We start from the raw sequence: 115,343 nt of genomic DNA, 5'->3' as shown, positions 1-115,343 counted from the left end.
CGTGGATTTTTGGCGTGGCTCGAGGAAAATCGCGGCACCGACGTCGATCTGTATCTGCTTGGCGATATCTTCGACGCCTGGATCGGCGATGACCTGATGCTGCTGGGGGATGCTGACCCCAGTGGCCATGCCCGCCTCGCCTGCGAGGTCGCCGACCAGCTCAAGGCAGCCAGCGATCGGGGCACGCGCATCTACCTGATGCACGGCAATCGAGACTTCCTGCTGGGCAGCGACTTTGCCGAACGAGCCGGTGCCACCTTGCTGAGTGATCCTCAGCGGATCGAGCTTGGCGGTGAACCGACGCTGTTGATGCATGGTGACAGCCTCTGCACCCGGGATGAGGCCTACATGGCCTTCCGGGCCAAGGCAAGGGATCCCCAGTGGCAGGCTTCCATCCTTGCGATGCCGATTCCCGAGCGATTGGCGCTGGCCAGCCAACTCCGTCAGCAATCCGGTGAAGCCAATAGCACGAAGGCCGCCGACATCATGGACGTGACACCTGACGAAGTCCTGTCGGCGATGCAGCAGCATGATGTAAAGCGCCTGATCCACGGCCACACGCACAGGCCCGACGTGCACCCACTGACGCTCACCGCGGCGGATGGCAGCAAGACCCAGGGCCAACGCATGGTAATCGGCGACTGGTCGAGCAACGAAGGGTGGGAAGTGCGCATCGACGGCGATGGCGCTCCTGCTCTCAATCGCTTCACCTTCTGAACAAGGCACCGATCGTGCGCAGGCCCCGAACGCCTGCACCGATGAGACACCACTGGCGGCACCAACACGCCGCCAGCGGCTCCCATGGGCAGGAAACGCTGACGCCCTCCCTTACTTCGTCACACGACAGGCCTCAAGCGCCGAGCTCAAGGCGTCGATATCCATCGGCAGATCAACGGGCCAGATGAGCTCGAGCCGCGAGTCTTGCTGCCACTGCCCCCAGCGCTCTCGCTGCTCCCCTGCTGGCAACACCAGCCAGCCAGCGAGGGTACGCATGACCCCCTTGCCACGACATGGCGATGGCAAGCCCTGCCACCAGTCATGCAGACCTTGCTCCTCAAAAGATTCATCAGGGTGCCAGCACCAACTGACCGAACGATAGCCTAGGCCCTGCCCCTCACGGCGAGTCCCAGGACCCGCCAAGGGCAAGACGGACTCGACATCCTCGCTTGGCAACCGCTCCACCAGCGCGTGTTCAGCGGGCCTCGCTCCCCCACCCGTACCCGCAAGCGCAGTGCGTGGCGCAAGATCCAGCAACCAACTCAACGGCAACCCGTGGTGGTCACTCTGGATGACGACGCCTGGCACCTGGGACTGGCATTCTCGCCAACGCTCAAAGACCGCACGATCGTCGGGACGGACAAGATCCGTCATTGACAGCACCCAGGCATCGGCCACGCCTAGCTGCTGCTTGAAGGTGTCATGCGCCACCACCCGAGCGTCAGCAACTCGACGGGGATCAAGGACCGCCACCACTGCCTGCAGCGTTAGCGCGTCCGCCAAGTCACCGGATCTCAATACCTCGAGTAACCCCGCGGGGTGACCCAGGCCGGACGGCTCGATCAACAGTCGATCTGGACGCTCACGCCGGAGTGTCTGAACCAGCACCGAGCGAAACACCGTGGCGACCTGGCAGCACAGACAGCCTCCAGGTACTGCCTGGACATGTACACCCGGCGTCTTCCCAAGCAGCGCCTGATCGACCCCGACCTGACCAAACTCATTGACCAGAATGGTCCAGCGTTCATGCTCGGGCTTCTGCTCGATCCAATGACGAATCAATTGACTCTTGCCACTGCCAAGAAAGCCCGTGACAACGTGTGTCGGCACGCTTTTCAGTGGTTTCATGGTGAACACAAGGTCTCCTCAAGCCCATGGGCAGCTAGCGAAGATAACGGTATAAAACATGACCAAAGCCCTCTCACGACTGTCACCTTGTCACGGTCCATCGCGCTCGCGCACCACCGCAACGAGGTGACAACCCGCCGTGACAACCCACCTGTCACACGGATTAAACACCGGGACGATGATGCTCTTCGATGGATCAATCCTCCATAGAAAAGGAGCACCCTTGGGTGCTCCTTGTTCTGCGTTGCGGCGGGGGCCGTATCACCCGTCTCCCACCACCTTGGCTTAATAGCGCTCTATATCGCCCACCTCCTCGAGGTGGCTGAGCAGCCCATCAAGAATCGCCTGGGCGCGAAGGCGCTCGGCCATGCTGGAGACAAACTGCTCCATCTGCGGGTTGCCCTGTGCTTCGCCGATGGCATCCAGCGCTATCAGGGTGACCTGATCACCCTCCACTGCACGACCGTAAACGACACCACCTTCTTGGGGATGAGGCAGTTTGAAGGCCGTCGTCAGCACGGCGTCCGGCACGCTGGGCGCGTCCTGCCGGCTGATCGCATCAGCCTGCTGCCAATCAAGTTCCAGCGACTGCCCGCCCTGCAGCTGAGCAACACGCTCGGATGCCAACTCGATCAGCGCATCACGAGTCTTGGCGCCACGAACGGCCGCCTCGACGTCGCTGCTGACCTCTTCCAGCGGCAGCGTGGTGGCATCGCGGTGATCCAGCGCCCGCAGAACCAGGCGACGCGAGCCGTCCAACTCGATGACTTCACTATTGAAGCCTTCGTCCAGCACTTCCTCGGAAAACGCCTGATCCATGACGCCGGGCTCCGCCAACACGCCCTCGGCGCTATCGCGGCTGACCCAGTCCGTGGTGACCAGATCCACTCCGATGGCGTCCGCGACGCTTTGCAGGTCATCTGCGGCAAAACTCTCGTCGATCAGCTGCTGAGCCGTGTCGTTGAAGTCGTCCCTGACCTGCTCTTGAGCCAAGCGATCACGGAGTCGATCACGCTCTTGCTCGAAGTCAGGGCGGTCCAGCTCCGTCACCTTGATCAGGTGCAGACCATTGTCGGTTTCCACCACATCAGATACCTGGCCCTGCTGAAGGGCAAAGGCCGCCTGCTCGAAGTCATCACCAAAAATGCCGCGGGTGATGACACCCAGGTCACCGCCGGCATCGCTGGTCGTGGTGTCATCGGAAAACTCTGCGGCCAGGGTCTCGAAATCCTCTCCCTGCGCCAGACGCGACTGCACGTCGGCGATTCTCGCTTCGGCTTCATCCCGAGTGCGCTCGTCACCAAACGTCACCATGATGTGAGACACGCGACGGTCCGCGTTTTCGGCGCTGGCTTCCCATGCCGCGCGGAGCTCGTCTTCGGAGACCTCCACGTCCGCCGCCATGGCCTCCTGATCAAGCAGCACGTAGGCAAGCTGGACTTGCTCAGGGCGCAGGAAGTCCTGCTGATGCTCACTGTAATAGGCAGACATCTCAGCATCACTGACGCTGACCTGCTGGTCCAGTTCACTGGCATCCATGGTGTGATAGCGGAAGGTACGCGTCTGACGCTGCAACTGGGCAAGGCGCTGCTGCTCAGCGGGCAAGGTGAAGTCGCTGGCGATCAACCCCTGCTGAATATGGCCACGCATCACGTCTCGGCTCAGCTGCTCGCGGAACGACAGCGGTGTATACCCAACACTGGCAAGGCGCTGACGGAATAGCTCCTGGTCGAATTGACCATCGGCATTGTGAAACTCGGGGCGACTGACGATCAGCTGATCCAGCTGATTGTCGGACACCGCAAGACCACCGGACTCCGCGTAGCTGATCATCAGGCGATCGCTGATCAACCCTTCAAGCACCTCACGACGCAGCGCTCTCTCCTGGTCAGCCGGCACCTGGTTGGCCCGCATGGCACGCTGAACGTTAACCTCGACCTGCTGACGATTGATTGGCTGGCCGTTGACCTTGGCCACTTCGTCACCGGACTGGCCAAACAAACCGATCAGCGACTCTACGCCGAACAGCGCCATGGTAACGACCACGGCCCCGATAATGATCTTTGCGATCCAACTTTGGGATCGGTCGCGAATACTTTGCAGCATGAAAGCCTCTGCGAAAGGTTGGGGGTTACGCTTGGCCTGGCAACAACGGTCAAGGTACCACACCCAAACTCATGAAAAAGGCGCACCGCGATAGCGATGCGCCCTTGGCGAGAGAAGTGTCAGCGGATGACACTACGCTCGTGTCAACGTTGCGAGGATTGGCCCAGGGCCAGTCACTCGTCAATCAGTTGACGGAATCCTTCAGAGCCTTGCCGGCCTTGAAGCTAGGCACCTTGGCAGCGCTGATTTCGATCGGCTGACCCGTCTGCGGGTTACGACCGGTGCGTGCGGCACGATCCTTGACGGAAAAGGTGCCGAAGCCAACCAGTGAAACGCTGTCGCCCTTCTTCAGGGTTTCGGTCACGGACTCGACCATGGCATCCAGCGCACGGGAAGCAGCAGCCTTCGGAATATCGGCAGACGCGGCAATGGCATCAATCAGCTCGGACTTGTTCACACTTCACCCCTTGACTATTACAGAAAAAGATACAAAACGGCGATTTTTTGGCCGACAGGCACGATCGCAGCATGGCGACAATTTATAGCAATGCGACGAAAGACCTGTCAAGCAACCTTCCTTGCCAATCCGCATGATTCCGGCATTTCCAGGCCGGAATCATGGAAAAAATGTCACTAGTGTGTACTGACCATTGAGTGAGTTGCAGTCGAATCCGTCGAAACCGAATCATCGGAATTATGATCCGTGTTTTTCGACAGCGCGACCTCCAACACCTCATCAATCCAGCGAACCGGATGAATCGTCAGGGCGTCCTTGATGTTATCAGGGACTTCCTTGAGATCTCTGCGGTTCTCTTCCGGTATTAGCACCGTCTTTATACCACCACGCCTGGCGGCCAGCAATTTCTCCTTCAACCCACCGATAGGCATGACTTCGCCACGGAGATTGACTTCGCCCGTCATGGCCACATCACAGCGCACAGGACGATTACAGAAGGCGGACACCATCGCGGTGACCATGGCGATGCCAGCACTGGGACCGTCCTTGGGAGTCGCTCCCTCAGGCACGTGGATATGCAGATCTTCCTTCTCGAAACGCTCCGGATCGATCCCCAGCGCTTCAGCACGGGCCCTGACGACGGTCTGGGCAGCACTGACAGACTCTTTCATCACATCGCCAAGGGAGCCCGTCTTGTTGATGCGCCCCTTGCCAGGCGTTACTACCGACTCGATGTTGAGCAGCTCGCCGCCTACCGATGTCCAGGCAAGGCCGGTCACCCGCCCCACTTGATCCTGCTTGTCGGCCAGACCGTAGCTGTAGCGTCGCACGCCAGCGTAAGTCTCGATATCCTCAGCCGCCAGCGTCTGAGAGCCCAGCGCCCCTTCCTTGCCTTCTTTCTCGAGACGCTCACGCAGCACCTTGCGGCTGACCTTGGCAATCTGCCGCTCCAGCTCACGAACACCTGCCTCGCGGGTGTAGTAGCGGATCAGCTCAAGGAGCGACGCATCACTGTACACCAGCTCGTCTTCCTTGAAGCCATTGGCAGCAAGCTGCTTGGGCACCAGATAACGGGTGGCAATCGCCAGCTTCTCGTCCTCGGTGTAGCCCGGCAGGCGAATCACCTCCATCCGATCGAGCAGCGGCCCGGGGATGTTCATCGAATTCGCGGTACAGATGAACAGGGTCTCAGAGAGGTCGTAGTCGAGCTCGAGGTAGTGATCGCTGAAGGCGTTGTTCTGCTCGGGATCAAGCACTTCGAGCAGTGCCGACGCCGGGTCACCGCGGTGATCCATACCGACCTTGTCGACCTCGTCAAGCAAGAACAGCGGGTTCTTCACCCCTGCCTTGGCCATACGCTGAATGGGCTTGCCAGGCAGCGAGCCAATATAGGTACGGCGGTGGCCACGAATCTCGGACTCGTCACGCACGCCGCCCAGCGCCAAGCGCACGTATTTACGATTGGTGGCTCGAGCGATCGACTTGCCAAGGGAGGTCTTGCCCACACCGGGCGGCCCAACCAGACACAGCACCGGTCCCTTCAGCTTCTTCACACGCTTGTGCACCGCGAGGTACTCAAGAATGCGCTCCTTCACTTCGTCAAGACCATAATGGTCTTCATCCAGAACCTTCTGCGCGTTCAGCAGATCGTGCTTGACCCGCGTACGCTTCTTCCAGGGCACTGAGACCAGCCAGTCGAGATAAGAGCGCACCACCGTCGCCTCGGCGGAGGACGGCGACATCATGCGCAGCTTGCCCAGTTCCTGGTTGGCCTTGTCGGCAGCCTCTTTCGGCATACCGGAATCCTTGATGGCCTGCTCGTACTTGTCCGCCTCGTTCGGCGCGTTCTCGAGCTCGCCCATCTCCTTCTGAATGGCCTTCATCTGCTCATTCAGATAATACTCGCGCTGAGACTTCTCCATCTGGTCCTTGACGCGCGAGCGAATACGCTTCTCGACCTGCAGCAGGTCGATTTCCGCCTCGATCAGCGCCATCAGGTGCTCGATACGATCGCGCACGCGATCCATTTCGAGCAGCTCCTGCTTGTCACCGATCTTCAACGACAGGTGGGCACAGATGGTGTCCACAAGCCGGCTGGGATCTTCGATGCCAGACAGCGAATTCAGCACCTCGTTGGGTACCTTCTTCGACATCTTGACGTACTGCTCGAACTGATTGAGCAGCACGCGTACCAGCGATTCCTGCTCGCGCTCGCTCAGTGGCTCGCTGGAGCGCAACACGACCTCAGCCCGAGAGTGGCCGTCCTCGGCAAGGGAGATGTCGCGAATGTCTGCGCGAGACTCACCCTCGATCAGGACCTTCACAGTACCGTCGGGCAGCTTCAACAGCTGCATGATCTCGGCAACGGTACCAATGGCGAACAGGTCTTCGTTGTCCGGATCGTCCTTGCTGGCCTCGCGCTGAGCAACCAGCAGGACCCGCTTGTCATCCGCCATGGCAGCTTCCAGTGCCTGGATCGACTTTTCTCTGCCGACAAACAACGGGATGACCATCTGCGGGTATACCACTACGTCACGCAGTGGCAAAAGGGGCAGACTCATAGTCTGTTCGGCGTTCTGCTGCATCGCAGACGTTCCTCAAACTTAGCGGGTGAAACCTGAGGGATGGGGGCACCCCCGAGGTATTGCAAGGGGAAACACCTGCCGGAATGCTGTGATACCTGCCACCGGCAGTCGTAGCCCGTCGACCAGAAAGCGAAAGACTAGGCTCGCAGGACACATCTCCTGGAACAATCACCTAAGACAATGCCCTTGAGACCATGCCCGGATATCAGGCCCGGCAGACAAAGGGGCCGCATCAGCGGCCCCTTTGTCGGCGTCGCGAGTCGACAGCGGCAGGTTAGCCGTCGGTACCATCCACCCGCGCGGCTTCCTCGGTATCTTCGCTCTGACTGTAGATCAGCAGCGGATCGCTCTCGCCACTGATGACAGACGCGTCGATGACCACCTTGCTGACGCCCTCAAGGGAGGGAATCTCATACATCGTGTCAAGCAATACGGACTCGAGGATAGAGCGCAGTCCACGTGCTCCGGTCTTGCGAGCCATCGCCTTGTGCGCCACTGCGCGCAGGGCGTCCTCTCTGAAGTCCAGCTCGACGCCTTCCATATCGAACAGGCGAGCATACTGCTTGACCAGAGAGTTCTTGGGCTCCGTGAGGATCTGTATCAGCGCATCCTCGGTCAGCTCGGTCAGGGTGGCAATCACCGGCAAACGTCCGACGAACTCGGGAATCAGACCAAACTTGACCAGATCCTCGGGCTCAACCTCAAGCAGCAGGTCACCCACTCCCTTGGACTCGTCCTTGCTCTTGACCTCAGCGTTGAAGCCGATGCCACCGGTCTCGGCGCGATCACGTATCACCTTGTCCAGACCGGCGAACGCACCGCCAACGATGAACAGGATGTTACCGGTATCCACCTGGAGAAATTCCTGCTGCGGATGCTTCCGACCACCCTGGGGCGGCACCGAGGCCGTAGTGCCCTCGATCAGTTTCAACAAGGCCTGCTGAACGCCTTCACCGGAGACATCCCGCGTGATGGACGGGTTATCGGACTTTCGAGAAATCTTGTCGATCTCATCGATGTAGACGATACCGCGCTCAGCCTTGTCGACATCATAATCACACTTCTGCAGAAGCTTCTGAATGATGTTCTCGACGTCTTCACCGACGTAGCCAGCCTCGGTCAAGGTGGTGGCGTCGGCGATGGTGAACGGCACGTTGAGCAGGCGCGCCAACGTCTCGGCCAAAAGCGTCTTGCCGCTGCCGGTAGGACCAATCAGCAGAATGTTCGACTTACCGAGCTCCACGTCGTCCTTGCCGCTATGACGAAGACGCTTGTAGTGGTTATAGACGGCCACGGACAGCACCGTCTTGGCGCGGTCCTGACCGATCACGTAGTCATCGAGAGTATGTCGAATTTCGCGTGGAACGGGCAGACGCTCCTCGTCGCTCTCGGCATCGGCATCGAGAACTTCCTCGCGAATGATGTCGTTACACAGATCGACACACTCATCGCAGATATATACAGACGGACCGGCAATCAGCTTGCGCACTTCATTCTGGTTCTTGCCACAGAATGAACAATACAGAAGCTTACCGTTGTCGTCCTTGCCTTTGCCGTCGGCCATTCGCGTACCTCTCTGGCAGCGGCAGCCCCGCAGGGCCACCGGTAATCACGTAGTCATCGCGCAAGCTATCACGCTATCAGGATGCAGGACGCTTATCCAGCACTGCGTCGATCAGGCCGTACTCGGCAGCCTGTGCTCCGTTCATGAAGTTGTCGCGATCGGTATCCTTGGCGATAGTCTCAATATCCTGGCCCGTATGGTGTGCCAGGATCTGATTCAGTCGCTCGCGGATCCCCAAAATTTCACGGGTGTGGATCTCGATGTCCGACGCCTGCCCCTGATAGCCACCCAGCGGCTGATGAATCATCATGCGCGAGTTGGGCAAGCAGTAGCGCTTACCTGCGGCACCACCGGCCAGCAACAGGGCACCCATGCTGGCGGCCTGTCCGATGCACACAGTCGACACGTCGGGCTTGATGAACTGCATCGTGTCGTAGATCGACATCCCGGCGGTAACCGATCCACCCGGAGAATTGATGTAGAGGTGGATGTCCTTGTCGGGATTCTCGGACTCAAGGAACAGCAGCTGCGCCACCAGCAGGTTGGCCATGTAGTCTTCTACAGGCCCCACAAGGAAGATCACCCGTTCCTTGAGCAAGCGCGAGTAGATGTCGTAGGCGCGCTCGCCGCGAGCGCTCTGCTCGACCACCATGGGCACTAGGCCGCCAGCAGCATGTATATCGAACTCGGTGTTCATGGAGATGTGTCCTCGCATCCGTGTGTGGCAAAACGACAAAGCCGGCCCGATCGGGCCGGCTCGGCAAGACGCTTAGGCGTCCTCGCCCTCTTCTGCCTCTTCGCCCGGCTGCTGCTGTGCCGCAGCGAGAGCCTGCTGGTAGGACATTTCCACGTCCTTGACCGTCGCCTGATCGAGCAGCTTGTCGACCGCCTTCTCTTCCAGCAGTGCAGACTTGACCTGGGTCTTCATCTGCTCATTGCCCATGTAGTACTCGACGACCTGCTCCGGATCCTGGTACTGCTGAGCGAGCTCTTCAACCTTGGCCTTGATCTCATCATCAGAGGCTTCGAGCTCGTTGACCTTGATCACCTCAGCCAGCAACAGTCCGACCTGAACACGGCTGCGCGCCTGATCAGCAAACAGCTCGTTCGGCAGCTGGCTGACATCAAAGTCTTCGCCAAGGCCGAACTGCTGGGCTGCCTGACGCTTCAGGCCGTCCACTTCCTGCTGCACCAGGGCATCGGGAACAGGAATGTCGTTGGCCTGCTTCAGCGACTCGAGCACCTGCTGCTTCACGCGGTTCTCCACCGCCTGGCCAGCTTCACGCGTCATGTTCTTCTTGACCTCGGCGCGGAAGGCATCGACGTCGTCGCCTTCGACTCCGAACTTTTCGATGAAGGCAGCATCCACTTCAGGCAGCGCCTGGCCCTTGATGGCATTGACCTTGACCTTGAAGGTAGCTTCCTGGCCTGCCAGCTGCTCGGCCTGGTAGTCCTCCGGGAAGGTCACGTTGATGACCTTGTCCTCTCCCGCCTTGGCACCCTGCAGCTGGTCTTCGAAGCCAGGAATGAAGCTGCCTGACCCCAACACGAGATCGTGGCCCTCTGCACTGCCGCCTTCGAAGGGCTCGTCACCCAGGAAGCCCTGGAAATCAATATTCACCTGGTCGCCGTCTTCAGCAGCGCGTTCCACTTCTTCCCAGGACGCGTTCTGCTTGCGCAGAGTTTCAATCATCTCGTCCACGTCAGCGTCGGTCACTTCAACGACCGGACGCTCTACCTCGGTACCTTCAATGGTGGACAGCTCGAACTCCGGGTACACCTCGAGCACTGCGGTAAACTCGAGATCCTTGCCGGCTTCGTTGACCTTGGCCTCGATCTGCGGGAAGCCTGCCGGATTGAGCTTCTCATCCGTGATGGCGCGGACATAGCGCTCGCGCATCACTTCGCCCACCACTTCGTTACGAACATCGCTGCCGTAACGCTGGCGGATGACGGACATCGGCACTTTGCCTTTGCGGAAACCGTCGAGACGAACGTTCTTGGCAGCGTCTTTAAGACGGGCGGCGACGGCCTCGTCAATCTCGGCGGCCGGCACCTGGACGTTGATGCGGCGTTCGATCTGGGAGGTCGTATCGACGGAAACTTGCATGAAAAATCCTCTACCGACTGGGGGCGTACTGAAACTGTGAAAACGTCAAAAGGGAGATTCTAAGAATCCCGCAGGGCACTGGCAAGCGCCAACGCCCTTTAGATGGGGCTTTTCGGACAATTTACAAGGGCAATCGCGCAATCCCTCCTCGCGGCAGCCCCTAAACCACAGAAGGCCGAGCTCGCAAGAGAGCTAGATGGTCGATGTTCAAGGAAGGAAAGAGCAAAGAAGGCAACAACAAAAAAAGCCGACCTACCCTTTGGCAGTCAGCTGATGCGATAACGACATATTCTAGAGACCACTCTGCGCGCTTCAGGGAGTGGGGTGGATGATGGGGATCGAACCCACGACCACCGGAGCCACAATCCGGGGCTCTACCACTGAGCTACATCCACCACAACCTGAACGCTTCACATCTACAACCAGACACCAGCGCAACCAGCAACCTTCCCGCTAGACGACAGATTCAAGGCTCACCGCAATGCATGGAGTGGGGTGGATGATGGGGATCGAACCCACGACCACCGGAGCCACAATCCGGGGCTCTACCACTGAGCTACATCCACCACATACAAGCACTACAGTTCAAACCCAAGCCTAACCAGGCGCCACTCTTTGCTGGCACGCCCAGCAGGACTCGAACCTGCAACCTACGGCTTAGAAGGCCGTTGCTCTATCCGGTTGAGCTATGGGCGCATTCTACACAACCGAAATCTTAACCACAACCCGAAAGCCAAGAAAAACCTTTTCTAAACAATCGCTTGTGGTCGGGGTGGAGGGATTCGAACCCCCGACATCCTGCTCCCAAAGCAGGCGCGCTACCAGACTGCGCTACACCCCGACGACCTGTTGCAATGCCACCGAAACCGTTTCAGCTGTCCCGGCGAGCGATGCATATTCTACGGAACTTTCCTGACAAGTCAACACGCTAGTTGAACTTTCCTTTCCACCAACGGGCTTCTGCTTTGCCTGACCGCCCCGGCATGCGAAAATCCGTGCCCACTCCTTCCACCGCCCATTCATTCGTACTTTGAGGGAAGCCAATGTCCGCCCAGCTCATCGATGGCAAGTCCATTGCCGCCACCGTCCGCCAGCAGGTTGCTCGCCAAGTCGAGACACGCCGCCAAGCCGGCGGGCGGACGCCAGGCCTTGCAGTGGTTCTGGTCGGCGATGATCCCGCCTCCCATGTGTATGTGCGCAATAAACACCGTGCCTGCGAGCAGGCTGGCATCTCCTCCGTTCAGCACGCGTTGCCTGCGTCCACCAGCCAACAGGAGCTCGAGTCCCTGGTCGACCAGCTCAACGCGGATCGCTCCATCGACGGCATCCTCGTTCAACTTCCGCTCCCCGAACACCTCGACGCCAGGCCCATTCTAGAGCGCATCTTGCCCAGCAAGGACGTGGACGGCTTTCATCCCTACAATCTGGGCAGACTGGCTCAACGACTGCCGCTTCTGCGCCCCTGCACACCCAAGGGGGTGATGACCCTCCTTCATCATAGCGGCCTGTCGGTACGCGGCCTCAATGCCACCGTTGTTGGCGCGTCCAACATCGTCGGACGCCCCATGGCGCTGGAACTCATGCTGGCAGGCTGTACCACGACCGTCTGCCATCGTTTCACCCGTGACCTGGAGCAGCACGTTCGAAGCGCTGAGTTGTTGGTGGTCGCCGTTGGCAAGCCGGGACTGGTGAAAGGCGAATGGGTTCGCGACGACGCCATCGTCATCGACGTGGGTATCAATCGTCAGGATGACGGCAGTCTTGTCGGAGACGTTGACTTCGAGGAGGCGGCACGCAGAGCCGCTCACATCACCCCCGTGCCCGGCGGCGTTGGCCCTATGACCGTGGCAAGCTTGCTGGAAAATACGTTAATGGCAGCCGATATCCACGACGGCCAGACCGCTCACGACGGCTGAGCGCACCTTTTACGGGCCCAGGAAGAGACCGCAGACTCGCTCAAGGGCTTGGGGAGCAGGTGTCGTGCCCCCTCGCCCAGCACTCGACAGCAAGGACTGTACTGCATGAGCCGAATCCGCAGGCCCCGACTTCCTGGCAACGCATCCCCTTTCATTGGAACAAACGACTAAGGACTACCATGCAACGCATCGGAATCATCGGGGCCATGGCTCAAGAGGTCGCGCAGCTTGCCTCTCAACTGGAGGACAGGGAGACCAGGTCGCATGCGGGCTCTACCTTTCACACGGGGCGCCTGCACGGTATGAACGTTGTCCTGCTGCAATCTGGAATTGGCAAGGTCAATGCTGCGGTGGGTACTACCCAACTGCTGGAACAGTACGCGCCCGAGGCCGTCATCAACACCGGATCCGCCGGCGGCTTTGGAGAGGGCATGTCGATTGGCGATATCGTGATTTCACGTGAAGTCAGGCACCACGACGTCGATGCGATGGTGTTTGGCTATGAAGCGGGCCAGGTACCAGGCATGCCGGCGGCCTACCTTCCCGACGCGCAGTTGGTCACTGTCGCCAGAGAGTCCATTGAAGCCATGGGTGAAGTCAACGTCACTGAAGGGCTGATCGCCACCGGGGATGTGTTCATGGCATGCCCCGATCTGGTCGCCAGGACCCGCGCTCGCTTCCCTGCCATGCTGGCAGCCGAGATGGAAGCCGCTGCCATCGCCCAAACCTGCCACCTCTACCAGTGCCCCTTCGTCGTGATTCGCGCGCTGTCGGACATTGCCGGACAAGGAGACAATCACCTGTCGTTCGAGGAGTTCCTGATCCAGGCAGCCGATCACTCAAGCCGGATGGTGTCGCACATGATTCAACGTCTATCTGCAGCTTGACAGCACCACCTGGGACCGGCGGCGGCCATTTCGTCACATGCTTTTTTAGGCGCCGGACTCACACCGGCCAAGGTGTTAATAAAAAAGGGCCTGATCGATATCAGGCCCTTATCTACTTAACGCTGACTAGCTAGTGACGATCAGTCGACAATCAACTGCCCGTCGTCCAGCATCTGCTGAAGGACATCCGCACCGGAGCCGCTTCCACCCAGCCCTGCCAGCTCAATCGTCAGGTCGGCATTACTGCCCGAAGCGTCAATGCCACCATCAGACTTCACCTTCAGGACAAGCGTATCTCCTTCGTTAATGGCGACAAGGTAGCTCGAAATGTCCGCTGCCGCACCATCGCTTAGAATGCCACTTAGATCAAGGCTATCGGCCTCGTCACCCGAGCCAAGCACGAAGTCTTCGATACGGTCCACTTCGGGAACATCGGGGACAATGTCACCATCCTCCCACACGAATCTGTCCTGCCCCAAGCCGCCCCACATCACATCATCACCCCGGCCTCCGACAAGGACGTCCTCCCCTGCGGCCCCAATCAAGACATCGTGCCCACCTTGCCCATAGAGCATATCGTTACCACCATCCTGCCGACTCAAGTTCATCAAGTCGTCGACATTACCCAGAACATAACGCTTTATCTCATCCTGGTTAAGAGGTTCACCGTTGCCATGATCCGGGGACCATTTCAAGAACTCATAAAGGCCTAGATATCCCATTCCGTTGTGCTCACCGGCCTGGAAGACCTCCCCTGTATCACCGTCTATCCAAGACAGCTGGTCGGAATTCACCGTGTCGCCAATGACGAGGTCATCACCTGCTCCTGCAAAGACCCGGTCGTTGCCAAGGGGCTCCAGTCCAGAAAAACTGGAACCGGTATCCAGTGCTAGATTGAGCCCTTCCTCCGTGTTCACGATATCCACTTCGCCAACCGTACCGGAGAAGGTATTGCCATCCAGTAGGGTGATCTCGACATTCTCGCCTGAAACGTCGGTACTATCGAAATACTGTATGTAGTCGACAAGGCTGCCTTCGCCAATACCTATACCATGCACGGAATCCGCATATTGGAGAAGGTCTTTGTAGGCATCCACAGCCTCCTGCATAGCTGTAAGGGATCCCTCCTGGACCGGGCTGGGAATCACGATTTCGCCGTCATCATCCACCCACGCCACTGGACGCCCGTCAGTCACGAAAATGGCCGTGGATTCATAACTATTCACCAGCGACATGTCTTCCAGAAATCCTGTCCCAGCGCGCAGCCCAGCCTCAAAGTTCGTAGTACCCGAGGCTTGCATCCCCATCACATAACTGATTGCATCTTGCAGATCATCGCGATCAAAATCCTCAAATATCATAGGATTACGAACACGACCGTCGAAGTCAATCAACTGCAGATTGACGATACCCTCGAAGTCAGCAAGGGTCTCAAGCTGGCGCACCATGGCAGCCTGCAACAGTTCCAGACGTGTATAGTTACCCGCCCCATCGGGACGCAATGTCTCAACCTCTTCAAGCATACTGTCTGATGAATCAAGTATGAAAGACAGGTTGTAGTTTCCCGCAGGGTTCACAATGACAAAGGAGCCGCCTGTATCGGCAATGACCACATCATCCCCGCCACTGGTGGTAATGGTGTTGTTGGCATTGCTGGCCACCACGAATTCACCTGCGCCTGGCACGACCAGCGCCAACTCACCAGACGTCGAATCACCATCACCATCAGTGGCCGTTAGACCCAGATTGAGGTAAGCATCACCAGGTGCAGCACCACGGACGACCTCGACGTCTCCCAATCGGAAGGGCTCACCGCTGCCCTCCTTGATCGTGACCGACTGCATGCCCTCGAGACGAACCAATACGAAGGTCCAACCATCTTGGATACCTTCGACCCTAAGACCTTCGGCGGTCTCTGTCACACGAACCTCATTGGACACATCAATCCCGCGGCTATCCAAAATCCGCAGGTCGTCGGCTCCCAGCGCAAGATCATTGGGGGTTCCGCCGCCGGGAGTGAACTCCTCAGCCGTCAGAATCAACGTGGCTCTGGCATTGGCAACCCCATCGACATAGATCGTCTGACTGAACGCGCCGACACGGATAGCGCTATCCCAGGAAACGCCGGACGAACCACGTGAGGCACCTTCTACCATGTCAATGCGAACCACATCGCCGTCGTTGATCTGTCCGGCTCCCACGACTAGCCCACCATCCAGCACAGACACACCGTTGGTGGCGGAATACACCACCTGCGAGTCCAGGTCAGGATCTCCCAGATCAAGAATAGCCTCAGTGCCCCCCGTGATCGTGTCCACACCGTCGATAGGCACAGCCAGACGCGTGAAGAATGAGCGCTCCCCATCCTCAGTCTGCAAGAGGTACCTATCGTTGACCTCATCCAGCACCACACGGAAGCCGATAGCGCCATCGCTGGTGATGGCAACCAGTTCTTTCCCATCAGCAGACAGCTGCCATCCTAAGGCGTCGCCGTTGAACAGGATGATGTTGCCTTGGATATCAAGAACGGGGGTACCATCGATCCCTTCCTGAAAACCGATAGACTCACCAGAGCCGTCTGCTCCATATCCGCCATCCAAGCCCAGTGACCCACGGGTATCTTCACTGATAACGCCGGATTCCGCGACGATAGGCCCTGGAGTATCGTCGTCGATGCGCACCTCCAGTTCGCCACTAGCCGTGCTGCCATCCAGATCGGTCACGACATAGCCGACAGACAGAGCAAGATCGTCCTCCGTCGTATTGACCGGATGATCGAGCGGCCCTGAAAGGGTCACCTCAAAAGCGCCAGTCGCCACATCTACCAGGGCGATGCGCAACACTTCGCTGCCAGAAGCGGTTGACCCCAGGAGTACCAATCCACCGTCGGCCAGTGAATAACTAAGCGCTTCGCCTTCTGACGTCCACGCAGGAAGCCCCGAGGTCGACCAACTGAATGCCCCAGTGCTGGCGGCGCCATCATCACCAAAATCGTAGCCCAGGACGCCACTTACCAAGGTGACCCTTCCAGGTACATCACCGTCTCCGCCAGCGATGCCCCCCTCCAGGCCATCCTCATCGAGGACAACTTCTCCCGGCCCGGCTGCAGGGTCGCCTCCATCCGTGGGCGTCGTCGGCGCAGCCGCATCCGCAATATCTGCGCTAATATCGATTTCGGTGACGTCGCCATCGCCGTCAATCACCCGCAATACGACATCAATCCCCTGATCGCTTGAATTGTCCAGGCCTGTGGCGGCCGTAAACGTCCATTGGCCATCACCAGCGATCACCAGCTCGCCTTCGGGCAAGCTGATCGTCGTCGTTTCATCGCTGGCAGGCAGCCGAGTAAATGTCGACAGTGAACCGTTTATCACCACCTCGATGGCGCCAAGACCATCCGCTCCAGCATCGATGCTCCAGCTACCTGTGACGGCGCCGCCCTCAGCCATCTGAATCACGTCGTCCACCACGGAGACATCGTCATCCGGGGTGACCGATGCCACTGGTGAGTCATCATCAATACGCAGATCGAGCTCGCCGGTTGCCGTACTACCATCCAGATCCGTGAGCGTGTAGCCCACCGTAAAGGCAAGATCATCCTCCACCGAACTCAACGAATGATCCAGCGGGCCTGTCAGCGTGACCTCAAAGGCACCCGTGGCAAGGTCTGTCAGTGCAACAGTGAGGACCACCTCTGCCGCAGAGGTCTCTGCAACCAATGTCTGTCCGCCGTCGGCAAGGCGGTAGGTCAATGCCTGCCCCCCCGAGGTCAGTGACGGCAAATCCGACAGTGACCAGGTGAAGGCACCGCTGGTGGCCGGGCCATCCTCACCAAAGTCGTAACCGAGGAGCCCTGAAGAACGGGTACTCTCTCCCGCCACATCCTCTGGACCACCGGCGATGCCGCCGGGAAGCCCCTCCTCATCCAGCACCACTTCCGCTGGTGCCGCATCTGGGTCTCCGCCGTCCGTAGGTGTCGTCGGTGCCACCGCGTCACCTATGTCAGCGCTGATATCGACTTCCACCACATCACCGTCACCATCGATGACCCGCAGAACGACATCAATACGCTGATCCAGCGAGTTATCGAGCCCCTTGGCGGCGGTGAACGACCATCCTCCGTCACCATTGACGGTGAGTTCACCCTGCTCCAAGGTCAATGTCGTGGACTCACCAGGCCCTGGCAGGGTGACCCCGGTGAGCGGTGAGCCATTGACCATCAGTTCGATCGCACCGAGGCCATCACTAGCCGGCTGGATCGACCAGACACCGGTGACAGTGGCGCCTTCTTCGGCCTGAACAACGCCATTGTCTACTGTCGTGCCGGCGTCCGGCGTCACCGACGCGATCGGCGTATCATCATCGATACGAATATCCAGCTGCCCATCCGCGGTGCTGCCATCGATATCGGTCACGGTGTAGTTCACCGTAAAGGCCAGATCATCCTCAGTTGATGTTTCGGGGTGGTCCACGGGACCAGACAGGGTTACCGCGAAGGCTCCTGTGGCTGCATCCGTCAGCGCGACACGCAACACTTCATTGCCACCGGGCAATTCCCCGAACAACGTCCGCCCATCATCGTCCAAACGGTAGGTCAGGGTTTCACCGCCAGACGTCAGTTCCGGCAGACCATTCACTGACCAAGTAAAGGCACCATTGGAAGCTGGGCCGTCATCACCAAACTCATACCCAAGCAGGCCGCTGACCAACGTCGTTTCGCCCGGCACATCGCCGTCACCACCAGCGATGCCACCTACCAAGCCATCCTCATCCAGGACCACCTCGGCGGGAGCCGCTGCAGGGTCGCCCCCATCAGTCGGCGTTGTCGGCGTAGCCACGTCACGAATCTGACCGGTGATGTCAATCATCACCACATCACCGTCGCTGTCAGTGACGTTCAATACGACATTGACCTCCTGCGGGCTGGAATTATCCAATCCTGTGGCCGCGGTGAAGGACCAGCTGCCATCCCCCCTGAGCGTCAAGTTACCTTGAGGTAACGTCAGTACTTCCTCGTCAGCTGGGCCAGGAAGAGCCGTGACCGGGAGTGGCACGCCATTCACCACAACATCGACGGCTGCGACGCCATCAGCGCCACCCGCGATAGCCCACTGGCCAGAGATGGTCGCACCTTCATCGATCTCAATCGTCCCGGCAACCTCTGTGCCATCGGACGTCGTCACGGACGCTGTGGGAGTATCGTCATTAACCACTACGTCGAGCATTCCCGTCGCCGTACTGCCATCCAGATCGGTCAACGTATAGCCGACCGCAAGGGAGAGGCTATCTTCGATCGAGTTCTGAGGATGATCGACAACGGCGGACAGCGTGACCTCAAAGTCTCCCGTCGTCATGTCGGTAAGCGCTACGCGGAGAACCTCATCGCCAGACGCTGTCTCGGCAATAACGGTCAGGCCGTTATCCGCCAGGCGATACGCCACCGCTTCACCCAAGGAAGTGAGCACCGGCAACCCATCAAGAGACCAGGTGAACGCACCATCCCGGGCAGGGCCATCATCGCCAAAGTCATAGCCCAACTGCCCGGAAATCTGGGTGGCTTCTCCAGCGACATCACCATCGCCCCCGGCAATACCGCCTGCCAGTCCATCCTCATCCACTACTACCTGGCCGGGACCATCCGCTGGATCACCACCGTCAGTCGGTGTCGTCGGCCTAGCGGCATCAAGCACTTGCGCAGAGATATCGACTTCCGTCACATCGCCATCGCCATCGGTGACACGAAGCACGACATCAATCAGCTGGTCCACCGCATTATCAAGCTCTGTGGCCGCCGTGAACGTCCAACTGCCGTCCCCCTTCAACGTCAATTGCCCTTGTGGCAAGGACAGCGTTTCGCTGGCACTACTCTCAGGCAGGCGATCGAACGCCAAAGGCGATCCATTGATCACTACCTCAATCCCTGCAAGGCCATCCGCACCCGGCTGAATGCTCCACTGGCCTGAGACGGTCTCGCCTTCATCCGCCTGGATGACCCCATCGACCACGTCCACACCGTCGTCAGCCACCACAGAAGCGACAGGCGTGTCATCATCAATGCGAATATCCAGTCCACCGGTCGCCTGACTGCCATCAAGGTCGGTCAGGGTATAGCCGAGACTTAGCGACAGGTCGTCCTCGACCGAGTTTTCCGGATGATCCAAGGGAGCCGACAGGCTGACCTCAAAGGTCCCCAGTGCCAGGTCCGTCACCGACACTCGAAGTACTTCGGTTCCCGCCTGGGTGGCGGCCACCAATGTCTGTCCATCATCGGCCAGCCGATAGGTCAGCGCCTGCCCCTGGGATGCCAACGCTGGCAGGCCTGTCAGTGACCACGCAAAGGCACCGCCGGCAGCAGGGCCATCGTCACCAAAGTCGTAGCCTAGCTGCCCACTCACAAGCGTAGCCGCACCTGGCACGTCACCATCACCGCCCGCTACGCCACCCGCCAGCCCATCCTCGTCCAGCACGACTTCAGCGGGTGCCGCATCAGGATCACCACCGTCAGTAGGCGTGGTGGGAGACGCAGCGTCATGGATGGCAGCACTGACATCGATCTCCACCACATCGCCATCGGCGTCCGTGACTCGCAGCACCACATCGACGGTCTGAGCAACAGAGTTGTCGAGCCCGACAGCTGCCGTAAATGACCAGCCGCCGTCCCCTTTCAGCGTTAACTCACCCTGCGGCAACGGCAGCGAAACCTCATCACTGGTGGCAGGCAAACGGTCAAAGGAGAGCGACGAACCGTTGATCAGTACGTCGATGCTACCGAGCCCATCGGCACCCGGCTGGATGCTCCACTGACCGGTGACCGTTTCACCCTCGTCAGCCTGAATCACACCGTCTGTCACCGTGGTACCCGCGTCAGGCGACACCGTTGCCACCGGCATATCATCGTCAATACGAATGTCCAGGCCGCCGGTCGCCTGACTGCCATCCACGTCGGTCAGGGTATAGGCGAGGTTCAGCGACACATCATCTTCGACCGAGTTTTCAGGGTGATCGACCGGGGCTGACAGGCGAACCTCGAAGGCGCCCGCTGCCAAGTCTGTCAGCGTGACGCGCAATACCTCGTCCCCAGCCTGGGTGGAGGCCACCAGCGTCTGGCCATCGTTGGACAAGGCAAATGCGACGGCTTGCCCCATGGACGTCAACGCCGGCAAGCCGCTCAGCGACCAGGCGAAAGCGCCGGATGAGGCGGGACCATCATCACCAAAGTCATAGCCGAGCTGGCCTGTCACCGAGGTGGTCTCCCCCCCTACGTCACCGGCTCCCCCGGCGATACCTCCCGCCAGGCCGTCTTCATCCAACACCACTTCAGCGGGTGCGGCGTCAGGATCACCACCATCCGTTGGCGTCGTTGGTCGCGCGGCATCGCGCACCGCAGCGCTGATATCTACCTCGGCGACGTCACCGTCGCCATCGGTCACGCGTAGCACCACGTCAACAATCTGATCTACCGAGTTATCGAGCCCCTCGGCCGCAGTAAATGCCCAGCTGCCATCACCTCGCAGGGTCAACTCGCCCTGTGGCAGGGTCAGGCTCGCCTGCTCACTGGCGTCGGGAATACGGTCAAACTGCAACGGCGTGCCATTGACCACCACCTCGATACTGGCAAGACCATCGGCACCAGGCTGGATACTCCAGATGCCCGAGACCTCCTCACCCTCTGTTACCTGCACCACGCCGTTCACAACCGTCGTGCCAGTTTCGGGTGCGACCGTTGCGACCGGTGTGTCGTCGTCGATACGGATATCCAGGCCACCCGTTGCCTGACTGCCATCGATGTCGGTCAAGGTGTAGCCGAGGCGCATGGACAGATCGTCTTCCGCAGAGTTTTGCGGATGATCCAGGGGGCCGGAGAGGAGCACCTCAAAGGCCCCGCTTGTCAGGTCCGTTAACGCCACACGCAGTACCTCAGCTCCTGCATCGGTGGCAGCCACAAGCAATTGGCCGTCATCGGCCAGGCGATACACCAACTCCTGGCCCATCGACGTCAATGCAGGCAGCCCGCTCAACGACCAAGCGAAAGCGCCGGTGGCAGCGGGGCCGTCATCACCAAAGTCATAACCCAGTTGCCCACTGACCCGAATGGCCTCGCCAGCGACATCTCCCACGCCGCCAGCATTGCCACCCGCAAGACCATCCTCATCAAGCACTACTTCACCAGGCCCGGAGCCAGGATCGCCACCGTCAGTCGGCGTGGTCGGTGTCGCCGCGTCGAGAATCGACGCGCTGATATCGACTTCGCTGACGTCGCCATCACCATCGGTGACCCGCAGGACCACATTGACGGCCTGCTCCTGGGAGTTATCGAGCCCCGTGGCAGCGGTAAAGGACCAGCTGCCATCGCCTCGCAGGATGAGATCACCTTGGGGCAGCGCTACCGTCACTTCATCGCTGGTATTCGGCAGGCTGGTAAACGTCAGCGGCGTGTCATTGACCAGCACCTCGATCACACCAACGCCATCGGCGCCCGGCTCAATCGACCATGAACCGGTGACGGTCTCGCCTTCACTGGCAAGCACCTGACCATCCACCACCGTCGCGCCTTCATCAACCGCGACATTCACGACAGGTGAATCATCGTCCAGGCGCAGATCCAGCTGTCCGTCTGCGGTGCTGCCATCGATGTCGGTAACGCTATACCCCACCGCCAAGACGATATCGTCCTCTGTGTCGCCGAGCGGGTGGTCCAGTGGCCCCGACAAGACCACCTCAAAGGTGCCGCTCGCAACATCTGTCACCGCAACGCGCAGCACTGCTTCGCCATCCGGCGTCTCCGCCAGCAGCACTTGGCCGTCACTATCCAGCCGATAGGTCAATGGCTCGCCCTGTGACGTCAGCTGGGGCAACCCCTCGAGTGACCATGTGAAGCCACCACCGGCGGCGGGCCCATCCTCGCCGAAGTCGTATCCCAGCTGTCCACTGACACTGACGACTTCTCCGGCGACGTCCCCAGGACCACCGATCACGCCACCAGGCAGACCTTCTTCATCGAGCAACACCTCTCCAGGGGCCGATGCAGGATCCCCGCCATCGCCAGGCGTGGTCGGCACCGCGGCGTCCTGAATCACGATGCGGTGGTCTGCCGCGGCCTGATCACCATCGCCATCCGTTGCCACGATCGAGAACTCTACGGCGCGCTCAAGCGTCTGATCGCGCCCACCTATGGCCGTAAACGTCCAGGTGCCGTCGGCATTAACGACAAGCACGCCATCCGGCAGCGAGATCTCGTCACCCAGCGCAAAGGTACCAGCTACCCCCGCTACCACCACCTGTGTCGATACGATGGCATCGGCGCCTTCTACCTCTTGCCAGACCCCTGACACCTCGTCACCTTCCGATACGATGGAGGGGCCTGTCACGCTAACGTCAGGCACATCATCCAGGATCAGCACGTCCAGGCTTGCTGTGGTGGTATCCCCATCCGCATCCGTGACCGTGACCACAAAGCTCTCGATCAGGCCAGCATCGGTCGCCCCTGGGGCGGTATCGTTGTCCACCGCTGTCAACAGCTCGTAGTGATAGAAGACGGTTCCGCCTGTTGCATCACCCGCAAATCCGTCCAACCAGAGAGCGCCATGGGGAGTCTCGATGGTCTGAGGCCCAGACGATAGGGCCAGCAAGTCCGCTAGCGTCAGGGTCACATCGGCGACCACAAGCGTACCCAACCCATCCACACTGCTGAAGGTGAAGCTACTGGCCTGCTGGGCAGTACCACTGGACGAATCGCTGCCGCCCGTCAAACCTGACTCACGCACCAGCAACTCGGCACTATCGATGCCAGGCGGCAAGCCGTCGGTGTCTTCAAGCCCACCGCCAAGCCCGCTTCCGTCGGGCCCTCCATCCAGACCACCCAACGCCACCCCATTGTCAGGAATTTCATCCGTATCGCCGTCAACAATATCACCGACAAACAAAGGGAATTCCTGATTATCACCACTGTTGAGGCCGTAGTCGTATGCCAGGGGGGATACCTGCTCGAGGACACGTAGCAAACGGACGAAGGAATGCCCGTTGTTCGTTCCCGCTCCGCCTCCCAGCCCTGCGGCAGGATCTTCAAGGACATCGAAGGGATCCTCGCCAGCATCGAGTGCCGTCAGCAAGGCCTCAAGCTGGCTGTCACCGAGGACGCTTTCCTGGGCAAGGTCGGCGGATACCTGCGAGCGGAGGATTTCATCAAACTCGACAACCAGGTCCTCTCCTGCCGCATTCTGCGGAAATTCCAGCGACTGACCTGCAGCCAGGTCCAGCAACCCCTGGCCATCTGGGCTCGTCACTGTCGCATGCCCATTTTCCCCGGCCATGAGCCGTTGTCCCGGCAACAGGATGTCCCCCGACCGTGCGAGTGTACGCTCCCCGGTCACATCGATAATCCAGACCGTACCTTCAACAGAAGTGATATTCATGGTTTCTACCCTGCGTCTTGCTGTTGATTAGTCATTCAAGGAGCAAACTAGGGCGCGCGGCTTTGTGACGGTAGTGTCTAGATGGTCAGTGGCAGGCAAATACGACACCAGAAAGCTCTTCATGCACAATTGGTAGTCCATTAGCCACATAACGAAGGCGAAATAAGATAGCTACAACATAGCTAATAACGCATCACTCAATAGCGAACAGCGACGTTCATTAAAGCGTGTAAAACCCTTGCATTAATGGATACCAAATAATCAAGCATAGTGGTGACTGGAACCGCTTTTACGGAAGGCGTTGTTGCAGCAATATTTACGCTATTGCAAAGAAAAGCCCGAACACCTCACGGTCTTCGGGCCTCATAGGACTCTCACAGGCGTGCGTTCAACGGTCTCGGGACATCCTCAAAATCAGCTGCATGCGGTCCTTGACCCCAAGCTTACGGAAAACCGCACCAAGATGGGCCTTTACCGTCCGCTCGGTGATGCCGAGCTCTCTAGCCACCAACTTATTGCTCTGACCTTCAGCCACCGCCAGGGCCACATCCTTCTCGCGTTCAGTAAGCCCTTCCAGCACATCTTGATGAACCGCTGGAGCCCCGCCCATCGCTTTGAACACCCCTCCGACCAGGCTATCCATCAGTTCAGGCCATAACCAGATTCCACGGTGACGGACCACGATATCAACCTGCCGCAGCACTTCTGGTGTGGACAGCGCGTGCACATAGCCCCTGGCACCGGCGTTGAAGGCCTGATAGGCCTCTGCGGAGTAAGGATTGAACGACAGTACCGCCACCAACACTCCCTTGGCCGTCAGGCGAGAGCAAAGTCCCGTCCAGTCACCGGCCTCGACAACGATCCAGGCGACGTCTCCCTTGGTCGCATAATCCAATACACTATGGGGCGCCACGACCTCCAGATCACTGAAGGTATCGCTCCAACGCGGCACCTCACTACTTCCTTGATAGACCAAGTATCGCGTCATCACCGCTCTCCCATCGCGTTACCCCACGCCCGCAGCACCGGCTTCAGCAAGAACTGCATGACGGTGCGCTTACCCGTCAAGATATCCACCTGAGCGGTCATGCCCGGGATAACCTCCACCTCACTCGCCGCCTCTTCATCCTGAGTGCGAACACGAACTCGATAGTAGGTATTGCCTTCCTCGTCTGTCGTGGTGTCGGCGCTAATGTGCTCAAGTTCTGCGTCCAACCCCCCGTATATCGAGAAGTCATAGGCTGTCAGCTTGATGGTCGCCGGCAGTCCTGGCCGCAGGAAGGCAATATCCTGAGGAGCAATCTTGGCTTCGACCACCAACGCATCATCGGTCGGCACGATGTCCACCACTTCCTGGCCAGGCTGGGCGACCCCGCCGATGGTGTTGATCGCAAGACGCTGCACGACACCGTCCACCGGTGAACGAATCTCGGACAGGCGGACACGGTCCTGCAGGCCCTCACTGGATTCATTCAGCGCAGAAAGCTCGCCCAAGGTCGCCGAGAGCTCCTGGCGCCATTCCGTCCGCGCCTTGGCATCCACTTCCCGCAGCTCGCCCTGCGCCTCCACAATAGCGGCCTCGAGTCGAGACACCTGTGCCGCAGCCTGATTGCGTTCACCGCTCGCACGGGAGACTTCGCGCTGCAATCTCAGCACTTCTACCTCGGATACCGCGCCGCTCGACAGCAGTGGACGGGTCATATTGAGCTCCTGGCTGGCCAGGTTGAGCTCCCGACTAGCGGCGTTGCGGCGTGCCGCCGCCTCATTCAGTTCTGCCCTGCGCTGCTCCAAGCGCTGCTGCAGAATCTGTTTCTGCTCGTCCAAGGTCTCAAGGCTACTCTGATACAGCTCTCGCTCCCTCGACACGATGTTAGGCGCCTGCTCGATCAACTCCTCGGAGGGGTCAAAAGAGGACCCCGTCGCCAGCGCACGCAAACGTTCCGCCTTGGCCTGCAGCGTTTCCGCCTTGGCACGGTTCTCATTGAAATTGGAGAGGAATCGGGTGGGGTCGATGCGCATCAACAGATCACCGGCCTCCACAAAGTCACCCTCGGCCACTTGAATTTCCTGAACCACGCCGCCGTCGAAGCTCTGCACTCGCTGCAACTGACTGGAGGGTATGACCCTGCCGCTACCCCGAGTCACCTCGTCGATGGGAGCAAAACACGCCCATACCACCACGCAGATGATCGCCACCACGACCATATACAGCATTAGCCGCGCCCGCAGCGGGTCCTGCTGCATGCGCGCCCAATCAGCGTCGCTGGCCCAATCGCGATTCAAGTGCGAGGCACTGACCCGACGGGCGAACAGACGGTCGATAAAGGGACGAAAGACTTTTCCTCCCGAGCGGGACACCCGACCGACGCCTTCGAATCCTTTCTGCTCAGCGCTCTTGGCAGACATCAGCTGGCCCTCCCGATCTGGCCCTTGCGCAACGCATCCATGACGCTGTCACGCTCTCCATCCGCCACGACCTTACCCGAATCAATAACCACGATACGATCCACCAGCGACAGCAGCGAGGTACGATGCGTCACGACCATCAGGGTCTTGCCACTTGCGAACTCCTTGAGGTTGCGCTTGAACGCCTCCTCGCTGGCATGGTCCATGGCACTCGTCGGTTCATCAAGCAGGAGAATCGAGGGGTCGTGCACGATAGCCCGTGCGATCGCCACGGCCTGCTTTTGCCCCCCCGAGAGCATCTGGCCACCTTCTCCGACCTGCAGCTCCACCCCTTGGGGGTGCGTGCTGACCAGGCTGTCCAGGCCACTGATCCGAATCGCCTTGAGCAGCAGGTCGTCGTCGACGCCCTCGCTACCGGCGCCGGCAACGATATTTTCCTTCAATGAACCAAAGAACAGACGCACGTCCTGCGGGACATAGCCGATATGCCGTCTGAGCTGAAGAGGATCCAGCTGGCGAATATCAACGTCGTCGATCAGCACCGACCCCGCCGTTGGTTGGTACAACCCCAGCAACAGCTTCTGCAGCGTGGTCTTGCCACAGCCTACGCGCCCCAGCAACGCGACTTTCTGGCCCGGAGCGATCGACAGACTGATGTCGCGCAGACTGTCATTCTCGGCCTGGGGGTAGCGAAAGGTCACCTTGTCAAACTTCACCAGCCCCTTGACGGCAGGCCGATCGATATAACTCTTGTCCTCGCGCTCGACCGGCATCTCCATCACACGATCCAGCGATTCGAGCGCCGTGGCAGACTGGTGGTACTGAGCCAGCAGCGCTGCTGCCTGACTGACCGGAGCCAGAGCCCGCGACGACAGCATGTAGGCGGCGATAAGGCCGCCCTGGGACAGATCGCCCTCGATGATCAGGTACACGCCGATCAAGATGACGCAAATGCCGACAGTGTTCTGCGTCCACTGGGCAATGCTGGTCACCGATGTTCCCAGAAACTTCAGCTGTGCGCCTGTACGAGACAGAAACGCACTGGCCTGCTCCCACTGCCCCTGAATCCGGCTTTCGCCGCGCAGCGACTTGACGGTCTCCAGCTGGGATACCGACTCAACCAGGGTGGCATTGCGCTGAGCGCCGACCTTGAGCGTGGTGTCAGAAAGGTCATGTAGCTTGCCCTGAGCACCAAGGGCGTACAGCAGAATAAAGATCACCCCGGCAACAATGGGGATGACCAGCGCCGGGCCGATAAGACCGATGATCGCAATAAACATGATCACAAACGGCAGATCGACCATGGCGATGACAGTGGCAGAGCCGATAAAGCTTCTCACTGACTCGAAGGACTGCAACATGGCCACGAAGGACCCCGTGGAAGCCGGCTTCGCCTCCATGCGCATACCCATCACCCGTGCCATGATGCGGGATGATAGCTTTACATCGGCCCTGCTCGCCGCCAGGTCAACAAAGCTCGACCGCATCAAGCGGAGCGTCAGATCAAACGCCAACACGATCAGTACGCCAACCGACAGCACCCACAGCGTTTCGGTGGCATGGTTTGGCACCACACGGTCATAAACGTTGAGCACAAACAGCGGCATCGCCAGCGCAAAGATGTTAATGGCGATGGAACCCAGAATGACATCCCGGTAGAGGCGACGATTCTCCTTGATGACGCCCCAGAACCAGTGCCCCGAACGCTTTTCGTTGACGTCCTTGGTGCGAGCGTCAAAGCGGAATCTGGGGCGAACATAGATGGCCGTCCCGCTGTAGCGCTCGTGCAGCTCATCCAGGCCAATCTCGACGGCGGACTGACCCAACTCGGGGTACACGACCGTTGCCGTGCGCGCCTTCACGTTCATATCAACCAGAGCGCAGGCACGCCCGGGCTCGAGCAACAAGACCACCGGAAATAGCGCCGGATTCAATTGCACAAGGCGGCTCTTGATAATTCTCGCCGTCAGGCCCGCACGTTCTGCGGCCCTGGGAAAGATCCCTGGCGTCAGGGCCCCGTCTTCCAGGGGCAGACCAGCGGTCAACGAATCTGCGTTGACGTCGTGGTCATGGTAATGAGCTACCGCCAGCAGCACTTCCAGAAGTTCATCCTTGACGGGGGAACCACTCCCTTCCTGCGTTTCCGGTTCAGACGGTGCAGCATCCGCTGCGACTCGAGAATCGTCCACATGTACCTCTTCTGTAGGCCGATAGCATTGCCGATAACTGAAACGTAGCGTGCCTGCCGTCGAGCAGGCACGCAACGCACATCATCCCTGTGCCGAGCACCAACAACGAATCAGCACCCAACGGCGTTCTACATCCAAGCGGTGAACACGACAATGACACCCGCGCGCTCACCGCAACCCGTATCAGCCCTCTACGCTACCTGCACGATGGCCTTTCGCCCAGGCAAGAGACACCATATCGTTGCCCGCTGCAGAATGAATGGAACCCAGGTCCAGGTTCTCGCCGCTGCGCTCAAGGGTGATTTCCACACGTCGATTTTGACGCCGCCCCTCAACCGTATCGTTTGACTGTACCGGGCGGTGAGAGCCGAAACCCTGCGTCTGGATCAGTGAAGGGTTCACCCCTTCGCTGATCAGGTAGTCGCCCACGGCAGCGGCACGATTACGCGACAGCGGATCGTTGATTCCGTCATTGCCGGTGCTGTCAGCATGCCCGGCAACAAAGATACGCACCAGATCGTTGCGCTCGCGTAGCTGCGCAGCCAGCTGCCCCAGCTCGCGACGGGCTCGCTCGCTGAGCACATAGCTGTTGACTTCGAACAGCGCATCGGCAGACATCACGACATCTGGCGCACGGGTCGTACCGGTCAGCTCATCGATGGTATAGGCACGCGGTCCCACCGCAGGGCACACGATATCGGGGGTAATGGCAACGCCGTTGCTGTCCAGGTCGGCCAGGGTAGGCAGTCCATCCTTGCGAACCTCAAGTACTTCGAGCAGCTCACCGGTGGCTCGCAGCGTACGCGCATCCGCCAGCGCCACATCGAACTGGGCGTTCACGTAAGCACGACTTGCCTCGAAATATTCGTTTTCGATATCCAGCAGGTCGAGCAGCGAGCGCTGACCAATGTCGAACTGTTGCTTGTAGGCGCCACGCACGCGATCAGTGGTCTGACGGTGCTCGTTCAGGTAAGCCAGCTGGTCACGCAGACGGCGGGTGTCGTTGAACGCAATCGTTGTCGTCTGGCGAATGTCCACACAGGCCTTGTCACGCAGGTTGATAGCCTGTTCAACGCGGTCGCTGGCGGCACGGAACGATGCCAGATCACTGCCACCACGATAGAGGTTGATGCTACCTACCAGCTCGATGCTGTGACGGTCTTCATGTTCATTGTCCGAGATGAAGTCGCCGTCCGTATCGCTACCTTTATAGGTGCCAGTACGGCCCACCAGGTCCAACCGAGGATGGAACGGTGCCTTGGTGCCTTCACGCTCAGCCCTGGAAGCCTCAATGTTCTCGATGGCCGCGTGAAAATCGGGGTTGCCGTCATAGGCCAGCTGCAGCGCCTGGGCGACATCAGCCGGGAGCAGCTCGGCAAAGGTGGGCGCCGGGGCCAGAGACTCCGGAGGAAGCTCGCCCACCAGCCGCTGGAAGCGCGCAGATACGTCGTGCAGGTTCGACGCCTCGGTGATCAAGTTGGACTCGGCAAGCGCCAAGCGACCGCTGATCTGCTCCAGGTCAACGCGGCGACCGGCACCGGATAGCGCCCTCGCTTCAATCTGCTGGTACACTTCCAGGTGCTTCTGGTAGTTATCCTGGGCCAGTCCGACCAGACGGCGGTAGCGCTGCACGTCAAGATAGGCATTAGTTGCGTCAAGTGCGGCGTCCTGACTCGCGCCCAGCAGTTCGTAGTAACGCACCAGCTCAGCACGGCTGAGGCGTTCCACCTCACTGGCCGTGGCGAAGCCGTCATAAATCATCTGATTCAGCGTCATCTCGACGTAATCAGTGTCGTAGCTCCCCTGCTGGTCGTTCTGCCGGTCTTCAAGGCCAACGCCAGCATTGACGTCGATCTGAGGCAGATAGCCACCGAAGGCGACTCGCTCGTCGTGTCCCGCGGCCTGGAAGCCATTCCATGCTGCCAGTACCTCAGGATTGGTATTGATCGTTTGCTCCACCACATCGCGCAACGTCGCAGCGCCCGGTGAAGACGTACCTGCTGGCAATGACTGTGCATCCTGCGCCAGTACAACAGGCGCCACCATCATCGCTGACGTGGTCAGCGCAATGGCTCGCACCAAAGGCCGCAACAGAGCGGAGCGAGCTTCTCGGCTGTAACTGTTCATCTGTGTTCCCTTAATTATCAATGGCCGCAGCCAGTACAAGTGAATCTAGTACCAACGAACTAGCTCAACAACCCAATTCACCGTTGAACCCGTCATGCTGCCTCGGCGCTACCAGATTCATTATCCCCGGTATGGGTGGCCAGCTTTTTTTCCTTAGACGCCAAGCGTCCAGCAACCCTTGTTGGCGCTCGCCCCACACCATCACCCGCTACAATACTCGCACAAACGATCACATTCTGTAACACCGGAAGTCGCAAACACTCATCCCAAGGGCGATTGAATGCTTGACAAAGACAAATGAGATGCACCTAAACGTCGCCAATCCCGCTCCCTGACGCAAACATGCTATCGTAGAAGCCTGCATCACGTACCCATTTCAGGAGTCTCCGATGGCCTCATCCGAAATCCAAAAAACCCGCGTCATCAATGAATTGACGGGGTTCATCAAGAAACTGCTGCAGGACCCCAAGATCCTGGAAACCTCCCTGGAGATCGCACGGCGTCATCTGGAAAAAGGCAGTGACAGCGGCGTCATGGCAGACATCGCCAACGAAATCTCTGATACCACCAGCATTCACATTCCTGACAGCGCTGACGAGCACTCCGAGGCCGATCGCCTGTTCCTCGAACTCCTCAAAGAGGTAGTGCAAGAAGAAAAAGCGCTGTATTGACAGGCACATTATGGCGTAGCAGTCACCATCGCTGACCTCCCCCTCTGGTGGTCAGCGTTTTTTTACATTACTCACGCAAACATTGACCCAGATCACTATTACCATTCTTACACTCACGTACCGAACTTCACACCATGGAATTTCGTCTTACGCTCTCCGCTGACGTTTCTACCAAGTCAGCCTCTGTCAGACGCCATATGGGGCGCTGCCTGGCCACCAACGTCCGCAACGCATTGCGCCGGGAGCTGCCAGCGTCAAAGGTGGTCACTGCACATGACCATCTAGTCGTACGACTCCCGTCCCATGTGGATGACGCCCAGCACACATGGGCACTCGACACTTTGGCCAACACACCCGGCATTCAGAAAATTGCTCACATCCACCGGCGTGAGCTGGGGGACTGGCAAGTGACCCTGGCCAGGCTCGCCCTGGAGAAGGCCGAGCAGGTGGAGGGACGAGCGTTCAGAATCAAGGTCAGGCGCAAGGGAAGCCACGCCTTCAACTCCGTCGATGCCGAGCGTTTCCTGGGCGCCGAGCTGCTGCGCCACACCCGCCACGCCAAAGTCAATCTCACGCATCCCGACCTCACCATTTCACTGAGGCTCGACGGCGCTGAATTGATTGACGAAGTGGCTACTACGGCGGGCATCGGCGGTTTCCCTCTGGGCACACAGGATCAGGCACTGATGCTGATGTCCGGTGGCTTCGACTCGCCCGTCGCCGCCTACCGGATGCTCAGGCGCGGGATAAAGTGCCACTTCATTCTGTTTCGCTTCGGCGGAGAGGCACAGGAACAGGCCGTCAGACAGCTGACACATGACCTCTGGCGACGCTTCAGCGCGTCACACAAGGTCAGCTTCACCAGCGTGCCCTTTGAAAAGGTCGTCGACCAGCTCACCCGGGAGGTGCCCGACGGCCTGGTGTCCCTGGTACTGAAACGCTACATGGTGGCTGCCGCTGCTCGGGTGGCCCAGCGCGCCCGGATTCCCGCGCTGGTCACGGGCGAGGTGATCGCCCAGGTGTCCAGTCAAACCTTGAGCAACCTGGGGCTCATTGACAACGCCAGCCACTTGCCCGTGCTGCGCCCCCTGCTGACTGAAGACAAACAGTCCATCATCGACGAAGCTAGGCGTATTGGCACCGCACAAGCGTCGAGCCAGATGCCGGAGTACTGTGGGGGTATGTCAGCTCGACCACTGGTGAAGACGTCCCTGGCAGCGCTGGAAGAGGCCGAAGCCAGGCTGCCAGCTGACCTGCTTGACGACGCCCTGAGCCGGATGCGCCAGTTTTCCGCAGATGACCCTGGTAAGGCTGAGCTAACGCCATGCCAGCCCCTCGATGAACTCACCATCGCAGAGCTCACCGCCGCAGCTGACGCCACTATCCGCGTCATCGACGTGCGCTCGCCGGATGAAGCAGCTCGACGGCCACTGACCATTGCGGGCCACGAGGTCGAGCACGTTCCTTTTTACGAATTGGCGACCCGAGCGGCTGCGCTGTCCCGAGACTCCCGCTATCTGCTGTACTGCGACCAGGGCATCATGAGCCGCCTGCAGGCGCTATCCCTCAAGGATCAAGGTCTGCCGCGAGTAGGCGTGCTGCTGGCGCGAAGCAAGCACGACGCGGCATAAACTGGCGCGCTTACGACATCCCATCAGCATTTGCCTGAACTCAGGCGCTCACACACGATAGCGGATGCACTAGCGCTCGATCATGGCTACAATCGACGCCTGATTTTCAACGGGATATCACGTCACATCATGTCCACTTCCGCACCCGACAAGCGCCAGATCCTGGTTACCAGTGCCTTGCCCTACGCCAATGGAGCCATCCACCTGGGTCACCTGCTGGAGTACATCCAGACGGACATCTGGGTGCGGTTCCAGAAGAGTCGGGGGCACCAGTGCCATTATGTCTGCGCGGATGACGCCCACGGCACCGCGATCATGCTGCGCGCCGAGCAGGAAGGCATCAGCGCCGAGGCCCTGATCGATCGCGTGTCCCGCGAGCACCAGCAGGACTTTGCCCGCTTCGGAGTGGCCTTCGACAACTATCATTCGACCCATTCCGAGGAAAATCGCAGCTTCAGCGAGCTCATCTACACCCGCCTGCGTGACAAGGGTCACATCGCGACCCGAGACATCGAGCAGATGTATGATCCGGTCAAGGGGCTGTTCCTGGCCGACCGCTTCATCAAGGGCACCTGTCCCAAGTGCCATACGGCGGATCAGTATGGTGACAACTGCGAGGCCTGCGGGGCGACCTACACCCCTGCCGAGCTCATTGATCCGGTGTCGGCCATCTCGGGAGCCACACCGGAAGTTCGCAGCTCGACCCACTACTTCTTCAAGCTGCCGGATTTCGCGGACTTCCTGAATGCCTGGATCAAGGACGATCACGTCCAACCCCAGATCCGCAACAAGCTGATGGAGTGGTTCGAGTCGGGCTTCAACGAGTGGGACATCTCCCGCGACGCGCCCTACTTTGGTTTCGAAATTCCCGACGCGCCCGGCAAGTACTTCTACGTCTGGCTCGACGCGCCCATCGGTTACCTGGCCAGCTTCAAGAACCTGTGCGACCGCGAGGGCCTGGACTTCGACAGCTACTGGCAGCCGGATTCCCAGGCAGAGGTCTATCACTTCATCGGCAAGGACATCGTCTACTTCCACGCCCTGTTCTGGCCGGCCATGCTGCACGGCGCCGAGATGCGCACCCCGACGGCAGTCAATTGCCATGGGTTCGTCACCGTCAATGGCGCCAAGATGTCAAAATCTCGTGGCACCTTTATCAAGGCGGCGACCTATGCCGAGCACCTCAACCCTGAGTACTTGCGCTACTACTTCGCTGCGAAGTTGACGTCACGGGTCGACGATCTTGACCTCAATCTCGAGGACTTTGCCCTGCGCGTGAATGCCGACCTGGTCGGCAAGGTCGTCAACATCGCCAGCCGCTGCGCCGGCTTCGTCAAGAAGCTCGGCGATGGGCGGCTGTCGTCCCACTGCGCGGAGCCAGACATGCTGGCGCGTTTTATCGCAGCGGGAGACGAAATCGCCAATTACTACGAGCAGCGTGAATTCGGTCGTGCCATGCGCAAGGTGATGGAGCTGGCCGATGACGCCAACACCTACATCGCCGACAAGGCCCCCTGGGCCCTGGCGAAGGAAGCGGGACGCGAGCAGGAAGTCTTGGACATCTGCTCCATGGGCATCAACCTGTTCCGGCAGCTGATGGTGTATCTGGCGCCCGTCGTTCCCGCCATGGCCGAGCAGGCAGCGACGTTCATGAACCTTCACAGCCTTGACTGGAACAGCCGCGAAACCTGGTTGGGCGATCACCCGATCAACAAGTTCAAGCCGCTGATGACCCGCGTCGACGGCGACCGTATCCAGTCCATGATCGAAGCCTCCAAGGAGGACCTGGTGGAGGAACAGAAGCTCAAGGAAGCCCCCAAGGGCCCGCTAGCCGAAACACCGATCGCCGACGAGATCAGCTTCGACGACTTCGCCAAGGTGGATCTGCGCATTGCGCGTATTGCCAAGGCAGAATACGTGGACGGCGCGGACAAGCTGCTCAAGCTGTCCCTGGACTTGGGCGGCGAGAGCCGCCAGGTGTTCGCCGGCATTCGTCGCGCCTACTCCCCGGAAGCCCTGGAAGGCAAGCTGACGGTCATGGTGGCCAACCTGGCGCCTCGCAAGATGCGCTTCGGCATCTCTGAGGGTATGGTGCTGGCCGCCGGCAATGACGATGGCATCTACCTGCTGGAACCCCACAGTGGAGCCGAGCCGGGCCAGCGCGTCAGCTAAGCTCGTGCTCTGCTACTCCCTGCCGGCGGGCTCTAGCCCGCCGGCCGCTATACTGTGCATGCCATGACCGACGTTTTCCTCGTTCTCGTCAGTACCGCCCTGGTCAACAACTTCGTTTTGGTGCAGTTCCTCGGACTATGCCCTTTTCTAGGGGTCTCCTCCAAGCTGGAGTCCGCCCTTGGCATGGCACTGGCGACCACCTTCGTGCTGACCTTGGTGGCCGCCGCCAGCCATCTGCTGTACCGCTACCTGCTCGTCCCCTTTGGGCTGGAGTACCTGCGTACCATTGCCTTTATCGTGGTGATCGCCGTGGTGGTTCAGGCTACGGACATCATGGTCAGGCATACCAGCCCCCTGCTTCACCGGGTGCTGGGCATTTTCCTGCCGCTAATCACGACCAACTGTGCCGTACTCGGTGTCGCCCTGCTCAGCCTCCAGCGTGACAGTGGCTTCTTCGGTGCTGTGCTGTACGGCTTCAGTGCAGCGCTGGGTTTCTCCCTGGTGCTGATCATGCTCGCCGCCATGCGCGAACGCCTATCTGCTGCAGACGTACCACGCCCGTTTCGAGGCCCTGCCATCGCCATGGTCACCGCCAGCCTGATGTCGCTTGCCTTCATGGGCTTTGCCGGCCTGGCGGAGGGGGCAATCCAGTGACCGCCCCTTCACTGCTCGGCCTGCTGCTGCTGGTAAGCCTGATCGGCAGCTGCGGCTTGCTGCTTGGATGGATGCACCGACGTTTCGGCGCCGGCGAGGACGGCCTGGTCCAGCAGATCGACGCGCTGCTGCCTCAAACCCAGTGTGGCCAGTGTGGTTACCCTGGCTGCCGCCCCTATGCCGAGGCAGTGGAGCAAGGCGAAGCGATCAACAAGTGTCCCCCAGGAGGCGACACCACCATTACCGAACTCGCCGCCTTACTGGGACGTGATCCCGTTCCCCTGGATGGCGAAGCGACCAGCACCACCATGGTGGCCTTTATTCGAGAAGATGAGTGCATTGGCTGCACCAAGTGCATCCAGGCCTGTCCGGTGGACGCCATTATCGGGGCGTCGAAGCTGATGCACACGGTGATTGCCGACGAGTGCACCGGCTGCGATCTGTGCGTCGCACCCTGCCCGGTTGACTGCATCGACCTGCTGGAGAGACCTCCCGCGATGGGCGAATCCATTCGTCTCATCGCGTCGGACCGCCCATCGGGAGAACACCATGTCAACGCTTGAACGACTTCAGCGCTGGCTGGGTCTCGGCGGCTCCTGTGCGCCAGGCATCCGCCCTGACACCCGCAAGGCCCAGACCCGTGATCTCGGCATTCGACGCGCGCCGCTGCCACCAGAGGTCTCCCTGGCGCTCAATGACAACTCCCACAAGCCGTGGGCCGAAACACTGCTGGAAGTGAACGACGGTGACTGGGTTCGGGCGGGCCAGCGCATCGCCCGCCCGGTGGGACATTTGGCACTGCCGATGCATGCCCCGATCAGCGGACGGGTCAATTTGACTGACGCCGCGGCCCACAACGCCCCCCAGGAGACTTCGAGTGATGCTCCGGGGCTTTCAAAGGATGCGCCGGGGCTGTCAAGGGATGCTCAGGAGCATGCGAGCGATGCACCAGGAATTGTCATCGTTGCCGAAGGCTGCCAGCAGATCCTCACCATGCGGCCGCTGGCAGCCAAGCAGGCATCTCCAGAGCAGATTTTTGAACGCATCGCAGAGGCGGGTATTGCAGGCATGGGAGGCGCAGGCTTTCCGGCCGCCTTGAAAGCCAGAGCCGCCCACCGTGCCGGCATCGACACCCTGCTGATCAATGCCGCTGAATGTGAACCCTACATCACCGCTGACGATGCCTTGCTGCGTCACGACGCCGAAAAGGTCGTGAGCGGCGCGCTGATTCTCGCGCGCGCCACCGGTGCCACCCGCATCGTCGCCGGCATCGAAGATGACAAGCCAGAGGCGGCCGAGGCGCTATCGGCCGCCCTCGCCATGTCTGCACTGCCGACCGACGTCGTGATCATCCCGACCCGCTACCCAAGCGGCGGTGAGCGTCAGTTGATCGACCGCCTGCTGGCGCGAAGGATGACGCCGCAGCAACTGCCGGTTGACGTCGGGGTGTTATGTCACAACCCCGCCACCCTGGCCGCCATCCACGACGCGGTGATTCTCGGCCTCCCCGCCATCACCCGCATCGTGACGCTGGCGGGTCAGGCGTTGAGTGCACCGGGCAACGTTGAGGCCAGAGTGGGCACACCGGCAGCCACGCTGTTGGCTGACGCTGGACTGGATACCTCCAGGCTCGCCAAGTTGATCGATGGAGGCCCGCTGATGGGGCACCAGCGGTCGCTTGCCAGCGCAGCGACAACCCCCACGACCCACTGTCTGATCGCGGCCACCGAACAAGAGCTGCCCAGCCCGCCCCCGCCGTCGCCCTGCATTCGCTGCAACGACTGCGTCCCCGCCTGTCCTGCGGGCCTGGCGCCTCAGCAGCTGTGGTGGCACACCCGGGTCGAAGATGACGCACGGGCCAAGGCCCACGGCCTGCTTGCCTGTATCGAGTGCGGCGCTTGCGACTATGTATGCCCCAGCCACCTTCCGCTGGCGGCATCCTTCGGCGAGGCCAAGCGCCGCCTGCGGGTTGCCGACGCCGAACGGGCCAGGGCGGACCAGGCCCGCGCTCGCTTCGATGCCCGCAAGGAGCGCATGCAGCGCGAACACGATGAGCGTGAAGCCAGACGCCAGGCGCGCAAGGCGGCGCTGCGACGTCCCGCTCCCAAGACCCCAGCGGATGACCACGCGCCCACCTCCTCGGCTCCCGCCGATCTGCGCAGCCTGCGCATCGCCCAGGCAGCAGCCAAGGCGGCGCTGCGTAAGGCAGAGAAGGCGCTCGAGCGTGCCGCCCAGCAGCAGCAACCCAGCGAGGTGCTGGCCGATCTCGAGTCTCAGCAGAGCACTGCCCGCGAACATCTAGAGGCTGCCAATGCGCAGCTGGCCGCCGCCCGCCAGGAAGCCCCGACATCATGAGCTATTTGCACCAGACAGCGCCTATCGCCAGCAGCGCCCGCGTGATGCGCAGCGTCTCGTTGGCCTGCTTGCCCGGCATCGCCGCTCAGACCTGGTACTTCGGTGCCGGTGTCATCACCAATGTGCTGACCGGCATCCTGTGCTGCTGTCTGGTGGAAGCCCTGATGCTCGCCGCAAGATCACGACCACTGCGCCCAACACTGGCCGACGGTAGCGCCATGCTGACGGGCATTCTACTCGGCGCGGCGCTGCCCGCTGGCACCAGTGTCTGGCTCATTCTGATCGGTGCTGTGGCCGCCATCGCCGTGGCCAAGCACCTCTATGGTGGGCTGGGGCACAACATCTTCAACCCCGCCATGGTCGGCTACGCGATGCTGCTGGTGTCCTTCCCGGTACCGCTGAGTCTATGGCCGGACGCCACAGGCTTTGGCGCCGGCGACGTCCAGAACCTGTGGCAGGGCTGGCTCGGCCAACTTGACGCCAGCACATTGGACGCCGTCAGTGGCGCCACTCCCCTCGATGCGCTGCGCCAGCCTGCCGGCGCCTCGGTCATCGGCGATGCCAACCTCTCTTCACCTTGGGCCATCATTTCCCTGGCCTGGCTGGCTGGCGGGCTGGTACTACTGGCCCAGCGTCTCATCGACTGGCGCCTGCCGCTGGCCATGCTGAGCACCATGGCAGTCCTGGCAGCGCTGTTAAACCAGGTGTCGGGTACTGGCTCCGTGGCGTTTCATCTGTTCAATGGCGCCACCGTCATGGGCGCCTTCTTTATCATCACCGATCCGGTCAGCGCTCCCGGCCATCGACGCGCGCGCTGGGTGTTCGGTGCCGCGATCGGCGTACTGGTCATGCTCATCCGGGGCTACGGGGGCTACCCCGACGCCATCGCCTTCGCCGTGCTGCTGATGAACCTCTCGGCCCCGCTGCTCGATCAGCTGTGCTCAGGGACGCACCGCTCAGCCACCGATGCGCCCAGGGGGAATTCATGACAGCCCCGACAGCGCCACCCTTACCAAGCCCGCGGGGGGCGGTCGCAACGCTGCTCCTGCTTGCCGTCGTCACGTTAGCCAGCGTCGTGATAACGCACTGGCTGAGTGAGGCCCCGATCGCGGCCAATCGCGAGCACTATCAGCAGCAACTGCTGAAGCAGTTGGTACCGCCCCAGACAGCATCGATCGTTGCCCTCGACGAAGCTACCTCCTGGCAAGCCATCGGCCCCAACGGCCAGCGACTCGCCACCGTTCACGCCGGTAAGGCGATGGGATACGGAGGTGCGATACGCCTGTTGGTCGCGTTCACCCCTGAAGGCAAGATCGTCGCGGTGCGCGTGCTTGAGCATCACGAAACCCCGGGTCTGGGGGACAAGATCGAACGACGCAAGAGTCCTTGGGTAGATCAGTTCGAGGGGCGCCATCAGGACGCCCTGGCGTTGACACCATCAGGTCCCATCGAGGCACTGACCGGCGCCACCATAACCTCAGAGGCCGTGATTCGCGCTGTCGTCGCCGCCACGCCAGCAGCCTCATCTGCCACCACCTCACCGCGGGAGACTCCTGATGAATGACGACTCGCACAGCTCGTCAAATAGCTCCCTGACTCGCCAGCAGGCTCGCCAAATCGCCGCCAACGGACTGTGGAGCAACAACCCTGCCCTGGTACAACTATTGGGGCTATGTCCTTTGCTGGCGGTATCCGGCACCATCGTCAACGGCCTGGGGCTCGGTCTTGCCACGCTGGCGGTCATGCTGGGCGCCAATGGCTGCGCATCGATGATAAGAGGTCACATCCGCCCCGAGATACGGCTGCCTGCCTTTGTCATGATCATTGCAGCGCTGGTGACCTGCACAGAACTCGCCATGGCCGCGATGGCCTACGAGCTTTATCAGGTGCTGGGCATCTTCCTGCCTCTGATCGTGACCAATTGCGCCATCCTTGCCCGAGTAGAAGCCTTTGCCTCGCGCCAGCCGCTGGCCCCATCGCTGCTGGACGCGCTGATGAATGGACTAGGCTTCACCCTGGTGCTGATAGTGATTGGCGCCCTGCGCGAGGCTCTCGGCCAGGGCACACTGTTTGATGGCATGGAGCTACTGCTGGGTAGCGGCGCGGCTGACTGGGTGATCCAGCTACCGGGGGAGCGCCACATGCTGTTTATGGCGCTGCCGCCTGGGGCCTTTCTGATAACCGGCCTGCTGATTGCCGGCAAGAACGCCATCGACGACCACATCGCTCGCCGCCGCCCCGCCTCGCAGCCCCCTTCCGAGCAGCGAAGGGTTAGAGTCACCGGGACCATTCACTAGGCCCAGTCACTCAGTTCAGCGCAACACCCAGTCACTGACTCAAGTCCCAACCTTCCAGGCCGCTCTTCAGCGTGACCGCAACCCTCGCTACAGGAGTCCCATGAACGCTGCCAAACGCCACGAGATCTTCACTCGACTGCGGGCCCATAATCCCGAGCCCACCACAGAGCTTCATTGGTCGACCCCGTTCGAGCTGCTGGCAGCAGTGCTGCTATCTGCCCAGGCAACCGATGTCGGCGTCAACAAGGCCACGGCAAGGCTATTTCCCGTCGCCAACACGCCCCAGGCCATCATTGATCTGGGTATCGACGCCCTCAAGGACCACATCAAGACGATCGGCCTGTTCAACACCAAAGCCGAAAACCTGATGAAGACCTGCCATCTGCTGGTCCAGCAGCATGGCGGCGACGTGCCGCGTACTCGCCCTGAGCTAGAAGCGCTCCCGGGAGTCGGCCGCAAGACCGCCAACGTGATTCTCAATACCGCTTTCGGCCAGCCTACCATTGCGGTGGACACCCATATCTTCCGAGTCTCCAACCGCACCGGCATCGCCAAGGGCAAGAACGTGATCGAGGTCGAGGAGCGGCTGATGCGGCATGTGCCCAAGGAATTTCGCCAGGATGCACACCATTGGCTCATCCTGCACGGGCGCTACACCTGTGTGGCGCGCAAGCCACGCTGTGGCAGCTGTGTGATCGAGGACCTGTGCGAGTTCAAGGAAAAGGTCGATCTATAGCCTGACAGCCGACGCGTCAGCGGCACGGCTAACGCCAAAGTTGAAGCGCATAGACCGACAGGACACGTTACGCTGACGCTCTATGCTGCAATATGAGCGATCAACCATGAACGATGTGCTGCGAGAACTCTGGATACCACTGGCCATGGCCTCGAGCTTCGGCGCCTTTACCGGCTCGCTGTTCCGCTTGAGCCGCCGCCCCGGGTCCGAACGTCCGCTGATGTTCCCGGTACTGGGCCTGCTGGGCGGTATCACCGCGTTCATGATCCACCAGGTGCTGGTGTGGACCGTTGGCGCCCCGACCTGGCTCCTGCCGGTACTGGTGGTCCTGCAAGTGTGGCTCTGGTTGGGGCCGCTGGGACCCAAGATGTCGCGGCGTCAGTCCCCTGGCGAATGAACGCCCATGGCAGCCCCCTGCGCTGTCGGTAGATACCCTGCCAGACCCTGCAAGCCACCATTCCCGATCACGCCATGAAAAAGGCGCTCCTGCCACGGCAGGAGCGCCTTTTCTTTACCTACTGTCTCTACTTATTTTTCTACCTACTGCTCCGTTGTTGCCATCCACCTCTGTCACCTGCTCGACAGCGCCTACCCAGGCTATTCCCGAGTCGACGGACAGGGCGCTCCGCAGGGCGCGCAGGCGTTGGCATCCCGCTGATTCAGGGACGTACGGGCGTGACCGTCGCCCATGTTGAAGGCAAAGGTTGGGCTGCTGAGATGATCCGCAAGTATCAGTACCAGGATGGCCAGCAACATGGCGATGATGCGGCTACGGCGGTAAGCGGCTTGCATGGCGCACTCCTTGTTCAATTGGGCAGACGGAACCAGGGCCGCAGGCGAATACCCACCAACGAACCAACAAAGGCGCAGGCGAACCACACCCAGGCATGCAGACTTCCAGAAGCCAAGCCCGAAAACAGCGCGCCGATGTTACAGCCAAATCCCAACCTGGCGCCGTAGCCCAGCAGCAGGCCACCCACCACCGCGGCCAGAAATTGACGGCCCTCTACCTTCTTGCGGCTGGCTTCGTTGAAGCGATTGGCCAGGCCCGCTGCCAGCATGGCCCCAAGCAGCAGACCAAAGTTCATTACCGAGGTGATATTGACCAGCACAGAGTCGGCCAGGGCCATGGCCGGATAGTCCCAGGTCCAGAACTCGAACTGGCTCATGTCCACGCCGATGGCCTGCAGCGCCTTTGCTCCCCACAGATTGAAAGCAAAGGTAATGCCCCAGGGGGCGCCTCCCACCAGCAGCGTCAGGGTGTTGCCGACTGCCAGCACCAATATGGCCCAAACGAATGGCCAGCGGCCCTGCACGAGGGCCTTGAACGCACTCCCTTCTACTGGACGAAGGCGCAGCTCTGAACGCTCAAGCTCACCGTGAGCGCGACGCTCCACGCGATTGACCCACAGCGCGACCAAACCCAGGCCGACCCACTGCACCGCTATCGCTCCCGGCACACCCACACTATCGATCAGACTGACCGGATCAAGACTGGGCAAGTCCAGCCACCAAGGCAGGTGGATCGAGCCGACCACCGCGCCAATGATGAAGAATGCAAGCGTCACCAGCATGCGCAGATTGCCCGCGCCGACCGTAAACAGGGTGCCTGAACCGCACCCTCCGCCAAGTTGCATGCCCAGACCAAACACAAACGAGCCAACGATAAGCGAGGTGCCAATGGGCGCAACCGCGCCGACCAGACCGGGCTGGCCGCTGCCAAGCAAAGGAATCATCAATGCCGAGGTCAGAGCAAACAGCATCAGCTGCGCGCGCATACCGGCCCCGCGGCGTTTGGTGACCAGGTTTCGCCAACCGGCGGTAAAGCCGAAGGCACCGTGGTAAAGCGCCACGCCGAGCGCGATACCAATGGCGAACAACACCACCAGAAAAGGCGCGGTCTCAAGCCATACCAGACCGCCCAGCACAACCATGCCGATCAGCGCCAGGCTGACGACGAAACGATCCACCTTGAGGGGGGCCTGTCCAGGAGTTTGTCCAGCGCTTAGCTCAGCGCCAGGTGGCCGAACCCTGTGCGCGGAGCCAGCAGCATCGCTAGCGGTGGCCGAAGCGGCCTGTGAAGACATCTGAGTCATGGAAGTGCATCTGTTCAAAGGAAGGAGTATCACCGCCGCCGGTGCCGCCACTGATTCACGGCGTCCTGGCGGCGGTCATCTAGGCATCGCCAATAGCCATCTAGGAGCTCACTATCTAAACGACACCTATCGAGGGGTCACGGACCCAAGGGTCACTCGTCACCGAAGCCGAGCGCGTCCAGCACCTTGCCAAGCCCCTGCTTCGCCACGGCCAGCGGACGTGACTCATCCTGGGTCCACTCAGCCATGGAACCGTCATACAACGCCACGTTGTCGAAGCCGGCAATTTCACTCAGCACGAACCAGTCAGTCGCTGCCCAGTGTCCGGTGTTGCAGAACGCCACGGTCTTGGCATCCGCATCCAGCTCTGCCGCCTGGATACGCGAGGTCACTTCCGCCGTATTCAACCGCCAGGCGCCGTCGTCATCGGCCAGCAGCGTCTGATGAGGCAGGTTGCGTGCGCCAGGAATGGTGCCCGGAGCAGTCGCTGCAGGAGACTGGTTGTCGCCCTTGAAGTAGTCCTCTGGGCGGGCGTCGACCAGCTGCCCCTGGGACTCGCGGGCCGCTTCGACCTCTGCAGTCGTCGCCAGCAGAGCCTCATTCAAACGTCCTTCAAAGCGCACCGGATCAGGGTACTCTGCCGAGCCACTGGCCAGTTCGAGGCCTGCCGCTTTCCAACCGGCAAAGCCGCCGTCGAGAATCGCCACCTGCTCGTGACTCAGCACCTTGAAGGTCCAGTACACCCGTGCCGCGCTGCCAAAGTCCGTCGCGCCGGTACCCGCCGGCACCAGCACCACGGTATCGTCATTATCGATTCCGAGGCCGCCGATCAAGCGCTCAAGACTCGACACCGGAGGCATGACTCCGGTGACACCATCGCGGGTTTCCCGCCAGCCGTCCTCGGTATAACTCGAATACAGACTGCCGGGAATGTGGGCTTGCTCGAAGCTTGACCGGTCACCGCCATTGTCGATGCTGGAGCGAATATCCAGCACCACCACATCGTCATTATCCAGGTTCGCTTCAAGCCACTCAGGACTGACCAGCGGCTTGACATCGGCTGCATGCGCGGAGCTCGCCATCATCAGCGCCCCCGCAAGCGTCAGTAAGATGCGCATCAAGTTGACCTCTTGGGTAGGAGATCAACCCATTATCCTGCTCGCAGCTGCAAACTCAATATGCTTGGCATGAATAATGATTTACGTGCTCATAACCAAAACCGATCAGCCACCGGGTCAGACCTGTTTCCATAACGACGGTCGAGGCTCTGTCCGAAAAGTCGACGAGCGAAGGTTAGACAAGGCAAAAATCGGTGAGAAAGCGCAGTTTACGAGGTGTAAATGAGCATTTTAAGCCGATTTTTAACGCCGTATCACCAAGCGCAGGCACTTTTCGTACAAGCCCTAGAGTGAGAGCTCACCGCCCTTCTCTGTAGCACGGCCATAGGCGGGTCGCGCCCGGGCCTGCTCGAGAAAGCGCGTGAGCGCCGGATGGTCAGACAACATGCCCCTACCTTCCAGCGCCAGGAGCGGGAAACTCATCTGGATATCCGCCGCGCTGAACGTCTCTCCCGCGAACCAGCTGTGCTCTGCCAGGTGCTGCTCCCAAAAGCCTATCAGCCGTCGTATTTCTGGCCCGAGGTACTGCTCTTTCACGCCCTTGGCGAACATCTTGCCCAAAGGACGCACCAGAGCCGGCACAGGGGGCTTGCTGAGCCTGCCAAACACCAGATTCATCACCAGCGGGGGCATCGCCGAGGCCTCCGCATGGTGCATCCAGAACACATAGTCATCGTAGGCTTCACTGTCGACGGAGGGAGACAGCGCCCGCTCCCTGTCGTAATGGCGCAGCAGATACTCGATGATCGCACCGCTTTCTGCCACGACCCTGCCCGCCTGATGCTGGTCGGTGATCAGCGGCGACTTGCCGAGCGGGTGAACCTGCTTGAGGGATTCAGGGGCCAGCATGGTCTTGGGATCACGCCGATAGAGCTGAATGTCATAGTCGACTCCAAGCTCTTCCAGTAGCCAGACCACTCTGAGAGAGCGGGAGTTTTCGAGATGGTGCAATACGATCATGTGGTCTCCTTTACCCCATGGCTGAAACAGAAACGGCGCCCAGGGGGCGCCGTTTCCATCGCTTCGTCTCAATCAGACGAGAACATGCCATCACCGACTTCATCGATGTAGCGTTCCGCCTTCTGTCGCATCAGCGCATCACAGGCCTCACGCCCAGGCACCAGGTCAGAGCGCTCGAAAGCGTGTTCCAGCGTCTCGCCACCCTCGATGGGCTTGCGAATAAAGCCGCTGACGCGATACTGACCGCCCTGCTCCTGCGGACGAGACACGATCAGGAATCCGCGATACTCCACGGCCTCGGCCTCCTCCGTGGAACGCGATTCAGCGGCGCCTCCACCCTTGAAAAGGCTGCCGATCAGCTTCTTGAACATGTCGCCTCCTGGATCTGATGGTCGAACGCCAAGCGCTTAGTCCTGACGACGGCCCTTGCCTGCGGCGATACGCAGACGCAGCGCATTCAGCTTGATGAAGCCTTCCGCATCCTTCTGGTCGTAGGCGCCCTTGTCGTCTTCAAAGGTCGCGATGGACTCGTCGAACAGCGACTCGTCGGAGCGACGGCCTGCCACGATGGCATTGCCCTTGTACAGCTTCATGCGAACAACGCCGGACACATTCTTCTGGGTCTCGTCGATGGCGGCCTGCAGCATGCGACGCTCCGGGCTCCACCAGTAGCCGTTGTAGATGACCTCGGCATACTTGGGCATCAGCTCATCCTTGAGATGGGCTTCTTCCCGGTCGAGGGTCAACGACTCGATGGCGCGGTGAGCACGCAGCATGATGGTACCGCCAGGGGTTTCATAGCAGCCGCGAGATTTCATGCCGACGTAGCGGTTCTCGACGATATCGAGACGGCCGATACCGTTGTCACCACCCAGCTTGTTCAGCTTCTCCAGCACTTCGTGGGGCTTCATCGGCACGCCGTCGATGGCCACGATGTCGCCCTTTTCAAAGGTCAGCTCGACGTAGGTCGGAGTGTCCGGTGCCGCTTCCGGCGACACGCTCCAGCGCCACATGTCCTCTTCGGCTTCCGCCCAGGGATCTTCGAGAATACCGCCCTCGTAGGAGATATGCAGCAGGTTGGCATCCATCGAGTAAGGGGACTTCTTTTTCTTGCTGAAGTCGACGGGAATATCGTGCTGCTGGCAGTAGGCCATCAGCTTCTCGCGGGAATTCAGATCCCACTCACGCCACGGCGCAATGACCTTGACGCCAGGCTTCAGGGCGTAGCCGCCCAGTTCGAAACGGACCTGATCGTTGCCCTTGCCGGTAGCACCGTGGGAAATCGCATCGGCACCGGTCTGGTTGGCAATCTCGATCAGACGACGAGCGATCAGCGGACGCGCGATAGAGGTACCCAGCAGGTACTCACCTTCGTAAATGGTGTTGGCACGGAACATCGGGTAGACGTAGTCGCGCACGAACTCTTCACGCAGGTCCTCGATGTAGATTTCCTTGACGCCCAGGGCCTCAGCCTTGGCGCGGGCCGGCTCGACTTCCTCACCCTGACCGATGTCGGCGGTAAAGGTCACCACTTCGCAGTGGTAAGTCTCCTGCAACCACTTGACGATGACGGATGTGTCCAGACCGCCCGAATAGGCGAGCACGACCTTCTTGACATCGGACATGCTAGGGGCTCCTTCTTGTATGACAGACATGACGTGACCAGCGCATTCCTTCATGAATGGCGCTTGAAGAGGGCCGAGTATAGCGCGCATGGCCGGTGTCGAATACCGCTACGGGACGCCGCGCTGCCAAACTGCTAGACTTTCGCCGTTTCGGCCTGCATCACACAGGCCCATTACCCCACGGCCCGACAAGGAGAGGTGCATGAGCGAGCTGATCGCCCGCGAACTCATGGCGCAACGTTTTCGCAGTTTTCTGCCGGTGGTGGTGGATATCGAGACCGGCGGCTTCAATCCCGAAAGCGACGCCCTGCTGGAGATCGCCGCTGTCACCCTGACCATGGACCCGGAGGGCAACCTGCTGCCCGACGCTACCTTTGCCTATCACATCGAGCCGTTTGCTGGCGCCAACGTCGAACAGTCGGCACTGGACTTCACCGGCATTCGTCTCGACGACCCCCTGCGTCAGCAGGTCGCCATCAGCGAAGCCGAGGCGCTGGGTGAAATATTCCGTCCAGTGCGCAAGGCCATCAAGGCTCATGGCTGCACCAGGGCCATTCTGGTAGGCCACAACGCTGCCTTTGACCATGGCTTCCTCAATGCCGCGACCAACCGCTGCGACATCAAGCGCAACCCCTTCCACCCGTTCTCAAGCTTCGATACCGCCTCCCTGGCAGGACTGGTCTACGGCCAGACCGTGCTGGCCCGAGCTTGCCGTGCCGCCGGCATCGACTTCGACAACAACGCCGCCCACTCTGCCCGCTATGACACCGAGCGCACGGCCGAGCTGTTCTGTGCGATGGTCAATCGCTACAAGGACCTGGGCGGTTGGCGGCTGGCTCAGCAGGAACAGGGAATGGAGGAGGACTGACACCGGTCCATGCCTTTTTACTGCGGCAGGATGCTGCTCACTGCAGAGACTCTCTACATACGACAAGGCCCCGCTGGTGTCCACACCAGCGGGGCCTTGCGTTTGATCAGTCAGATGACCGTGTTTGATCAGTCGCGCGGGGGCGCGGTAACACCCTCACCACCTCAGCGATCCAGCGGCTAGCCGGTCCTGACCGGTCAATCGAATGCTAGGCTGCACCTTACTCGGCGCCGCCCTCTTCATTCTGGCGAGCACGTTCAGCGGCTTGCTTGATCAGGGGCTCAAGTTCGCCATTGTTATGCATCTCGACCACGATATCGCAACCGCCGACCAGCTCACCTTCCACCCACAGCTGCGGGAAGGTCGGCCAGTTGGCCACCTTGGGCAGTTCGGCTCGAATGTCGGGGTTGTCCAGTACGTTGACGAAAGCAAAGCGCTCGCCACACGCCATCAGCGCCTGCACGGTCTGCGCAGAGAAGCCGCACTGCGGCAGCTGCGGAGACCCCTTCATGTAAATGAGAATGGGGTTTTCGCTGATCTGGCGCTGAATGTTTTCGACGGTGGTGCTCATCACGGCTCCTCAATGATTCGGGCTTGTCTGGCATGTCCTCACGGTACGATGCATGCCCTTACGGTTCGCTTTCGGCCGATACGATGGGGTCAACATCCGCACTTTTCAATGCGCGTCGGGATCGATACCCCTTTCGAGACAATACCTGATTGCCACGCTCGGCCTTTCCTTGAACGCATTGTACGGCCCAGCGGCGCGTTGCGCATCCCCTCCGCGCTGGCTAGGATGGTCGTTTTTTACCTCGTTGGAGAGACGCCATGGCCGCCCGCCACTTCCTGACCCTACTGGACCTGAGCCAGGATGAATTGCGCTACCTCATCCAGCGCGCGATCACGATCAAGAATGGGCTCAAGGCCCAGGGCCCGACCTACGCGCCCTTTACCAACCGCACCCTGGCGATGATCTTCGAGAAGTCGTCAACACGGACCCGTGTCTCCTTCGAGACCGCCATGGCTCAGTTCGGTGGTCACGCGCTGTTCCTCTCGCCTAGGGACACTCAACTAGGACGTGGCGAGCCCATAGGAGACACGGCTCGGGTGCTGTCAGAGATGGTTGACGCGGTGATGATCCGCACCTTCTCCCACCAGGGCCTTGAAGAGTTCGCCGCTGCCAGCGACGTACCGGTCATCAATGCGCTGACCGATGATTACCATCCCTGCCAGCTGCTGGCGGATGTGATGACCTGGACCGAGCTGCGGGGCAGCGTCAAGGGCCGCACGGCGGTGTGGATCGGGGACGGCAACAACATGTGCCACTCCTGGATCAATGCCGCACGCCAGTTCGACTTCTCCCTGCGCATCTGCTGCCCTGAAGGCTACGAGCCCCGCGAGGATATCCTGGCAGCCGCAGGAGACCGAGTGACCATCCTCCGCGATCCCATGACAGCCGTCGCAGGTGCCGACCTGGTGACAACCGATGTATGGGCATCCATGGGACAGGAAGAGGAGCAGGCGCGCAGAGAAGCCGACTTCGCCGGCTTCCAGGTGACTGAGGCCATGCTGGATGCGGCGGACAAGGATGTGCTGTTCCTGCACTGCCTGCCCGCTCACCGCGGCGAAGAGATCAGCGAAACCTTGCTGGATGATCCCCGCGCCGTGGTCTGGCAGGAGGCCGGCAACCGCCTGCATGCCCAGAAGGCACTGCTGGAGTTCCTGATGCTGGGTCAGGTCAGTCACTGATACCCTGCGACTCGCTGCTTATCAGCAAGGCCCTGCCGCAATATCGCGGCAGGGCTTGGCGTTACGCGTATAGCCTGTCGCCCCCTTAAGTCGCTGCCATCTATCCACGCCTCCCGTTTCATTCCTCTCGTTACCTTTCTCTTGTTACCTTTCTTTCGCTACGCCCCACCCACACCAACGCGGGCTTCAGCGCCCAGATCCCCATCGAGTCATGCTGAGCAGGCGCCACGTCAACGAGTGCTTGAACCAAAACACCTACAGCGCCTGCAACGGCTGGCCATGACCCGCGGCATGTATCCGCAAGCGGACAAGGAATAGACTTTGGTCTAATCAGACTAATGTCGTATACTTGCGCCATATTTCTGTCAGAGATCGCCGCATGGCACTGCTCGCCGAACATAATGACACCGCTCAGCGTATCGACCTGACCGCCTTTATCGAGGACCTCTACCGCGACGGCGACGTCCTTGAGGCCTTGACCCACAGTGATCGTGGTCTTAGCGCCACACGCCTTGATGCCCTTACCCGGACCCGCTCCCAGGCGTCCCGGCTGCGTCGTCTGCTGCGGCAATCGCTGGTCGTCCACAATCCGCGCGGCAGGCTGATCCTGACACAGGCTGGCCGAAAGCTGGCATTTGAGCTTTACGGCGTGGGCGCTGCCGATCTCTAGGCACCGTTTCAGCGGTTGTAGCCAGCACTCCCGTTGCTGGCTCTCCCGTTTTTGCCCCCCATTGCTGTCCCTCACATTTCTGTCTCTCTCGATTCTGGTTCTCTCGATTCTGTCTCTCTCGAATCAGCTTTCCGCCTCCTCAGCTGAACGTCACCCGAGCTGTCTCGCCTGAGCCAACACCAGCCGCACACCAAGGCTCGATGACGGGCCCTTCCCCCTTGGTCCGCTGACACAGCGACGTCGCCCGATCCCTCTATTCTCCTATCTGATTCCCGCTTTGCGGGGCAGGCTGATTCACGCTTCGCGGGGCAGGCTGATTCACGCTCTAAGGGGAGAACATCCGAGTCCTTTTCATCTTGCTGGCTGTCGGCGGCGATGCCCTGCCTATTGCCCTGGGCCGACTCCGCCCTACCTCAAAGGCGCCTGACGACAAAAATATGACGCTTATTGCCAAGTCGCAACGCCGTCACTTCGCCACACTACCTCTCGATTCATTCAGCCGCGGAGCGACGAGACGCTGTCTACACCACGGCGCCGCCCTGTCAGGCGGCGTGAACTCGCCTTCGAGCCACTTGGCATGGGGCCGCGGCCGACGTCCCGTCATCCGAGATCGAGAGGAGCCCTCCATGAACCGTAACGTCATCCTTACCTGCGCCGTGACCGGTGCCGGCGATACCACCGGCAAGAGTCCCAAGGTGCCGGTAACCCCCAAACAGATTGCCAACGACTGCATCGAGGCGGCCAAGGCCGGTGCCAGCATTGCGCACATCCACGTGCGCGACCCGGAAACTGGCGGCGTCAGCCACTCCCTCGACCACTTCCGTGAAGTCATGGAGCGGGTGCGTGAAGCCGACACCGATATCGTCATGAACATTACCGCTGGGGGCGGTGGCGACTGGATCCCTGACAGCCAGGACCCCACTCGGGGCGGACCGGGTACCGACATTCAGACGCCGGCCCAACGCCACGAGCCAGTCGGGGAACTGCTGCCCGAGCTGTGTACGCTGGACTGCGGCAGCCTCAACTTTGGCGACATGATCTACGTCAACTCGGCTGACTGGCTGCGTGAACATGCCCGCCTGGTGCAGGCTGCCGGGGTCAAGCCTGAGCTGGAGTGCTTCGATCTGGGCCATGTGTGGTTCGCCCGCCAACTGCAGGCTGAAGGCCTGATCGACGGCGACCCGCTCTACCAACTGTGCCTTGGCATCCCGTGGGGCGCCGAAGCCGATACCGAGACCATGCTGACGATGCGCAACAAGCTGCCGGCCAACGCCAACTGGGCGGCATTCGGCATTGGCCGGCACCAGATGCCGATGGCCGCTCAAGCGGTGATGCTCGGTGGCCATGCCCGGGTTGGGCTCGAGGACAACCTGTACCTCGAAAAGGGCGTGCTGGCCTCCAACGCTCAACTGGTCGAGAAAGCCGGCAGCCTGATCAACCACCTGGGCGGCAAGGTCATGACACCGGCAGAAACTCGAGATTTCCTCAAGCTGCGCAACCCACACACCGGCACCATCATGGGAGAACAGGCATGAAACAGCTATCTGTCATCGGCACCGGTGTGATCGGCAACGGCTGGATCGCCCGCGCCCTGGCCAGCGGTTGGAGCGTAGTCGCTTTTGATCCGGACCCCGCCGCCGAAGCGCGCACTCGGGCGTTTGTGGACAATGCCTGGCCTGCGCTGCAACGCCTGGGTCTGGCCGACGGCGCCAGCATCGACCACCTGCGCTTTGCCTCCTCACTGGAAGCCGCCGTGGACGGCGCCGACCTGATCCAGGAGAACGTACCGGAAAGACTCGAGCTCAAGCAGAGCATCCTGGCCCAGATCGACGCCGCGGCGCCTGCCGATGTGCTGGTGGGCTCCTCGACGTCGGGATTCAAGCCCACCGACCTGCAGCAGGACTGTGCCAAGTCACCCGGGCGCATCATCGTCGCTCACCCCTTCAATCCGGTCTACCTGCTACCGCTGGTCGAGCTGGTCGGAGGACAAGCCACGGCGAGCGAGCAGACTCAGCAGGCGCAGGCCCTGTATCAGGCGCTGGACATGCGTCCACTGGTGGTCCGCCGTGAAATCGAAGGGCATATTGCCGACCGTCTGATGGAAGCCCTGTGGCGCGAGTCACTGCACCTGGTCAATGACGGCGTAGCCACTACAGAGGAAATCGACGCCGCGGTGGTCTACGGCTGTGGGCTGCGCTGGTCGCTGATGGGCACCTTCCTGACCTTCCACCTGGCCGGTGGGGAACAGGGTATGCGCCATATGCTGGAGCAGTTCGGACCCGCGCTGAAGCTCCCCTGGACCAAGCTGGAAGCCCCCGAGCTTACCGATGAGCTGATCGACCGCGTGGTCGAGGGCTGCGAGCATCAGGCGGCCGGCCGCAGCGTGGCCGAGCTGGATCGTCGTCGCGATGACTTCCTGGTCGAATTGCTGGGCCTGGTGAACAAGTACTGGCCGGAAGCAGAAGGCCTCGAGGGACGTATCTGATGGCCTTGCTCAACACCCAGGTGGCGTCACAGTGGGTCGACTACAACGGCCATATGAACGATGCCGAGTACGCCAGGGTATTCTCCCTGGCGGTGGACAGGCTGATGGAGAACATTGGCCTGGACGATGAGGGCCGGCAACGGCTCGGCTACACCCTGTATACCCTCGAGACCCATCTTCGCTACCTGAAGGAAGCCCACGAGGGGCAAGACCTGCAGGTCGATGTTCAGATCGTCGATCAAGATGCCAAGCGCCTGCACCTGTGGTTTGTACTCACCAGTGGAGCGGACCTGCTGGCTACCAGCGAGCAAATGCTGATGGGCATCGACACCACCAGCGGCAAGCCTGCTGCCTTCCCCGCAGCGCTCTCTGATGCCTTGGTGACATTGCCCCCCCTGTCATCCCCCCCGCCCGAGGGGCTGGGACGGCGGATCGGTATCAGCCGACGCTGACAGGCTTGGCGTCCTGGCCGGGCCATATCCAGCCAGACCCGCTCAGGCCCGCCCAGACCAGCTCGGGCCAGGGCGCCATCCACCAGGAATGCTCGGCGACGCCGGGCGGGATCCGGATGTAGAGATGACGATCGACGACTTTGCCAAGCGCTTCCAACATGGTCTCGACGCCATGGCATCAAGGCCCCTCGCCCTGGCCAGAGGCGACTACGATCGGCTCTGCGCCAGTTTCGCCACGCCGTTGCCCACCACCATGCGGGTCACCGACGAGCGGATCGCTGGAGTACCCGTGCGCCGATATCGGCCAGGGAGAGCGGAAGGAATAGACAGCGCTCTCTCCCACGCCCACGCCCACGCCGATACTGGTCAGCAGACCGTGCTCTACGTCCATGGTGGCGGCTTCACCATCGGCTCGCTGGACAGCCACCAGGGCGTCGCAGCGGGCCTTGCCGAAGCACTCGGGCGAGAGGTGGTAAGTGTGCAGTATCGACTTCTGCCCGAGGCACGCTACAGCGACCAGCTCGACGACGTCGATCGGGTGCGCCGCTGGCTTCAGCCCTGTGCCATGGTGGGGGACAGCGCAGGAGGTCGCCTGGTGCTGGACGTGGCTCGTGCCGCCAAGGACCCACATCCGCTCGGCATGATCTATCCGCTTCTCGGTGACATGTCCGAGACATCTCTTGGACCCGATGCGCCCTTGCTGAGTCGTCGGGACGCCCAGGCCGCCTGGGCGATGATTGCCTCCGACGCTGCCCGCGCGGGCGACGCTCCCCCGGTCAGCAGCGCAGTGGAATGCCTGGTCGTGGAACACGACCCCCTGACCCCAGCGATACTGGCGACGCTGGACCAATGGCGTCAGCAGCGGCGGCAGGTTGGCCTGCATACGGCAGAGGGGATGTTTCACGGGGCGCTTCACGCCCATGCGCAGCTGGCACCGATGTCGATCACCTGGCGTGGGTTCTGTCGTGCTCTCGCGTGTCACCTCGACGAGCGACACCTAGACTATTCTTTGCGTTGAAGTGCCTCTCTACCCCTCTGATTCATAAGCACTTATCGGGTTAGAAGCAGCACAGTCACGACGTTATCACTCCACTCCAGCGAGGTTCCCACCGATCGATCGCCGTCCCTCCTTTTTCAATAAGACAACGAGACACCAATGAAACAGAACATGTCCACATTGGTGGCCACCGTGGTCACCGTCATTACGCTTATTGCCTTTGCTGCCATCGCCCCAGGTAGCTTTCAGACCATCCTTGATGTCATCAAGGTCAATGTCATCGGCAACTTGGGCTTCATCTTCACCTACCCGGCCTTTGTTGCCTCCATCGTGTTTGTCGTCCTGATGTTTACCCCACTGGGCCGCTTGAAATTCGGTGATGAGCCGCCAGAATTTTCGACGCTCGCCTGGCTAGGCATGCTTTTCGCCACCGGCATGGGTATTGGATTGGTCACCTGGGGAGTGCTGGAGCCTCACTATCACGTCGAGGCCGGGAACAGTTCCGATCAAGCACTGCTATATGCGTTCAATCACTGGGGGCTACTGGCCTGGGCAGGCTATCTTGCCATCGGCGTCATCTTTGCCCACTGCATGTACAACCTGAGGATCGAGAAACCTGCCGAGACCTTGCTGGGAGGCGGTTTCCTCAGCAAGTTGAACCTGGTGAGCCTGGTCGTTTCCACCGTGATCGGGCTTTCGCTGACGTTCTCCTATGCCACCGATCCCCTCAAGCAAAGCCTGGAGCAGTTCTTTGGCATCCAGGCCAGTCCAACCTTGATCATCAGTGTGCTGGCCATCTTTGCCATCGCCTCGAGTGCCTCGGGGCTCAAGCGGGGCATCAAATGGCTAAGCAACTACAACACGTTATTCGCGCTGATACTGTTGACCAGCGTGTTACTGCTGACATCCCCCTGGGACATCGTTTCGACGCTGGCGCGCCTGTTGCCGGAATACCTGGTGAAATATCCGCTGATGGCGACCGATATTGGCCTGGGGGATCCTGAGCGCAAGGCCTGGCTCGCGGATTGGCTATATGCCTTCGAGGCTGCCTGGTACGGTTGGTTCATCTTCACCGGGGTGTTTATCGCCCGCATCTCCAAGGGGCGTACGCTCCGCCAACTCGTGCTAGGCGTCATGCTGGTGCCGAGCCTATTCTCGTGTCTGTGGTTTACGACCTTCGGCCTCGGCGGATTGGAGACAGGCTCAGAGGACGTCTTTGCGCTGATGGCCACCCTGGATAGCCGTGGCATTCTTTCGGCCATTCTGGCCCTGAACATCCTGCTGTTCTTCGTCACCAGCGCGGATTCCGCTGGCCTGGTCTGCGAAATGCTGACCGTCAAACGCTCCAGAGCGTTCTGGATCGTGGCCATGTCATTGCTGGCGATCGTGATCAACTGGCTGGAAGGTGACATCTTCAAGGTCATCCTGACCCTGATTTCCGTCGCGGCCATTCCGGTGGCCTTTGGCATCTTTGCGCTGGTAGCAGCCTTCTTGCTACGCCTTCGAGGCCAGCACACCCCCTTGCCCACTCAGGACGACGGCTAAGCAAGCGCTGACGTCATCAGCCGAACGGCGTTAGGCGCCCAGAGCCCGGGACCTGGAACCCGAAGTCTATGAGGCTCAGGTGCCAAGTTAGAGCAGCGTGTACGCAGACAGGGCCTGATGTCAGGCCCTGTCTGCAGCCTATGGCGAGTGCCATGGCGCCCTGTAGCACTCTGGCTAACACCTTCACTCAGGCGCTAGCGGCAAAGCGCCATTAGAACTTGCCCAGTTCAGCCTCGAGCGGAAACATGGCGGCGGATAGCTCGCCCACGCTCATGACCGGTGACGCCGGCGCCTTGGCACTCGGCCAGGCCTTCAGCAAGCCCTCGTAGCCCTCCTCCAGGGCAGCATAAGCGCCTGCTTCGCGAAACAGCTCGGCGTGGCGCTCCAGCGACTCACGGGCCGTCAGCACAAATCCACGGCCATCCTGATACTCCACTACATTGACGAACTCACCGTCGTCGACCGCTTCTTCGTACTCGTGCAGCGCAGTCTGCAACAACGCCAGCTGGACCTTGGCCTGGAAGCCAGCATCCATCTCGAGTTCATCGTCCACGTCGCCCATGGCGGCCAAGATGGTAGCGCGCAGCGACTCATACTCTGCCTCGTATTCACTCCAGTCTCCGCCCTGCTGGACCTGGCCAGAAAAGTCTTCCAAGGTCTCGTCGAAGGCCTCGATTCCGCGGGTCTCCAACGCCTTGGCGATGCCCGGATAGACCTCATGGTAGGGATGACCGAAATGCGGGTAGGAAGCGGTCTTTGCGCCTTCGGTGTAGAGCTCCTTGGCCACCTGAAGGTGCCCCAGCATCAGGGCGAGTTCTGTGGTGTAGATACCAGGGTTGGCCGCGTCTACGTGGCCATGCTCGCCGCCTTCACCACCTTCACCACCTTCACCGCCTTCACCGCCTTCACCGCCTTCACCGCCTTCACCGCCTTCGCCGCCGGCAGTAGCAGTTAAATAGGCAAATACCGCGTAGGGGTCGCTAGCCAAGGAGCCGTGCTCGCCGCCTTCACCACCTTCGCCACCGTGGCCGTGTTCTCCACCTTCGCCACCTTCGCCGCCGTGGCCGTGCTCGCCACCTTCACCACCTTCACCACCGTGGCCGTGTTCTCCACCTTCACCACCTTCACCACCGTGGCCGTGTTCTCCGCCTTCACCACCTTCGCCACCGTGGCCGTGTTCTCCGCCTTCACCACCTTCGCCACCTTCACCGCCGTGGCCGTGCTCTCCGCCTTCACCACCTTCGCCGCCTTCACCACCGTGGCCGTGCTCGCCACCTTCACCACCTTCACCACCGTGGCCGTGCTCTCCGCCTTCACCACCTTCGCCACCGTGGCCGTGCTCTCCGCCTTCACCACCTTCGCCGCCGTGGCCAGCTTGCCCCGCTTCCTGCACAACGCCGTCTTGCGTCATTTCCTCGTCGCCATGATGATCGGCCCAGGCGGTGCCGGTTCCGAGCAAAAGGCTGGTGCCTACACCGATCCACAGTTTGGTGCGGGTCTCTTGGGTCATGATGAACATCCTCGTTGTGGCTGCTGTCGGTTTTACGCGCATGTTGCCATCTAGGGGGCTACGCGCGCTAAGGGTGGCGGCAGGTTCCGCCAATGGTCCATGACTATCCTGGACGCGACATGTGACCAAGTGTAATGCAAATGATTAACACTAGGGTACAATTCACCATTTGCGAGGGGCAACGATGATTCTATGTATCGACCAAGTGCTCTCCAACGAGCTGCTGGCACGCATTCGCCAGACCCTGGGCGAAGCCCGTTTCCGCGACGGCAAGGAAACAGCGGGCTGGCACGCACGCACGGTGAAACAGAATCAGCAGGCGAGCGGCCAGGACCCTGCCATCGCCAGCCTGCGCGACGATGTCATGAAGACGTTGGCCAACCACACGCTGTTTCAGATCGCCGCCAGGCCCCGACGCATGAAGCCGGTGATGTTCAGTCGTTATCAGCAGGGCATGACCTACGGCAACCATGTCGATGATGCGGTCATGCCCACGCCCCAGGGGCCCATGCGTACCGACCTGTCCTTCACCCTCTTTCTGGAGGAGCCAGCCCACTACGATGGGGGTGAGTTGATCATGGACACCCCCCAGGGTGAGCAGCGCTACAAGTTACCGGCGGGCTCCATGATCCTCTATCCGTCGTCGACCCTGCACCGGGTGGACCCTGTGACCCGGGGTGAGCGACTGGCCGCGGTGGGATGGCTGCAAAGCCAGGTGCGTCAGCCGGAACAACGGGAGATCCTGTTTGACCTGGACACCACCCGGCGCCAGATATTTGAACGCGATGGCAAGACCGCTGACTTTGACGCCATTTCCAAGAGCCTGGCCAACCTGCTGCGCATGTGGGCCGACATCTGATCCCCTGCACCAGGGCTATGCCCCATCCACTGGCGTCAGCTGCTCTCGTCCTGGCGTCGATAGCTCAGGGGTGAACAACCATAGTGGCGCCGAAAGGCACGGCTGAAACTCGAGGCGGAGCCAAAGCCGCAGCTTAGCCCGATGGCGAGCACGTCCAGATCGGTGTCCTTGAGCAGTGACGCGGCACGGTTCAGCCGCAGTCCCAGATAGTAGCCGGTGGGCGACTCCCCTAACTCGTCGGCGAACAGGCGCTGCAGCTGACGCAACGAGATCTGACTGCGCCGCGCAATCTCGGCAAGCTCAAGGGGTGCCTCTAGATGGCTCTCCATCAGTGACACGGCATCGATCAAGCGTGGCTGGTGGGTCCCCAATCGACGCACCAGGCTCATGCGCTGCTGGTCGGTACGGGACCGCAAACGGTCGTGAATCAGCTGTTCCGACACGTCTACCGCCAGCCCCATCCCATGCTGTCTGGCGATCATCTCCAGGGTCATGTCCATGGCAGCAGCCCCACCAGCACAGAAAAAACGTCGTTGGCCGAGCAGGAAGAGCTCATCGCAGGTGCGAATGGTGGGATAACGCTCGTTGAAGGCCGGTAGCGTCTCCCAATGCAGCGTAACGGTCTCTCCGGCCAGCAACCCGGCCTCGGCCAGCACCACCGCACCGGTGTCGAGGGCCCCGATACGACAGCCTCCTTGGTCCAGGCGGTTGAGCCAGGCACTCAGACCACGACCGATCCACTGCTCTGGATCAAACCCGCTGCACACCGCCAACGACGGCAAGTGGCGCACCTGGTCGATAGCATGGTCCACCATCAGCGTCATGCCATTGCTGGCGGTGACAGGATCACCAGATAGCCCGATCACCGTCCACTCGTAGAGCGGACGACCGGCAATCCGGTTAGCGATGCGCAAGGGCTCTACTGCCGAGAAGAACGCCATCATCGAAAACTGGGGCAATAAGAGAAAACCCATGCGTTCGCTGGTGGTCAATGCCGAGAACATGGGCTCGTTGTCGCCTGAGCCATCAGCGGTGGTATCAGCGGTCGTGTCAGCGCAAGGATGACGCCCCTGGCCCTCGTCAGGGTGGCCGTCCTTGCCCCGCCCATGGGGCTGATCGCTAGCCTCCATGTGGATCTGCCCCTGGCCTGGCCAAGTCTGCATGGCTATCTTCCTTTACGCTTTCTAATGTGTGCGACCGATCGCCAAGCCTAGGCGTTGTCCGAAACGTCGACGAGCGAAGGTTAGACAAGGCAAAAATCGGTGAGAAAGCGCAGTTTACGAGGTGTAACGGAGCATGTTAACCGGGCTGGCGTACCAGCCGATGCTTAACGCCGTATCACCAAGCGCAGGCACTTTACGTACAAGCCCCAGCATAGCGCGCAGCCCCAAGGCGAGGGCCGGGCTTGAGCCGGGTCGCCTGCGCTGTCATGCTTTTACGCCATCCTATCGAGAGGCCCTGGCGGCGCGCCATGCTCCACTTCCATTCTGACGTCTCGTCGCCCCGTCGGCACCAGGCTCATGCCCAGGCCCAGGCGATGCGGAGGAAGACGTCGTGCGCCTGACCTATCAGGGACCGAGTCCGGAAGCCATCGGCTTTTTGCTGTTGCCTCGTTTTTCCATGGTGGCGCTGTTCTCCGCCATCGATCCTCTGCGCATTGCCAACCGACTGTCTGGTGAGACGCTATTTCGCTGGCACCTGATCAGCAGGGACGGGCTGCCGGTCCATGCCAGCAACGGCATTCCCCTGGCGGTCGAGCACGCACTAGAGGACACCCCATGGCTGCCCAGCCTTGCCGTCTGCGCCAGCTTTGAGCCCATGGCCGCCGTCGATGACAGCCTGATCACCTGGCTGAGGCAACGTCGCGAGCAGCGCACCTGCCTGGGGGCGCTGGATACGGGGGCTTTCTGCCTTGCGTCCGCCGGACTGATCGACGACACCGTCACCTTGCACTGGGAGAGCCTGCCCGACTTCAGGCGCCAGCACCCCCATATAGAAGCGGTGGAGTCGCTTTACGAAGTGACACCCAGCGGCTTTTTCGGGGCTGGGGCCAGCGCCTCCATCGACCTGGCACTGGACACCATTCGACGCCGCCACGGCGACGCCTTGACCCGCCGCGTCAAGGAGCAGCTGGTGCATGACCATCGGCGGCTGCCGGCCAGCCGACAGCGTGACGTCCGCTACCAGGAGCGACTGCCACAGCGCCTGGCCACCCTTATCGGGATCATGGATGCCCACCTGGAATCCCCCCTATCCATTCCCCAGCTGGCTTCCGCCATCGGACTATCGGAGCGCCAGCTCGAGCGGGAGTGCCAGCAGCATCTGTCCCGCACTCCAGGGCAGCTGTACCTGGAGCGGCGCCTGAGCCTCGCCCATCAGCTGGTCACCAGCACCCGACACAGTGTCATGGATATCGCGCTGGCCAGCGGCTTTGCCTCAGCCTCGAGCTTCACCCGCGCCTTTCGCCAACACCACGGTGCCTCGCCTAGCGCCTTGCGACGTCAGCCCACCCCTCCGATGTCGGATTCTGCACGATAATTGTCGACTTCTGCACGATGCCGCAGCCCCACCGGCGCCATGCTGTGGCCATCGTCGTGACCCACTGCAGGGGGCTGGATGCCTGCCCGCTGAGTTGCGTCACCCACACGTCGCTTTCCGATGACTCGACCAGGCTAGCTCAAGGAGGCTCCATGCACGCGCAGACGTCTCGACCGTCCGCTAACTCCTCTACTTCCGCTGTTTCCACCACCGCATCCTCCGCCGCCACACCGCCGTCGGCGCTGCCACCGACGCCCGACTACGACAGCTGGCCGGTAGAGGTGGCCATCGCCGAGGTGACTAGCGACTCTCGGGTACTGACCGTGACCTGGCAGGATGGCCGCGTCAGCCGATACCACAGTATCTGGCTGAGAGAAAATGCCGCCGATGACAGCACCATCAATCCCGCCACACGAGAGCGCATTCTCGACCTGTCGTGCCTGGAGGCTTGGCCGCAGATAGCGGCTGCGCGGCTCGATGACAGCGGAGCCGTGGAACTGATCATGAGTCCTGAACAGCGCACACTGCGCTTTCATCCGGGCTGGCTGCGCGCCCACGACTATGACAACTGCGAGGATCCACTGGCCCCGCTGGTCGCCATGGAGACCTGGCTGGGAGGAGCGGACGCGGCGCCTGACACCTTGGACGCCAGCACCTTTTCCACCACCGCCATCGATAGCCCGGAAGAAGCCTCGACGCTGGAGCCAGCACTGGAGTCACTGCTGCGCAAGGGCCTGGTGCGCCTGCGCGGCCTGCCCACGGAGCCTGGGACACTAGCCAGCGTTGCCGAGCGTATCGGCCCGGTAAGAGCCACCAACTTCGGCACCCTGTTCGACGTGCGCGCCAAGCCTGACCCTGACTCCAACGCTTATACCTCGATTGCGCTTCCTCCCCACGTGGATCTGCCCACGCGGGAATACCATCCTGGCCTGCAGTGCCTGCACTGCCTCGAAAACAGCGTCGCCGGTGGACAGGCGGTCATGCTCGATGGCTTTGCGGTGGCGGACGCCCTGCGCCAGGAAGACCCTGAGGCTTTCTCCACCCTGACCCAGGTACATTGGCGCTACGCCAACACCGCCAAGACCACGGACTATGTCTGGCATTCGCCGATGATCGTGCTGGATGATCAGGGCCAGCTCAGCGAAGTGCGCATTGCCGACTTCCTGCGAGGGCCGCTGATGACGGACTTCGACCTGGTCGAAGAGGCCTATCGCGCCCTGATGGCGCTGCAGGGGCTATTGCGTCAGTCCCGCTTCGCGCTGCGCTTTACCTATGCACCGGGAGACCTGGTGATCTTCGACAACCGGCGTCTGTTGCACGCCCGCGACGCCTTCGAGGGCGACTCCGGGCATCGCTGGCTACAGGGCTGCTACCTCGAACGTGATGAGGTCCGCTCCCGTTATCGTATGCTCCAGCGTCGTCAACGAGAGCGCAGCCTCAGCGACGCCTGACGCCCTTTAGCAAGCGCCTAGCTGTCCTGCCTGCCGCCCGGCCCCAAGCCACGCCGGGCGGTCACACTGGGCGCTTCCCCAAAACGCCGACGGTAGGCCCGTGAGAAGTGCGCCAGATGCGTAAAGCCCACGGCGACGGCTGCCGCTGTAACGGTCATGCGACTGTCCGCGAGCATCCGCTGAGCCTGATCCAGACGCATGTTGAGGTAGCACTGCTTGGGCGTTTCGCCAAACTCTGCCATGAACCGGCGGGTCAGCTGCCGCTGGGACAGGCCTGCCAGCCGACACACGTCGGGAATCGACAACGCCTGGGTCAGATTGGCCTCCATCACCGCCAGGGCCTTCAACACCGGGCGCGGCAATCCGCCGCCCACAGCGGGGTTGTCGATGGGATCGATGTGGCCTGCTGCATGGCCGTCGCCATGGGGGCGGGAGTGCATGATCTGTCTTCCAACCGCCTCTGCCAATGCAGGACCGTAAAGGGTCGTCACCCATTCCAGCATCATGTCGATACTGGCTGAGCCTCCGGATCCGGTCAGTCTTGCCCCTTCCCACACATAGCTGTCGGGGCGCACCTCCAGCCCAGGAAACTCCTCACGAAATGCCGGCACACTCTCCCAGTGCAGCGCCACCGGATAGCCCTCCATGACCCCCGCTCGTGCCAGAATGAAGGGCGCCGTATCCAGCCCACCCAACCACACCCCATAGGCCGACAGGCGTTTCAGCAATAGCAGGTCATCCATGGTCACCATCGCTTCAGGCTCATAGGACGACACCACCATCAGGCGGCCGCTGGAGGCGATGCCCTGATACCAGTCCGCCTCGGTGACCTCAGCCAGGCGCCCGTCCACATCAATGCGCACGCCGTTGCTGGCCATGACCGGCTCGCCATCGCTGGACAACAGCCGCCAGGCAAACAGATCCCGGCCAAACCGATTGGCCACTCGCAGCGGCTCAAGCAGGCACACCAGCGTCAACATCGAGAACTTGGGCACCAGCCACACGTCCAGCGTGTGCTCGGCCTGAGCAGGGCTGAGCAGCGGGGGTGAGTCAGGCCGGGGATAGGGATGGCTGGAAGGCCAGTCGGTGGACGTCATGGGGCGAATTTGATCAACAAGATGGCGAATTTCATCAAATGATAACCGAACCCGCACAGTAACCTAAGGAAAACTCTGAACAAACCGCTGAGCCAGGCCCTTCGGTGGCGCTGACTCGGCACGTTCGACGGCCCTCGGAGACGGTTTTCCATGATCCTGCAGACGCCCCCTGCCCTTGCCGACAATGGACGCCAGCTACAGCTGTTCCTGTCCAACGGCCAGCTTCATCTCGATGCGCTATGGCTACGCGAGCGCCTGCCACAGGCGGATACGCTCGACCCCCAGACCGGTCAGCGGCTGATCGAGGCCGCCGAGCTGCCCCTGGACCTGGCGCTGACCGCTGCCAGCGCTGAGGAAGGCGAACTGGCACTGGCGTTCTCCGACGGTCAGCAGGGGCGCTTCCCTCTTGCGGAGCTGGCCAGGTCAGCCAGCACTGGCAGCGCAGACACACCGCCCCGCGAGCTGTGGGATGCTGCTCTCGAGGTCCCCTCCAGCGTCGACTTCAGCGAGGCGCTCACCAGCGACGCGGCGCTGCTGACCCTGCTGCTCAAGCTGGAGCGCTTCGGCTTTGTTCACGTGTCAGGGCTACCGGACGACACCGACGCCATGCAGCCGTTGATCGATCGCATCGGCCCTCTGCGGCGCACCAACTGGGGCGGCATTGCCGACGTCAAGTCGGTGGCCAATGCCTATGACCTGACCATGACCCAACGCGGACTCGAGCCACACACCGACAATCCCTATCGTGACCCGATTCCCGGCTACATCTGGCTGCACTGCCTGACCAACGCCGCCGAGGGAGGCGACAGCACGCTGGTAGACGGTTTCGAGGCGGCACGCCGCCTGCGACAGCAAGACCCCGAGGCCTTCGACTGCCTCACCCGGGTAAGCCCCCGCTTTCGCTATCAGGACGACGCCACCCACCTGGAAAGCCGCGGGCCGCTGATCGAATGTGATCCCCACGGAGAGGTGGTCAGGGTGCGCTACTCCAATCGCACCGAACGGGTCGATGCCATGGAGAGCCAGGAGTTGCGACGCTACTACGCCGCACGCAAGGCCTTCTACGATCTGATCCGCAGCGAGGCGCTTACCCTGCGCCTTAAGCTGTCGCCAGGCGAGATGCTGATCATGGACAACTACCGCCTGTTGCATGGCCGCACCTCGTTCACCCTTGACGGTGGCGTGCGCCATCTGCGCCAGGGCTACGTCGATCGGGACAGCACCGCCAGCCGCCGCCTGGTGTTGAGCCGTCACCTCGCAGGAGTCACCTCATGACAGCGACCGACAGCACCCTCTCCAGCCAAGCCAAGCAAGCCGAGCAAGCCAAGCAAACAGAGCAAGCCACGTTTGCCCGCTTCGATGAGAGTACCGCCACCGAGTGGCGGCTGATCGACCAGCATTTCCGCGCCTACCAGGATGACGCCTGCCGCCGCGTGCTCGATCATCTGGCGCGACTGAAGGGCGATACCCACGGCTATCCGGTAGATCGCTACGAACACTGCCTGCAGACCGCCACCCGCGCCCTGCGCGACGGTGCCGATGAAGAGATGGTCGTGTGTGCGCTGCTTCACGATATCGGCGACGACCTGGCCCCGGCCAACCACGCCGAGATTGCGGCTGCGATCCTTGAACCCTTCGTCGATCCTCTCAACGTGTGGATGATTCGGCATCATGAGCTGTTTCAGGGCTACCACTATCGCCATTTCTTTGGCCAGGACCGACACGCCCGTGAGGCCTATCGCGACCATCCAGCCTACGCTCGCACCGTCAGGTTCTGCGATGAGTGGGACCAGACCAGCTTCGATCCCGACTATGACACCCTGCCCTTGTCAGCGTTTCTGCCGATGATTCAGCGGGTCATGCAACGCCCCCCCTTTGGCGGCCTGCCTGACGTCGTAGATGATCCACAGGAGCGCTCATGAGGACCTGCGCCCAGACCCTGATCACGCTGCTGGAAGACTATGGCGTCGATACCGTGTTCGGTATTCCCGGCGTGCACACCGTCGAGCTATACCGAGGTCTCGAGGGGGCCGGCCTGCGCCATGTCACACCCCGCCATGAGCAAGGGGCAGGATTCATGGCCGATGGCTACGCCAGAGCCAGCGGCAAGCCCGCGGCTTGCTTTATCATTACCGGCCCAGGCATGACCAATATCGCCACTGCCATGGGCCAGGCCCTGGCAGACTCGGTGCCGATGCTGGTGATATCCAGCGTCAATCGCGTGGCAACCCTGGGCCGGGGCCAGGGCCGACTGCACGAGATGCCTCAGCAGAGCGCAACGCTTGCCGGTGTCGCGCGCTTCAGCCATACCCTGCTCGACCCTGAGGCCCTTCCGGAAGTGCTGGCGCGGGCCTTCGCCATCTTCCAGGGTGCCCGGCCCGGGCCCGTTCACATCGAGATTCCCATCGACCTGTTTGATGCGCCAGTGAGCCGCGCGCCAGGCCGGCCGATCCGTGTCTTCCCGCCGGCGCCAGCTCCGCAGGCCGTGCATGAGGCCGCCCGCTGGCTTGATCAAGCCCAACGGCCGCTGGTCCTGGTGGGTGGTGGTGCCTGCTCCGCCGCAGCGTCCGTAAAGGCCCTGGTCGAGCGCCTGGGTGCTCCCGTGCTGACCACGGTCAATGCGCGTGGTGTGCTCGGCAGTCATCACCCCCTGGATCTTGGCACCACCGCCAGCCTGGCACCGGTACGCCATCTGGCGCGTGACGCCGATGTCGTGCTTGCCCTGGGTACCGAGCTTGGCGAAACCGACTACGACCTGGTCTTCAACGATGGCTTCGCCCTTCAGGGCCGCGTGATTCGTGTTGACCTGGACGTCGAGCAGCTTGCCCGTAACCGCTCCGCGGAGCTGGCGATGGTCGCCGACGTCGGTCTCGCCGCAGACGCGCTGCTCGGCGCTCTGAGCGAATCAGCGGCGCCTGGTCGTCCGTCACGCTCCGAGTGTGCTGAGCAGTTACGTGTGGCTGCCGAGCTCCGCGCGGGTGCCGAGCGCTGCCGCGCGGTTCGTCGTGACCTGGCGCTGTACGAAGACCCGGAGCTGAAGCCCTATCTGCCCCTGTTCGATATCCTCGATGACGCCTTGCCCGAGGCCATCATCGTCGGTGACTCCACGGGGCCCGTGTACGCCGGCAACGTCATCGCTCGACGCTCGGCGCCTCGCCGCTGGTTCAATGCCGCCACCGGGTTCGGCACCTTGGGCTATGGCCTGCCCGCCGCGCTGGGAGCCGCCCTAGCCAAGCCTCAGCTTCCCGTCGTTGCCCTGGTCGGCGACGGTGGTCTGCAATTCGTGCTCGGCGAACTCGCCACCGCGCGCGATCTTGCTCAAGCTCCTGATGCCTCCGCCAAGGTCCAGCCCCTGGTGCTGATCATCTGGAACAATGACGGTTACGACGAAATCCGTCGCTACATGAGTGCTGATGGCGTCGCTCACATCGGCGTCAACCTGCAGCCGCCGTCCTTCGCTCCCCTATGTGATGCCTTCGCCTGCCGATACATCAGCGTCAACGCACCAGAAGCGCTACGAGAAGCCCTGACAACACTGGACCAGGCCGCCTCGCCGCTGGTCATCGAGGTCGACGCCCTTGCCTGGCAAGCATCACTGGAGCAGCCTGCCACCGGCTGTTGAGGAGACGTGTCGAGGAGGCAGAGGAAAACCCTTGGCGTGCCGGCCGCGGCGCGCTGTAGACGCACGTCATGGCGGCGACAACGGCCCCGCTACAGAGACGATCAGCACCCAGCCAGTCCTGCGCTGGCCGGGACAGCAAACCCTGATAATAACGAAGGAGTTCCCCGTGACCCGAACCCACCACACGCCCCCCCTGCTGCTGCCGACGCGACGCCCCGGAATCCCTGCCGGCTCACTGCCGCCGTGGCTGGCCGGAGCGCTGCTGGTCGCGACCCTGTCCACCTCCTCTATCGCCCTGGCGGAAGATCGGGACGAGCGTCTTCGCCTGGTGGTCCCGCCCTGGCCTGGGGTCACCGTCAAGAGCGAGATCCTGGCCCAGCTTGCCGAACCCCTCGGCTACCAGGTCGAGCGCCTGGAGGTCAGTTCCACGGTGGGCTACAAGACCCTGACCAGCGGCGACAGTGATGCCTTTCTGGCAGGCTGGCTGCCGGCCCAGCAGGAAAGCTATGACGCCGCCGTGCAAGCGAACGCCATCATCGACCTCGGCAACAATGTCACCGGTGCTCGCATGGGCTTTGCGGTGCCTGGCTACGTGGCGGACGCCGGCATCACCGACGCCGCTCAGCTCGGGGACGCCGCCAACGCCGAGCGCTTTGAGCGCACCTTCTATTCCATCGAAAGCGGCTCTACCGTCACCGATTTCATCGACGCCGCCGTGGAAGCCGATACCCATGGTCTTGGCGACTGGGAGGTCATGTCTTCCTCCACGCCGGGCATGCTGAGTGAAGTCAAGGCGGCGGTGGACGAGGGACGCTGGATCGCCTTCTACGGTTGGACCCCGCACTGGATGATTCCCGAATACGATGTGCGCATCCTGGACGACAGTGAAAACGTGTTTGGACCCGACAACGGCAGCAGTGATGTCAAGACCGTCGTCGCCAAGGAGTTCGCCGAGGCTAACCCCAACCTCACGCGACTGCTCGATCAGGTGGTGTTCAGCGCCCAGGAGCAAAGCGATTTCATCAAGGCGTATAGCCTGGAGCAGCAAGACCTTGAGCAGGTCGCCAGCGAATGGCTTGCCTCGCACCCGGAAAAGGTGTCCGCCTTTCTTGACGGCGTCACCAGCCGCGATGGCGGCGAGGCCCTGGCAAGCTTCAAGGACACGCGCTGATGGACCATCGACAGCAACAGCTGCGCCAGGATCTGGCGGCCGCCTATCGACTGATGGCGCTGGATGGCATGGACGACGGTATCTCCACGCATATCTCGGTACGGGTTGACGCCAACAGGTTTCTGCTCAACCCGTTCGGCCTGCGTTTCGAAGAAGTCACCGCCGACAGCCTGATCAGCGTGGACGAGCAAGGCAATGTGCTGGATGACCCTACCGGGCTTGGCATCAACCCCGCGGGTTTCACGATACACAGCGCCATCCATGGAGCCCGCAGCGACGCATTGTGCGTGCTGCATGCTCATACCGTCGCGGGCGTGGCCGTCTCCTGCCTCGAAGAGGGTCTGCTGCCGCTTAACCAATGGGCCATGCAGTTCTATCAGCGCATCGGCTACCACGACTACGAGGGTATCGCGCTGGATCTGGACGAGCGCCAGCGCCTGGTGGACGACCTCGGCCCACATATGAGCATGATCCTGCGCCAGCACGGTGTGCTAGTGGTTGGCACCAGCGTCGGCGATGCCTTCCTGCGTATGCGCGACCTGGAACGATCCTGCCAGGCACAGCTGGCCGCTCAGTCCACCGGGCGGCCCCTGGTCAGCGCCTCGCATGCCCTGTGCGACAAGGTCGCCCGACAGTACGACGCCTGGGCCGCCAGCCCACAAGGCACCGATCTCGCCTGGCGCGCCGAGCTGCGTCGCCTGGGCCTACATGCTCCCGCGCTCGAGGACAGCCCATGACTCGCGTCTCCCGTCTCACCCAGCGAATCGCCGGCGAAGGCGCCGCCGCCTGGGATATCCACAGTCGAGCCTTGGCGCGCCAGGCCAATGGCGAGGACATCACAGTACTGTCGGTGGGCGACCCCGACTTTACCACGCCGCGCAGTATCGTCGAGGCCGCCAAGCACAGCCTGGATCAGGGCGCCACCCACTACGCCGACGTACAGGGCAAGCTGGCGCTGCGTGAAGCCATCGTCTCCCACTACCGTCGCAGCCAGCGTCTTGGCCACGTCGAGTTGACGCCGGATCGCCTGATCGTGATGGCAGGGGCCCAATGCGGCCTGTATGCAGCGGCCCAATGCCTCCTCGATCCTGGTGATGAGGTCATCGTGCCCGAACCCTGCTACGTCACCTACGAAGCGGTGATCCAGGCCACCGGCGCCACACTCTCCCGTGTGTCACTGCAGGCGGACCAGGGCTTTCGGCTGAATGTGGATGATGTGGCGGCGGCCATCACCCACCGCACCAAGGCGATCCTGATCAATAGTCCCCACAATCCCACGGGACAGTCGCTGACCCGCGAACAATGGAAGCAGGTGGCGGCACTCTGTCAGCAGCACGATCTGTGGTTGATCTCCGACGAGGTCTACGCGGAGCTGATGTTCGATGGCACCCATACCTGCCCGCTGGCGCTGCCGGAGATGGCCGAGCGCAGCGTGGTGATCTCGAGTCTGTCCAAGTCACATGCCATGACCGGATGGCGACTCGGCTGGGTGATCGCCCCGCCGATGCTGATCGAGCACCTCAGCCATCTGGCCCTGTGCATGTTGTACGGCTGCCCGGATTTCGTTCAGGACGCCGCCATCACCGCTCTCGCGGACGAGCAGGGTCAGCTTGGCGACGATCTGGCGACCATGCACGCCGCCTACCAAGCTCGGCGCGACAGCGTGTGTGCCGCTCTGGCGGGCAGTCAGGCCGCCAAAGCCGTATGCCCCGACGCCGGGATGTTCGTGATGGTCGACATTCGCGCCACCGGCCTATCATCGGCACAGTTCGCTGATCGCCTGCTGGATCAATGCGGCATCTCGGTGCTGTCTGGCGAGGCCTTCGGCCCCTCGGCCGCTGGCTTCATTCGGCTGGGACTCACCCACCAGGCCGACACCCTGGCCGATGCCGCGCAACGGCTTCGTGAGTTCGCCGACGCCTGTCTTGCCACCCACCCATGAGCCGCCTATGACGCCATCTTCCCCAGACTGTACCGATACCCCGCCATCTTCCGCCGTGGTCGAGGCCCGGCACCTGGTCAAGCGCTATGGCGACGTTGACGTGCTGCGCGACGTGTCCCTATCCGTCGCCGAAGGCACTGTGACCACCATTATCGGCGCCAGCGGCTCCGGCAAGAGCACCCTGCTCAGGTGCATGAACCTGCTGGAACGCCCGCAGCAGGGTCAGTTGACCATCGCCGACGAGTCTATGCGCTTCACCGCACAAGGTCCCCGCAGCGGCCACACCGACATGCCCCTCAGCCGCCACCAGCTGCAGCGCCTGCGCGCCAAGGTGGCGATGGTCTTTCAGCAGTTCAACCTGTGGCCTCACATGACCGTGCTGGGCAACGTCAGCGAGCCGCCCGTGCGGGTCAAGGGGGTCAGTCGACGCAAGGCCAACGCCCTGGCCATGCACTATCTCGAGCGTGTCGGCATGGCCGAACGTGCGGACGCCTATCCCGCCTTTCTGTCCGGCGGACAGCAGCAGCGTGTGGCGATTGCCCGCGCACTGGCCATGGAGCCACAGATCCTGCTGTTCGATGAACCCACCTCGGCGCTCGACCCAGAGCGGGTCAATGAAGTGCTCGGCGTCATCCGCGGGCTGGCCGATGAAGGGCGCACCATGCTGATGGTCACCCATGAAATGGCATTCGCCCGCGACGTGTCCGACCAGATCGTGTTTCTCGACCGCGGAGTGGTCGGCGCTGCCGGCTCTCCCGAGCGCATCTTCGAACAGAGCGACAACGAACGCTGCCGGCGCTTCATCGCCCCTGCCGCCTGACTGCCCGTCCCACAACAACCAGGAGTTTCCATGACCGTCTTCCCTTCCCTGCGTCCGTCAGTCGATCTCGCTCGCCGCCTTGGCCTGGGCGTCGCGCTGGCCACGACCCTCGGTGCCGCCGCCATCGACAGCGCCCATGCGACCGACCGGGCGGACACCGCCTCCGCGGGCGAGCCCCTCAAGATCGGCATCTCGGCAGAACCTTACCCGCCTTTTACCTACACCTCCTCAGACGGTGACTGGACCGGTTTCGAGATAGAGCTGGCCGCAGCGATCTGCGAACAGATGGCTCGGGAATGCGAGATCACCCCGACCGGCTGGAGCGGCATCATTCCCTCGCTCAAGTCAGGCCGTATCGACATGATCATGAACTCCATGTCGATCACCGAAAAACGTCTTCAGGTCATCGATTTCAGCGACCCCTACTACTACACCCCTGGCGCCTATGTCGCCGCCCGCTCGCTGGAGCTGGATCCCCCCGAGGGCCTCGATGGTCTGGTCCTGGGCGTACAGAGCGCCACCACCAACGCCACCTATGCCCGTCGGGCGCTAAGGGACACCGGCGTCGACATCCGCCTGTACGACCAGGCAGAACAGGTGAACCGGGATCTGCTGTCAGGTCGCCTGGACGTCATTCTGGCCGACGAGATCGCCATGGTGGAACTGACAGAGCGTGATGAAGCTGGTGACTTCGAGATCAAGGCAACGGCGCCTCACCATGCGGCCTACGGCGAAGGCGTCGGCATCGGGCTGCGCCAGCAGGACGATGCCCTTACCGAGGCCGTCAACGCCGCCATTGAGCAGGTCAATCAGGACGGTACCTGCACCGAGCTGTCCGAGAAGTACTTCGGCACTGACGTCTGCGTCAGCTGACGTCAATGGCCCGGGCGGTCCCTGCTGCGACGCAGGGACCGCTGCAAGGCTGTAAAACTGGCCACGCCAAGGAGTCTTTTCATGTCTATCGCCTCCCAGGAGGGCCTCGTCGATTGGGCGGGTCCGATCCTTGAAGGAGCCCTCACCACCCTGGAGATTGCGCTGCTGGCCTATGCCATAGGCGTCCTGCTCGGCCTTGTCGGCGCCGCCTGCCGGCTCTCCCGGCAAGCCTGGCTGCGCGGCATTGGCGCAGGCTATTCCACCGGCGTCAGGGCAGTGCCGGAGCTGTTGCTGATCATTCTGCTGTATTACGCCGGCTCCCAGGCATTGACCGCCGCGGCTCATGCGCTGGGACTCTCCGGCCAGGTCGCCATCAACGGCTTCGTGACCGCCGTGGGCGTGCTGGCCTTCGTTCAAGGCGCTTACATGACCGAGGTCTTTCGCGGTGCCATCAGCGCCATACCCCGCGGTCAGCTTGAGGCCGCCGATGCCTTTGGCTTCTCCCCCTGGGCACGCTTTCGCCGAGTCACCCTGCCGGCCATGCTACCCAATGCCCTGCCCGGCATGTCCAACCTATGGCTGATTCTGATCAAGGACACCGCGCTGATCAGCGTGATCGGCTATAGCGAGCTGTTCTTCACCGTTCAACAGGCAGCCGCCAGCACCCGAGCTCACTTCCTGTTCTATGCCGCGGCAGGGGCGCTTTACCTGGCCATGACGCTGACGTCCAACTGGCTTTTTGCCGTCGTTGAGCGACGCGCACGGCGCGGCCTCCCCCAGCTTCAGGAGCATTGACATGGATTTCAGCTGGCTGAGCGATCCCTTCTATCAGGAATATCTGGTGGAAGGGCTGATCAACACGCTATGGCTACTTCTGGTATCGGCTGTGGCAGGCCTGATCCTGGCGGTGGCGATGGCCATGGCGCGTATCAAGGGTCCGCGCCCCCTTGCCTGGCTGGCCACCGGCGTCACGGCGGTGATTCGCGGCACGCCACTGCTGGTACAACTGTTCTTCTTCTATTACGGCGTGGGTCGCCTGCTGGAAGGCATTCCCGGCATCCAGGACAGCATCTTCTGGGGCCTGTTGCGCGACCCCTTCTTCTACGCCACCTTGACCTTTACCCTGTCGGTGGGTGCCTACAGCGGCGAAATCCTGCGAGGCGCGCTGCTCAACGTGCCGCCGGGAGAGCGGGAGGCGGGACGCGCCTATGGTTTCCATCCCTGGCAGGTATTCGTCCACCTATGGCTACCCAGAGCCGTGCAGCTGTGCCTACCCACCCTGACAGGCGAGATGATTCTTCTACTGAAATCGATACCGCTGGTCTCGACCATCGCCATGATGGACCTGCTGCAGGCCGCCAATATCATCCGTGACGAAACGTTCTTGACTTACGAGCCGCTACTGCTCATCGCGGCCATCTACCTACTGCTGACCATCATTCTGACCCTGGTATTGCAGCAGCTGGAACGTCATTTCCCCGGCGTGCAGCCACAGCGACGACGCTTTCGCTGGTGGGCACAGGCAAGACACGGGTAATACCCAAGCGGGGCTCAGAAAACGGCTCGGACAATGGCTCAGACAGTGGCTCAGACAATGGCTAAGGACAGCCTGAGCACGACGACTGGGCCCCTGCATGTTCACCACGGAAGACAGCGCTTCGGCAACGACTCCCATATGCCATGTCGCCGGGCGTACTTCCGCCGACGCTCCTACTAACAGTCACCCCAGATCACTTATCCCAGATCACTTACCACAGTTCCCTGCACCAAAGTACACTCACCCCGCCATGGGGTGAGATGACGTGTGGTGGTGAGCGTGGCATCAAACGCTAAATTAATCGTGCCACTGAAAGCTATATGGAACGATAGATGGCTGTGTGTACACCCGACAGGCGCCGTTCCAGGTCGTCAGTTGTTATGCAAAACTCATACTGTTTTTAGACCCATCACTGGCAAGCGTTCTTCGCTCTTAGTGCTCTTACCTCTCCACCCTCTTCTTCATCCCTGTTCTCATCAGGACTCTCGCTCCCAATGCCTAACTCAAAGCGCTGTGACCGCGACTCTGCCATCTAAAGGTATGCAGAATTCAGCGCCAAAGCCTACCCATTGCGCGACGCTGACTATCCCTCTTTTGCACTACATGGCAGACGCAACAGCGGCACTACTATAGCGCCCATTCACTCGACAAGTTTCGCGCCATGTGCATGTTGTGGCACAGGACTATCGATTCACGCTATGTTTACTGAAAAGTGCTGCATAATAACTTCGCACTGCACAACAATGGTCATCTTTACTGTGCACGATGACCAGCCAAGACGGCAGGAGTCCGCATGAAGGGATCTCGTACACGACGTATCGCGCTGGAGCCACGCCTGCTGTTCGACGGCGCCATGGCCGCCAGCGCCGATCACGCTGACAGCGACCAGCAGCATGATACTGGCGACAAGGACAAGGTCGCCGTCACTCCTGCGAGTCAAAGCGATGGCGAGGGAGCACGCAGCACGAGTGCGCGGCATCTGGTGGTATTGGATGCCCGTCTTAGCGATCAGCAGCGCCAGGCGATTCGCAGCGGCCTTGCCGATGACGCCGAATGGATAGTGGTAGATAGCGATGAGAACGGCGTGGCCGCCATCACCTCCGCCCTGGCCGGTATGGATCAGGTGCAGAGCATCGAGATCTTCAGTCACGGTAGCGATGGTCAGTTCCAGCTTGGCAATACCCTGATCAGCAGCCAGACCCTGTCGGACTTCAACCAACAGCTTGGCCAGTGGCGCGATGCCCTCAGTGCCGACGCTGACCTGCTGCTGTACGGCTGTCGGGTCGCGGCCAGCGACCATGGCGTCGCCTTTCTCGAGAATCTGTCCGAGGCCACCGGCATGGACGTCGGTGCCTCCAGCGACAATACCGGCAGTACGCTGGAGGGAGGCGACTGGGTCCTCGAGCGTCAGCTGGGTGAACTAGACGACGACCGTGGGGTGGCGGTCGCGGCCCTCGCAAGCCTCGATGGCCTGCTGGCGGATGCACAGCCGGTGGCCAACCTGCCGGCCTCCAGCGCTCAGGTGCCCCTCGGCGAAACCTTCGAGTTCAGCGTCAACGTATCCAACGCCTCCAGTGCCCAGGAAGGCTACGCGCCCTTCGTTCAGCTGGTGGTGCCAGCCACCGGCAAGGACGGCGCTGGCGCCGCGGTGGATGACGGTATCACCATCACCTCAGCGAGTTACCTGGGAGGCCAGCTGGATCTGTTGAGCGTCACCTTCGACGCCAACGGCCAGGCAGAGCATCCTCTGGCCCGCGGCAGTGACGGCCAGCCACTGGTCATCAATGCGGCAGACTTCGGTGCTCGCGCCGGCGATACCCTTATCGTCGTCGCCCTACCCTTTGCCAGCCTGACCGCCGAGCAGCCCGATATCGAGGTGACCTTTACCGGCCGCTTGAGCGCCCTGGCCGACACCGCCCAGACCAATGGCAGTCCGGATCTGGTGATCCAGGCCCTGGCTGGCTTCGAGCTCGGCAATGATGCCCAGTCGAACCCCGAGCAGGATCCCACCCTGCTTGGCAGCGCGGTCGCCTTCACCATCACCCCCACGGTGATCGCGGTGGAGCAGACCCTCAACATGAGCGAGGGCGATACCACCACCGGTGAAAACTATCCTCACAGCCTGGTCACCACGGTGCGGCCGGCCGGGGCCGGTATTACCGCTCAGACGCTGACCGACGTGGTCATCACCCAGCCGATCCCGACCAACGTGCAAGTCACCGCCATCGACCCCGGCGCTGGCACCCTGACCTCGATCACCCTGGCGAGTGGACTGACGCTGGTGCGTCCTGACCTGATCCAACGGGCCATCGATGGCGATGCCTTTATCACCTCCTACACCGTCACCTACGACAGTCTCACCGAGGCCCAGTCCAGTCGGGTAGACTTCTTCGTGCCGGAGTACGATGCCGACGGTAACGCTATCCTGGATCCGGCCAACGGCAATGAAGAGACCATCACCTTCGACGCCCCCAGCGGCGCCGGCGTCTGGCTTCCCCTGGATAGCCGAGACAGGGACCCCAACGATCCTGACGGCAAGGTCAGCTTTGCGGGTACCGGCGATGAGATCAGCTTTGTCGCCAAGTCGCTGACCGTAGAGAAGAGCGCGTCAGTGGTGGTAGATACCGGGTCCAGCGGTCTGACGCCTGGCGATACCCTGGAATACCAGCTGGAGGTGGCGTTGTCGGACTACTTCGCCTTCGGCAAGGATACCCAGCTGGAAGGTCAGTTCGTCGTGACCGACACGCTCGGTAACGGACAGACGCTGACCGCTGCTCCGACCCTGACGCTATATAACGGCACCAATGCCACCACCATCGAGCTGGTCGTAACCTCCACCACCAACGCCGACGGCACCACCACCCTGGTCTTCGACATCGCCCAGTCGATCCAGGACGCCCTGGATGACCAAGCCTGGCTGGCGGGCGACGCGGCCTTCGACAATGTGATCGATGCCGGTGCCACCCGGGCCGTCATCGGCTATCGGGCGGTGGTGGATCAGGCCTACGTCGGCGTCGCTGACCACCCAGATATCAACGAAGGCGACAGCATCGGCAATTCGGCGCAGGTGAATGCCACCCTGCTCTACGATGCCAATAACCTGACGGGCTTCACTGAAGCCGATAATTCCAGCACCAACCTGACCGTTCCGGTCAGCGACGTGGATATCGCCATTGAAGGAGGCGTGACCGAGCTGGCCCCCGGCGATGAGGTCACCTTCACCCTCAGCTATGACCTGGTCACCGGCGACCACGAGGGATTCCAGCTTATCGCCTACCTGCCGCTGCCGCTGCTGGATACCGGCGTGGTTGGCACTGACTGGAACGGCCTCAACCCTCCGGGTTCCTGGTCTATGCACCCGGACAACACTTGGACGGGCAGTATCGCCAGTGTCGAAAGTGGCCCTGGCAACTCGATCATCTTCACCTTCGACGATCTCAGCGCCACCCAGGCCAGCACCATCGCCGTCAGCTTTACCATGACGGTAGGCAACCAGCCCTTCGCCGATGGCCGCTCGCTGGATGTGCTGGCCGAATCTCGCCAGACCACCACCCTCGACCCGAAGACCGAACTGATCTCCCAGGACGTGGTCAAGGTGCAGTCGGTGGCCGAGCCGGTCGTCTCCATCACCCACGGAGTGGTGTCATCGACCAACGGCAGCGTCAGCGGCACCAGCGGCAGCTGGAATGCCCCGGGCTCCTCAGGGGCGCCGTTCACCGGCAGCATCACTGATCCCGCGGCGGTGGACGGCGACGTCACCGACATCGACGCCGGTGACACCCTTCGTCTGGCCACCCTGCTGGAAAACACCGGCGGCGGCGGCGCCTTCGATGTGGCGACCTCGATCGAGCTCCCAGCCGACCTGGCATTCGTGGGCGGCAGCCTGGCCTCCGCCAATCTGATCCTGACCCTGGGCGACGGCACGGTGCTCACCGAAGGCACGGACTACAGCGTCAGTGGCACCACCATAACCTTGCTGGACGCCGGAGGTCAGGCAACGCTCCAGGCGGGGCGCGATGGTAGCGCCAGCGACGACGCCGGCCGCAACATCATCGTCATCACCTACGATGTGATCGTGGCCTCGGCGGTGGCCGCCAGCCGTACCCTCGGCACCACCGCCACCCTGAACTACTACGCCAGCACCAACGGCGGTCCCGACTTCACCGCCACCGATCTGAGTGACGACGCTACCCAGCAGGTGGCGGCACCGACCATCACCACCACCTTTGCCGACGGCGGCAGCGCCACCGCCGACGATTCCAGCGAGTCCCACACCGGCGGCGCCAACCTGGTGGTTGGCGAGTCCATGCTCTATGACATCGTCGTCACCTTGCCGGAGGGTGGCACCCAGAACCTGCGCATCTCGGACCTGATCCCGCCGGGTATGGCGCTGGATACCAGCTTCAATGGCGACACCGGCTACAAGTTGATCACCCAGGCAAGCGACAGCGGGAACCTGAGCGACAATTTTTCCGGCAGCGTGAGCGTCGGCGGCGTCACTGGCCCGGGCGGTGTGCTGGTCGATGACGAAGGCGTCGACGCTGTCTTCTCCTTCAGCACCGCCGAAGCCACCGACGACAATGACGCCGGCAACAATACCTTTGTGCTGCGCGTGCGGCTGATTGCCACCAACACCCTTAACAACCAGGACAACAGCGAGAATAGCAACCCCAACTTTACCCACGAGCACAAGGCCAGCCTGAGCTATCAGGACCTGGATGGCGATGATGCCAACGGAACCACGTCCGTGGAGCGCGATGTCAGCCAGTCAGGCGCAGGTCCCACCACCACTCTGGTGGAGCCCGCCGTCACCGTAGAGCAGACGCTGACGATACCGGCCGACCCAGGGCTCGGTATCGATGCCGGCGACGCCATCGAATATACCGTGGTGCTGACCAACGTCTCCAACTTCGGCGCCTTCGATCTCGACCTGTCGGTCGCCCTGCCGGCGGAGCTGGACAGCCCGAACCTGGCCTCGGTCAGCTTCAGCGACGCCTCGGGCCCAAGCCTCGCCGACTTCGAGATCATCGGCACCAGTCTGCGCCTGAAGGCCGGCAGTGACGTCGACCTGCGCTCATCACAGACCATTACTCTGGTCATTCAGGGCACCGCCAGCGCTACCGCCGTCAACCTGGCCAACCTGACCTCGGTAGCGCGGGTCGACTGGACCAGCCTGAATGACGAGACCACCACCAGCGCCGGGGAAGAGCGTGACGGCAGTGACGGCGCCATCTTCACCGGTGTGATCAACGATTACCGTAACGTCGATACCCTGGAAATTCCCATTGCCCAGACGCTGTTGGTGTCGAGAGTTGGCGGCATGCAGGGCACAGATGCCGCGGATCCCACCAACGCCGAGTTCGAAGATGTCGCGGTAGGTGAGATCATCCGCTATCGGGTCGTGGCGCTGCTGCCGGAAGGCACCTTTACCGACTACCAGCTCGTTATTCAGGTCGATGAGGGCTTGACGATTCTCCCGGAGACCGCCAATCAGATACTGATGGCGGTCATCAGCAATCAAGGCGGGCTTAGCAGTGATCTTGTCACCGGGGCAAATGTCGTCACCGGTAATGGCCAGTCCTCCGAAGCCGGGTTGATCAATCCTGGGCTCACCGGCGGTCCTACCGGCGTGCTCAATTCGGACCGCTACACCATCAGCAGCGATGGCCGAACTCTGACCATCAACCTGGGCACCATCACCAACGCCGACAGTGATGATGACAAGGAAGGCATCTCGCTGGAGTTTAATGTCCGCGTCGACAACGTCAGTACCAACCAGACAGGTACGGAACTTGGTCTGACCGTTACCGAGAACCGCAATGGCACAGCCTTCGGCTCCCAGACCTTGACCCAGGTGATCGCCGAGCCTTCCTTTACCGACATGGCCAAGACCGTGGAGGCGTTCAATCCCAGCATTGGCGGCGGTGATGGCTCTGCGACCGTTCAGGTCAGCTTCGAGCAGGACGGCGGCATGCCGGCCTACGACGTGGTGCTGACCGACGCCTTTCCTTCGGGCAGCAACTACGTCATCGACCGCATCGTCATCGACGGCCAGACCTATTCCCTGTCCGACCTGCCGGATGGCGTCACCGCCACCGCCTCAGGGTCAGGCATCAGCGTGACCTTTGCCCAGCTCGATCCCGGCACCGAGGTCAGCGTCGTCTATCGTGTCGAGGTACCCAATAACACGGTGGTCGTCGATGCCCAGGCACAGCTGACCTGGTCGAGCCTACCCGACGCCGCCGAGGCGGACGGCGGCGCCTTCACCGACTTTGGCGGAAGCAGCGTGGGTACCGACAGCGAGGCAGATGGCGAGCGCACCGGCGAAGACGGCAGCGGTGGCCTCAATGACTACGTGCTGACGGCCAGCGCCAGCCTAGGCGTGATCAGCGGCACCCTGTGGGATGACACCCTGTCGCCTACCAGCAGTGCCAGCCCGGATGGTGCAGGCCTTGACGGTGTCACCGTCACCCTTACCTGGGATGGCAACAACGACGGCGACTTCGACGACGTCGATGACCTCACCTTTACCACCCTGACAGATGCAAACGGCAACTACTCCTTCGGGGTGCTGCCCTCGGGCAGCTATCGCATCTCGGCCAGCGAGAGCTTGACCGACGATGACCTGGGCGAACTGCGGGCGCGCATCGACTCCGACGATGGCAGCTTTGGCGACGGCACTCTGTCCCGGGTCGACGTCAGCGTCAGCGCCACTGGCAGCAACAATCGCGCTGCGGACATCGGCTACGTCGAACTCAACGACGCCCCGGTGCACGCCTTGCCGGCCTCGCCGGTCAGTGGCAATGAAGACACCGAGTTCGCGATCCCCGGCATCAGCGTCAGCGACCCCGACGCCCTCCCCTCCAGCATCCTGACCACCGAGCTGAGTGTGCCCGCTGGCACTCTGACCCTGGACCAGGGCGGCGGGAACGCCACGCTCAGCGGCAGTGGCACCACCATCACCATCGAGGGCACCCTGGCTGATATCAACGCAGCCCTTGCCACCTTGCGCTATCAGAGCGCCACCGACGCCAACGGTGATGTGACGCTGACCATTACCACAGACGACAACGCTAACACCGGAGACAGCCCCGACAGTCCCAACGGCACCCCGGGCGAGGACCCCGAAGACGCCCTCACTACCACCGACCGCCTGTCCCTGAGGGTGCTGGCGGTCAATGACAAGCCAACCGCCAACGATGATACCGCCATCGCCATCGAGGCCGGGGGACGCTTCAATACCAATGGGGTAAATCCCAACGGCTTTGTGGTCGCCAACGACACCGACGTGGACCTCAACGATGCCGACCCCGACGTGCTGACGGTGGTTCAGGCAGGCGTCAGTGGCGGTGCCCTGCAGGCGGTCAACGACGATCCGACCCAGCCCACCCGCATCCAGGGCAGCTACGGCACCCTGGTGATCGGGGCCGATGGTTCGGCGGAGTACCTGCTGGACAATGACAATGCGACCGTCGAAGCCCTCCGCCAGAGCAGCAACACCCTGCTGGAGCAGTTCGACTATGTGATCAACGACAGTGCTGGCGTGTCATCCCAGGCCACGGTCACCATCACCATTAAGGGCGCCAATGACGCTCCCGTGGGTGTCGATGATAACGCCGTGGCCGTCGAAAAAGGCGGCGTCGCCAATGCCACCGGCGGGCAGGATGGCACTGGCAATGTGCTCGACAACGATACCGACGTGGACGCCTTCGGTGAGACGAAAGTCGTCACCGGTATCCGTGAAGGCGACGATATCCTGGGCTCCTTCGTGGACGTCGGCGGCGCGACCGACATCGAGGGTGAGTACGGCATCCTGACCATCAACCCCGACGGCAGCTACACCTACGTCATCGATGATACTGATCCGGCTGTCGAGGCGCTGGCGAGCGGCGACACCCTGTCGGAGACCTTCACCTACCGGGTCACCGATGCCCTGGGCCTGGATAGCGCCGCGGTGCTGACCATCACCATTCGCGGCGCTCAGGACACCCCCATCGCCACTGACAACAGCACCAGCGCTCAGGCGCCATCTACCGACGGGTCGACCGCGGCGGTGGACGGCCGCGGCAACCTGATCACTGACGATGACGGCGACGAAGTCGACAGTGACGTGGACACGGTCGATCAGGGCGCCCTGCGCGTGGCCGGGATTCGCGCGGGCAGCGAGAGCGCTGGCGGTAGCCTCAGCGTCGTCGGCAGCGCCGGTGCCAGCGTGAACGGCATGTACGGTCGCTTGATCGTTACCGCTGATGGCGGCTATCGCTACGTGGTCGATGGCGGCAACACCGCTGTCCAGGCTCTGGCCGTGGGCGACACCCTGAATGAGACCTTCACCTATCAGGTTCGTGACAGCGCGGGCAATACCGACCTGGCAGAGCTGGTGGTCACCGTGGTGGGTGCCAACGACCCGCCCACCCTGGTCGCCGACAAGGCCGTTGCGGTAGAAGCCGGCGGCACCGCCAATGGCACCCTGGGCACCGACCCCAGCGGCAACGTACTGACCAACGACAGTGATGTCGACGGCCAGGCCATCACGGTCGATCAGGTGCGCTTCGCTACCACTACGGTGTCTGCCGGGCAGGCGCTGGCGGGTCGCTTCGGTACGCTGACGCTCAACAGCGACGGCAGTTACACCTACGTCGTCAACAACAGCAACCCGCAGGTGGAGGCCCTCAGGACCGCCAACGACACCCTCACCGACGTGTTCATCTACCGTGCGGTCGATCCGCTCGGCGCGACCACCTCGGCCCGCTTGACCATCACCATCGAGGGCCGCGACGACGCCCCGGTGGCGTCGAATAACATCGCCCTGGCGGTGGCCCGCAACGAGGACGGCAGCGCGCGCAACCCCAGCGGCAATGTGCTGACCAATGACAGCGATATCGATGCCGGCGACCGGCTGGCGGTCAGCGGCGGCCGCCCTGGTAGCGAGGCGTCCGGCGGCAGCCTGGCGACCTTGAGCGGGGGCAGCGTGGTGCTGGTGGGCCAGTACGGCACCCTGACCTTGAACCGGGATGGCAGCTACCTGTACGAGGTAGACCAGAACAACGCCGAGATCCTCGGTCTCGGCCCGCTGGAGTTCCGTCGCGATATCTTCACCTATCAGGCCCGCGACCTGGCTGGCCTGACCGACCTGGCAGAGCTGACCGTCTTCGTGCGCGGCCAGAATCAGGCACCGGACCCGGTCGACGACAGCGGCCTGGCGGTGGAAGCCGGCGGTCGCGACAACGCCACGGCCGGTCAGGATGCGGTGGGCAACGTGCTGACCAACGATATCGACGTGGACGGTGATATCAATCTGGGCATCGACCTGCTGGGCCCCAACCTTAGCGTCACTGGTGTGGCGACGGGCGACGGCACCGAGGGCAGCCTGGGTAACGCCCTCAAGGGACGTTACGGCAGTCTGATCATGAATGCCGACGGCAGCTATCGCTATGCGGTCGATGACGATGATCCACGGGTCCAGGCCCTGCGTGTCAGCGGCCAGAGCTTGAGCGAAAGCTTCACCTACGCCCTGACGGATCGCTGGGGAGGCGCCAGCAGTGCCACCTTGACCATCACGATCGACGGTCGCAATGACGCCCCCACCGCCCGCGATGACGCCGGTCAGGCCATCGATACTGGAGGTGGGGCTGGCCGACCTGATGCCGTCGGCAATGTGCTGCCCAACGACAGCGACCCTGACGCCACGGCGAACGGCGAGACCCAGAATGTCGCCTCGGTCTCCCAGCAAGGCGTATCGGCCCAGGCCGGCGAGCCGCTGCAGGGTCGCTACGGCACCCTGATCATCGAGGCCGATGGCAGCTATCGCTACTTCATTGATCGCACCAACCCCGAGGTGCTGCGTGCCAGCGGCCTTGGCCCGGTGCTTGAAGAGGCGTTTGTCTACACCCTGGTGGACCGCGCCGGAGCCACCGACACCGCCACCCTGACCCTGACCCTGGACATTGCGGCCCCCTACATCCCGATCAAGAGCGGCGATATCGGGCCCCATTTTCAGCATCGCGAAGGCCTCACCCCCAGCACCCAGGGGCTCGGTGAACTGGATCCGGTGGTCTTTGTCACCCCAGAGGTCGAGCGCAACAATCGCCAGGTCACCGACTACCTGCGGCTGTCCCATGGTGGCCAACCGCTGCTGGTGCGCCCCTTCGAGACGCGTATTGCATCCTTGGCAGAAGGCCTGGGCCAGGTTCAAGGCCAGTACGTGTCCTATGGCGTGGCGCTCAGTCGGGCCTTCGCCGAGCTCGACCAGATCAAGCTGCTGGGCCGACACGGCCGTACCGACCTCACCGCCGATGGACTGCTGGCCGATCCCTCGCTGTATGCCCCCACGCGAGAGCAGCTACTGGGCAATGCCGACGCTTCCTCTGCCACGGCCGCCCCCTCTACCACGGCCGCACCCTCTACCACGGCCACTTCCTCTGCCACCGGGGAAGCACAGCAAGCGCCCGCCCCCGAACAACAGCGCTTCGACGGTCGCCCGCCGTTGCCCGAGGGAGCACAATGGCTGGCCGACACTCCTCAGGCTAGCGACCCCATCGACGCCACCGACCAGCGGCAGGACGCCGCACCGGCGACCGCCAGTGGCTTCCGCCAGCAGCTGCTGGCCATGGCGGACACCACTGCGCCACTGCGCGGAGACCCGTAACAATGACAGTGTCACGACAAGGAAACGGCATGTACCGACTCACCCTCCCGGCGCTGGCGGTCACCGCCGGCCTGGGTCTCAGCGCCTGTGCAAACCTGGCGCCACAGCCCTACGACGCCGATCAGATCCGCCAGCGGGCGATCAGCGATCAGGCTCAGATGTATCGCTTGCAGGAGCCGCTGAACCAGCCGGTCACCTTCTATGAAGCCGCCGCCCGCGCGCTCAAGTACAACCTGGACTATCGGCTCAAGCTGATGGAGAGTGCGCTGGCGTCGAACCTGCGGGACGTATCGCGCCACGAGCTGCTGCCGCAGATCGTTGCCGAAGCCGGGTACAGCGACCGCAGCAACGATTCAGGGGGCACCTCCATCGGTATCGAGGATGGCGAAGAAAGCTTGCGCCCCTCGACCTCCGAGGAGCGCTACCGCTCTACCGCGGGTCTCGGCTTGTCCTGGAGCCTGTTGGATTTCGGCCTGGCCTATTACGAGAACCAGCAGAAGGCCGATCAGATGCTGATGGCCGAGGAGCGTCGCCGCAAGGTCGCCCAGAATGTGCTGCGCGACGTGCGCAACGCCTACTGGCGAGCGCTGGCCGCCCAGCGCCTGATTCCCCAGTTGAACGTCCTGCTGGCGCGCACCGAGGTGGCCCTGGACGCCGCCCGCGAAGCCCAGCGGCAGGGACTGCTGCCCCGCCAGGAGGTGCTGGCCTACCAGCGAGCGCTGCTCGATTCCACCACCCTGCTGACTGCACGCCGCCAGGACCTGGAGCTGGCCAAGACCGAGCTGGCGGCGCTGATGTCGCTGCCTCCCGGCACTCGCCTGATCCTGGCCGACGAGCCAGAGATGCCGCTACCTCCCGAAGTCACCGACATCGAGCGTCTCGAACAACTGGCGCTGCAGCACCGTCCTGAGATCATGGAAGAGTGGTATCGCAAGCGGGTCAACCAGAACGATCTGGAGGCGGCCAAGCTGCGCCTGTGGCCCAATATCACCGTCAGTGCTGGGGTGCAGTACGATTCCAACGACTACCTGTACAACAACGACTGGACCGAGACCGGCGTCAACGTCTCGCTGAATCTGTTGAAGCTGCTGTCCTACCCGGATCTGGACAATGCCCAGCAAACCCAGGGCGGTGTCGATGATCTCAGGCGTACCGCGCTGTCCATGGCCGTGCTGACCCAGGTTCGCGTTGGCGCCCTGCGCTACCACCTGGCCCGCGAAGAACTCCAGTACAGCGATGAAAGCCTGGACGTAGACGAGGATCTGCTGGCCTACGCCAAGGCAGCCGCCAGCTCATCCATCGGCTCCGAACTGGAGGTTATCCGCGCCGAGAGCCGCTACCTGCTGTCCCAGTACCAGCGTGAAGCCGCCTATTCCCGTGCCCAGGCGGCCTGGGGACGGTTGTTCAACTCGGTAGGACTGGACGTGATGCCCGAGACCATCGCCCAGCATGACATTCAGACCCTGGCGCGAGAGATCGAGAACACCATGACCACCCATGAGCGCCAGGGCATCATTGCGCCCCATCCAGGGCAACCCGCGGCGACCACCCCGGGGCCGACCCTCGAGCCGCGTCCGGCACCCGCTGTCGACGGCCAGGGAGGTGCCAACGATGCGGTATAGACGACATCCCTCGCGGCTGTCAGCGCTCATCACCACGGCCCTGTTGGCGAGTACCACCGTCAGCGGCGCCTGGGCCCAGTCCAGTGACAATCAGGGCGCCATGCGCGCCCTGCTCGCGCCTCACACCGATGCCACCCTGTCCAGCCAGATGGAAGGTACCCTGTCTGAGCTGCCGGTTAGCCTGGGCGTCCAGGTCGCTGAGGGCGATACCCTGGCCCGCTTTGACTGTCGGATTGAGCAGGCCAGAGTCAACGTGGCCAATACCGAGCTGGGCGTGGCCCGGCTCAACAGCCAGGCCAAGGACCGCCTGCGGCGACTGGACGCGGTGGGTGATCTCGAGGTGGCGCTGGCCCGCGCCGAGGTCGAGAAGGCCCAGAGCACCCTCAACCTGGCCGCCGCACAGCGCGATCGCTGCACCTTGACCGCGCCGTTCAGCGGTCGCATCGCGGCGGTGCATGTGAAGCCGTTTCAGACCATGTCGGCAGGCACACCGATTCTGGACCTGGTCGCCGACGGGCCGCTCAAGGTACGCCTTAACGCTCCGTCCTCGAGTCTGGCCTCGCTCAGCGTCGGCCAGCCGTTGACCCTCAACATCAGCGAGACCGGCAAGCACTACGCCGCCACTCTCAGCGCCATCAATGCCCGGATCGATGCTGTCGCCCAGACCGTCGAGCTGGAAGCCGAGCTTGACCAGGCCCACCCGGAACTGGTGGCGGGCATGACCGGGCGAGCCCTGCTGGACGCTCCCGACGCGAACATTCCCGACCAGAGCACCCTCGACCAGAGCACCCTCGATCAAAGCACCCAGGACAGCACCACCCCCGAGCCACAGGACAACCCATGAGTGCCAGCGAGACGCCTCGACCTGCGTCGCTTCCGGCATTGGTCCTGGCTCTGCGCGACCGCGCCATGACCGCCGCGACGCGCACGGAGTTAGCCTTTTCCATCGCCAACGACAGCTACCCCCTGCTGCGCTTTCGCCAGGCCCTGGTGGTGGAGCGGCGCAGCGCCAGCAAGGTACAAGTCCATTGCGTATCGGGGCTGGCCACACCCAAGGAGCGCACGCCTTTTCTCAACTGGGTCGAGACACTGGGCGGGTGGCTCGACCAGCATTATTCGCCCAGTGAGGCCAGGCTGCTGCTGCGCGAGCAGCTGGACCTTCCTTCATCGCTGGCAGAGGGCTGGGCCCAGTGGTGGCCTGAGGTGCTGTGGCTGGTGCCATTGAGCCCCGCCGACCCTGCCACCTCGCGAGGACCTGCAGGTCGCGCCTGGGCGCTGTTTCTGCTCGAGCAGGCCCCGCCTGAACCGCTGCGGCCACAGCTGGCCGGGCTCGCCCACAGCTGGCGCTACTGCTGGCAAGCATTGGCGCCGCGCCGACGGGCGCTGCGCCTGCCAAGACGACGTCTGTGGTGGCTGGTGCTGCTGGCGGTGGTGGCCATCCTGCTGCTGCCGGTACGCCTGTCCGCGCTGGCACCGGCCGAGATCATCTCCCTCGACAGTACCGCCATTACCAGTCCGCTGGATGGGGTGGTCGCTGACCTGCTGGTGGAGCCCAACCAGGCCGTCGACGCCGGCACGCCACTGCTGCGCCTGGACCGCAGCGAGCTGGAGAGTCGTGCAGAAGTGCTCAGGCGCCAGCTTGACGTCGCCAGGGCCGAGCTCGACGCCGCCGGCAACCTGGCCTTCGATGATCGGAGCCGACTGGCTGACATGACCCGTTTACGCGGGCAACAGGCTCAGCGCCAGGCCGAGCTCACAGCCATCGAGGCCCGCCTCGAACGCACCCTTGTCGTTGCCCCCGCGGCGGGGGTCGCCGTCTACTCTGACCGCGACGATTGGGAGGGACGCCCGGTCACCACCGGCGAGCGCATCTTGCGTCTGGCAGACCCCGCTCAGCCGGCGGTAGAGATCCAGCTGGCGGCGGCCGATGCCATCGCGCTGGCACCGGGTGCCGAGGTCACCGTATTCCTGAGTGCCCAGCCGCTGACACCGCTCAAGGCGACGCTGACACGCACCAGCTACGCCACCCAGCCGGACGCCGACGGCATCGATGCCTACCGACTGCTGGCGCGACTCGACGACGCCGACGCCACACCGGCGCGCCTGGGCTTGCACGGCACGGCCAAGGTCTATGGTGAACGCGTCAGCCTGGGTTACTACCTGCTGCGGCGGCCGCTGGCCACCCTGCGGGCCTGGACCGGGTGGTAATCATGCACCCATCGCCGCCTTTCAGCGGAGCCGCCCCAGCCGGAACGCCCTCGGCCGCTGCGGTGACGCTAGACACCACCGCGCCGGGCCTGTCGGCTGCAGATCCTCGCGAGCACCAGCCGGTGCCACCCCTGCGCGACGATCTGCAGCTGCACGACGCTGGTCGAGACGCCCAGGGCGAGCCACAGTGGTCGATCCAGGACCCCGTCACCAATCGCTTCTATCGCATCGGTTGGCTGGAGTTCGAATGCCTGACTCGCTGGGGCCACAGCCCTCGTCGACTGTGCGATGAGATTGACGCCGCCACCGCGCTCTCGCCCGAGGTAGGCGATGTCCTGGCGCTGGTCGATTTCCTGGACCACCATCGTTTGCTGCGGGCGACGGCGGAGGTCAGCCAACGCCTCGCCCAGCAGGCGCAACGCGGGGCTGCCTGGCAAAGCCTGTCCTGGTGGTTGCATCATTACCTGTTCTTTCGTCTGCCGCTGGTGCGCCCACAGCATTTCCTGGAGGCCATGGTAGGACGGCTGCCGTGGCTGTTCACCCAAGCCATGGTCGGCGCCGTGCTTATCCTGAGCCTGATCGGGCTGATCCTGGTGATCAAGCGCTGGGACCTGTTCACCCACGCGGTGATGGACGCCTTTTCCTTCTCCGGCATCGTCAGCTTCGCCCTGGCCCTGGTGGTGGCGAAGGCGTGCCACGAGCTCGGCCACGCCCTGGTCGCGACCCGCTTGGGGGTCAGGGTGGCGCATATGGGGGTCGCCTTCATTGTGCTTTGGCCGATGCTCTATACCGATACCGGCGAGAGCTGGAAGCTCAGGCGCAGTCGCTCGCGTCTGGCGATCTCATCGGCGGGCATGCTGGTGGAACTTGGCCTGGCCGGTGTTGCCACCCTAGGCTGGGTGCTGACCGAGCCCGGCCCACTCAACAGCGCGCTGCTATATCTGGCGACCACCAGCTGGGTGCTGTCACTGGCGATCAATGCCAGCCCGTTCATGCGCTTCGACGGATATTTCGTGCTGTCCGACCTGCTCGACTTTCCCAACTTGCACGAGCGCGCCGGAGGCCAGGCCAGGACCTGGCTACGACGCCGGCTGCTGGGTCTGTCCGAAGACTGGCCGGAGCCGTTCATGCCCCACCAGCGCCGCGCCCTGATCCTGCTCGCCTTCGCCACCTGGATCTATCGTCTGCTGCTGTTCCTGGGGATTGCGCTGGCGGTCTATCATCTGTTCTTCAAGGCCCTGGGCATTGCCCTTTTCGCCGTGGAAATTGCCTGGTTTATCCTGATGCCCGTGTCTCGCGAACTCTCTCACTGGTGGGCGTCTCGCCGCGCCGTCCCTCGCCGCCATCGCCTCGGCTGGCTGTTGGCGCTGGCGCTGGCCGTCGTGCTGGTTTGCCTGCCCTGGCAGACTCGCGTCAGCGGTCCCGGACTGCTTCACGCCGAGCACGAACTGACCGTGTATTCCCCCTTTCCCGCTCGCCTGGAGCGCCTTATGACGGAAGGTGCTGTCAGCCAGGGCACTGCCCTGGCCAGCCTGGTGGAGCCGGATATCCAGCACCAGCTACGCTCCAGTGAACAGGCCATGGCCTGGCTGGATGCCGAACTGGCCGGACTGCTCGCCGCCGACGACGGGCTCGACCGCGACGCCGCAACCCTGGCCCAGCGCCGCGTCAACGAGAGTCATCAGGCAGCCGCCAGCCAGGAGCTGTCTCGCCTCACCCTGCGGGCACCGTTCAGCGGCGTGTGGCAACGCCACGACCTCGAACAGGCGCCAGGACAGTGGGTCGCCCCCCAGCAGCCGCTGGGCCTGCTGCTGGATCCTTCCCGCTGGCTCGTCGATGCCTACCTGCCCCAGGATGACGCCCACCGGCTGACCCCTGGCGCCAAGGTGCGGATCTTTGCCGAAGGACAGCTCACGCCACTCGAGGGAGAGCTGGTGAGTGTCGGGGCAACCCGCGCCACGGAACTCGCCCATCCGTCCCTGGCGGCTCGCCATGGGGGACCGCTGAGCACTCAACCCGCCACTGACCAGACCCAGGACACCCTGCGCCTGGCCGATGGTCGGGTGGCGGTAAAGGTGCGTCTACTATCTCCCTGGCCCGAGGCCAGGCGCAGCCGGGCTCAGGTCCACGTCGAGGCCGAACGAGAGAGCCTGGCCGGCCAGTTCTTCACCTGGCTTGCGGCGGTGGCGATTCGCGAGAGCGGATTCTAGGCACGGAGAAGCCCCTCCGCCCTTCGTCGACATTGTCACTATGTTGTACATTCGCTAGGATCAGCAGCACATTTGCCAGGAGTCACCCTGTGGCCGTCACATCCCGCACCACCCCCAAGCGCCCCAGCGTGGCAGACTACCTGGCCGAAGCGATTTTCTCGGGCCAGTATCGACCCGGAGATTTCGTGCCTAAGGAAGTCGATCTGGCCGAGCAGTTCGCCTTGAACCGCTCAGCGGTTCGCAGCGATATTCGTCAGCTGGTCGACGTCGGCATCATCGAGCGCATCTCGGGTCACGGTTCCAAGGTGCGTAGCGTCGAGGAGTGGAACATCCTTGATCCGCTGGTCACCGACTGGATGACCCGCTACGCCTCGCCGAGCCCCGAGATCCAGCGCGAGATCCTGAGCTTCCGCCTGGACGTGGAGCCCTATGTGGCGATGACCGCGGCCAAGCGCGCCACTGCCCGGGATCTGGTCGCGATCGAGGAGGCCTTCGAGGGCATGGAACGGGCCATGAATGCCGCGGAAGGTGATGCCAAACGGCTGCACAGCGACCATGACATCGCCTTCCACGTGGCCATCTTCAAGGCCACCCGCAATATCGTATGGTCCCAGCTGTCGCACATCCTGCGGCCATCGATCTACCTGCTGATCGAATCCTCCAACGAGAGTGCCAGCGACCCCGAGGCCAGCCTGGAGCGCCACCGCGAATTGATGGAAGCGATTCGTGCACGTAAGCCCCACGCCGCCTTCCGTGCCGCCCAGGCAGTGCTGGCCGGCACCGCTGACGCCCTTGGCATCCAGCCGGGCGACAGCGTACTGGGCAGCGATCAGGAACCTCCCCCGCTAGACTGAGCACATGCCCCGGCCCTGGCCAGGCCTCTCCATGCTAAGCTGGCAAGCGGTCGCGGCACGCTGCCAAACCCGGTAGCACCGCTTCGTCAAAAGGATCTTTGACATGGCCTCGGTCTACGATTTGAAGCCCCGCTTTCAGGGGCTCCTGCGCCCGCTGGTACGCCGCTTGCAGAGTCGCGGCGTCAGCGCCAACCAGGTGACGTTAGCTGCCCTCCTACTATCGCTGCTGGTGGCGGGCGTGGTCGCCCTGACGGCGGCGGATCCTGACGCCTCGCGGGGCTGGTTCCTGCTGATCGCGCTTTGGCTGCCTCTGCGCATGGCCTTCAACGCGGTGGACGGCATGCTGGCTCGGGAACACCACCAGCAGACGCGCCTGGGAGCCTACCTCAACGAGCTCTGCGATCTTGTCTCCGACGCCGCCCTGTTCGTCCCCTTCGCCCTTCTCCCCGACGCCCATCCGCTGCCGGTGCTGGTGGCCCTGGTGATGGCCCTGATCGTGGAATACGCCGGTGTCATGGGGCCGCTAGTAGGCGCCAGTCGCCGCTACGATGGCCCCATGGGCAAGAGTGATCGCGCGCTGGTCATCGGCCTGCTTGCCCTGGCCATCGCCCTGGGGCTCACCTCCCCCTGGGTGGTGGCCGCCGTCTTCTGGCTGATGAGCGCGCTGATGCTGGTATCGCTCAGCCACCGGGTGCGCCGCGGAATCGCCGAGGCAAACACCGGCGAGGGTGATAAGCGTCAGGCAGATGACCGTCAGGGCGATGCTCGTAAAGGCGATGACCGTCAAGGTGATGCCCAATGAGCCGCCTCGCACAGTCCCATGCCTTTGTCGCCCATGATGGCCAGCGCATCGCCTACCGCCATTGGCCAGCGACCGGGGACGTGTCCAAGGGTGCGGTGCTGCTGTTTCACAGGGGCCACGAGCACGGCGGGCGTATGGCACATCTGGTCGAGGAGCTCGACCTGCCGGATCTGGCGTTCTTTGCCTGGGACGCCCGCGGTCACGGCCTGTCCGATGGCGAGCGGGGCGACGCCGCCGACTTTGCTACCTACGCACGAGATGTGCAGAGCCTTGTCGAGCATATCGAGGACCAGCACGGCACCTCGGTGGCCGATCTGCTGGTGGTCGCCCAGAGCGTGGGCGCGGTGGTCGCCACCTGCTGGCTGCACGACTACGCTCCCCCGGTGCGCGGCGCGATCCTCGCAGCCCCCGCCTTCCGAGTGAAGCTGTATGTGCCCCTGGCGCTTCCCGCGCTGCGCCTGGCGACCCGCTTTCGCAACAGGGTCTTCGTCAAGAGCTATGTTCGCTCAAGCCTGCTTACCCACGATCTGCAACGTCGCCGAGGCTACGACAGTGATCCCCTGATCAGCCGCCAAATTTCGGCACGCATCCTGATCGGGCTTCGCGACACCTCCGATCGCCTGGTCGCCGATGCCGCCACCATCGACACCCCGATCCAGCTGCTGCTGTCGGGTCGCGATGTGGTGGTCGAGCGCAAGGTTCAACAACGCTTCTTCGCCCGCCTGCCCCATCCGGACAAGGAATGTCACCGCTTCGAGGGGTTCTTCCACGATACCCTGGGTGAGCGGGATCGCCACTTGGCCCTGGCGCCGATGCAGCGCTTCATTCGCCGCCAGTTCAGCCGCCCGTCACAGGCCCTTGGCCGGCTGGACGCCGATCTCGGCGGCAACGGCTGCGCCGAGGCGGAGGCCCTCGCTCGACCGCTGCCCCAGCGTGGGATCAAGCAGGGCTACTGGCAGCTGCTGCGCAAGGCGCTGCAGCAAGGCGCGAGGCTATCGAACAGCCTCAAGGTCGGCGTCGACCACGGCTTCGACTCGGGCTCGATGCTCGACCAGGTCTATCGCAACCGCCCGGATAGCCCGAGCCGACTGGGCCGGCTGATCGACCGGGTGTACCTGAACGCCATCGGCTGGCGTGGCATCCGGCAGCGACGTGTCCATCTGGAGGCGCTGATCGAGCAGGCCGTCCGGGAGCTGCGCCACAACGGCCAGCAGGTCCACCTGGTGGATATCGCTGCAGGTCACGGGCGCTACATCCTGTCTGCCCTGGCGGCCCTGGCAAAAGCGTCCGAGGCGCCAGATAGCGTCCTGCTGCGGGACTACAGCGCCACCAATGTCGCGGCCGGCCAGGCGCTGATCGAAGAGATGATCCCATCTCAGCCCCTGGCCCAACGGGTCCGCTTCGAGGCCGGCGACGCCTTCGACCACGACAGTCTGGCCAGCCTGACACCCGCCCCGACCCTGGCGGTGGTATCGGGGCTGTACGAGCTGTACCCGGATAACGCCAGGGTGCGAGCCTCCCTCAGCGGTCTTGCCGAGGCCATGGCGCCGGGGGCGCTGCTGGTGGTGACCAACCAGCCCTGGCACCCGCAGCTGTCCTTCATTGCCCGGGCGCTGTCTTCCCACCGGGACGGAGAGCCCTGGGTCATGCGCTGTCGTAGCCAGGTCGAAATGCGCCAGCTGCTGGCCGCCTGCGGCTTTGCCATCGTCACCCAGCGGATCGATCCCTGGGGCATCTTCTCGGTCATCCTGGCGCGCCGGATATCGCCATGAACGCCCCACATTGCCAGAGAGCTCCCAGCGGCTGGAGTCTGCGTGTCAGAGCCGGCCTGTGGCTGTTGCTGCTGGGCGTCGTGTTCTTCTCGAGCTACGCCCTCACCAACCACCTAAGCGCTCTGCGCGCGCCGTTGCCCAGCATCATGTTCGACTGGGAACGGGGAATCCCGCTCTTGCCCTGGACCATCGTGCCCTACTGGTCCATCGATCTGATGTATGCCGCGGGCGTGCTGCTGTTGCCTCAGGATCGCCGCCAGCTCAGCTCTCTGGTGCGACGCCTGCTGACGGTGCAGGCCCTGTGCGTGCTGGGCTTTCTGGCCTACCCGCTGACTTTCAGTCTCCAGCGGCCACCCCTGGAGGGGGTCTTTGGCACCCTGTTCGATATGCTGATGAGCTTTGATCAGCCCTACAACCAGGCGCCGTCGCTGCACATCGCCCTGCTGGTCGTGCTCTGGCACGCCTACGCCCAACGCCTGGGGAGCACCGCCTGGCGCTGGCTGCTGCACGGCTGGTGCGTGCTGATCGGCCTGTCGGTGCTGACCACCTGGCAGCACCACTTCATCGATGTGCCCACGGGGGCACTCGTCGGCGCCATCAGCCTGTGGCTATGGCCATCCCGCGGCGCTGGCCCCCTGCAACGGGCCAGGCTCAGCCATGACCGGACCCGTCGACGCCTGGCGGCACGCTACGCCATCGGCGCGGGCGTGATCGCTGCACTGGCGGTCCTGTTCGCAACAGGTACGCTGGGCGGTTGGTCATGGTGGCTAGGGTGGCCGGCGTTGTCGCTCTCGCTGGTGGCCTTAAACTACCTGTGGCTGGGCGTGGCAGGCTTTCAGAAGGACAATGATGGCCGGCTGTCGCTGGCGGCGCGCCTGTTACTGGCGCCTTATCTGGTCGGCGCCTGGATCAACTCACGGCTGTGGACCCGGCGGCGGCCCCATCCCGACGAAGTCTGCGATGGGGTCTTTATTGGCCGTCTACCGCTGCGACAGATGCCCGCTGCCGACATGGCGCTGGTCGATCTGTGTGCTGAACTCTCGGCGCCCACACAGCGACGGGCCTACACCCCTGTGGCAGTGCTTGACCTGACCGTGGCCTCGTCTGTCGAGCTGCGCCGGGCGGCCGAGGCCATCGAACAGCATCGCCACCACGGGCAGGTACTGGTGTGCTGCGCCCTGGGGGTATCGCGCAGCGCCAGCGCCGTGGCCGCCTGGTTGCTCCTCAGTGGACGGGCGGCCAGCGTCGATGACGCTATCTCGATCGTCAGGGGGGCCCGTCCCATCTGCGTGCTGCGAGCCCCCCACCGGCAAGCGCTCAAGGCGCTGGTCGAACAGGCCGACGAGACGCCATACGAGACGCCATACGAGACGCCATGGCCGTTAAACGAAAACGAAGATAAAGACGGCGCTGCCCTAAAAGAGCCGATCACCAGGCGGTGAGACGGGATCGTCAGATCTCCACATCGACATCCTGCTGGATATTCAGCACCGCGTGATTCGCTCCTTCGTAGACGTTGAATACCACGCCGTCGCGCTCCACCGTTGCATCGGTGGCCGACCACTGCTCGCCCACCAGACTGACACGATCCTGGGCATCACCGAAGATGAACAGCTCCTCGCCTCCGGCCACGTCGAGCACATCCTGAGCGCTGAGGGTTAGGCTGTGGTCCTGACCGATGACGCCCAGATCCACTGCCTCGACGTTTTGCAGCCTGGAGACATCCAGCGGCTCATCCAGACGCAGCCTGACCACATCGAAGCCATCGAGCCCGTCGATGTTCACGCCACTGTAAAGCAGGATATCGTCTCCGGTCGTCGCCGCTACGCTGCGAATATCCAGTAGCGCCTGAATCTGAAAGACCGGGGAGACGTCGTTGCCATCCACGCTCATCAGGCTGATATCCAGCATCACACTGCCGTTGGTCGCCTTCTGCACCAGCGACAGATCGTTCACCTGGCGGGCCCCCAGGCCCTCCAGGGTATAGCGATCAAGCTCGGCGTCGTAGGCAGCGGACAGCAGACTGTCGGCGGCGAAGAACGAGGCATGTGGCCCTAGCCCCTCTAGCGTGAGCGTGACCGTCTCGGAACCATCCCGATCCAGCACGGCAACGTTCAAATTCAGGGGAATACGCTCGCCCTCGTCGCCGAAACTGAGCAGCGGCTCGGCACTGACCCGATCGGCCACGGGCTGCACCGAGGTCGTAAAGGACTCACGACTGATGAACGTATCCTCACCAAGACTCGCGATCGCCGTCAGCGACAGCTCATCTACCCCCACCAGTTCACCACTCCAGTGAGCAGGCGGCATGAGGCCGACAAAGCCGGGCAGGATGCCGTCTTCGCCCAGGATCCACCAGCCTCCCTGCCCAATGGCACTGACAGGACGGGCCGACGCCGCCGAATCCCCGGCCACCACCACCCAGCCATCAGGCACATTCTCGACCAGCACGGCGGCAAGACTCTGGTTCGGGTCCAGCAAGGTCACCGTCAGCCCCGTAAGGGCAATCAGCGAATCCTCCTCCCCGCTCAGGTCGGTAATGCGGATCTCGGGGGGAGGCGGCGGCACTTCGCCCACGGTGCTTGCGCTTAGCTCCACCACATTGTCGGCACCGGTTTCCCGCACGCCCCCCTCCACCGTCAGTCCTACCTGTCCCCAGGTGCCCCGGGCAGGTTGATAGACAATCTTCAGGGGAGCCTCCAGGCTCACCTCATCAAGGCGAAAGCGTCCATCGTCCTGGGCAATCAGCTCGCGCCCGTTGTACCACAGCGTGCCACCGGGAGTGCTCTGCCCGCTGGCACCCCTGACCTGATCCTCCTGCAGGCTGAGATACAGCTGACGTCCATCGATCTCGCCGTGGGGCGCATCGTCAGGAGTGGCCACGGCAAGGGAGAACTCGATGCTCTGGGCGTCCTCGGCCACAGCGGCCACCAACTCCGTCTCGATGGCATCGGTGACCGGCGACACCGGCGGCACCAGGGCCAGGCTTGCTGAACTCAGCCGCCCGGAGGGTGAGCGAACGGTCAGGCTGGCATCGACGCTGAACATGGCGTTGTTATCGTTGCTGTTCGGCGGCGCCGTCAGCGTGATCGATGCCAGCAGCTCATCCAGGGCATTCGGGCCGCTATTGGCCACGCTGGCAAACCACACCTGTTGCCCGCCGATGTTGCTTAGTTGCATACCCGTCACCAGGGTCTCCTCGGGCAGTCCCGAGAGAGTAAGGGTCAGCATGCTATCAGCGCCAGCACCTAAGACCTGGCCGCTGACCAGCTCGCTGAGCGACGCCGGCGTATCTTCACTCAGCGCCACGCCCCGGTCCTCCAAGTCGATGCTGACCTGGCCCCCGCCGATGCCCCCTCCCCCTGCACCCAGGGTCGTCAGCGACCATTCGGTGCTGGCACTCTGCAGCGCTACCTCGATGCCGGCATCCTGGGTCACCGCCGTGATGGTGATCGGCTGAGCCTGGTCATCGTCGTGCAGGCCGCCTTCAAGCACCGTGAAGACCAGTTCATGAGTCAGCTCGGCGCCCTGGAAACTCTGGGAGGATGGCAGCAGCACCTTCCAATGCCCGCCGCTGTCGGTGCCGGCTCCCGGCAACACACCGACGAACTCGGCGCCTTCCACCACCACGCCTTCGGGCACCCCCGCCACCAGCAACTCCACCAATGACTCGCTGCCATCCTCGTCGGCCAGGCCAGCGGCATTGGCGTCCGGGGATTGGCCCACCCTCAGCGTGACCCGAACGCTATCCCCGGTCGCCGCCGTGACCTGGGTCGCGCTGATATCGGCCTGGCTTCCTGCAGTATTGGCTATCGCGACCACGTTGATCGTGGGAAGGTCGGTGATGGCCTGAAAGGCGATATGATGGATGGCGTCGATCGGTGCGGAGGTGGTGTTTGCCACGTTACCCTCGAAGCCGTCATTGGGGCTGTCGGTGATCTGATAGCGCACCCGGATGTCGACTCCCGCATCGCCCAGGTTGGGGTCTCCCAGCACACGCACGCTGTCCCAGGCGCCGTTGATCAGCTTGATGTAGTCGCCTTCGTCGATAACGTCTGGCCCCTCCAGACCGAGCACGGTCAGCGGCGCCGCCGCCAGGTCGGCCGCATTCAGCCATACCGCCGAAATGACTTCGTTGAGGTCATCGTTCTGCGGCAGCAGCCCAAGATCCAGCAGCCCAGCCACATCCTCCACCAGCAGCGATGTGGTCTGCAGCAGCGCCTCGGGGCTCGGCGTCACCTCAAACGCGACGGCCTCGACCACCTCCCGCGCGTTGCCGTCGTTCTCGGTCACCACCGACATCACCTGCAACTCGACGCGACCGCTGAAGTTGGCGGGGCCGTCGATGGTGATACCCGCCAACGAGGTGGCCACCCACACCCGCTGTTCTCCCAGCGTTCCAGGCGCCGTGAGCTCGACCGCTCCGGCCAGCGCAAAGTCAGCGTTCAGCCCGGTAATGCGGTAGGCCAGGGACTCGGAGTCGTCACGGTCGCCACTGGTGACCTGAATCAGGTCAGCCAGCACCGTCAACTGTGCCCCGTCATCCAGCAGTTGTTCCGGCTGGCTGACCACCTGGGTGTCGATGTTCGGCCTGTCGGCCACTCCCCCCACCACCACCCGGATCGTCTGCGGATCACCGATAAACTCGTCGACCCCGCCGCCAAAGGTATCGACGCTGGAGGGCGTTACCTGAATCGAGAAGTTCTCGTTGCTGTCGGGAGGCGGCGTCAACGTCAGCGGGCGCAGACTGTCGAAGTCGTCGATGACATGCTGACCATCGCTGCCCCTGGCGACCACCTGGCCATCGTAGTGCAGCACCGCGCCCTGCGGCACACCAGAAAAGGAGAGCCGGTAGGTCTCGGTGGGATCATCGCTCTGGGGGAACAGATCCAGCGCCACGGCAACATCTTCCGCCGTCGCCACCACAGGCTCGAAGCCCAGTGACACACGGTCGGCCTGGGGGTTGTCCACCACGATGCCCTGCAACAGCGCCTCCCCCGAGACCGCGGTATCCAGATTGCCCTCGGCATCGCGGTCCACCGTTTTCGCCTGCACCCTCAGCTGGAAGGTGCCCTTGCGATTCTCCGGCGCGCGAAATTCCAGCGACGAGAGAAACGCGACCGGAACCTCCACAGGACGGCCAACGAAGCTCACCTCCACCCACTGGCCCACCCCATCGAGATAGCGAAAGCTCGACGCTTCCAGTCCTCCCGGTTGGCCCGCCACCCGCTCCGGCGTCAGCAGGGCGAAGGTTTCCTCGGACCCGTCAGAGTCCTGATTCGACCAGCCCTGGGCCAGGTCGAAATCCGCGTTGGTCAAGGCAAACCAGCCATCCTCGGCGACGGCATCGTCCGGCCCGTACACATGCCCGGCGGTCATGGTCAAATCGGGCAGCCCATCCTGGTCGGTGTCGCCCGCTCCCCCTGGCCCAGGTGCGCCCACCGCCGAGGCGATCACTTCAGCCTTGGGGGCTATGGCGGGCTTGAGCTCCAGCAGCGTGACCGATGAGCTCGCTACGTCGGTGCCGTGGATGCTGGCAACATCGCGGATGCCGACCTCGATCCCGATGGTCGGATCCGTGCTGTCGTGGGCAGGGCCAAGCAGGCTGTACTGACGGAAGTCACCACTCTCGACGTCCGTCGCGGGCAGGCTGAAGCCGTCGACGCCGTTGCCGGTGTGTACCAGCAGGCCCTGGGCATCGAAGATCTTCCAGCCAACGGGCACGGAGGTGAGTCGTATCGAGGTGATCGATTCGCTGGTGATGGAGCCACCAGCATCGCTGCCATCGTTGTCACCCAGCCGTAGACCACTGAGGAAGGCAAAGGCCTGATCCTCGATACCGCTGGCGGCAAGCGTCGGGGTGTCGACCACCGGCAATACCACCAGGTCGAGGCTGACGCTGTCCTGCTGTTGGGCAATCGCTCCGGCGGGGCCATCGGCGTCAGTGTCCTGTCCCACCAGGGTGACGATGACGTCTTCGATGACTCCACTGAAGTCCGGCGGTGGCGTCACGCTGATACTTGGAAAACCGCCGATAGCGCTACTCAGCCCCGGAGCCGCAATGCTCACTTCTCCGCTATTGCCCCCAGTACCGTCCCCGACGGTGATGCGGCGGCTGTCATCGACCACCACCACGCTGCCTGGCGGTAGCCCCTGAATCAGCAGCGTGCGCACTTCACTGCCATCCAGATCGCCAAAGGCCGCCTTGAGGCGTGCGCTTAGATCGAGGCTTCCATCTTCATCGATCGTGAATTCACGATGGTCGGTGCCGTCATCAAAGGTCAGCGTCACGCCATCCGTCACTGCCTTGACCCCGACATCAACCTTGACGCTGGTCGTCGCCCCGGCAATCCCCGCCAGGGGGGCGCCGGCATCATCGACCTCGAAGCTGGTGGCCGCCAGCGTCAACGAGAGATTCCCGCCATCGTGCTCTGCTGGCAGCACTTTCAAGCTCTCGAACTGCGCATCGGTCAGCACCACGTCGACATCCGCATCGGCCAGCGTGGACAGGTGGGCGCCTCCCTGGATCTTGATCGATATCGCACGCCCGTCCACTCCCAGGATGTCATCGGCGCCGTCAACCAGCAGCCTGGCACCTTGCGGTAGCCCCGTCAGGGTGATCGCTCCCAGCCGTTCCAGATGGTCACCGGCCAAGGAACCATTGAGGTCTCGATCATCCGTCGGAACCGGTAGCGTAAGGCCAAGGGCCACCGCGCTATCCTCATCGGTCACCACACTGACTGCCTCCAGTGAGGGCGCATCCGCCACCGGTATTACCGTCACGTCGACGTCTACCGCGGTCACCCGACCACCTTCTGTAAAGGTGTAGCTGAAGCGGTCTGCACCACTGTAGTGACGATCCGGGGTATAGGTGATCTTGCCGTCTGCATCGATCGTGACCGCACCAAATTGCGGGTCCGCACTGATCGACAGCATCCCTCCGGTGGCGTTGGCCTGGGTGAACAGCGTCTGGCTGCCGTCTTCGACCACCGTCAGTTCAACGTCGCTTGCGATGATGTCATTGACCACGCTGACAGTGACACTATCCACCTCCCTGTCACCGTCGCTGTCGACCACCTGGAAAGGAAGATCGATCGCCAGCGTGTCTTGCGCCGCGGTGTGATCCAGGGGCTGTCTCAGCGTAAAGAGGTAGCGTCCTTCGGGATGCGCGCTGTGTGGCGACGTCAAGGTGACGGTAAACACCACCTTGCCGTCCGCCAGCGCTGTCACCTGGCGGTTGGCGTCCGACAGGCTATAACTCAACGCTTGGCCACTTGAGGTCAGGTTGAGCGCTTCCAGTGCCGCTAGCGTATCGTCTGAGAAGCTCGCCTGGGTGCTGTCCTGGGCCACACTGATGTCCAGGCTTTCCGACACCACCTGCCTGGCACTGTCGGGCTCCGTACCAGACGGCAGGTGGCGCTCCTCGAGACGGCCATCGACCGGTTCTCCAATGCTGTGATGGGTATCGTTCACCACGATGATCTGCAAGGCAGCGGTGGCAAGGCTTCCATCACCATCCACCAGGAGGTAGTGAAAATCATCGTGGAGGATATCGCCGCTATCATCGGCGGTAGGTGGCGGATGAGCGGCGCTGTCCAGCGGCTGGTAGCTCCAGAATCCGTCGCTATCGACGCTCAGGTGCCCGTAGCGTGTGTCGACGCTTACGCTGCTGCCCGCCGCGATATCAGCCCGTGCGTCGTTGCCTTGACGATCCACGTAGAGAATACCGGCAACTCGCGCTTGATCAGCACCCTCGACATCATTGCCAAGCAGGTTGTCACCTGCCCTCAGCCCTTCGCCCTCGACGGTCACCAGTGGCGCGCCGCTGGCAGCGGAGGGGGTATCGTCGGTGATCAGAATATCGAGCACATCCTGGCGACTGTCTCCTGACCCATCCACCACGGTCAGCGCCAGGGAGTCCAGCACCTCTCCTGCGGAATGATCAACGGCCGCCGTTAGCTCGTAGCGATACGAGAGCTGGCCAGCAGACGTATCGTAGCCGGTGATGAATAGCCGCCCGTGGTTCATATCAATCACGATGGGATCACTGACACTGGCAGCGCTCAGTTGCGCTGGGGTCCGGATCTGTGTCTGGGCCTGGCTCTGGGCCTGGCTACCGAAAATCACCCTCGCCAGATTATCCACCGCTCCCGACCCCAGCGATATCACGCCGTCGATTCGATGGCTGCCATCTGCCAGGGATCCACTGTCGAGACCTGCTTCACTGACGCTGTTGTCTCCCGACACGGTGGGACCGTTGTCATCACTGATCACCAGCCCAGGACTATCGCTGAGCACCCTGATGGTCTGGTCGACCCCCGCCACCAGCCGCTCATAGCCGCCACCTTCGAGCGCGACGATACCCACCGTCCAAGCGGAACTGCTCTCGGTGCTGGCGCCCGCTCCCAGCGCTTCGCTGTGGTTTGGCGCCTGCAGGGTGACGGTAGCGCTGGTGGTGTTCTCGGCAATCAGCACCGATGTGCCATCACTCAAGGTGATCTGCAAGGGGCCGCCACGGGGGGCGTCGTTGACGCTGAGAGTCACTTCCACGGCCCCGCCTTCGGCGACCTGGTCAGGCAGACGCAGTGACACCAGGGTGCTATCCAGGGTGTCATCGACCAGGGTGGTGACGCTGGCGGTATCGACTACCAGGGTTTCGAGGCTGCCTGGGCTGCCAGCCTGGTCCTGTTCAGCCGCGAGGATGCGATTGACGATCGTACCAGCGTCCACGTACACATCGTCCGCGGGCGCCGCCACGCTCAGCGAGACCGTGGCCTGGCCCGGAGCCAGCGTCAGCGCTTCGCCATTGGCCAGGGTGACGTTGATCGCCGTTGTCGCGGCGCGCAGCTGGCCCTCGGCATCGCGCAACTCCAGGCTGTAGGTAATGGTTCCCCCTTCGTCCACCCGCGGGCTGGCCGTGAGCAGCAAGTGACGTGGATCGCTATCGTCGGTGACCAGGGCACTGGCGCTACTGCTGGTATCGACCCGATCAAATCCCGTGGGGGACACCGCGGTCAGACGAATGATCTGATCGTTACTGCCTTGAATCACGTCATCGTCGTCACGACTGGCCACCTGGGTGCTGCCCTGCTGCTGGCCTTCGACAATGGTGATGGTCGAACCATCATTCAGCGTCAGCACGACGTCACGATCCAGGACATTGTCGATAGTGGCGGTCACGGTGATAGGCTCGCCCTCGATCACCGGTCCGCTGGCGCTGAGCGTGATGCCCAGCACCACCGGCGCAGTATCACTGGCGCTGGCGGTATTGCCTGCCGCATCCACCACCGTCGCCGCGACAAGGACATCAGTCTGGCCGGCGGGCACGGGCACGCCGAGCTCAATCCCTTCGGCCAGATCAACCTCGGTCACAGGACGCCTCAGCAGCAGCGTGCCGTCGCCATCGACCACGCTAAGGATATCGCCCACGGCGGTCTGGGCGTTCAGCGCTATCGTCGCCGTGACCTGACCATCACCCCCAATCTCACCCTGGCTGTAGGCCCCGTCGTCACCGTGACCTGTCAGCGCGATCTCGACTCCAGGCACTTGAGCCTCCACCGCCTTGCTGTCCTGGTCGCGGCCACGATTGCCGGAGGGATCTGTCACGCTGGCGGTCACGCTGACGCTGTCGCTACCGGGGATGACCGGCACCGTGACCTCGACACCATTGATCAGGTCCAGCGCCGTGACGGTGCGTTCAAGCAACCGCTCACCCTGTGCATCGGTGACCTCGAGTCTGTCGCCCACCTCGGTTCCAGGACCCAGCGTGACCACCGCCACCACACTATTGTCGCTGCCGATCTCACGCTGGTTATAGATCCCGTCCTCGCCGGCACCCAGCAGGGTCACCGTCACCGTGGGTGCCTGGAGGTCCAGAGGCCTGGCGTCACTGTCACTGGCGGTGTCACCGTCGGCCGCCAGCAGGGTCGCTTGAACACTGACGTCAGCCACGCCGCCGGTGGGCACTTCGAGTTCCAGCCCTCCAGCAATGTCAACCGCGGTCAGCAGTCGATCCAGCAGCACCCGGCCAACGCCATCGACCACCAGCAGGCGATCACCCACCGCAGCGTCCCCGCCCAGGTCCACCCTGGCGGTCACGCTATTGTCCGCACCAATCTCGTTCTGCGAGTAGACGCCTTCAGGCCCCGCTCCCAGGAGGGTCACGCTGACGCTGGGCAGCGGATCGACCGGGGGGCCATCGAGATCTATCGCACCATCGGGGATCGTCTCGTCATCATCAGTCGTCGCTTGATCGAACGAAAAGGCTAGCGGGTCCACCGCCTCGACGATGCGCAAAAGACGCACGAAGGGGTGCCCCTCATTCCCTGCGCCCACGCTGAGCCCTGGACCGCTGGCCGGCGGTTCGGACTCAAGATTCGCCAACAGCGCGTCAAGGGTATCGCTGTCGATCACCACGTCTGCCACCCCTGCGGACATCGCCAACTGACCACTAGCAGCGCCAGCACTAAATTCATCGCTGTCGCCAACAGCGTCAACGCTTTCCGCGGCTTGCACATCGACGCTTGGCGGCCGCGGTTCATCCTCTATTCCAGTGTGGTCTGGCGAGCCCTGCACATCCCTGTTGGCCGCGTCGCCCAATGCCTCGACACTGGACAACAGGGCCAGCATCTTGGCCACTTCCAGTCTGTCACTCGGATCCACCGCCCACCTCAGCGTGGGGGCATCTTCCAGCACCAGGGTCGAAGGAGTACTTGCCGAAAGCACACTCGACGTCGACACCCATTCCCCTGATGTCAAACGATGGGGCTGTCCTGACTCATCGCGGACCCAGATCTCACCGTTGACTTCGACAATTCTTCCCAAGGCACCCATGACGCCCCTCCTGCAAAGGGAAAGCCCGTCCCACCTCTGTCGCCCGACCGCGCGCTTCGCCTCCCCACCACTGCGTCACTAGCAACAGTCGAAGAGGGCATTGCGCCACTGGCCGGCCTTTGCAACGGCGATCAACGCCTGATAAGGACCACATCGCGAAGTGATAAGAAGTGATAACGATGGAGGAATGGCTGAGAAAAGCGCTGGCAGCGCCATCGACCATTGCCTCGACCGAGGATCCGTGCAGGACCCCTTCTGTACGACGTTGACTGTGTTGCATAAAACCTTGAGCGATAGACAAGATCGGATTTCGATAAATAACGAGGGACGTCAACGCGATAGTTTAAGATTGTTATAGGCGTCGACCCTCGACTCACTCGCAGGCGTAGGGGCACATCATTGACCTGATATAGTGAAGCACCATCATCTAACTCATGAGAAATAACAACATACTGTGAGTATGAAATGCCTCACCAAAAAAATAAGAGAGCTGCATGTTTCTACCTCTTAATGGCTAGCATCTTGATCATCTTCTAGACAGCCTCCTCATCATTATCTTGAAAATACTGGCCGCAGAAAAAGTAAGCAGCAGAGGCAATAACGCACTCCCTCCTTTGCGCAATTTCTAACCACCAGAGGTGTTAGACAAAACAGATATTGCGAATAATTGCATATAAAAACATTCTGCTTTATCGATATTCTGCTGACCGACCTATCCACTAACTGACTAACATTTCCCACGCTTCCATTGAGATGAAAAGGTGCCATCGAAGCACCGTTTACTACCTCTTCTGAGTGCCCATGAGTTACGAGGTACGGTAGATGACAGGGACACAAGCCAACGACCTGAGGCCCATGACAGCGGTTCAGGTGCAAACAAGGGAGCGACATGGAGTGGCATCAAAAGGAAGGCCCACTACCGAGGTAGTGGGCCTATCAGGCGGGATCGCTGAGGCGATACGGGCTATTCGTAGGCCATCTGCTCGAGCTCCCGTCCGCGGGTTTCCTTGACCCACTTCATCACGAACACCACCGAACAGGCGGCGAAGAAGGCGTAGACCCCATAGGCGCCGGCAAGGCCAATGCCGCCAAGCATGATCGGGAAGGTCATGCTGATCGAGAAGTTGGCCAGCCACTGGAACAGTCCAGCCACCGCCAGCCCAGAGCCACGCACCTGATTGGGGAACATCTCGCCGAGCATGACCCACATGACCGGCCCCCAGGAGAGATTGAAGAACAGCACATAGGCGTTGGCGGCCAGCAAGGCGACGATCCCCATATCCCCGGCCAGTGACAGACGGCCATCCACCATCGTGGCCGTCGAGAAGGCGTAGGCCACCAGACACAGGGTCAACGCCATGCCCACCGATCCCGCCCACAAAAGCGGCTTGCGTCCAATTCGATCGATCAGCGCGATGGCGATCAGACAAGCGCCGATGGACACCGCACCGCTGATCACATTGATCAACAGAGCATCCCCTTCGGAGAAGCCCACCGCCTGCCACAGCACCGCACCGTAATAGAAGACCACGTTGATGCCGACCAGCTGCTGAAACACCGCCAGCCCTATACCAATCCACACGATGCCGTGGACTCGTCCCGTTGCCGAGTTGATCAAGTCCCGCAGACTGGGGCTGTGATCGGCCGCCAGCGACGCCCGGATATCCTCCGCCTTGGCGCGCCCTTCATCCTCGCCCATCAACAGCCCGAGCACCCGTATCGCCTTGTCATCGCGACCGCGACTGATCAAGAAGCGCGGGCTCTCGGGGATCCCCAGCAGTGCCACCAGAAACACCGCGGCAGGCAGGATCTCGATCCAGAACATCCAGCGCCAGGCATCGAACCCCAGCCACAGACTGGCAGTGGAAGCCCCGGCGAGGTTGGCCAGCAGGTAGTTGCTGAGAAAGGCGATGAACAGACCGGAAATGATCGCCACCTGTTGAATGGTCGCCAGTCGCCCACGCCGGTCTGCCGGTGCGACCTCGCTGATATAGGCGGGGGTCATCACGCTGGCAGCACCGACAGCCATGCCGCCCAGCACGCGATAGACGACGAACTCGAGGGAGCCGGTGGCCACGCCGGAGCCCCAGGCGCTGACCAGGAAGAACACCGCGGACACGATCAACAGCGACTTGCGACCAAAACGGTCGGCCAGGCGACCGGCAAAGAAGGCCCCGATGGCGCACCCCAACAGCATGGAGGCCACGTTAAAGCCGGTACCGACACTGTCAGAGCCAAAGGCACTCTGCAGGCCGTCGACGGTGCCATTGATGACACCACTGTCAAAGCCAAACAGGAAACCGCCGATGGCGGCGACACTGCAAATCGCCAGGATATAGCGTTGTCGCTTGAGCTCAGCGAGCTGGTCTGGCGTGGTGGTGGAAGGGTCGTTCATGGGTACTTCCTCGCATCTTGTTGTAGGTTGTGATGGAGCCCCGATACTGCTGGCATGGCTGGGGTCTCTACGGCTGGCTGCATTGGCTACAGCCAGCCGGCGTCGACCCAATAGTTGTGTGCGGTACATGCTGACGCGGCGTCAGAAGCCAAGAACACCACCATGGCCGCTATATGGTGCGGCTGGATACGCACCTTGAGCGCCTGTTCGGCAACGATCTGCGCCTCGTCTTCAGCGCTGTACCAGCGGGACTGCCGCTCGGTCTTGACGTTTCCGGGAATGACACAGTTCACTCGAATACCGTCCGCGCCCAGTTCGCTGGCCAGCGCCCTGGTCAGGCCTTCGATCCCGGCCTTGGCGGTCTCGTATAGCGCTAGGCCAGGCTGGCCCAGGTGCCAGCTGATGGACCCCAGGTTGACGATCGACCCTCCGCCACGTCGCGCCATTCCCGGCGCCACCGCCTGGCTGGCGAAGACCAGATGGCGAAGATTCACCGCCATGCGCTCATCGAAGTAGTCCGGAGTGATGTCCGCCAGGCGATGGCGATCATCGTTGGCCGCATTGTTGACCAGCACATCGATGTCGCCAATCTGGCCAAGGACCCCCTTCAGCGCCTCGGTATCGGTGATGTCACAGGCATGAAAGCTCACTCGCCCAGGGGTCCGCGCGGCCAGACGCTCTTCCAGACGCTCAACCAAGGCCTCGGACGGGGCCTTGCGGATATCGAGAAAATGCACCTCGGCGCCCTGCTCGGCGAATGCCGTGACCAGACCTTCGCCGATGCCTGTGCCTCCGCCGCTGACGACCACTCGCTGGCCGGCAAGTCCCGGGTAATAGGCGATACCGTCTGCTCTCTGCGTGTTGCTCATGTTGGTCCTCTGGTGCGGCTCGTCAGAGTGGAGGGCGATGCTGCCTCCCTGTCATCCGCCCTTTTGCTGCGCTCTTGCACGCAGCATTCCGCTCTTCTCTGACCGGCTCTGACCGGCTCTGCACAGCCCTTCCCAACCCGGCCCAACCCTGCCAAGCCCGGCGTGACGACAATACGCAGCGACATTGTGCATGGGCCTTCAGGCGACGTGTGCGAGCCATTAGTTAATAGAACTTACTTAAAGCCGAGTCTTGTAGAATCCTCACCGGAGCGCCATTGCACTTATGTCGAACCTATCAGCAAACACTGCTGTATCGCGGCGGCGACGGATCTCATTCCGGGCGCTGTCCCGGGGCCGGAAACTCCAGTCAAGCACCGCGCCGACTGATACACTGACGCCAACAAAAACTGACGGTTAACAACCCGGATGCTCGCCATGACGACACGCCCCGCAGGAGACCTGGGGTTTCTTAAACAGCACAATCGCGCCTCGCTGCTGGAGCTCTTGCGGCAAACCCCGGGGCTGACCCGTGCCGAACTGGCACAACGCTCGAAGCTGACAAAAGTCACCGTGGGAGCGGCAGTGCAAGAATTGCTGGAACACGGATGGCTGTGGGAAGGCGCGCCGATTCGCGGCGGCAGCGGTAGACCCGGAAAGGCGCTGTCGCTGCATCCTGGTCATCATGCGGTGCTGGGGCTGGAAATCGGCGTGCACGGCCTTCACGCGCTGGCCATCGACCTCTCCGGCGCCATTCTGGCACAACGACATCAGCGCTTTTCCCCGTCGCAGCCCGATGCGACTCTGGACACCCTGGCGGAGATGGTTCGCGAGCTGATCGACGAGGCCCTTGGCACTCGCCAGCTGCTGGGCGTCGGACTGGCCGTGCCCGGCCCCACCTCGCCGCAACAGCACCGCCTCAGCCTTGCCCCCAACCTGGGCTGGCGAGATCTGCCCCTGCTCGACATGTTGAAGCAACGACTGCCGGGCCTTGCCGGCATCTGGACCATGGACAACGAAGCCAAGGCCGCCGCCTTCGGCGAGCTGTATCTGGCACGACCATCGACCACTGACGAAACGCCTGCGTCACTGCTCTATGTCAGCGCCGGCACCGGCATCGGCAGTGGTCTAGTGGAAGACGGCTCTCCGCCCAGGGTGATTCGCGGCGTACACGGGCTGGCCGGGGAAATTGGACACACCGTGTTGGTACCGGATGGCAAGGCCTGCCACTGCGGCAACCGCGGCTGCGCGGAGACCCTGGTGTCGGGTTGGGCGCTGCGCGAACGGCTAGCCATCGACGACCATACCGAGCTTCACCAGGGCATCGACCAGCATCCCGACCAGGCAACGGTGACGGACTGCCTTGACCAGGCAGGCAAGGCCCTCGGCCTGCTGCTGCTGAACCTCCACCACACCTTGAATCCAGGCCGCATCATCATTGGTGGCTCGCTGGTATCGCTGGGCCCGCGGCTGCTTGATCCCGCCCTCAGGTTCTTCGCCGATCATCAGAAGCATTTATTGCCCCAGGCCTCGACGGTGACGGTCCAGGTTCTGGAAGATAGCCGCTCCATCGCCTCCAGAGGCATGGCAGCCCAGGTGCTGTGCCAGGCGTTGGCCCGTCATTATGACGTCACTGTCTCAGCCTAGCCCGCCCTAAGGAAACACTGCCTAAATGACTGCGCCGCATAAAACAGCAGCCGCGGCGCATAACACAGCAGCAACGGCGCCAGGCAAGGCAGGTCACTCGACAAACGGCTCGGTAACCCGGCGATGGCTCAACATCAAGGCGTCGGCCACCTGTTCCAGCGGCGCCAGGTCCATGTCACTGTCACCGGTTGTCAGCAGTTCGTGAAAATGCCGGTAGACGCCCAGGTACTCCTGCTCAGGGGCATCGACAAGGGTCTCGCCATCGAGGGACAGCCGAGCGCCACCACGGGACAGCACAAGACGGCCCGCCGTGGTGGCGAAGGTCATTTCCCAGCAAGGGGGATCTTCATGACGAAAATCGAAGTCGGCGCTGACGGCTGTTTCCGTCAAGGTCCGCCAGTGCAGACGCGCCGCGATGGGCGTCTGGGCGTTGGCCGGTATCTCGAGCTCGCCCTGGACCAGCAGCAAAGGGTCCGACACTAGACAGGTGAGTATCGACAGCGCGTTGATCCCAGGGTCGAACACCCCCATGCCGCCGGCCTCCCACAGCCACGGCTGGCCCGGGTGCCAGACCCTGACATCCTCGTGCCAGCGGATGTCCACCCGCTCGATATGCTGCTCGGCTAGCCATTCCCGCGCCCTGGCGATGCCAGGCGCATAACGGGAATGCCAGGCAGCAAACAGCACCTGGCCGCGTGCTTCAGCCTCCGCCTTCAACTGACCGGTTTCGGCCAGAGTGGCTCCCGGCGGCTTCTCCAGCAGCACCGCCTTGCCCGCCGCCAGCGCTTGGCGGGCCAACCGATGGCGCAAATGGGCCGGGGTGCAGATGGCCACCGCGTCGATGCCCGAATCTGCCTCCAGCATGGCGCCGAGGTCAGCATAGCCAGGGATGCCCTCCAACCGAGCGTGAGGGTCGGCGCTGGCGACCAGTTCAAGTCCCGGCGTGGCGGCAATCGCCGCCACATGCTGATCCCTGACGATCTTGCCGGCGCCTACCACGCCAAGTCGGAAGTGCCCCATGGCTGACTCCTGCAGCGGAGGCCAATGCCTCCGCGTGGGTGAAAAGCCGCTCAGCATACGCCATGGCAGGCGCGACTCGCCAGTCAGCTATCACCCTCGCAGGCAACCACACCCTCAATGATTGTCCCTGGGCGGACTCTGACGCGCCACATCTCGATAGGCATCGGCACCGCGCAGGGTCATGCCACGGTCCAGCGGTTCGATCAGGGTCCGCTGAATTTCCTGCCAGGGGGTCTGGTGACGCGGATAGGGATAGCCACCGTTGGCCTCAAGCTGCTGGCGTCGTGCGGCCAGCTCCTGCTCATCCACCATCAGCCGGACCTCGCAGCGTGCCAGGTCCACTCGCAGGCGATCCCCTGTCTGGACCAGTGCCAGTGGGCCGCCGGTAGCCGCTTCCGGCGAGGCATTGAGGATCGATGGCGAGCCCGATGTGCCTGACTGTCGCCCGTCACCCAGGCATGGCAGGGAATCGATACCCTGGCGAATCAAGGCCTCGGGCGGCTGCATATTGACCACCTCGGCGCCGCCAGGATGCCCCACTGGACCGGCGCCGCGCATGATCAGGATGGTGTTGGCATCAATCTCGAGCGCTGGGTCATCGATCCGCGCGTGATAATCCTCCGAGCCATCGAAAACCACCACCCGGCCCTCGAAGGCCTCGGGATCGTCGGGATTCTCGAGAAAGCGACGGCGGAAATCCGGCGAGATTACGCTGGTCTTCATCAGCGCCGACTCAAACAGATTGCCCTTCAGGTTCAAGAAGCCCGCATGCTGGACCAGCGGATTATCGAAGCGGCGGATGACCTCCTCGTCCAGCGTCTGCTGGTCGCTGACATTGTCGGACAGGCTCTGTCCGTTGATGGTCAGCGCCTCACCGTGCAGCAGGCCGCGATCCAGCAGCTCGCGCTGAACCGCAGGCACGCCGCCGGCGCGATGGAATTCCTCACCCAGGTACGCCCCTGCCGGCATCACGTTGGCCAGCAGCGGCACCTGGTGACCAAGACGCTGCCAGTCGTCATTGTCGAGCTCGACACCGGCATGGCGGGCGATGGCATTGACGTGAATCGGCGCATTCGATGAGCCACCCAGCGCCGAGCACACCACCACGGCATTCTCGAACGCCTGGCGAGTCAGGATATCCAGCGGACGCAGGTCTTCCCAGACCATCTCCACTGCCCGCTCGCCGGTCTGATAGGCCACCATGGAGCGTTCCTTGTAGGGCCCTGGGATCATCGCCGACCCCGGCAGGCTCATGCCCAGTGCCTCGGCCATGGAGTTCATGGTGGACGCGGTGCCCATGGTGTTGCAGTGCCCCACGGAAGGCGCCGAATCGGTGGCCCGAGCCAGGAACTCGGTGTAGTCGATGTCACCTGCGGCCAGACGCTTTCTCAACTCCCAGATGATGGTGCCCGACCCCACCCGCTCGTTGCCCCGCCAACCGTTGAGCATGGGGCCGCCAGACAGCACGATAGCGGGAATGTTCACGGTGGCCGCGGCCATCAGGCAGGCCGGGGTGGTCTTGTCGCAGCCAGTGGTCAGCACCACCCCGTCCAGCGGGTAGCCATGCAGCACTTCCACCAGGCCCAGATAGGCCAGGTTGCGGTCCAGGGCAGCGGTGGGCCTGCGCACGTTCTCGTGAATCGGGTGCAGCGGGAATTCGAACGGCACCCCGCCGGCGGCACGAATGCCATCCTTGACGCGCTTGACCAGCTCGATGTGGTGGCGATTGCAGGGGGTAAGATCCGAGCCAGACTGGGCGATCCCGATGATCGGCTTGCCCGAGGTCAGCTCATCGAGGGTGACCCCATAGTTCATGTAGCGCTCGATGCACAGCGCCGTGGTGCCCGGATGATCAGGGTTGTCGAACCACCAGCGCGAACGCAGCTGGTCGGGGGTCAGACGTGGACGATGGGACATGACAGCAGCTCCTGCCAAGGCCGGTGGCGCACCACCGGCCAGAGATGAATGTGGGCCCTTGTTGGTGCTTGCCTCAGTGGGAGTGACGCGGCACCTCGGCGCCACGGCAGCCCACCAAGAAGTCAAAGTCACAGCCCTCATCGGCCTGCAGCACGTGCTCGATATAGAGCTGGCGATAACCACCGGTTGAGGCGATCTCGCGCGACGCCGCGGTGGGATCGCTGGCCGCCAGCCGGCGGCTGAGCTCTTCCTCGCTGACATCCAGGTGCAGACGGCCTTCGTAGGCATCCAGCTCGACCCAGTCACCGTTTTCCACGGCGGCCAGGGGACCACCGGCAGCGGCTTCCGGCGCCACGTGGAGCACCACGGTACCGTAGGCGGTGCCGCTCATGCGTGCGTCCGAGATTCGCACCATATCAGTAACGCCCTGGGCCAACAGCTTGGAGGGTAGCCCCATGTTGCCGACTTCCGCCATGCCGTGATAGCCCTTGGGACCGCAGTGTTTCATGACCAGAACACTGCTGGCGTCCACCTCCAGGTCCGGGTCGTTGATGCGTGCCTTGTAGTCATCGAAATTCTCGAACACCACGGCGCGTCCCCGGTGGCGCATCAGTTCGGGGCTGGCAGCGGAAGGCTTCAGCACCGCACCCTTGGGCGCCAGGTTGCCGCGCAATACGCACATGCCGCCATCATCGACCAGGGGGTTGTCGAGGGCGCGAATGACCTGATCGTTATACAGAGGCGCATCCTGGACGTTCTCCCACAGGGTCCTGCCGTTGACCGTCAGCGCCGACTTGTGGGGAAGGCGGTCTGCCTCGCCCAGACGGCGCAACACGGCGGGCAAGCCACCCGCATAGTAGAACTCCTCCATCAAGAAACGACCCGACGGCTGCAGATCGACAATGGTCGGGGTGCCGCGACCGACCCGGTTCCAGTCATCCAGCGCAAGCTCGACACCCATGCGGCCGGCGATGGCCTTCAAGTGGATCACCGCATTGGTGGAACCGCCGATGGCCGCATTGGTACGGATGGCGTTCTCGAAGGCCTCCTTGGTCAACACCTTGGACAGCTTGAGGTCTTCCTTGACCATATCGACGATACGGTTGCCGGACAGGTGGGCCAGCACGTAGCGGCGCGAGTCCACCGCCGGGATAGCGGCATTGTGAGGCAGCGAAACGCCCAGAGATTCTGCCATGCAGGCCATGGTGGAGGCCGTGCCCATGGTGTTGCAGGTACCGGCCGAACGGGACATGCCCGCCTCCGCCGCCATGAAGTCGTGCATCGAGATCTTGCCGGCCTTGACCTCTTCCGATAGCTGCCAGACCACGGTCCCGGAACCGATATCGCGTCCCTTGTGCTTGCCGTTGAGCATGGGCCCACCGGTCACCACGATGGCGGGAATATCACAGCTCGCCGCCCCCATCAGCAGCGCAGGCGTGGTCTTGTCACAGCCCGTCAGCAGCACCACCCCGTCGATGGGGTTGCCGCGAATCGCTTCCTCCACGTCCATGCTCGCCAGGTTACGGGTAAACATGGCCGTCGGGCGCAGGTTCGACTCGCCATTGGAGAACACCGGAAACTCCACCGGATAGCCGCCCGCTTCCAGCACGCCCTTCTTGACGTGTTCCGCCAGCTTGCGGAAATGCGCATTGCACGGTGTCAGCTCGGAAAAGGTATTGCAGATCCCGATGATCGGACGGCCATCAAACTCATGATCCGGAATCCCCTGGTTCTTCATCCAGCTGCGATACATGAAGCCGTTCTTGTCGGCGGTACCGAACCATTGATGGCTACGCAGCGAGACCTTGCTGTCGGAGGAGTCCGAGCGGGTCGCCTGGTCGCCTGAGGCGTCGGTACAAGAGTCGGCAGGGAGATCCTGGTCGCGGTTGGCCATGGGTCGGTTCCTCGGGTCAGTCACGGATAGCAATAAGGGTGATGGTGGCACTGGCGCCTGTTGCCGGCGGGTTCAGCGCGCACGACGACGGCTTCAACGGCCACGGCTCTGTCTGCAAAGCGCCTGTCGAAACAACAAGGGCGGTGACGAGACGAAAGCTGTGCCGAGCCAAGGCGGCGTCGAGATAGACGACACCTTACGGAGCAGGGACGGCAAAGTACACACATACAAAAGTCTATGTTGAACATTTAAAGAGAGCGAGCAAGAATTGCCGCCACACCAATAACGATCACGCTCTCATCAGGGAGATCGACCATGTCAGCACCCCTCACGCTTTCTCGTCTGGCCGCCGCCGTCGGCGTCGCGACCCTCGCCATCGGCGCCGCGAGCACCGCTCAGGCGGCAGAATACGAGTGGACCTTCCAGGCGTCGGAGACCGCCGGCGAGCCCAGCTTCAAGATCAAGCAGGAGTGGGCAGAACGCATTCAGACCATGACCGATGGACGCGTCGCCATCGAGGTACTGCCGATCAACGCGGTGGTCGGCCCGACCGAGACCCTGCAAGCGGTCAGCTCCGGTATTCTTCAAGGCCACATGACCGATCCCAGCTACTTCTCGGGCCAGAACCCCGCTTTCGGCATGATCGGTAACCTGGTAGGCGCCTGGAACGACTCCTACGACTTTCTCGAGTTCATGCATAACGCTGGGGGCGAAGAGCTCTACAACGAGCTGGTCGAACCCTATGGCGCCCACCTGATCAGCGCGGCGACCTTTACCCTGGAGTCGATTCCCTCCACCGTGCCGATCGAGACCCTCGAGGATTTCCAGGGCCTCAAGATTCGCGCGCCCCAGGGCATGGTCTACAACATTTTCGAGCGCGTCGGCGCGACCCCGGTGAACCTGCCGGGCTCCGAGGTCTACACCGGCCTGGAGAAAGGCGTCATCGACGCGGCTGACTCCACCGTGCTGTCGAACAACGACGCCCAGGGCCTGCACGCCTTTGCCCCCTACCCGCTGTATCCCGGCTTCCACTCCATGCCGATGATTGCAGTGTCACTTAACAAGGACATCTGGGACGGCCTGCCGGACGATCTCAAGACCACCCTGGAAACCGCCTTCGACGCCATGTCCTATGACCTGATCGCACGGCTCAAGGCCCAGGACATCGAGACTCTGGCACGTCTTCAGGCCGACCCCGAGGTGCACCCCTTCGACCTGCCGGATAGCGAGCGTAAGGCGTTCCGTCAGGCTGCCGAACAGGAATGGCAGGAGTGGTCAGGCAAGAACGAGATGACCCAGAAGATCTACGAGTCGGTCACCGCCTTCCTGACCGCCCGCGGCCAGCTGTAAACGGCGAGCCCTGGCACAACGCCAGGACCTCACCTCCACCCACCCTTGCGGCGGTGCCACGGCACCGCCCCCTCATTTCCAGATCGTGCCCTGGCGCGATCCTCAAGCCGTCGAGGAAGTCCCATGACAGACCTGCCGGGACAGGACGCCGACAAGGCGCCCGAACGCGCACCCGACGTGGTGCGCAGCCGCTTTGACCA

General features: G+C 62.3%; 75 protein-coding genes and 4 tRNA genes (1 of these 79 running past the window's edge). 47 read left to right on the top strand and 32 right to left on the bottom strand.

Annotation, left to right across the window (positions count from 1 at the left end; genetic code table 11):
• A protein-coding gene (locus KUV45_RS05820) for a UDP-2,3-diacylglucosamine diphosphatase (RefSeq protein WP_206939039.1) crosses the window boundary here: on the top strand, positions 1-717 show its 3' portion. It extends 63 nt beyond the left edge of the window; 717 of the gene's 780 nt are visible here — the last part of the coding sequence; the start codon falls outside the window, past its left edge; it ends in the stop codon at positions 715-717.
• Between the two features lie 111 nt (positions 718-828).
• On the opposite strand, the gene KUV45_RS05815 is transcribed toward KUV45_RS05820, so the two are convergent.
• The 11 genes from KUV45_RS05815 to KUV45_RS05765 all read right to left on the bottom strand — a co-directional run bounded on the left by KUV45_RS05815 (position 829) and on the right by KUV45_RS05765 (position 11,508).
• The gene (locus KUV45_RS05815; protein WP_222163763.1) at positions 829-1,845 is read right to left on the bottom strand and encodes a GTP-binding protein; all 1,017 of its coding nucleotides are present in this window, start codon (positions 1,843-1,845) and stop codon (positions 829-831) included.
• A gap of 285 nt (positions 1,846-2,130) precedes the next feature.
• Positions 2,131-3,951 (bottom strand): SurA N-terminal domain-containing protein, encoded by a 1,821-nt coding sequence (locus tag KUV45_RS05810; RefSeq protein ID WP_222163762.1) that lies wholly within the window; start codon positions 3,949-3,951, stop codon positions 2,131-2,133.
• Between the two features lie 184 nt (positions 3,952-4,135).
• Entirely contained in the window at positions 4,136-4,408 is a 273-nt protein-coding gene (locus KUV45_RS05805) for an HU family DNA-binding protein (RefSeq protein WP_206939045.1), read from the bottom strand.
• A 176-nt stretch (positions 4,409-4,584) separates the two neighbouring features.
• Positions 4,585-6,993 carry an endopeptidase La gene (gene lon / locus KUV45_RS05800; protein ID WP_206939047.1) on the bottom strand — a complete coding sequence of 803 codons (2,409 nt, stop codon included), beginning with the start codon at positions 6,991-6,993 and terminating at the stop codon, positions 4,585-4,587.
• A gap of 274 nt (positions 6,994-7,267) precedes the next feature.
• On the bottom strand, positions 7,268-8,557 hold the full coding sequence (gene clpX, locus KUV45_RS05795; RefSeq protein ID WP_206939049.1) for an ATP-dependent Clp protease ATP-binding subunit ClpX: 1,290 nt from the start codon (positions 8,555-8,557) through the stop codon (positions 7,268-7,270).
• 76 nt (positions 8,558-8,633) lie between these two features.
• A complete protein-coding gene (clpP, locus tag KUV45_RS05790) occupies positions 8,634-9,272 on the bottom strand; it encodes an ATP-dependent Clp endopeptidase proteolytic subunit ClpP (RefSeq protein WP_374107016.1) in 639 nt (212 codons plus the stop codon).
• 54 nt (positions 9,273-9,326) lie between these two features.
• Positions 9,327-10,667 (bottom strand): trigger factor, encoded by a 1,341-nt coding sequence (tig, locus tag KUV45_RS05785; RefSeq protein ID WP_206939052.1) that lies wholly within the window; start codon positions 10,665-10,667, stop codon positions 9,327-9,329.
• Between the two features lie 320 nt (positions 10,668-10,987).
• Positions 10,988-11,062 (bottom strand) — tRNA-His (locus tag KUV45_RS05780).
• A gap of 96 nt (positions 11,063-11,158) precedes the next feature.
• Positions 11,159-11,233 (bottom strand) — tRNA-His (locus KUV45_RS05775).
• A gap of 53 nt (positions 11,234-11,286) precedes the next feature.
• Positions 11,287-11,363: transfer RNA gene (locus KUV45_RS05770), tRNA-Arg, on the bottom strand.
• 68 nt (positions 11,364-11,431) lie between these two features.
• A tRNA-Pro gene (locus KUV45_RS05765) sits at positions 11,432-11,508 on the bottom strand.
• Between the two features lie 202 nt (positions 11,509-11,710).
• On the opposite strand from KUV45_RS05765, the gene folD reads away from it, so the two are divergent.
• Positions 11,711-12,583 (top strand): bifunctional methylenetetrahydrofolate dehydrogenase/methenyltetrahydrofolate cyclohydrolase FolD, encoded by an 873-nt coding sequence (gene folD, locus KUV45_RS05760; RefSeq protein WP_222163761.1) that lies wholly within the window; start codon positions 11,711-11,713, stop codon positions 12,581-12,583.
• 179 nt (positions 12,584-12,762) lie between these two features.
• Positions 12,763-13,470 (top strand): 5'-methylthioadenosine/S-adenosylhomocysteine nucleosidase, encoded by a 708-nt coding sequence (gene mtnN, locus KUV45_RS05755; protein WP_222163760.1) that lies wholly within the window; start codon positions 12,763-12,765, stop codon positions 13,468-13,470.
• A gap of 140 nt (positions 13,471-13,610) precedes the next feature.
• Here the strand turns inward: mtnN and KUV45_RS05750 are convergent, their stop codons facing one another.
• The 5 genes from KUV45_RS05750 to KUV45_RS05730 all read right to left on the bottom strand — a co-directional run bounded on the left by KUV45_RS05750 (position 13,611) and on the right by KUV45_RS05730 (position 30,604).
• On the bottom strand, positions 13,611-23,882 hold the full coding sequence (locus tag KUV45_RS05750; RefSeq protein WP_222163759.1) for a retention module-containing protein: 10,272 nt from the start codon (positions 23,880-23,882) through the stop codon (positions 13,611-13,613).
• Between the two features lie 388 nt (positions 23,883-24,270).
• Entirely contained in the window at positions 24,271-24,870 is a 600-nt protein-coding gene (locus tag KUV45_RS05745) for a response regulator transcription factor (protein ID WP_222163758.1), read from the bottom strand.
• Entirely contained in the window at positions 24,870-26,288 is a 1,419-nt protein-coding gene (locus tag KUV45_RS05740; RefSeq protein WP_222163757.1) for an HlyD family type I secretion periplasmic adaptor subunit, read from the bottom strand. The genes KUV45_RS05745 and KUV45_RS05740 overlap by 1 nt, the downstream gene beginning before the upstream one ends.
• Positions 26,288-28,477: a type I secretion system permease/ATPase gene (locus tag KUV45_RS05735; RefSeq protein ID WP_222163756.1), complete on the bottom strand. Its 2,190-nt coding sequence runs from the start codon at positions 28,475-28,477 to the stop codon at positions 26,288-26,290. The genes KUV45_RS05740 and KUV45_RS05735 overlap by 1 nt, the downstream gene beginning before the upstream one ends.
• 183 nt (positions 28,478-28,660) lie before the next feature.
• Positions 28,661-30,604, bottom strand: coding sequence for a TolC family outer membrane protein (locus tag KUV45_RS05730; protein ID WP_224852106.1), 1,944 nt, complete (start codon positions 30,602-30,604; stop codon positions 28,661-28,663).
• A 389-nt stretch (positions 30,605-30,993) separates the two neighbouring features.
• Between KUV45_RS05730 and KUV45_RS05725 the strand changes: the two genes are divergently transcribed.
• The 11 genes from KUV45_RS05725 (at position 30,994) to KUV45_RS05675 (ending at position 41,517) form a co-directional block, all read left to right on the top strand.
• On the top strand, positions 30,994-31,275 hold the full coding sequence (locus KUV45_RS05725; protein WP_206939306.1) for a hypothetical protein: 282 nt from the start codon (positions 30,994-30,996) through the stop codon (positions 31,273-31,275).
• Positions 31,276-31,409: 134 nt separating this feature from the next.
• Positions 31,410-32,906: a tRNA uracil 4-sulfurtransferase ThiI gene (gene thiI / locus KUV45_RS05720; protein WP_222163755.1), complete on the top strand. Its 1,497-nt coding sequence runs from the start codon at positions 31,410-31,412 to the stop codon at positions 32,904-32,906.
• A gap of 129 nt (positions 32,907-33,035) precedes the next feature.
• Positions 33,036-35,078, top strand: coding sequence for a methionine--tRNA ligase (metG, locus tag KUV45_RS05715; protein WP_222163754.1), 2,043 nt, complete (start codon positions 33,036-33,038; stop codon positions 35,076-35,078).
• Between the two features lie 63 nt (positions 35,079-35,141).
• The gene (rsxA, locus tag KUV45_RS05710) at positions 35,142-35,732 is read left to right on the top strand and encodes an electron transport complex subunit RsxA (protein ID WP_222163753.1); all 591 of its coding nucleotides are present in this window, start codon (positions 35,142-35,144) and stop codon (positions 35,730-35,732) included.
• Positions 35,729-36,295, top strand: coding sequence for an electron transport complex subunit RsxB (rsxB, locus tag KUV45_RS05705; RefSeq protein ID WP_222163752.1), 567 nt, complete (start codon positions 35,729-35,731; stop codon positions 36,293-36,295). The genes rsxA and rsxB overlap by 4 nt, the downstream gene beginning before the upstream one ends.
• A complete protein-coding gene (rsxC, locus tag KUV45_RS05700; RefSeq protein ID WP_222163751.1) occupies positions 36,282-38,087 on the top strand; it encodes an electron transport complex subunit RsxC in 1,806 nt (601 codons plus the stop codon). Before rsxB ends, rsxC begins: the two co-directional genes overlap by 14 nt.
• The gene (locus tag KUV45_RS05695; RefSeq protein WP_222163750.1) at positions 38,084-39,076 is read left to right on the top strand and encodes an RnfABCDGE type electron transport complex subunit D; all 993 of its coding nucleotides are present in this window, start codon (positions 38,084-38,086) and stop codon (positions 39,074-39,076) included. The genes rsxC and KUV45_RS05695 overlap by 4 nt, the downstream gene beginning before the upstream one ends.
• Positions 39,073-39,651: an RnfABCDGE type electron transport complex subunit G gene (locus KUV45_RS05690; RefSeq protein WP_222163749.1), complete on the top strand. Its 579-nt coding sequence runs from the start codon at positions 39,073-39,075 to the stop codon at positions 39,649-39,651. Before KUV45_RS05695 ends, KUV45_RS05690 begins: the two co-directional genes overlap by 4 nt.
• The gene (locus KUV45_RS05685; protein ID WP_222163748.1) at positions 39,644-40,384 is read left to right on the top strand and encodes an electron transport complex subunit E; all 741 of its coding nucleotides are present in this window, start codon (positions 39,644-39,646) and stop codon (positions 40,382-40,384) included. Before KUV45_RS05690 ends, KUV45_RS05685 begins: the two co-directional genes overlap by 8 nt.
• Before the next feature lie 100 nt (positions 40,385-40,484).
• Positions 40,485-41,120, top strand: a complete 636-nt coding sequence (gene nth / locus KUV45_RS05680; RefSeq protein ID WP_206939354.1) for an endonuclease III — start codon at positions 40,485-40,487, stop codon at positions 41,118-41,120.
• A 106-nt stretch (positions 41,121-41,226) separates the two neighbouring features.
• Positions 41,227-41,517 (top strand): hypothetical protein, encoded by a 291-nt coding sequence (locus tag KUV45_RS05675; RefSeq protein WP_224852107.1) that lies wholly within the window; start codon positions 41,227-41,229, stop codon positions 41,515-41,517.
• A 200-nt stretch (positions 41,518-41,717) separates the two neighbouring features.
• On the opposite strand, the gene KUV45_RS05670 is transcribed toward KUV45_RS05675, so the two are convergent.
• The 6 genes from KUV45_RS05670 to KUV45_RS05645 form a co-directional block, all read right to left on the bottom strand.
• Positions 41,718-41,912 (bottom strand): hypothetical protein, encoded by a 195-nt coding sequence (locus KUV45_RS05670; RefSeq protein WP_206939357.1) that lies wholly within the window; start codon positions 41,910-41,912, stop codon positions 41,718-41,720.
• 14 nt (positions 41,913-41,926) lie between these two features.
• Positions 41,927-43,090, bottom strand: coding sequence for a YeeE/YedE family protein (locus KUV45_RS05665; RefSeq protein WP_224852108.1), 1,164 nt, complete (start codon positions 43,088-43,090; stop codon positions 41,927-41,929).
• 278 nt (positions 43,091-43,368) lie between these two features.
• Entirely contained in the window at positions 43,369-44,334 is a 966-nt protein-coding gene (locus KUV45_RS05660) for a sulfurtransferase (RefSeq protein WP_224852109.1), read from the bottom strand.
• 285 nt (positions 44,335-44,619) lie between these two features.
• Positions 44,620-45,294, bottom strand: coding sequence for a glutathione S-transferase (locus KUV45_RS05655; protein ID WP_222163747.1), 675 nt, complete (start codon positions 45,292-45,294; stop codon positions 44,620-44,622).
• Between the two features lie 68 nt (positions 45,295-45,362).
• Positions 45,363-45,665 (bottom strand): HlyU family transcriptional regulator, encoded by a 303-nt coding sequence (locus KUV45_RS05650; protein WP_206939361.1) that lies wholly within the window; start codon positions 45,663-45,665, stop codon positions 45,363-45,365.
• Between the two features lie 36 nt (positions 45,666-45,701).
• The gene (locus KUV45_RS05645; protein ID WP_206939363.1) at positions 45,702-46,919 is read right to left on the bottom strand and encodes an argininosuccinate synthase; all 1,218 of its coding nucleotides are present in this window, start codon (positions 46,917-46,919) and stop codon (positions 45,702-45,704) included.
• 202 nt (positions 46,920-47,121) lie between these two features.
• On the opposite strand from KUV45_RS05645, the gene rnt reads away from it, so the two are divergent.
• Entirely contained in the window at positions 47,122-47,787 is a 666-nt protein-coding gene (gene rnt, locus KUV45_RS05640) for a ribonuclease T (RefSeq protein ID WP_206939364.1), read from the top strand.
• 220 nt (positions 47,788-48,007) lie between these two features.
• Here rnt and grxD read toward each other — a convergent pair whose 3' ends face one another.
• Positions 48,008-48,358, bottom strand: coding sequence for a Grx4 family monothiol glutaredoxin (grxD, locus tag KUV45_RS05635; RefSeq protein ID WP_206939372.1), 351 nt, complete (start codon positions 48,356-48,358; stop codon positions 48,008-48,010).
• A 257-nt stretch (positions 48,359-48,615) separates the two neighbouring features.
• On the opposite strand from grxD, the gene argF reads away from it, so the two are divergent.
• From argF to KUV45_RS05600, 7 genes are all read left to right on the top strand, one after another.
• Positions 48,616-49,536 (top strand): ornithine carbamoyltransferase, encoded by a 921-nt coding sequence (gene argF, locus KUV45_RS05630; RefSeq protein ID WP_206939374.1) that lies wholly within the window; start codon positions 48,616-48,618, stop codon positions 49,534-49,536.
• Between the two features lie 379 nt (positions 49,537-49,915).
• The gene (locus tag KUV45_RS05625) at positions 49,916-50,206 is read left to right on the top strand and encodes a hypothetical protein (RefSeq protein WP_206939376.1); all 291 of its coding nucleotides are present in this window, start codon (positions 49,916-49,918) and stop codon (positions 50,204-50,206) included.
• Positions 50,207-50,832: 626 nt separating this feature from the next.
• The gene (locus KUV45_RS05620) at positions 50,833-51,741 is read left to right on the top strand and encodes a 3-keto-5-aminohexanoate cleavage protein (RefSeq protein WP_222163746.1); all 909 of its coding nucleotides are present in this window, start codon (positions 50,833-50,835) and stop codon (positions 51,739-51,741) included.
• A complete protein-coding gene (locus tag KUV45_RS05615) occupies positions 51,738-52,691 on the top strand; it encodes an L-carnitine dehydrogenase (RefSeq protein WP_206939380.1) in 954 nt (317 codons plus the stop codon). The genes KUV45_RS05620 and KUV45_RS05615 overlap by 4 nt, the downstream gene beginning before the upstream one ends.
• Positions 52,691-53,143: a thioesterase family protein gene (locus KUV45_RS05610; RefSeq protein ID WP_206939382.1), complete on the top strand. Its 453-nt coding sequence runs from the start codon at positions 52,691-52,693 to the stop codon at positions 53,141-53,143. Before KUV45_RS05615 ends, KUV45_RS05610 begins: the two co-directional genes overlap by 1 nt.
• A gap of 124 nt (positions 53,144-53,267) precedes the next feature.
• On the top strand, positions 53,268-54,161 hold the full coding sequence (locus tag KUV45_RS05605; RefSeq protein ID WP_222163745.1) for an alpha/beta hydrolase fold domain-containing protein: 894 nt from the start codon (positions 53,268-53,270) through the stop codon (positions 54,159-54,161).
• A 150-nt stretch (positions 54,162-54,311) separates the two neighbouring features.
• The gene (locus tag KUV45_RS05600; protein WP_224852110.1) at positions 54,312-55,685 is read left to right on the top strand and encodes a BCCT family transporter; all 1,374 of its coding nucleotides are present in this window, start codon (positions 54,312-54,314) and stop codon (positions 55,683-55,685) included.
• Positions 55,686-55,896: 211 nt separating this feature from the next.
• On the opposite strand, the gene KUV45_RS05595 is transcribed toward KUV45_RS05600, so the two are convergent.
• Positions 55,897-56,673, bottom strand: coding sequence for a hypothetical protein (locus KUV45_RS05595; protein ID WP_222163743.1), 777 nt, complete (start codon positions 56,671-56,673; stop codon positions 55,897-55,899).
• Between the two features lie 6 nt (positions 56,674-56,679).
• Here KUV45_RS05595 and KUV45_RS05590 point away from each other — a divergent pair, with 6 nt between their 5' ends.
• Together KUV45_RS05590 and KUV45_RS05585 are read left to right on the top strand one after the other, a co-directional pair.
• Positions 56,680-57,249, top strand: a complete 570-nt coding sequence (locus KUV45_RS05590) for a hypothetical protein (RefSeq protein ID WP_222163742.1) — start codon at positions 56,680-56,682, stop codon at positions 57,247-57,249.
• A gap of 130 nt (positions 57,250-57,379) precedes the next feature.
• On the top strand, positions 57,380-58,054 hold the full coding sequence (locus KUV45_RS05585) for a Fe2+-dependent dioxygenase (protein ID WP_222163741.1): 675 nt from the start codon (positions 57,380-57,382) through the stop codon (positions 58,052-58,054).
• 35 nt (positions 58,055-58,089) lie between these two features.
• Here KUV45_RS05585 and KUV45_RS05580 read toward each other — a convergent pair whose 3' ends face one another.
• Positions 58,090-59,058: a GlxA family transcriptional regulator gene (locus KUV45_RS05580; RefSeq protein WP_222163885.1), complete on the bottom strand. Its 969-nt coding sequence runs from the start codon at positions 59,056-59,058 to the stop codon at positions 58,090-58,092.
• A 550-nt stretch (positions 59,059-59,608) separates the two neighbouring features.
• Between KUV45_RS05580 and KUV45_RS05575 the strand changes: the two genes are divergently transcribed.
• Both KUV45_RS05575 and KUV45_RS05570 read left to right on the top strand, forming a co-directional pair.
• Positions 59,609-60,592, top strand: coding sequence for a GlxA family transcriptional regulator (locus tag KUV45_RS05575; RefSeq protein ID WP_222163740.1), 984 nt, complete (start codon positions 59,609-59,611; stop codon positions 60,590-60,592).
• Between the two features lie 152 nt (positions 60,593-60,744).
• On the top strand, positions 60,745-62,043 hold the full coding sequence (locus tag KUV45_RS05570; RefSeq protein ID WP_222163739.1) for a TauD/TfdA family dioxygenase: 1,299 nt from the start codon (positions 60,745-60,747) through the stop codon (positions 62,041-62,043).
• A gap of 17 nt (positions 62,044-62,060) precedes the next feature.
• Here KUV45_RS05570 and KUV45_RS05565 read toward each other — a convergent pair whose 3' ends face one another.
• Positions 62,061-63,140 (bottom strand): GlxA family transcriptional regulator, encoded by a 1,080-nt coding sequence (locus KUV45_RS05565; RefSeq protein WP_222163738.1) that lies wholly within the window; start codon positions 63,138-63,140, stop codon positions 62,061-62,063.
• 150 nt (positions 63,141-63,290) lie between these two features.
• Between KUV45_RS05565 and KUV45_RS05560 the strand changes: the two genes are divergently transcribed.
• From KUV45_RS05560 to KUV45_RS05470, 19 genes are all read left to right on the top strand, one after another.
• Positions 63,291-64,415, top strand: coding sequence for a TauD/TfdA family dioxygenase (locus tag KUV45_RS05560; RefSeq protein ID WP_206939417.1), 1,125 nt, complete (start codon positions 63,291-63,293; stop codon positions 64,413-64,415).
• A complete protein-coding gene (locus KUV45_RS05555) occupies positions 64,412-65,062 on the top strand; it encodes an HD domain-containing protein (RefSeq protein WP_222163737.1) in 651 nt (216 codons plus the stop codon). The genes KUV45_RS05560 and KUV45_RS05555 overlap by 4 nt, the downstream gene beginning before the upstream one ends.
• Positions 65,059-66,762 (top strand): 5-guanidino-2-oxopentanoate decarboxylase, encoded by a 1,704-nt coding sequence (locus tag KUV45_RS05550; RefSeq protein WP_222163736.1) that lies wholly within the window; start codon positions 65,059-65,061, stop codon positions 66,760-66,762. Before KUV45_RS05555 ends, KUV45_RS05550 begins: the two co-directional genes overlap by 4 nt.
• Before the next feature lie 247 nt (positions 66,763-67,009).
• Positions 67,010-67,933, top strand: coding sequence for an ABC transporter substrate-binding protein (locus KUV45_RS05545; RefSeq protein ID WP_374107018.1), 924 nt, complete (start codon positions 67,010-67,012; stop codon positions 67,931-67,933).
• Complete coding sequence (locus tag KUV45_RS05540; RefSeq protein WP_206939423.1) at positions 67,933-68,670, top strand: class II aldolase/adducin family protein; 738 nt, start codon at positions 67,933-67,935, stop codon at positions 68,668-68,670. The genes KUV45_RS05545 and KUV45_RS05540 overlap by 1 nt, the downstream gene beginning before the upstream one ends.
• Positions 68,667-69,875: a pyridoxal phosphate-dependent aminotransferase gene (locus KUV45_RS05535; protein WP_222163735.1), complete on the top strand. Its 1,209-nt coding sequence runs from the start codon at positions 68,667-68,669 to the stop codon at positions 69,873-69,875. The genes KUV45_RS05540 and KUV45_RS05535 overlap by 4 nt, the downstream gene beginning before the upstream one ends.
• A 7-nt stretch (positions 69,876-69,882) precedes the next feature.
• Positions 69,883-70,695: an amino acid ABC transporter ATP-binding protein gene (locus KUV45_RS05530; RefSeq protein ID WP_206939426.1), complete on the top strand. Its 813-nt coding sequence runs from the start codon at positions 69,883-69,885 to the stop codon at positions 70,693-70,695.
• A 30-nt stretch (positions 70,696-70,725) separates the two neighbouring features.
• The gene (locus tag KUV45_RS05525; protein WP_222163734.1) at positions 70,726-71,568 is read left to right on the top strand and encodes a transporter substrate-binding domain-containing protein; all 843 of its coding nucleotides are present in this window, start codon (positions 70,726-70,728) and stop codon (positions 71,566-71,568) included.
• Positions 71,569-71,649: 81 nt separating this feature from the next.
• Positions 71,650-72,363 carry an ABC transporter permease gene (locus KUV45_RS05520; RefSeq protein ID WP_206939431.1) on the top strand — a complete coding sequence of 238 codons (714 nt, stop codon included), beginning with the start codon at positions 71,650-71,652 and terminating at the stop codon, positions 72,361-72,363.
• Position 72,364: 1 nt separating this feature from the next.
• Positions 72,365-73,105, top strand: coding sequence for an ABC transporter permease (locus tag KUV45_RS05515; RefSeq protein ID WP_222163733.1), 741 nt, complete (start codon positions 72,365-72,367; stop codon positions 73,103-73,105).
• A gap of 793 nt (positions 73,106-73,898) precedes the next feature.
• Complete coding sequence (locus KUV45_RS05510; RefSeq protein ID WP_222163732.1) at positions 73,899-83,753, top strand: VCBS domain-containing protein; 9,855 nt, start codon at positions 73,899-73,901, stop codon at positions 83,751-83,753.
• A 29-nt stretch (positions 83,754-83,782) separates the two neighbouring features.
• Complete coding sequence (locus KUV45_RS05505) at positions 83,783-85,375, top strand: TolC family protein (protein ID WP_222163731.1); 1,593 nt, start codon at positions 83,783-83,785, stop codon at positions 85,373-85,375.
• Positions 85,365-86,219: an efflux RND transporter periplasmic adaptor subunit gene (locus KUV45_RS05500; protein WP_222163730.1), complete on the top strand. Its 855-nt coding sequence runs from the start codon at positions 85,365-85,367 to the stop codon at positions 86,217-86,219. Before KUV45_RS05505 ends, KUV45_RS05500 begins: the two co-directional genes overlap by 11 nt.
• Complete coding sequence (locus KUV45_RS05495; RefSeq protein ID WP_222163729.1) at positions 86,216-87,583, top strand: HlyD family efflux transporter periplasmic adaptor subunit; 1,368 nt, start codon at positions 86,216-86,218, stop codon at positions 87,581-87,583. The genes KUV45_RS05500 and KUV45_RS05495 overlap by 4 nt, the downstream gene beginning before the upstream one ends.
• Before the next feature lie 2 nt (positions 87,584-87,585).
• Positions 87,586-89,793 (top strand): HlyD family efflux transporter periplasmic adaptor subunit, encoded by a 2,208-nt coding sequence (locus KUV45_RS05490; RefSeq protein ID WP_222163728.1) that lies wholly within the window; start codon positions 87,586-87,588, stop codon positions 89,791-89,793.
• 89 nt (positions 89,794-89,882) lie between these two features.
• Positions 89,883-90,647 carry a FadR/GntR family transcriptional regulator gene (locus tag KUV45_RS05485; RefSeq protein ID WP_222163727.1) on the top strand — a complete coding sequence of 255 codons (765 nt, stop codon included), beginning with the start codon at positions 89,883-89,885 and terminating at the stop codon, positions 90,645-90,647.
• A gap of 103 nt (positions 90,648-90,750) precedes the next feature.
• Entirely contained in the window at positions 90,751-91,449 is a 699-nt protein-coding gene (locus tag KUV45_RS05480; protein WP_222163726.1) for a CDP-alcohol phosphatidyltransferase family protein, read from the top strand.
• Positions 91,446-93,221, top strand: coding sequence for a bifunctional alpha/beta hydrolase/class I SAM-dependent methyltransferase (locus KUV45_RS05475; RefSeq protein WP_222163725.1), 1,776 nt, complete (start codon positions 91,446-91,448; stop codon positions 93,219-93,221). Before KUV45_RS05480 ends, KUV45_RS05475 begins: the two co-directional genes overlap by 4 nt.
• Positions 93,218-94,663 carry a phosphatase PAP2/dual specificity phosphatase family protein gene (locus tag KUV45_RS05470; protein ID WP_222163724.1) on the top strand — a complete coding sequence of 482 codons (1,446 nt, stop codon included), beginning with the start codon at positions 93,218-93,220 and terminating at the stop codon, positions 94,661-94,663. Before KUV45_RS05475 ends, KUV45_RS05470 begins: the two co-directional genes overlap by 4 nt.
• 10 nt (positions 94,664-94,673) lie before the next feature.
• On the opposite strand, the gene KUV45_RS05465 is transcribed toward KUV45_RS05470, so the two are convergent.
• The 3 genes from KUV45_RS05465 to KUV45_RS05455 all read right to left on the bottom strand — a co-directional run bounded on the left by KUV45_RS05465 (position 94,674) and on the right by KUV45_RS05455 (position 107,318).
• On the bottom strand, positions 94,674-104,054 hold the full coding sequence (locus KUV45_RS05465) for an immunoglobulin-like domain-containing protein (RefSeq protein ID WP_222163723.1): 9,381 nt from the start codon (positions 104,052-104,054) through the stop codon (positions 94,674-94,676).
• A 964-nt stretch (positions 104,055-105,018) separates the two neighbouring features.
• Complete coding sequence (locus KUV45_RS05460; protein ID WP_374107015.1) at positions 105,019-106,449, bottom strand: sugar porter family MFS transporter; 1,431 nt, start codon at positions 106,447-106,449, stop codon at positions 105,019-105,021.
• Between the two features lie 86 nt (positions 106,450-106,535).
• Positions 106,536-107,318, bottom strand: a complete 783-nt coding sequence (locus KUV45_RS05455) for an SDR family NAD(P)-dependent oxidoreductase (protein ID WP_222163722.1) — start codon at positions 107,316-107,318, stop codon at positions 106,536-106,538.
• A 435-nt stretch (positions 107,319-107,753) separates the two neighbouring features.
• Between KUV45_RS05455 and KUV45_RS05450 the strand changes: the two genes are divergently transcribed.
• The gene (locus KUV45_RS05450; protein ID WP_224852111.1) at positions 107,754-108,962 is read left to right on the top strand and encodes an ROK family transcriptional regulator; all 1,209 of its coding nucleotides are present in this window, start codon (positions 107,754-107,756) and stop codon (positions 108,960-108,962) included.
• 93 nt (positions 108,963-109,055) lie between these two features.
• On the opposite strand, the gene KUV45_RS05445 is transcribed toward KUV45_RS05450, so the two are convergent.
• From KUV45_RS05445 to KUV45_RS05435, 3 genes are all read right to left on the bottom strand, one after another.
• Positions 109,056-109,982, bottom strand: a complete 927-nt coding sequence (locus KUV45_RS05445; protein WP_222163720.1) for a Gfo/Idh/MocA family protein — start codon at positions 109,980-109,982, stop codon at positions 109,056-109,058.
• 114 nt (positions 109,983-110,096) lie between these two features.
• The gene (locus KUV45_RS05440) at positions 110,097-111,899 is read right to left on the bottom strand and encodes an IlvD/Edd family dehydratase (protein WP_222163719.1); all 1,803 of its coding nucleotides are present in this window, start codon (positions 111,897-111,899) and stop codon (positions 110,097-110,099) included.
• 73 nt (positions 111,900-111,972) lie between these two features.
• Positions 111,973-113,793, bottom strand: a complete 1,821-nt coding sequence (locus tag KUV45_RS05435; RefSeq protein ID WP_224852112.1) for an IlvD/Edd family dehydratase — start codon at positions 113,791-113,793, stop codon at positions 111,973-111,975.
• A gap of 315 nt (positions 113,794-114,108) precedes the next feature.
• On the opposite strand from KUV45_RS05435, the gene KUV45_RS05430 reads away from it, so the two are divergent.
• On the top strand, positions 114,109-115,143 hold the full coding sequence (locus tag KUV45_RS05430; RefSeq protein WP_222163718.1) for a TRAP transporter substrate-binding protein: 1,035 nt from the start codon (positions 114,109-114,111) through the stop codon (positions 115,141-115,143).
• Positions 115,144-115,343: the final 200 nt, after the last annotated feature.

This window comes from Halomonas sp. DP3Y7-2, from assembly GCF_019800795.1.
Classification (GTDB): Bacteria; Pseudomonadota; Gammaproteobacteria; order Pseudomonadales; family Halomonadaceae; genus Halomonas; species Halomonas litopenaei_A.
This window is presented reverse-complemented; position numbering and strand designations above follow the sequence as displayed.

What these genes read in the sequence shown, in the direction of transcription:
- KUV45_RS05555 (WP_222163737.1), top strand. Translation starts at nt 64,412, where the DNA reads ATGACAGCGACCGACAGCACCCTCTCCAGCCAAGCCAAGCAAGCCGAG.
- KUV45_RS05550 (WP_222163736.1), top strand. Translation starts at nt 65,059, where the DNA reads ATGAGGACCTGCGCCCAGACCCTGATCACGCTGCTGGAAGACTATGGC.
- KUV45_RS05610 (WP_206939382.1), top strand. Translation starts at nt 52,691, where the DNA reads ATGGCCTTGCTCAACACCCAGGTGGCGTCACAGTGGGTCGACTACAAC.
- KUV45_RS05540 (WP_206939423.1), top strand. Translation starts at nt 67,933, where the DNA reads ATGGACCATCGACAGCAACAGCTGCGCCAGGATCTGGCGGCCGCCTAT.
- KUV45_RS05450 (WP_224852111.1), top strand. Translation starts at nt 107,754, where the DNA reads ATGACGACACGCCCCGCAGGAGACCTGGGGTTTCTTAAACAGCACAAT.
- nth (WP_206939354.1), top strand. Translation starts at nt 40,485, where the DNA reads ATGAACGCTGCCAAACGCCACGAGATCTTCACTCGACTGCGGGCCCAT.
- argF (WP_206939374.1), top strand. Translation starts at nt 48,616, where the DNA reads ATGGCCGCCCGCCACTTCCTGACCCTACTGGACCTGAGCCAGGATGAA.
- rsxC (WP_222163751.1), top strand. Translation starts at nt 36,282, where the DNA reads ATGTCAACGCTTGAACGACTTCAGCGCTGGCTGGGTCTCGGCGGCTCC.
- KUV45_RS05490 (WP_222163728.1), top strand. Translation starts at nt 87,586, where the DNA reads ATGCACCCATCGCCGCCTTTCAGCGGAGCCGCCCCAGCCGGAACGCCC.
- folD (WP_222163761.1), top strand. Translation starts at nt 11,711, where the DNA reads ATGTCCGCCCAGCTCATCGATGGCAAGTCCATTGCCGCCACCGTCCGC.
- KUV45_RS05525 (WP_222163734.1), top strand. Translation starts at nt 70,726, where the DNA reads ATGACCGTCTTCCCTTCCCTGCGTCCGTCAGTCGATCTCGCTCGCCGC.
- KUV45_RS05565 (WP_222163738.1), bottom strand. Translation starts at nt 63,140, where the DNA reads ATGACGTCCACCGACTGGCCTTCCAGCCATCCCTATCCCCGGCCTGAC.
- KUV45_RS05435 (WP_224852112.1), bottom strand. Translation starts at nt 113,793, where the DNA reads ATGGCCAACCGCGACCAGGATCTCCCTGCCGACTCTTGTACCGACGCC.
- KUV45_RS05660 (WP_224852109.1), bottom strand. Translation starts at nt 44,334, where the DNA reads ATGCGCATCTTACTGACGCTTGCGGGGGCGCTGATGATGGCGAGCTCC.
- KUV45_RS05460 (WP_374107015.1), bottom strand. Translation starts at nt 106,449, where the DNA reads ATGAACGACCCTTCCACCACCACGCCAGACCAGCTCGCTGAGCTCAAG.
- KUV45_RS05505 (WP_222163731.1), top strand. Translation starts at nt 83,783, where the DNA reads ATGTACCGACTCACCCTCCCGGCGCTGGCGGTCACCGCCGGCCTGGGT.
- KUV45_RS05620 (WP_222163746.1), top strand. Translation starts at nt 50,833, where the DNA reads ATGAACCGTAACGTCATCCTTACCTGCGCCGTGACCGGTGCCGGCGAT.
- KUV45_RS05440 (WP_222163719.1), bottom strand. Translation starts at nt 111,899, where the DNA reads ATGTCCCATCGTCCACGTCTGACCCCCGACCAGCTGCGTTCGCGCTGG.
- KUV45_RS05445 (WP_222163720.1), bottom strand. Translation starts at nt 109,982, where the DNA reads ATGGGGCACTTCCGACTTGGCGTGGTAGGCGCCGGCAAGATCGTCAGG.
- clpX (WP_206939049.1), bottom strand. Translation starts at nt 8,557, where the DNA reads ATGGCCGACGGCAAAGGCAAGGACGACAACGGTAAGCTTCTGTATTGT.
- KUV45_RS05475 (WP_222163725.1), top strand. Translation starts at nt 91,446, where the DNA reads ATGAGCCGCCTCGCACAGTCCCATGCCTTTGTCGCCCATGATGGCCAG.
- thiI (WP_222163755.1), top strand. Translation starts at nt 31,410, where the DNA reads ATGGAATTTCGTCTTACGCTCTCCGCTGACGTTTCTACCAAGTCAGCC.
- mtnN (WP_222163760.1), top strand. Translation starts at nt 12,763, where the DNA reads ATGCAACGCATCGGAATCATCGGGGCCATGGCTCAAGAGGTCGCGCAG.
- KUV45_RS05570 (WP_222163739.1), top strand. Translation starts at nt 60,745, where the DNA reads ATGCACGCGCAGACGTCTCGACCGTCCGCTAACTCCTCTACTTCCGCT.
- KUV45_RS05645 (WP_206939363.1), bottom strand. Translation starts at nt 46,919, where the DNA reads ATGTCCGATGTCAAGAAGGTCGTGCTCGCCTATTCGGGCGGTCTGGAC.
- KUV45_RS05650 (WP_206939361.1), bottom strand. Translation starts at nt 45,665, where the DNA reads ATGTTCAAGAAGCTGATCGGCAGCCTTTTCAAGGGTGGAGGCGCCGCT.
- KUV45_RS05520 (WP_206939431.1), top strand. Translation starts at nt 71,650, where the DNA reads ATGTCTATCGCCTCCCAGGAGGGCCTCGTCGATTGGGCGGGTCCGATC.
- KUV45_RS05495 (WP_222163729.1), top strand. Translation starts at nt 86,216, where the DNA reads ATGAGTGCCAGCGAGACGCCTCGACCTGCGTCGCTTCCGGCATTGGTC.
- KUV45_RS05455 (WP_222163722.1), bottom strand. Translation starts at nt 107,318, where the DNA reads ATGAGCAACACGCAGAGAGCAGACGGTATCGCCTATTACCCGGGACTT.
- KUV45_RS05480 (WP_222163726.1), top strand. Translation starts at nt 90,751, where the DNA reads ATGGCCTCGGTCTACGATTTGAAGCCCCGCTTTCAGGGGCTCCTGCGC.
- KUV45_RS05685 (WP_222163748.1), top strand. Translation starts at nt 39,644, where the DNA reads ATGAATGACGACTCGCACAGCTCGTCAAATAGCTCCCTGACTCGCCAG.
- KUV45_RS05615 (WP_206939380.1), top strand. Translation starts at nt 51,738, where the DNA reads ATGAAACAGCTATCTGTCATCGGCACCGGTGTGATCGGCAACGGCTGG.
- KUV45_RS05655 (WP_222163747.1), bottom strand. Translation starts at nt 45,294, where the DNA reads ATGATCGTATTGCACCATCTCGAAAACTCCCGCTCTCTCAGAGTGGTC.
- KUV45_RS05695 (WP_222163750.1), top strand. Translation starts at nt 38,084, where the DNA reads ATGAGCTATTTGCACCAGACAGCGCCTATCGCCAGCAGCGCCCGCGTG.
- grxD (WP_206939372.1), bottom strand. Translation starts at nt 48,358, where the DNA reads ATGAGCACCACCGTCGAAAACATTCAGCGCCAGATCAGCGAAAACCCC.
- KUV45_RS05670 (WP_206939357.1), bottom strand. Translation starts at nt 41,912, where the DNA reads ATGCAAGCCGCTTACCGCCGTAGCCGCATCATCGCCATGTTGCTGGCC.
- KUV45_RS05690 (WP_222163749.1), top strand. Translation starts at nt 39,073, where the DNA reads ATGACAGCCCCGACAGCGCCACCCTTACCAAGCCCGCGGGGGGCGGTC.
- KUV45_RS05430 (WP_222163718.1), top strand. Translation starts at nt 114,109, where the DNA reads ATGTCAGCACCCCTCACGCTTTCTCGTCTGGCCGCCGCCGTCGGCGTC.
- KUV45_RS05745 (WP_222163758.1), bottom strand. Translation starts at nt 24,870, where the DNA reads ATGACGCGATACTTGGTCTATCAAGGAAGTAGTGAGGTGCCGCGTTGG.
- KUV45_RS05510 (WP_222163732.1), top strand. Translation starts at nt 73,899, where the DNA reads ATGAAGGGATCTCGTACACGACGTATCGCGCTGGAGCCACGCCTGCTG.
- tig (WP_206939052.1), bottom strand. Translation starts at nt 10,667, where the DNA reads ATGCAAGTTTCCGTCGATACGACCTCCCAGATCGAACGCCGCATCAAC.
- KUV45_RS05675 (WP_224852107.1), top strand. Translation starts at nt 41,227, where the DNA reads ATGAACGATGTGCTGCGAGAACTCTGGATACCACTGGCCATGGCCTCG.
- KUV45_RS05535 (WP_222163735.1), top strand. Translation starts at nt 68,667, where the DNA reads ATGACTCGCGTCTCCCGTCTCACCCAGCGAATCGCCGGCGAAGGCGCC.
- KUV45_RS05515 (WP_222163733.1), top strand. Translation starts at nt 72,365, where the DNA reads ATGGATTTCAGCTGGCTGAGCGATCCCTTCTATCAGGAATATCTGGTG.
- KUV45_RS05815 (WP_222163763.1), bottom strand. Translation starts at nt 1,845, where the DNA reads ATGAAACCACTGAAAAGCGTGCCGACACACGTTGTCACGGGCTTTCTT.
- KUV45_RS05730 (WP_224852106.1), bottom strand. Translation starts at nt 30,604, where the DNA reads ATGAACAGTTACAGCCGAGAAGCTCGCTCCGCTCTGTTGCGGCCTTTG.
- clpP (WP_374107016.1), bottom strand. Translation starts at nt 9,272, where the DNA reads ATGCGAGGACACATCTCCATGAACACCGAGTTCGATATACATGCTGCT.
- KUV45_RS05605 (WP_222163745.1), top strand. Translation starts at nt 53,268, where the DNA reads ATGACGATCGACGACTTTGCCAAGCGCTTCCAACATGGTCTCGACGCC.
- KUV45_RS05740 (WP_222163757.1), bottom strand. Translation starts at nt 26,288, where the DNA reads ATGTCTGCCAAGAGCGCTGAGCAGAAAGGATTCGAAGGCGTCGGTCGG.
- KUV45_RS05465 (WP_222163723.1), bottom strand. Translation starts at nt 104,054, where the DNA reads ATGGGTGCCTTGGGAAGAATTGTCGAAGTCAACGGTGAGATCTGGGTC.
- KUV45_RS05625 (WP_206939376.1), top strand. Translation starts at nt 49,916, where the DNA reads ATGGCACTGCTCGCCGAACATAATGACACCGCTCAGCGTATCGACCTG.
- rnt (WP_206939364.1), top strand. Translation starts at nt 47,122, where the DNA reads ATGAGCGAGCTGATCGCCCGCGAACTCATGGCGCAACGTTTTCGCAGT.
- lon (WP_206939047.1), bottom strand. Translation starts at nt 6,993, where the DNA reads ATGCAGCAGAACGCCGAACAGACTATGAGTCTGCCCCTTTTGCCACTG.
- KUV45_RS05810 (WP_222163762.1), bottom strand. Translation starts at nt 3,951, where the DNA reads ATGCTGCAAAGTATTCGCGACCGATCCCAAAGTTGGATCGCAAAGATC.
- KUV45_RS05500 (WP_222163730.1), top strand. Translation starts at nt 85,365, where the DNA reads ATGCGGTATAGACGACATCCCTCGCGGCTGTCAGCGCTCATCACCACG.
- KUV45_RS05470 (WP_222163724.1), top strand. Translation starts at nt 93,218, where the DNA reads ATGAACGCCCCACATTGCCAGAGAGCTCCCAGCGGCTGGAGTCTGCGT.
- KUV45_RS05725 (WP_206939306.1), top strand. Translation starts at nt 30,994, where the DNA reads ATGGCCTCATCCGAAATCCAAAAAACCCGCGTCATCAATGAATTGACG.
- KUV45_RS05600 (WP_224852110.1), top strand. Translation starts at nt 54,312, where the DNA reads ATGTCCACATTGGTGGCCACCGTGGTCACCGTCATTACGCTTATTGCC.
- KUV45_RS05585 (WP_222163741.1), top strand. Translation starts at nt 57,380, where the DNA reads ATGATTCTATGTATCGACCAAGTGCTCTCCAACGAGCTGCTGGCACGC.
- rsxA (WP_222163753.1), top strand. Translation starts at nt 35,142, where the DNA reads ATGACCGACGTTTTCCTCGTTCTCGTCAGTACCGCCCTGGTCAACAAC.
- metG (WP_222163754.1), top strand. Translation starts at nt 33,036, where the DNA reads ATGTCCACTTCCGCACCCGACAAGCGCCAGATCCTGGTTACCAGTGCC.
- KUV45_RS05530 (WP_206939426.1), top strand. Translation starts at nt 69,883, where the DNA reads ATGACGCCATCTTCCCCAGACTGTACCGATACCCCGCCATCTTCCGCC.
- KUV45_RS05580 (WP_222163885.1), bottom strand. Translation starts at nt 59,058, where the DNA reads ATGTTCTCGGCATTGACCACCAGCGAACGCATGGGTTTTCTCTTATTG.
- KUV45_RS05560 (WP_206939417.1), top strand. Translation starts at nt 63,291, where the DNA reads ATGATCCTGCAGACGCCCCCTGCCCTTGCCGACAATGGACGCCAGCTA.
- KUV45_RS05750 (WP_222163759.1), bottom strand. Translation starts at nt 23,882, where the DNA reads ATGAATATCACTTCTGTTGAAGGTACGGTCTGGATTATCGATGTGACC.